Origin of the sequence: Candidatus Poseidonia alphae (genome assembly GCF_943787815.1) — an archaeon.
In the GTDB taxonomy this organism is placed as follows: Archaea; Thermoplasmatota; Poseidoniia; order Poseidoniales; family Poseidoniaceae; genus Poseidonia; species Poseidonia alphae.
Window position 1 is genome coordinate 634388 of sequence record NZ_CALSNW010000003.1, and the last position, 90652, is coordinate 725039.

Annotated in this window: 83 protein-coding genes and 1 tRNA gene (1 of these 84 only partly in view); 29 read left to right on the forward strand and 55 right to left on the reverse strand. The window is 48.8% G+C overall.

The features are described from left to right. From AAA857_RS07460 to fsa, 5 genes are all read left to right on the forward strand, one after another. On the forward strand, positions 1–1037 hold the 3' portion of the coding sequence (locus tag AAA857_RS07460) for an oligopeptide transporter, OPT family (RefSeq protein WP_338174325.1). 1009 nt of this gene lie to the left of the window's left edge; 1037 of the gene's 2046 nt are visible here — the last part of the coding sequence; its start codon lies beyond the left edge, outside the window; it ends in the stop codon at positions 1035–1037. Between the two features lie 77 nt (positions 1038–1114). Continuing rightward, a complete protein-coding gene (locus AAA857_RS07465) occupies positions 1115–1936 on the forward strand; it encodes a transketolase (RefSeq protein ID WP_338174326.1) in 822 nt (273 codons plus the stop codon). Continuing rightward, entirely contained in the window at positions 1933–2871 is a 939-nt protein-coding gene (locus AAA857_RS07470; RefSeq protein ID WP_338174327.1) for a transketolase C-terminal domain-containing protein, read from the forward strand. The genes AAA857_RS07465 and AAA857_RS07470 overlap by 4 nt, the downstream gene beginning before the upstream one ends. Positions 2872–2912: 41 nt before the next feature. Continuing rightward, positions 2913–3278 (forward strand): nucleotide pyrophosphohydrolase, encoded by a 366-nt coding sequence (locus tag AAA857_RS07475; RefSeq protein WP_338174328.1) that lies wholly within the window; start codon positions 2913–2915, stop codon positions 3276–3278. 52 nt (positions 3279–3330) lie between these two features. Next, positions 3331–3990: a fructose-6-phosphate aldolase gene (gene fsa / locus AAA857_RS07480; RefSeq protein ID WP_338174329.1), complete on the forward strand. Its 660-nt coding sequence runs from the start codon at positions 3331–3333 to the stop codon at positions 3988–3990. Between the two features lie 3 nt (positions 3991–3993). Here the strand turns inward: fsa and AAA857_RS07485 are convergent, their stop codons facing one another. The 5 genes from AAA857_RS07485 to AAA857_RS07505 all read right to left on the reverse strand — a co-directional run bounded on the left by AAA857_RS07485 (position 3994) and on the right by AAA857_RS07505 (position 9044). Beyond that, the gene (locus tag AAA857_RS07485; RefSeq protein ID WP_338174330.1) at positions 3994–4728 is read right to left on the reverse strand and encodes a DUF2071 domain-containing protein; all 735 of its coding nucleotides are present in this window, start codon (positions 4726–4728) and stop codon (positions 3994–3996) included. A gap of 94 nt (positions 4729–4822) precedes the next feature. Continuing rightward, on the reverse strand, positions 4823–5848 hold the full coding sequence (locus AAA857_RS07490) for a rod shape-determining protein (protein ID WP_338174331.1): 1026 nt from the start codon (positions 5846–5848) through the stop codon (positions 4823–4825). Between the two features lie 134 nt (positions 5849–5982). Continuing rightward, positions 5983–6999, reverse strand: coding sequence for a hypothetical protein (locus AAA857_RS07495; RefSeq protein WP_338174332.1), 1017 nt, complete (start codon positions 6997–6999; stop codon positions 5983–5985). Positions 7000–7041: 42 nt separating this feature from the next. Continuing rightward, complete coding sequence (locus AAA857_RS07500; protein ID WP_338174333.1) at positions 7042–7875, reverse strand: hypothetical protein; 834 nt, start codon at positions 7873–7875, stop codon at positions 7042–7044. Continuing rightward, positions 7872–9044 carry a thiolase domain-containing protein gene (locus tag AAA857_RS07505; RefSeq protein WP_338174334.1) on the reverse strand — a complete coding sequence of 391 codons (1173 nt, stop codon included), beginning with the start codon at positions 9042–9044 and terminating at the stop codon, positions 7872–7874. The genes AAA857_RS07500 and AAA857_RS07505 overlap by 4 nt, the downstream gene beginning before the upstream one ends. 203 nt (positions 9045–9247) lie before the next feature. Between AAA857_RS07505 and AAA857_RS07510 the strand changes: the two genes are divergently transcribed. Continuing rightward, the gene (locus AAA857_RS07510; protein ID WP_338174335.1) at positions 9248–9865 is read left to right on the forward strand and encodes an RNA 2'-phosphotransferase; all 618 of its coding nucleotides are present in this window, start codon (positions 9248–9250) and stop codon (positions 9863–9865) included. Between the two features lies 1 nt (position 9866). Here the strand turns inward: AAA857_RS07510 and AAA857_RS07515 are convergent, their stop codons facing one another. After that, complete coding sequence (locus tag AAA857_RS07515; protein ID WP_338174336.1) at positions 9867–10205, reverse strand: hypothetical protein; 339 nt, start codon at positions 10203–10205, stop codon at positions 9867–9869. A gap of 51 nt (positions 10206–10256) precedes the next feature. Between AAA857_RS07515 and AAA857_RS07520 the strand changes: the two genes are divergently transcribed. Further along, a complete protein-coding gene (locus tag AAA857_RS07520) occupies positions 10257–11135 on the forward strand; it encodes an isopentenyl phosphate kinase (protein ID WP_338174337.1) in 879 nt (292 codons plus the stop codon). A gap of 47 nt (positions 11136–11182) precedes the next feature. Further along, on the forward strand, positions 11183–12934 hold the full coding sequence (gene idi, locus AAA857_RS07525) for an isopentenyl-diphosphate delta-isomerase (protein WP_338174338.1): 1752 nt from the start codon (positions 11183–11185) through the stop codon (positions 12932–12934). Here idi and AAA857_RS07530 read toward each other — a convergent pair. The 5 genes from AAA857_RS07530 to AAA857_RS07550 form a co-directional block, all read right to left on the reverse strand. Then, positions 12903–13391, reverse strand: a complete 489-nt coding sequence (locus AAA857_RS07530) for an MOSC domain-containing protein (protein ID WP_338174339.1) — start codon at positions 13389–13391, stop codon at positions 12903–12905. The two genes, idi and AAA857_RS07530, sit on opposite strands and share 32 nt — an antisense overlap. Before the next feature lie 9 nt (positions 13392–13400). After that, positions 13401–15608, reverse strand: a complete 2208-nt coding sequence (locus AAA857_RS07535) for an elongation factor EF-2 (protein ID WP_338174340.1) — start codon at positions 15606–15608, stop codon at positions 13401–13403. A gap of 121 nt (positions 15609–15729) precedes the next feature. Beyond that, positions 15730–16647 (reverse strand): hypothetical protein, encoded by a 918-nt coding sequence (locus AAA857_RS07540; RefSeq protein ID WP_338174341.1) that lies wholly within the window; start codon positions 16645–16647, stop codon positions 15730–15732. A gap of 149 nt (positions 16648–16796) precedes the next feature. Beyond that, positions 16797–17411 carry a 30S ribosomal protein S7 gene (locus AAA857_RS07545; protein WP_338173876.1) on the reverse strand — a complete coding sequence of 205 codons (615 nt, stop codon included), beginning with the start codon at positions 17409–17411 and terminating at the stop codon, positions 16797–16799. A gap of 10 nt (positions 17412–17421) precedes the next feature. Continuing rightward, complete coding sequence (locus AAA857_RS07550) at positions 17422–17850, reverse strand: 30S ribosomal protein S12 (RefSeq protein WP_338173880.1); 429 nt, start codon at positions 17848–17850, stop codon at positions 17422–17424. A 155-nt stretch (positions 17851–18005) separates the two neighbouring features. Between AAA857_RS07550 and AAA857_RS07555 the strand changes: the two genes are divergently transcribed. From AAA857_RS07555 to AAA857_RS07565, 3 genes are read left to right on the forward strand one after another with little or no spacing between them, the layout of a single operon-like run. Next, entirely contained in the window at positions 18006–19277 is a 1272-nt protein-coding gene (locus tag AAA857_RS07555) for a UbiD family decarboxylase (RefSeq protein ID WP_338174342.1), read from the forward strand. A gap of 9 nt (positions 19278–19286) precedes the next feature. Beyond that, on the forward strand, positions 19287–20306 hold the full coding sequence (locus tag AAA857_RS07560; protein WP_338174343.1) for a hypothetical protein: 1020 nt from the start codon (positions 19287–19289) through the stop codon (positions 20304–20306). A gap of 6 nt (positions 20307–20312) precedes the next feature. Then, positions 20313–20732 (forward strand): NUDIX domain-containing protein, encoded by a 420-nt coding sequence (locus AAA857_RS07565; protein WP_338174344.1) that lies wholly within the window; start codon positions 20313–20315, stop codon positions 20730–20732. Here the strand turns inward: AAA857_RS07565 and AAA857_RS07570 are convergent. From AAA857_RS07570 to psmA, 10 genes are all read right to left on the reverse strand, one after another. Further along, entirely contained in the window at positions 20712–21782 is a 1071-nt protein-coding gene (locus tag AAA857_RS07570; protein WP_338174345.1) for a hypothetical protein, read from the reverse strand. The genes AAA857_RS07565 and AAA857_RS07570 overlap by 21 nt on opposite strands. A gap of 5 nt (positions 21783–21787) precedes the next feature. Further along, entirely contained in the window at positions 21788–22789 is a 1002-nt protein-coding gene (locus AAA857_RS07575; RefSeq protein ID WP_338174346.1) for a DHHA1 domain-containing protein, read from the reverse strand. Then, the gene (locus AAA857_RS07580) at positions 22786–23103 is read right to left on the reverse strand and encodes a prefoldin subunit (protein WP_338174347.1); all 318 of its coding nucleotides are present in this window, start codon (positions 23101–23103) and stop codon (positions 22786–22788) included. The genes AAA857_RS07575 and AAA857_RS07580 overlap by 4 nt, the downstream gene beginning before the upstream one ends. A gap of 32 nt (positions 23104–23135) precedes the next feature. Further along, positions 23136–23360 (reverse strand): hypothetical protein, encoded by a 225-nt coding sequence (locus tag AAA857_RS07585; protein ID WP_338174348.1) that lies wholly within the window; start codon positions 23358–23360, stop codon positions 23136–23138. Between the two features lie 21 nt (positions 23361–23381). Further along, positions 23382–23747 (reverse strand): 50S ribosomal protein L37ae, encoded by a 366-nt coding sequence (locus AAA857_RS07590; protein WP_338174349.1) that lies wholly within the window; start codon positions 23745–23747, stop codon positions 23382–23384. Further along, on the reverse strand, positions 23748–24533 hold the full coding sequence (locus AAA857_RS07595) for a hypothetical protein (protein ID WP_338174350.1): 786 nt from the start codon (positions 24531–24533) through the stop codon (positions 23748–23750). After that, positions 24533–25261, reverse strand: coding sequence for an exosome complex exonuclease Rrp41 (gene rrp41, locus AAA857_RS07600; RefSeq protein ID WP_338174351.1), 729 nt, complete (start codon positions 25259–25261; stop codon positions 24533–24535). The genes AAA857_RS07595 and rrp41 overlap by 1 nt, the downstream gene beginning before the upstream one ends. Continuing rightward, positions 25261–25950 carry a hypothetical protein gene (locus tag AAA857_RS07605; RefSeq protein WP_338174352.1) on the reverse strand — a complete coding sequence of 230 codons (690 nt, stop codon included), beginning with the start codon at positions 25948–25950 and terminating at the stop codon, positions 25261–25263. Before AAA857_RS07605 ends, rrp41 begins: the two co-directional genes overlap by 1 nt. A gap of 71 nt (positions 25951–26021) precedes the next feature. Beyond that, a complete protein-coding gene (locus tag AAA857_RS07610; RefSeq protein ID WP_338174353.1) occupies positions 26022–26708 on the reverse strand; it encodes a ribosome assembly factor SBDS in 687 nt (228 codons plus the stop codon). A 56-nt stretch (positions 26709–26764) separates the two neighbouring features. After that, complete coding sequence (gene psmA / locus AAA857_RS07615) at positions 26765–27493, reverse strand: archaeal proteasome endopeptidase complex subunit alpha (protein WP_338174354.1); 729 nt, start codon at positions 27491–27493, stop codon at positions 26765–26767. 153 nt (positions 27494–27646) lie between these two features. Between psmA and AAA857_RS07620 the strand changes: the two genes are divergently transcribed. Further along, positions 27647–28294: a diphthine--ammonia ligase gene (locus AAA857_RS07620; RefSeq protein ID WP_338174355.1), complete on the forward strand. Its 648-nt coding sequence runs from the start codon at positions 27647–27649 to the stop codon at positions 28292–28294. Here the strand turns inward: AAA857_RS07620 and purB are convergent. The 3 genes from purB to AAA857_RS07635 form a co-directional block, all read right to left on the reverse strand. Continuing rightward, a complete protein-coding gene (purB, locus tag AAA857_RS07625) occupies positions 28288–29637 on the reverse strand; it encodes an adenylosuccinate lyase (RefSeq protein WP_338174356.1) in 1350 nt (449 codons plus the stop codon). The two genes, AAA857_RS07620 and purB, sit on opposite strands and share 7 nt — an antisense overlap. A gap of 76 nt (positions 29638–29713) precedes the next feature. Then, positions 29714–30148: a hypothetical protein gene (locus AAA857_RS07630; protein ID WP_338174358.1), complete on the reverse strand. Its 435-nt coding sequence runs from the start codon at positions 30146–30148 to the stop codon at positions 29714–29716. A gap of 72 nt (positions 30149–30220) precedes the next feature. Next, positions 30221–30436 (reverse strand): hypothetical protein, encoded by a 216-nt coding sequence (locus AAA857_RS07635; RefSeq protein ID WP_338174359.1) that lies wholly within the window; start codon positions 30434–30436, stop codon positions 30221–30223. Positions 30437–30526: 90 nt separating this feature from the next. Here AAA857_RS07635 and AAA857_RS07640 point away from each other — a divergent pair, with 90 nt between their 5' ends. Continuing rightward, positions 30527–31117 (forward strand): hypothetical protein, encoded by a 591-nt coding sequence (locus tag AAA857_RS07640; RefSeq protein ID WP_338174360.1) that lies wholly within the window; start codon positions 30527–30529, stop codon positions 31115–31117. On the opposite strand, the gene AAA857_RS07645 is transcribed toward AAA857_RS07640, so the two are convergent. From AAA857_RS07645 to AAA857_RS07655, 3 genes are read right to left on the reverse strand one after another with little or no spacing between them, the layout of a single operon-like run. Beyond that, entirely contained in the window at positions 31100–31357 is a 258-nt protein-coding gene (locus AAA857_RS07645) for a hypothetical protein (protein ID WP_338174361.1), read from the reverse strand. The two genes, AAA857_RS07640 and AAA857_RS07645, sit on opposite strands and share 18 nt — an antisense overlap. Before the next feature lie 57 nt (positions 31358–31414). Continuing rightward, positions 31415–32611 (reverse strand): DUF1743 domain-containing protein, encoded by a 1197-nt coding sequence (locus AAA857_RS07650; protein WP_338174362.1) that lies wholly within the window; start codon positions 32609–32611, stop codon positions 31415–31417. Positions 32612–32620: 9 nt separating this feature from the next. Next, positions 32621–33238, reverse strand: a complete 618-nt coding sequence (locus AAA857_RS07655; protein WP_338174363.1) for an HAD-IIIA family hydrolase — start codon at positions 33236–33238, stop codon at positions 32621–32623. Positions 33239–33369: 131 nt separating this feature from the next. Between AAA857_RS07655 and artA the strand changes: the two genes are divergently transcribed. Next, positions 33370–34284, forward strand: coding sequence for an archaeosortase A (gene artA, locus AAA857_RS07660; protein WP_338174364.1), 915 nt, complete (start codon positions 33370–33372; stop codon positions 34282–34284). A gap of 14 nt (positions 34285–34298) precedes the next feature. Then, a complete protein-coding gene (locus AAA857_RS07665; protein WP_338174365.1) occupies positions 34299–35399 on the forward strand; it encodes an NADH:flavin oxidoreductase in 1101 nt (366 codons plus the stop codon). 2 nt (positions 35400–35401) lie between these two features. On the opposite strand, the gene AAA857_RS07670 is transcribed toward AAA857_RS07665, so the two are convergent. From AAA857_RS07670 to AAA857_RS07680, 3 genes are all read right to left on the reverse strand, one after another. After that, on the reverse strand, positions 35402–39040 hold the full coding sequence (locus AAA857_RS07670; RefSeq protein WP_338174366.1) for a pre-peptidase C-terminal domain-containing protein: 3639 nt from the start codon (positions 39038–39040) through the stop codon (positions 35402–35404). 151 nt (positions 39041–39191) lie between these two features. Then, the gene (locus AAA857_RS07675; RefSeq protein ID WP_338174367.1) at positions 39192–44474 is read right to left on the reverse strand and encodes a DEAD/DEAH box helicase; all 5283 of its coding nucleotides are present in this window, start codon (positions 44472–44474) and stop codon (positions 39192–39194) included. 72 nt (positions 44475–44546) lie between these two features. Continuing rightward, the gene (locus tag AAA857_RS07680) at positions 44547–44861 is read right to left on the reverse strand and encodes a 4Fe-4S binding protein (RefSeq protein ID WP_338174368.1); all 315 of its coding nucleotides are present in this window, start codon (positions 44859–44861) and stop codon (positions 44547–44549) included. Positions 44862–44977: 116 nt separating this feature from the next. On the opposite strand from AAA857_RS07680, the gene glyS reads away from it, so the two are divergent. Together glyS and AAA857_RS07690 are read left to right on the forward strand one after the other, a co-directional pair. Beyond that, entirely contained in the window at positions 44978–46654 is a 1677-nt protein-coding gene (gene glyS / locus AAA857_RS07685; RefSeq protein ID WP_338174369.1) for a glycine--tRNA ligase, read from the forward strand. Between the two features lie 81 nt (positions 46655–46735). Beyond that, positions 46736–48292 carry an AAA family ATPase gene (locus tag AAA857_RS07690; RefSeq protein WP_338174370.1) on the forward strand — a complete coding sequence of 519 codons (1557 nt, stop codon included), beginning with the start codon at positions 46736–46738 and terminating at the stop codon, positions 48290–48292. Here AAA857_RS07690 and AAA857_RS07695 read toward each other — a convergent pair. The 4 genes from AAA857_RS07695 to AAA857_RS07710 form a co-directional block, all read right to left on the reverse strand. Then, a complete protein-coding gene (locus AAA857_RS07695) occupies positions 48284–49918 on the reverse strand; it encodes a TrkH family potassium uptake protein (RefSeq protein ID WP_338174371.1) in 1635 nt (544 codons plus the stop codon). The genes AAA857_RS07690 and AAA857_RS07695 overlap by 9 nt on opposite strands. 2 nt (positions 49919–49920) lie before the next feature. Next, on the reverse strand, positions 49921–51333 hold the full coding sequence (locus AAA857_RS07700) for an NAD-binding protein (RefSeq protein ID WP_338174372.1): 1413 nt from the start codon (positions 51331–51333) through the stop codon (positions 49921–49923). A gap of 12 nt (positions 51334–51345) precedes the next feature. Continuing rightward, the gene (locus tag AAA857_RS07705; protein ID WP_338174373.1) at positions 51346–52926 is read right to left on the reverse strand and encodes a transglutaminase-like domain-containing protein; all 1581 of its coding nucleotides are present in this window, start codon (positions 52924–52926) and stop codon (positions 51346–51348) included. A gap of 122 nt (positions 52927–53048) precedes the next feature. Next, positions 53049–53846 carry a hypothetical protein gene (locus AAA857_RS07710; protein WP_338174374.1) on the reverse strand — a complete coding sequence of 266 codons (798 nt, stop codon included), beginning with the start codon at positions 53844–53846 and terminating at the stop codon, positions 53049–53051. An 89-nt stretch (positions 53847–53935) separates the two neighbouring features. On the opposite strand from AAA857_RS07710, the gene AAA857_RS07715 reads away from it, so the two are divergent. Beyond that, positions 53936–55189, forward strand: a complete 1254-nt coding sequence (locus tag AAA857_RS07715; protein WP_338174375.1) for an ArsA family ATPase — start codon at positions 53936–53938, stop codon at positions 55187–55189. Between the two features lie 38 nt (positions 55190–55227). Continuing rightward, complete coding sequence (locus tag AAA857_RS07720; RefSeq protein WP_338174376.1) at positions 55228–56598, forward strand: signal recognition particle receptor subunit alpha; 1371 nt, start codon at positions 55228–55230, stop codon at positions 56596–56598. Between the two features lie 29 nt (positions 56599–56627). Here the strand turns inward: AAA857_RS07720 and AAA857_RS07725 are convergent, their stop codons facing one another. From AAA857_RS07725 to AAA857_RS07750, 6 genes are all read right to left on the reverse strand, one after another. Next, the gene (locus tag AAA857_RS07725; protein ID WP_338174377.1) at positions 56628–57503 is read right to left on the reverse strand and encodes a DUF805 domain-containing protein; all 876 of its coding nucleotides are present in this window, start codon (positions 57501–57503) and stop codon (positions 56628–56630) included. 61 nt (positions 57504–57564) lie between these two features. Continuing rightward, positions 57565–57819: a transporter suffix domain-containing protein gene (locus AAA857_RS07730; protein WP_338174378.1), complete on the reverse strand. Its 255-nt coding sequence runs from the start codon at positions 57817–57819 to the stop codon at positions 57565–57567. Between the two features lie 51 nt (positions 57820–57870). After that, positions 57871–59394 carry an aminoacyl--tRNA ligase-related protein gene (locus AAA857_RS07735; protein ID WP_338174379.1) on the reverse strand — a complete coding sequence of 508 codons (1524 nt, stop codon included), beginning with the start codon at positions 59392–59394 and terminating at the stop codon, positions 57871–57873. Between the two features lie 25 nt (positions 59395–59419). Next, positions 59420–59692 (reverse strand): hypothetical protein, encoded by a 273-nt coding sequence (locus AAA857_RS07740; protein WP_338174380.1) that lies wholly within the window; start codon positions 59690–59692, stop codon positions 59420–59422. Between the two features lie 4 nt (positions 59693–59696). Continuing rightward, entirely contained in the window at positions 59697–60254 is a 558-nt protein-coding gene (locus AAA857_RS07745) for a hypothetical protein (protein ID WP_338174381.1), read from the reverse strand. Positions 60255–60337: 83 nt separating this feature from the next. Next, positions 60338–60976, reverse strand: coding sequence for a hypothetical protein (locus AAA857_RS07750; protein ID WP_338174382.1), 639 nt, complete (start codon positions 60974–60976; stop codon positions 60338–60340). 97 nt (positions 60977–61073) lie between these two features. Here AAA857_RS07750 and coaBC point away from each other — a divergent pair, with 97 nt between their 5' ends. After that, entirely contained in the window at positions 61074–62276 is a 1203-nt protein-coding gene (coaBC, locus tag AAA857_RS07755; protein WP_338174383.1) for a bifunctional phosphopantothenoylcysteine decarboxylase/phosphopantothenate--cysteine ligase CoaBC, read from the forward strand. Between the two features lie 2 nt (positions 62277–62278). Next, positions 62279–62896 carry a hypothetical protein gene (locus AAA857_RS07760; RefSeq protein WP_338174384.1) on the forward strand — a complete coding sequence of 206 codons (618 nt, stop codon included), beginning with the start codon at positions 62279–62281 and terminating at the stop codon, positions 62894–62896. Here the strand turns inward: AAA857_RS07760 and AAA857_RS07765 are convergent. The 8 genes from AAA857_RS07765 to AAA857_RS07800 form a co-directional block, all read right to left on the reverse strand. Beyond that, positions 62883–63869, reverse strand: a complete 987-nt coding sequence (locus tag AAA857_RS07765; RefSeq protein WP_338174385.1) for a 5'/3'-nucleotidase SurE — start codon at positions 63867–63869, stop codon at positions 62883–62885. The two genes, AAA857_RS07760 and AAA857_RS07765, sit on opposite strands and share 14 nt — an antisense overlap. Positions 63870–63877: 8 nt before the next feature. Further along, on the reverse strand, positions 63878–64906 hold the full coding sequence (locus AAA857_RS07770; protein WP_338174386.1) for a DMT family transporter: 1029 nt from the start codon (positions 64904–64906) through the stop codon (positions 63878–63880). Continuing rightward, positions 64884–67277 carry an OPT/YSL family transporter gene (locus AAA857_RS07775; RefSeq protein ID WP_338174387.1) on the reverse strand — a complete coding sequence of 798 codons (2394 nt, stop codon included), beginning with the start codon at positions 67275–67277 and terminating at the stop codon, positions 64884–64886. Before AAA857_RS07775 ends, AAA857_RS07770 begins: the two co-directional genes overlap by 23 nt. Before the next feature lie 101 nt (positions 67278–67378). Beyond that, entirely contained in the window at positions 67379–69175 is a 1797-nt protein-coding gene (locus AAA857_RS07780) for an MFS transporter (RefSeq protein WP_338174388.1), read from the reverse strand. An 85-nt stretch (positions 69176–69260) separates the two neighbouring features. Continuing rightward, the gene (gene eif5A / locus AAA857_RS07785; protein ID WP_338174389.1) at positions 69261–69656 is read right to left on the reverse strand and encodes a translation initiation factor IF-5A; all 396 of its coding nucleotides are present in this window, start codon (positions 69654–69656) and stop codon (positions 69261–69263) included. Between the two features lie 66 nt (positions 69657–69722). After that, complete coding sequence (locus tag AAA857_RS07790; RefSeq protein ID WP_338174390.1) at positions 69723–70463, reverse strand: SDR family NAD(P)-dependent oxidoreductase; 741 nt, start codon at positions 70461–70463, stop codon at positions 69723–69725. A 232-nt stretch (positions 70464–70695) separates the two neighbouring features. Then, positions 70696–71637 carry a hypothetical protein gene (locus AAA857_RS07795; RefSeq protein ID WP_338174391.1) on the reverse strand — a complete coding sequence of 314 codons (942 nt, stop codon included), beginning with the start codon at positions 71635–71637 and terminating at the stop codon, positions 70696–70698. Positions 71638–71645: 8 nt separating this feature from the next. After that, on the reverse strand, positions 71646–72491 hold the full coding sequence (locus AAA857_RS07800; RefSeq protein WP_338174392.1) for a 3-hydroxybutyryl-CoA dehydrogenase: 846 nt from the start codon (positions 72489–72491) through the stop codon (positions 71646–71648). Between the two features lie 57 nt (positions 72492–72548). On the opposite strand from AAA857_RS07800, the gene AAA857_RS07805 reads away from it, so the two are divergent. After that, positions 72549–73397: a hypothetical protein gene (locus AAA857_RS07805; protein WP_338174393.1), complete on the forward strand. Its 849-nt coding sequence runs from the start codon at positions 72549–72551 to the stop codon at positions 73395–73397. A gap of 4 nt (positions 73398–73401) precedes the next feature. Here the strand turns inward: AAA857_RS07805 and AAA857_RS07810 are convergent. Beyond that, positions 73402–73474: transfer RNA gene (locus tag AAA857_RS07810), tRNA-Gln, on the reverse strand. A 59-nt stretch (positions 73475–73533) separates the two neighbouring features. After that, positions 73534–74022, reverse strand: a complete 489-nt coding sequence (locus AAA857_RS07815) for an HD domain-containing protein (protein WP_338174394.1) — start codon at positions 74020–74022, stop codon at positions 73534–73536. A gap of 33 nt (positions 74023–74055) precedes the next feature. Between AAA857_RS07815 and AAA857_RS07820 the strand changes: the two genes are divergently transcribed. Together AAA857_RS07820 and AAA857_RS07825 are read left to right on the forward strand one after the other, a co-directional pair. After that, positions 74056–74667 carry a hypothetical protein gene (locus tag AAA857_RS07820; protein ID WP_338174395.1) on the forward strand — a complete coding sequence of 204 codons (612 nt, stop codon included), beginning with the start codon at positions 74056–74058 and terminating at the stop codon, positions 74665–74667. Between the two features lie 9 nt (positions 74668–74676). Then, a complete protein-coding gene (locus AAA857_RS07825; protein ID WP_338174396.1) occupies positions 74677–75633 on the forward strand; it encodes a hypothetical protein in 957 nt (318 codons plus the stop codon). Here the strand turns inward: AAA857_RS07825 and AAA857_RS07830 are convergent. The 4 genes from AAA857_RS07830 to AAA857_RS07845 form a co-directional block, all read right to left on the reverse strand. After that, positions 75623–76825, reverse strand: coding sequence for an acyl-CoA dehydrogenase family protein (locus tag AAA857_RS07830; RefSeq protein ID WP_338174397.1), 1203 nt, complete (start codon positions 76823–76825; stop codon positions 75623–75625). The genes AAA857_RS07825 and AAA857_RS07830 overlap by 11 nt on opposite strands. 91 nt (positions 76826–76916) lie before the next feature. Further along, entirely contained in the window at positions 76917–77069 is a 153-nt protein-coding gene (locus AAA857_RS07835) for a hypothetical protein (RefSeq protein WP_338174398.1), read from the reverse strand. A 131-nt stretch (positions 77070–77200) separates the two neighbouring features. Continuing rightward, the gene (locus tag AAA857_RS07840; RefSeq protein ID WP_338174399.1) at positions 77201–78265 is read right to left on the reverse strand and encodes a sterol desaturase family protein; all 1065 of its coding nucleotides are present in this window, start codon (positions 78263–78265) and stop codon (positions 77201–77203) included. A gap of 48 nt (positions 78266–78313) precedes the next feature. Then, entirely contained in the window at positions 78314–82513 is a 4200-nt protein-coding gene (locus AAA857_RS07845; RefSeq protein WP_338174400.1) for a hypothetical protein, read from the reverse strand. Positions 82514–82617: 104 nt separating this feature from the next. Between AAA857_RS07845 and AAA857_RS07850 the strand changes: the two genes are divergently transcribed. From AAA857_RS07850 to AAA857_RS07870, 5 genes are all read left to right on the forward strand, one after another. Further along, positions 82618–82908, forward strand: coding sequence for an EF-hand domain-containing protein (locus AAA857_RS07850; protein WP_338174401.1), 291 nt, complete (start codon positions 82618–82620; stop codon positions 82906–82908). A gap of 121 nt (positions 82909–83029) precedes the next feature. Beyond that, the gene (locus AAA857_RS07855) at positions 83030–84472 is read left to right on the forward strand and encodes a sialidase family protein (RefSeq protein WP_338174402.1); all 1443 of its coding nucleotides are present in this window, start codon (positions 83030–83032) and stop codon (positions 84470–84472) included. A gap of 305 nt (positions 84473–84777) precedes the next feature. Continuing rightward, positions 84778–87294: an AAA domain-containing protein gene (locus AAA857_RS07860; RefSeq protein ID WP_338174403.1), complete on the forward strand. Its 2517-nt coding sequence runs from the start codon at positions 84778–84780 to the stop codon at positions 87292–87294. Between the two features lie 11 nt (positions 87295–87305). Further along, a complete protein-coding gene (locus AAA857_RS07865) occupies positions 87306–89714 on the forward strand; it encodes a hypothetical protein (RefSeq protein ID WP_338174404.1) in 2409 nt (802 codons plus the stop codon). Between the two features lie 102 nt (positions 89715–89816). Next, positions 89817–90095 carry a hypothetical protein gene (locus AAA857_RS07870; RefSeq protein WP_338174405.1) on the forward strand — a complete coding sequence of 93 codons (279 nt, stop codon included), beginning with the start codon at positions 89817–89819 and terminating at the stop codon, positions 90093–90095. Positions 90096–90268: 173 nt separating this feature from the next. Here the strand turns inward: AAA857_RS07870 and AAA857_RS07875 are convergent. Further along, on the reverse strand, positions 90269–90652 hold a 384-nt coding region (locus AAA857_RS07875), incomplete at its 5' end, for a DsrE family protein (protein WP_338174406.1).

A 90652-nucleotide genomic window follows, 5' to 3' on the forward strand; every position in this document is an offset into this window, starting at 1 on the left:
AATCATTCGTTCTCGCCCTAGCAGGAGCTCTTTTCTTAGCGTTTGTTGCGTTCTTCTTTGCTGCCGTGGCTGGATACATTGCGGGTGTAGTAGGCTCTTCTAACTCACCGGTTTCAGGAATGACCATTGCTACACTGTTGTTCACAGTGGGCCTCGTGTGGGTTGTTGGCGACCTTATGCTCAACATGGAAACTCAAGATTTGATGATGGCTACCTTGTTGATCGCCGCCATTGTTGCAACGAGCGCCGCCATTGCTGGTGACGTCATGCAGGACCTCAAAACTGGTCACATGCTTGGGGCGACTCCAAGGCGTCAGCAAATTGCTGAAATCATAGGTGTACTGACTGGCGCCATCGTAATTGGGCCTGTTTTATCGCTCTTGCACGATGCTTTTCGCATCTCACAAACCGCTTGTCAATTGAACCCCCTGCCAAACGACCCCACCTGTTCGAACGCATTGTTTGCTCCACAGGCTGAATTGATTGGAGCCATCGTCCAAGGGGCATTTGGTGGGGATTTGAACATCCAAATGGTCATGCTTGGAGCAGCCATTGCTGTCGCTCTTATCATGCTCAAAATGCCTGTCATGAGTGTGGCAATTGGAATCTATCTACCCCTTGGACTTTCAGTCCCGATCATGGCGGGTGGAATTATCTCGCACTTTTTGCTCAAGAGTGCTCATTTACGGGTTGATGGAATACTCCATGATGAGCCGTCACCTCAAGCCCAAAAAGCCGCTAAAGAAGTGGAAAGTCGGGGCGTACTGATCGGAGCTGGATTCATTGCCGGTGAATCCATCATGGGTGTTTTCATCGCTGTATTGATTGTTGCTAAAATTAATCTGCCGGAACTCTTTGGAGTTGGCACACTCAACGATATGTTCTCATTGGCGTTCTTTGCTTGGTTTGTTGGCGTATTTATCTGGTTGGCTACTCGGGCCCTCCCAAAGGGTGGTTCTCTTCTCGGGGATGTTGTCGTCATCCTTGCCGAAACCATAGGGAATTTGATCAATTCACTCAAACCAAAACAACGGTGAATGAATAAAATTTGTCAACCTCTGTGGACACAAGGATGAAAGGCCATCCACGCCCGCAAACTGTTGTTGGTGTAACCATGACGACGGCTGATGAATTAAGAGAAGTTGCACGAAAATGTCGAGTCCACATCGTGGACATGGTTTACAGAGCACAAGCTGGGCATCCTGGTGGCTCTCTCTCCGAAATAGATTTGCTAACCGCTCTCTACAAAACACAACTCAATGTTCGACCGAGTGAACCGAAGTGGGGTGACCGTGACCGTTTCATTCTTTCAAAGGGTCATGCCTCACCTGGTATGTATGCCATTCTCGCCGAAATGGGATTCATCAGTGTAAAAGACTTGGAATCGTATCGTGTGCTCGGAGGCATATGCCAGGGACACGTCGACATGAAATGGTGCCCTGGCGTAGATTTCTCCGCCGGTTCCTTAGGTATGGGACTCTCCTTTGGAATGGGTACCGCTCTTGCCGCACGATTGGATGGAAGCAATCGACAGACCTACGTCATGCTCGGTGATGGGGAAATCCAAGAAGGAAGCGTCTGGGAAGCAGCCATGGCCTCCGCTCACCATGAACTCGGTAATTTGAACGTCATTTTGGACCGAAACCGAATCCAAAACGATGATTTCTGTGAAACTCAGATGCGCATGTTCGACATTCCTGCGAAATGGAAGGCCTTTGGCTGGAATGTTATGGAAATTGACGGGCACAGCATGGAAGAAATTGTGGAGGGTTTGGACTTCCTCGCACAATCAAACGACGGACCATCCATTCTCATCGCTCAAACCGTAAAAGGAAAAGGAATTTCTTACATGGAGGACAATCCTTCGTTCCACGGTGCTGCACCAAATGAAGAACAGTATGCATTAGCCATGAAAGAATTGGGGGTGTCTGCATGACCAAGATGGAAGCAACCCGAGATGGCTACGGCCAAGCTTTGCTTGAGCTCGCTGACAATAAGAACGTCGTTGTTCTGGAGGCAGATCTTGGTAAATCAACCAAATCCCTGCATTTTAGAAAGGCCCATCCAGAACGAACTGTTTCTTGCGGTATTGGTGAGCAAAACATGCTCCTTGTTGCTGCAGGCATGGCCGCTAGCGGTTACATTCCATTTGCATCTACCTTTGCTATCTTTACGGAACGGGCTTTTGAGCAGATGAGAAACGGTGTCGCTCGACCGAACCTACCGGTTCACCTCTGTGGGTCCCATGGTGGAACGCATACAGGGACGGACGGCTCATCAGCACAATCCATTGAAGACCTTGCAATTTACAGGACCTTACCCAACGTCACCGTCATACACCCAAGCGATAGCGTAAGTACTCGAATATTAACCAAACAACTCGCTGCCTCATCCTCTCCATCCTACATGCGAACAGCTCGCAACAAAACCCCAGTTTTGTACGACGATGCGGGTGAAGATGTCATTCAAATCGGAAAGGGTATTGAACTCAAAAACGGGTCAGACGTTGCCATCATTGCATGTGGAGTGCTGGTCGCTGAGGCACTCAAAGCAGCCGAGTTACTGGCTGAAAAGGGTATAGACGCTACAGTAGTGGACATGCACACCATCAAACCAATCGATGCAACACTCATCGATGTTGTCGCAGAACGATGCGGAGCTCTTGTAACTGCGGAAGACCATTCGATCATCGGTGGACTTGGCGGTGCCGTCGCCGAACACCTCTCTACAACCAACGGAACACCGCTAGAACGGGTTGGAGTAAAAGACCGATTTGGGGAGTCTGGACAAGCTGATGAGATGCTTGAACTGATGGGGCTCAATGCTGCCCATATTGTAATGGCTGCTGAAAGGTCAATCTCACGTAAGTGAACCTGCTGAATAACCATTAGTCAAATGCCCCTGGCCTCCTCATGGGAGACAAGGATACGCTATCGAATGTGATGGACATCATCGATGAATTCACACGCGAACGTGATTGGGAGCAATTTCATAGTGTCAAAAATTTAATGTCCTCAATTCTAATTGAGGCAAGCGAGTTAAGCGAAACGGTCCAGTGGTCCAATCCCACTCTGGATGATGTCATGGAGAACCCGCAATTGCATGGAGAAATTAAAGATGAAATTGCTGACGTCATGGTCTATTGCCTCCGTTTGTGTTCTGTTTTGGGCATTGAACCGGTCCAAGCAATGATTCAAAAGATTGCTAAAAATCGAGCCAAATATCCGATTGAAATGTCCAAAGGAAGTTCAGCAAAATATACATCGTACGAGAACTGATGCTGATTTGGCCTACCAATAGTTGAAAGAGTGCCTCCCGTGTCTTGTTGTTATGGAGTTCTTTCTGGACACAGCCGACGTAGATGAAATTCGTGAAATCGCAGCATGGGGAATACTGGACGGCGTGACTACCAATCCTTCGCTGATCAAAAAGTCAGGTCGAGATTTCAAAGAAGTCGTTGCTGAAATTGCATCCATTTGCGACGGACCCATATCTGCAGAAGTCACTGCAATGGATACTGCAGGGATGATTGAACAAGGACGTGCACTGAAAGCAGAGTTGCCTGAAAATGTCATTATCAAGATTCCATGCACGCCTGAAGGGCTCGCTGCAACCAAGGTATTGTCAGATGATGGAATTAAAACTAACGTAACGCTCATATTTTCTGCATCTCAAGCATTGATGGCGGCTAAAGCAGGGGCGACATATGTTTCCCCTTTCATTGGACGAATTGATGACACAGGCCATGATGGAATGGAACTTATAGCCGAAATCATGAACACTTGGGCCAACTACGATATTGACACTAAGGTTTTGGCTGCTTCAATTCGCCACCCAACCCATGTGTTGCAATGCATCCAACTTGGTGCGCATACAGCAACCATGCCTGCAAAGACATTCCGTCAATTGATGACCCACCCGCTCACCGACAAAGGACTTGAAGGATTCATGCGTGATTGGGCCGAAGTTGAAGCCGCTGGCAACGCTTGAACCTCACAAAGGTTCTATCGACCATGTCCTTACATCGACACCCTTGGAAAGATGTACATGGTCGGGTTGTAGCGGTCTGTTGATACCTAAATTGTATGATTCAGTCAATGAATTGTGTTCAATTGATGCTTCTGCTGAATGAAAGACCCAGGGGTTGTGTTGAGTATAGGCGCGATGGAGAATTCCTTTGTGGACGGTGTACAAACAATACCGTTCAAAGAGAAAATACTCCAACGTACCTGGTTGAGCAGAGATCGCCTCACCTACTGCTTTACACGAACCTTTCAACACGACGCCGTCGGATCGTCGTCTAGAAGACCATGTGTAGGTATCGTCGGTCACCGTCAGTGAACATTTTGCATACCTGTACGGGAGTCCATAGGAGCGCGGTGCGTGAAAGCACGTGATTCTGCTTTGAGCGTCAAGTGTTAAAAAAAACACACCCGGTTGACCATCACGTGTGACGTAGGTTCTAATGTTGAACTCGGGGAAGTTGGAGACACCAGGCACAGAGATGAACCAGCGTGGCCGAACATGCATCATCTCAAACGGGATGGTGCCAACATACGCCTTCCCGTCGAACAGATCCAATTCAACATCGCTTGGGAGGTGAGGGAGAAGAAGTTCGGGATTAACTTCCCAATGCATGAATGAAAGGTGTTCCCAGGATTGGGACAATGCATGCTTTCGATTGGGCATGGGAAAGGGAAGGTGGTCCTCCCGAAATTCATGCGCCATGATGGTAGCACAGGTTGCTTTCAATTGAAAGTAACCGTTGAGAACCGGCCGAAGTAACTCGAATCAACTGGACAGAGATGAGGGGCGTTGAACCTCAGCGGCTTGCCAAGGTCAGGTTCTTCCACATTTCTTCGGGGACTTCCATAGCCAAACGTAGGCCGCCCATTGCGCCCAAACGGACTGGGTCGTCGACAACGTGAACGTTGACGTCGCCCATATCAGAAAGACGGCGTTCAATGAGTGCGCCCAATCCACGTATGGATGAGCCGCCACCAGCTAGGACCATGTTCTTACGGAACTCGTCATGGTATTCTGGGTTGGATTCAGCAATCAGAGTTTTAACATTTTCAACGATTGGGTCGACAATGGATTCACAAGCGCGTTGAATGCAGTCGGTGATGTCCAATGTCATGGCTTTTCCATCAATGGAGAAATCGACCAAAACAGGTTCTTCGGGTGCTCCTGTTGAAACAAAGGAATGCTGCTCCTTCCATCGACGAGCCATATCCTTGGTGATTTGAGCACCGTTGTATTTGGATTGTACTTCCTTGATGATTTGGTTGTCCACATAGTCACCGGCATATCCAGTATGCATTTGGTCGCCAGGTCCTGGGATGGTCCCGTAGACGCGGCAAAGGTCGGTTGTACCGGCACCAATGTCAATCACGAGTGTGTGGTTGATCATGTCGAGTGCATAGGCTACAGCAAAGGGTTCCGAAATGATCATGGCTGAGTTTACTGAACCTGCAGCAGCGTCAAAAATTGCTGTCTTGTCAACGTGACTTGCTTCAGCAGGTGCGCCGATCACTGCGACAACACGATCGTATTCTTCTGGGTCTGAAAGTCCAATCAAATGGGTGATAAAGTGCGCAATGAATTCACGGTCTTCAGGAGTATCCTTGATGACACCAAGTTCCAAAGGGCGGAAGAGGTTCAATGCAAGCCGGTTTTTGAGGGCTTCTTCCCCGAAAAGAACATCTCGCTTCAAAAAGTTCCGAGCGATAGGGTCTTTTGGAGTACCAATAACGGTCAACTCTTCAACTTCATGACTGTCCGAGGATACCATCACGGAGCGGAAGGTTCCCAAATCAATTCCAATATACAATACATCTTTCGCCATAGGCTCACTGACATATCCATAACGGTGGAGTTTATGAAGAGTCCCACCGTTAAAATAGAGAGTGCAGGTGTGAACAGGTAAAAATGTCACGAACGATTAACCTATAGAACAACTGGTTGCTCGTTGTTTTCCCCTCAACACCATGCTTCGCATGCCTTGCAATACCATGCAGCGTATTCTTCATACAAATCCGCCATGTTTCCACAAGTTGTGCATTCTTTTACCGCATCTTTTCCGCATATATCCATGACCATTTGCACGTGATACATGTCATCAATACCCAATTGTTCACGCATGGCCCAAAGCAATTGATCTTCACTAGGAGAGATAATTCCATCTTCCAAAACCAATTCCACAACGGTTCTGTAATCTTGTAGGGTCACCGGGTCTCGAGAATCCAATACGACTCCGCCCTTTTCTGCGATAATATCTGTGCCACCAGGGTCATCCACGAAAAGTACGAATGACGCTCGCTTAAGAGAATCGTCTCGCAGCTCAAAACCAACACGATTCCCAGAGATGCTTGCGTAGACCAATTTGGATGATCGATTGATCACGTTAGCAATTGAACGGGCCGTTGCTTCCGCAGTTGGACCACGCTTCCATCCAGTTGGGCTTCGCTCATTGTAGGCGTAAAATTCTGTACCTCTGCCGGGATATTCCAGACGAATTTCTTCACCTCCATCAAATCCGTTGTCCACCAAGGTAATCGAGCCAACTTCTGTTGAAACGATGTTGTCCTCATCATCAAAACTAATCATCAGCGGTTTTCGCTCTTCAGTTGCCGCATTGAAATGACCTTGCATTCCGGACATCCACTTGTCTTCCAGGCGTTTGAGAGATTGTTCTTGCTCCCCCGTCAATTCTTCTTTAACACCGAGAACATCTGCAAGTTCTCCAGACTGCATGTCTTGTCGAAATTGTCGAATGAGGTCTTCATCTCGCTTGTAAGATGGTGGTTTTATTGCTTTTTTCTCCTCAACGTAGTTGGGGTCGGCCCACTCGTGATTGCAAGAGCCACATTGGAGGTAACCTTTCATGGTCGAATCTTGAGCATTGCCACCGCACCGCGGGCAATCGCCTTCCTCGTTGTAGCCCAGATTGTCTACAGCCTCATTTCTTCCTTTCCGCAATCCGCCGAAACCAGCCATGATACTGCGGGGGCATTCCTTTGTATGAAGGCTTTCCTCCAATCAAATGATACGCCCACGAAGACCGTAGCGAATCATTCCTTCTTGTGCGTAAATACGTCGAACGACCAGTTCAACAGTTTCACCGATAGCGACTTCATTTTCTTCATCATCAACCATGAGGAACACCCCTTTTGGCCCATCTTCAAGGTCCAAAAATACAGTGGTTAAGCCGCCAAGTAAGGGTGCTCTTAGAGAAAATTCTGACGGAGCCCCCGCTGCTGACAGTTTGGTCCAACTTGCGACGCTTCCAAGAGGTTTTAGTGAAATTCTCCCGTCCTCTCGGTCCCCGTTTTTACTCAGTTGCCGAGGTGGCCAAACCAACAGTTCTCCAAATTGTTGCCCGGAAAGTGCCATCCGAGCAACACCTCCTTCGTTGTACTGTGCACTTGAAACATAGGCGCCTTGACTGACATGGCCAGCAAGAAGTTCTGATTCCCAAGCTTTTTCGATGGCCGTGTGAAATTCGAGGTCAACTTCAATCTGAGTGTCCAGCACTGGCAGTTCAATTGAAGTATCCCGTTGGACAAGAACCACCGTTGCATCATCACCGATGAGCAAGTCCCATTTGCAGGAGTCATAGGTTTCTTCGTCGGCCATAGCAACACCCGTAGCCATGGTGAAAATAGAACCGTTCACGCCTTCAGCCAATGACACACAATCCACCGAAGGGTCATAGGAAAGACGATGCTGAAGGGCTGCGATCGCCAGGGTTGTATGGTCACTGTCAGCACCGAATACACGTGAACCGTGACTGATAAAGGGTGACTGAATCAAGGTGTACGTTTCATCCCATGCCAGGAGGTATCCTTTCCACACATCAGTTCCCGACGTCATTGTCGGTCCCTCCCCAAGACGTGGACGGCGCAGGTCGCACCAGAACCCCCTACATTGTGTGTCAAAGCAGTTTCAGCATCTCGAACTTGACGCCCGTTAGCAACTTGCCCTCTTAATTGCTTGAAGACTTCTACGACTTGCCCCGTTCCAGTTGCCCCGAGTGGATGGCCTTTTGATTTCAGTCCCCCGCTTGAATTGATGGTGACATCGCCTTGATTCAAAACACCTCGACCGTCTCTTGCAAACATCCCACCCTCTCCCCGCTGGGCAAATCCAAGATCTTCAGTCGCCATCAACTCAGCGATTGTAAAGCAGTCATGAACTTCAGCGAGGTCGATGTCTCTTGGATTAATTCCGCTTTGTTGATATGCTCGTTTTGATGCTTCTGCTGTGGCCTTAAGTTGGGTAATCGAAGGCCGGTCGTGTAAAGCGAGACGGTCTGAAGCAGCACCAGAGCCGCGTATCCAAACCGGCGTGTCGGTAAACTGTTGAACCACATGGTCTGCAGCCAAGATTACGCAAGAAGCACCGTCTGAGGTTGGGCAACAATCGTACAGTGTCAAAGGATCTGCCACCATAAATCCGCTTGCAGCCTTCTCAAAAGAAACCTGCTTTTGGATGTGAGCGAGGGGGTTCATGGCCCCATGGGAGTGGTTTTTAACGCTGATATGAACCAAATCATCATGATTGGAATCGTATTCATGGAAGTGACGGCGAGCCATCAAAGCATAGGTTCCTGGAAACGTAAGACCAGCAAGACGTTCCCATTCCGTATCACCAGATACTCCGAGCCAGAATCGTTTTCGTTCTGGAGTTAAATCGTTCATTTTTTCGATTCCACCAGCAACAACGACATCAGCTTGTCCGGATTTGATGGCCATCCATGCATCACGGAAGGCAAATCCAGAGGAAGCGCAAGCATTCTCAACACGCCGAACAGGTACACCGTCCATTGCTGAATGCTCTGTGAGAAGGGCGGCTGTATTTCCTAATTGTGAGCCCCCAAAAGCTATGCTTCCAATGAATGCTTCATCAATTTGAGAGGGTGAGAAATCTCCATCAACACTTTCAAAGGCGCTCAAAGCAGCCTCAGCCCACATTCCTTTGAGTCCAAGTGAGTGATTTCCGTATTTCGTCTGACCGGCACCGACTACCGCAACATCAACCATAACCAAGGGGAAAGGGTGGCGGCATTTCATACACTCGCTGCTGGTTCACGAGAATTGTAACTTATCTATTTGAGTTGGTTCCTTGCCCGCAGGGTTCATGAACAGGTCTCGCCCGCATACACATTATGCTACGCCAATGCCGAAGCCATGGACACTTCTCCGGAACCAACTGCCCCGTCTGTAACGAGGAAGGAAAATTCATTATGAGCGATAAAGAATCCAATTCACTAGGACGTATTCTAGCGCTGGTTTTGCGCCACGCTCCAGAAAAGTTCAACGTTGAAATGGACATCAACGGATGGGTGAACGCACGAGAACTTTCCGAAGCCATTGGGAAGCAACGTCGTCATTATCACTGGTTGCGAGCCTGGCACTTTGAAGCCATATCCAACGCAGATGACAAAGGACGCTACCAAGTCGAGAACGGTATGATCCGTGCGACCTATGCCCACTCGATTGAAATTGACCTGGACCTCCCTACAGATGAGATTCCCGAAGGACTCTATTTCCCATGCTCTCCAGATGACATCGCCACATTGCTTGAATTTGGTCTCACCGCTGGTGACCGCAAGAACGTCCACCTTTCACGCACCATTCCTAACGCAATGGAAGCAGGACACGTTCACATCCATCGCCCAGCGATTCTTGAAGTTGATACGTCGCGAGCCATTGCAGATGGACATACCATTTATCGCGCTGGAAAAACAGTATTCCTCACCGACGAAGTTCCTGGAGAATACCTTTACCAAGTCGAGCCTGATGACCCAGTACTCCTCGAAATTGTTGCTCAATGGGAGCAAGAAGAAGCAGAAGAAGAGTGAATTACTTCTTTTCTTGTCCGCAGGCCGGACAGAAATCAAGGTCATTCTCAAGAACCGTATTGCACGAACCGCAGTGTGAATGGCCGGTCATTAATGCCTCAACCTTGAATGGGGCGGGAGTCTTTTGTTCCAATGCCTCCTTTTCAACAAGCAGTACCGGATCGATCCCATGACGCTTAAGTTCTGCAATTCTGTTTTGGTAGATTATGGCTTCTTGAAGGGCGGATTCTAACTGCCATAACCGGTTTTCTCGCTCTTCACCATCTGCAATCGTTCGGGCCTCTTCAATGCAGACCTGAAGGTGTCGCATGAATTCGTCAACATTCGGTTCGTCCGCCATGTCAATGGCTCGTGTGCCTTGCCTCATGAATGCTTGGAATCATCCCCTTACATGCGGTACGCTCATGGCGCAAGCATTGTACCACCGTCTATGCGAGAGCGTGTGGTCATCAAGTGGGGCGGTGGGCTAATCACGAAGAAAGAGGTTCTAAAGCAACCGCTACTGGACGTCATTGGAAGTTTAGCTGACCAAATCCTTGAATGCAATCGAGAAGGTATTGATGTTATTCTTGTCCATGGAGCAGGTTCCTTTGGCCATCTGAAGGCCAAAACATACCGACTCGCAGAAGGGCGACTCAACACCTCCGAGGCCCATTCGCTAGGGCCACTGACCCAAGATGAAGCCATAGAGGAAGTTCGCAACGATATGATGGAACTCAACCGGCACATCATGGATGCTTTGACGAAGCGGGACATCTCTGCCGTTTCCCTCCCTCCACATCAATGGGCGAATGAAACCGGGACTGATTTCAAAGGATCACTGGAACACTTTATTCAGGCCCCAAAGGGAATCACCATGGTCACGTTTGGAGATGTTGTTTCCTGCCATGGTCATAGAGAATTTGGGATTCTATCGGGAGATGATATCGTGGCAAGACTCGCCGTTGAAGTACCTGATGTTTCACGTCTTGTATTTGCGATAGGAGGCGTCGATGGGGTGTTAGCAGTACCGCCCGCCAATGCTGGTCCTGAAGACCTTATCGAGGTGCTTACGCCGGAGCATGTGTTTGATGGCGAACATGAATCTGCTATCGATGTAACCGGAGGAATCGGCTTGAAAGTTGACCGAGGCTTCTACGTTGCATCACACGGAATTGACGTCATCATGGTCAATGGCGGTCACCCATCTCGTGTATTACATGCTTGCAAAGGCCGTGATGTGAGGGGCACTAAACTTTCAGTATCCTCCTCTGATTTCAAACAACAGTAGAGAACTCTTCATGTAGCGACCGCGCTCACCATGGGTGAGGACTGCGCATGAGTGGCTACGGTATTGATGATGTCCCCACACTGGCCTTGAATGATGCTCAACGGGAAAATTTGCTTTCGGAAGATAATACTCAAGCCGTATTGATGGCTGAGGCAGTGATTCAAGTCTCGGAAAACGACCAAGCAATTGGACCTATTTCCAAATTGGATTCGCATTCAGGTGCCGGTGAGTACCATCGAGCATTCAGTGTTCTTCTGTTCAATTCAAACAACGAACTCTTACTCCAACGGCGGTCGATGGAAAAAGTGACCTTTCCCGGCGTGTGGGCCAATTCATGCTGCTCTCATCCACTCCACAGCGAAGAAGAACTTGATGAAACCAACGCAATAGGCGTCAAACGGGCAGCCATACGTAAGTTGGAGCAAGAGTTAGGGATCTCTCCGGAATCAATTTCAATTGAAGATTTTGTATTCATGACGAAAATGAGGTATTCCTCAAGAATGAATCCGGAATGGATTGAACGTGAATTGGACCATATTTTGGTGATACAGGCTGATGTTGAGATCAATCATAATCCAAACGAAGTATCAGAAGTGATGTGGGTTAATCATGAGCAACTGGAAATGATGCTTCTAGAAGAGCGTGAGGCTGAGGAGGCAGTAGCGCCATGGTTCCGCTGCATAGCGGCCAGAATAATGAACCCAAATTGGTGGGACGCCATTGGAAACAGGACTGAACTTGAAGCACTGAGCGACGAACTCATTCACGATATGGGTGATGTGAGCCACATGCTTCCAAATGCTATTGGAGCGGACCTCATCACCTCGATTAAGGAAGTAAAACCACTCGTTGAACAGCGGATTGAATCCAGTTTGCGAGCGTCTCGCCACCCCCGACTTGCTGATGCAATGATGCATCTGATCGAGGGAGGTGGGAAGCGAATGCGAGCCACACTGCCCTGGCTGGTCGCCAAGGCGGTAGGAGATACTCATTCAGGACTTCTCGACATTGGTGCAGCCATCGAAACAGTCCACAATTTCACACTCGTACACGACGACATCATGGACGATGATGATGTCCGACGTGGGCGCAATGCCGTGCACATTGAGTACGACATGCCCACTGCAATTAACGCAGGCGATGCTATGCTTGCCATCGCCTTTGAGCGATTGGTTCAGGCCGAAAACTTGGAACCACGAGATGTTGCTCCACTCGTGAACCGAATCGCATGGATGGTTCGACGGGTCAGCGAAGGGCAACAACTTGACATTGAATTTGAAGAGCGACTTAACGTGTCAGAAGAGGACTATTTGGAAATGATAGAAGGAAAAACCGCTGTTATGTTCCTTACTTGTGCAGAAATAGGTGCTCGTGTATCGGGAGCGGATGATGAGGTCATCCAACTGATGGCTCAATGGGGATTATCGGTGGGATTGTGTTTCCAATTGATGGATGACTTGATCGATGTACTCTCTGATTCTGCAACATTAGGAAAACCAGCAGGCTCAGACGTAGCACAAGGTAAGCGTACTCTGATGGTCATTCATGCCCTTCAGCAACCTGATTCTGAGGCAAAAGAAATCCTATTGAAGGTACTGGGTAAAGGCGAAGATGTTGCTCCCGAAGATTTGCAGGCAGGTCTCAATGCCCTCGACGAGCTGGGCTCAATTGCCTATGCGAGGGAAAAGGCGGTAGCATACCACGCAGAAGCGCATGAATGTCTTGACCAATTGGGAGACGGTCCAGCTATGGTCGCACTAAGAGAACTCACTGACTTCCAACTTGCTCGGATTCACTGAGGACAGATACACGTTGCCCTGTGGCTACTGTACCCTCTTGTATGACTGAGGCATACCAACGCGTTTGGGAAGGATCTAACTTGTGACTTAGCGCCGTGAACTCCTCATTGAGAAATGACGATTTAATGGTCTTGCAAGGAGGAGCTGGTCCTGTGATTTGTAATCTCACCGTTCCAACATCGAGGATGCTGCCGCCCTTGATGGAATTTGGTTCTAGGCCCTGAATGAGGATGTTTTCCCCAGTCGTCCCAGGGCCTATCGGATGACCTTCGGAAATGAGTTTTTTCATCACGGATTCAAGCATCAAACAAACCGCCCTTGTCGGACCACCATGATGTTTCAAATCATTTTGACGATCACCGTCACAACCGGTAGGGGTTACCCGTAGCGTTTCCACAGCGTGCTTAGGAACTCCCCCTTGTGGGTTGACATATAACCCAATGATTCTGGGTTCCATGAGTCAACCTCAGTCGGAATAGTAAGATTCGGGGTTAGGTTCAGGCTTTAGACCCTTACGTTGGCGAATTTCTCCAACAACCTTGTCGAAGAGTTGAGGCGGTAGAATCTCGAATCCAAGGTTCTCGGTGTTCCAAACAGCACGCCCTTGAGAAGCAGCTCGAATGTCGTTTGAGAAGCCAAAGGTTTCAGCAATTGGAATGACACCGACAACGGTTGTAACGTTTCCTTCAGAAGGCATGTCTTCAATGATACCACGGCGAGTAGTGACTTCACGGGTAACTTGTCCAAGCCAATCGTTAGGCACTGAAATAAAGGCCTTCTGCATTGGTTCCAGAATCACTGTACGGGCACGCATCATAGCACCCTTAATTCCGTTGCGTACTGCGGGGATGGTCTGAGCAGGGCCACGGTGAATGGCGTCTTCGTGGAGTTTAGCGTCAACCAATCGAACGTACATTCCTTGAACAGGTTCATCTGCAATCGGTCCCTTGACACAAACTTCGTTGAATGCTTCAATGATCAGTTCTCGAGTTTCGTGGAGGTTTTGAATACCCTTTGTATCGTTGACAAGGACGTTGGTTCCCTTGATAGCGTAGATTTTCCGCATTGTATCGCGTTCCATTCCAAGTTCCCCGAATTTGTTTCCGGTCTCCTTCGCATCTCCGGAGCGAACTGGTCCGTCTCCGAGGTCACCAGAACGTAGTGCAGCAACGACTTCATCAGGAAGGGCTTCGATTTCAAAGAAGAATCTGTTGTGCCGGTTTGGAGATTTACCTTCAAACGAATGACCACGACTACTGCCCTGAATACCTTCACGGTAAACAACAATTGGAGGGCTGACCTTGACCTTGATGTTTTGTTCTTCCTCAATTCGGTACACTGTAATCTCCAAGTGGAGTTCACCCATTCCAGCGAGAAGAGCTTCACCAGTTTCTTGATTGGTAGTCACCTGAAGGGATGCATCTGCCTTAGCGAGCGAACGAAGTGCGTCAATGAACTTGGGCAAGTCCTTCATGCTCTTGGGTTCAACAGCAACGGTAACCACAGGGTCCGAGTAGTGACGGATTGCTTCGAAAGGAACGAAGTCTTTGTTGCGTGATAGGGTCACACCAGCAGCTGCTGAGCGAATACCAGTAACTGCTGCAATGTTTCCAGCAACAACCTTAGGGACTGTGATTCTGTCACCGCCGACCATCATGGAGACCTGTTGCACTCGCTCGGCCTTTGCACCGCCGATTGCGAATACAGATTCTCCTTGGTTGATGGAACCAGAATAAATACGTCCGACGGCAACTTCTCCTGCGTGAGGGTCCATCCAAATCTTCGTGATCATCATTGCGAGCTCAGCATCTGGGTCGCATGAAATCATAGCTTTTCCAATTTCAGAGTCAAGGTCACCGTTCCAGATGTTGGGGATGCGGTAAGGTTGTGCTTCTACGGGACCGGGGAGTTTGGTAACAGCCATGTCAAGAAGAACTTCGTGGACTGGAGCTTTCCCAGCCAAAGTTTTCTGGTCTTCGTTGTTGCAGTACTCAAAGATTTCAGTCATGGATACACCTGACTTCTTCATGTATGGAATGGTAATGCCCCAGTTGTGGTAAGCAGAACCGAATGCGACGGTTCCGTCCATAACACTGACTTGCCACTCTTTCTTCATTTCTTCAGGAGCGAATTGGCGGATGAGTTTGTTGACTTTGATGATGGTTTCTTCAAAACGCTTCAACATGTCTTCTGGAGTGACCTTGAGTTCGTTGATCAGTCGGTCAACCTTGTTGATGAAGAGAACGGGCTTTACCTTCTCCTTCAAAGCTTGGCGAACAACGGTTTCTGTTTGAGGCATTGGCCCTTCAACGGCACATGCGAGGATGAAACATCCATCTACTGCACGCATAGCACGGGTAACGTCACCACCGAAGTCAACGTGACCTGGTGTGTCGATGAGGTTGATGAGGTAATCAGTTCCGTCAACACTGTGAACCATAGAAGCCGAAGCTGCATTGATGGTAATTCCACGAGCGGATTCTTGTTCGTCAAAATCCAAAACACGAGCAGCACCAGCAAGTTCGTTTGACATCATACCGGCACCGGCAATGAGATTGTCTGAAAGTGTTGTCTTTCCGTGGTCGATGTGTGCAGCAATGCACAAGTTTCGAATTTGAGGAAGGATATGCATGACCTCTGTGGCCTTCTTGATGTTGTCTTCTTTGCGTCCCATGGTTACCACCGTGTTCTCGTTGCTTCGTCCCACCGAAAAGGGGTTCTTAAGTGACTCGCAGTGTTTCACATCAAGATGGGCGTTGAAGTGGTCCTTGATTGAGACAATATTACCGGTTGTGTCAGGGCAAATGGACCCTCGAAGGATTGACAAACCGGGTTGACAACAGAAGAAAGAAAATCAAGAAACCAATACCAAGAACGACATTCATCGAACGGAGATAAAGAGCCAAAACACCAATGGAAAAAGAGATTGCACAAACAACGACGAGGCCGATGAGCAGGAACGGGGCGATTTTTGGTCGTGTATCAATGAACTCGTAGACATAATATCCACCAACACGTGTCGCCCAATATTCAGCAAAAATGAGGTATATGCTGCCGTACAGAAAACCAAACACCACCATCGCCAAAGGCAGTTGAACCCAACCCAGAACCATTTCGATCGATAGGAAAATAAGTGCGAAATTATGCATCATTTGCTCGTGTTTGAGGAACATATGGTCCATATCCATTTGTTTCTCAACCATATCGGGTAAAATCACGTAACGGACGATGATGGCCGTGAGTGCAGCAGAACTGAAAGCGATGCCAAAAAGAGCACCCCCTACAAGAACAACCCAGCTTGGGAGAACCTGCCCTGTCCAAGAAAACAACGTCACCATGCCGTTTACCAACATGGATGCGCTGAAGGCTAGAAGAGTCCACGAACTGAAGGGGACCAATCGTTCAACACCTTTCGTCGCATGCTTTTGAAGCCGGTTTGATTCACGAAACAAAGGTGTCATTTGACCTGCAACTGGATTTCGGATCATCCAGAACATGATGGCATGGAATCCAAGATACCCGCAAGAAAGACGATATGCGGTTCGCAACCCCTGCTCTAGATGTGTGGTACCGTAAATTAGGTCCGCATCAAGTTGGAACGTATTCCGATTGAGCAGGAGAATTGAACCGACCGAACCACAAAACATTGTTGCGATAAGGAAACGTGACATCGTCGTCATATCGGACGATTCATCAGGTTCATGATCGCTCAAAAAAACACCTCAAGAAACAATGCAATGAGCATCAAGGACATGAACTAACGAACCCTTTAGACAAATTTGAACAACGGTGAAAACAATCGGGCGAAACTGTCCCGTGTTTCGATTGATATGGCCCGATGTCGGGTGGCGGGGCATTGCAATCAGCGAGCTGAAGCTGCGATTCGCTCAAGTTCTTCCTTCTTGCCAACGGCGTAGGAAGTAACATCGCCAGCCGAAGCCTTGTTGAGTTCGTTGATGATGCAACTTTTGAGGGTGCGCTTCGATTTGTGAGTCCCTTGTTGTGCCCCACGTGCGAGATTTGCAAGAGCGACATCCAAGCGACGGGAAGGAGATGAATCCACTGCCTTAGGTTGAGATACAGCCCCGAATTTGATTCGGGTAATCTCTTCCATTGGAGCAGCATTACAGATAGCGTCAACAAAGACTTGTAGAGGATTGTTACCAGACTTGTCTGCGATGGTATCAAGAGCACCTTCAAATGCTTTCATAGCGCCCATTTTCTTACCGGTATAGTTTCCAGTGCGCATGAGTTTGTTGATGTAACGTTCAACGACTGAAAGTTTAGCTTTTCCGAACCAAGCGTTAGCGTGGCGGCCACCGGTATGAGGGACACCAACGGTTGTGAGGTTGATGTATGGAGCAAGACCTGGATCTTTGCAGGTCACTTCTGATGCATCCCACTTACCGAAAACTTGAGTTCCGATTCCTGCGATTGGCTTGACGACTTCTTCGACTTCTGATTCTGTATCACTCATCATCATCACCTCAGCGGACTGGCTTCTCCTTTCGTCCTCGGACCATTTCGTCAAGGGAAACTCCGTTGACTTGAATGACCTTGTAGCGGACACCTGGAATATCTCCGTACGAACGCCCCATGCGTCCGCCGATACCTTCTACCATCACTTCATCGTGTTCGTCGATGAAGTTGATTGCACCGTCGCCGGGAGCGAAAGCAGTGAGTTTGTTCCCGTTCTTGATCAAAGAAATTTTGACAGCCTTACGGATTCCTGAGTTGGGTTGCTTGGCTTCGATACCGACCTTTTCAATGACGATACCCTTAGCCTGCGTGGACCCAGCAAGCGGGTCGTGCTTTGCTCGGGACTTGAGCATGCGCTTCTTATATCGACGATCTGACCAACGGAATTTTTGTCGGTCTTTTGCCATTTTGGCGCCTGCAAAAAGTCCTCTACCCATAATCATCACCCATTGAGCAGTTCGCCGACTTGCCGCCCCTATTTAATCAAATCCCTTAATCACAACGCTTTCATGGCGGCGTCATTCGTTTTTTTGCATCCCAATCCTTTCATTTTTTGAACAACATTCAAGCGAGTCCGACCGCTGGCGACACTATGGCCTTCAGAGACCATCTCGGTGCTGCTTCGATAGAAGACAGGGAAATCAGCCTAAGCCACGGCATGTTGAACCATTCCCAAGCGAGTGGCCATGCCATGACCGTGTTCACGAATATTTCGGAATGCCCGGGGCACAGGGCTGCCGTCAACATGTTGACTCGGGACCGTTTGTGCGCTGCGATAGGAATTGAACCAGAAGCGTACATTGACACCCTTGGTTGGGCCATGTCAAATCCAAGTACGCCTGAAACTGTGAGTCCTCAGGAAGCCCCTTGTATGGAAAACCAGCAAAAGCAGGTTGACCTTGTAGCTCTCCCAATCCCACACCACTGGCCAGAGGACCGTGGGCGATATTCCTCAGCCAGCATCATCATTGCAGAAGACAATGGGATACGAAATGTTTCCTTCCACCGTCAATTTTTGAGAGATAAAACTCACCTCGTCGTTCGTCTTGTCCCACGCCACTTGCGAACCATGGTGATGGAGGCAAGAAAAGAAGGACGAGAGGTTTCTATTGCTGTCGTCAATGGACCGGACCCCGTCGTGCTTCTGGCTGCTGCGATGTCGTTCAACGATAACATCGATGAGCTAACCATTGCCGCGACATTGCACGAAAAATTATACAACAAGCCTCTGAAATTGGTTGAATTGCCTAACGGCATCCATGCACCTGCAGACGCAGAATATGTCATGTGGGGACGGATCACTTCGGAGGATGATGACGAAGGACCGTATGTTGACATTACAGGTACGGTCGACGACATTCGTCAAGAACCAGTCATCGAAATTGAAGGTGTGAGTCACAGGGACGACCCGATATTCCACGCACTGATACCCGGTGAGGCTGAACACAAGACATTGATGGGTCTCCCGCGGGCCCCCACCATTAAGGCTGCAGTCAATGAAGTCGTTGAGTGTGTTGACGTACACATGACTGAGGGAGGATGCGGCTGGCTTGGTGCTGTATTGAAGATAAGGAAAGTCAACGCCGACGATGGAATGAAGGCTATTGAGGCAGCCTTTGCAGGGCACAAAAGCATGAAGATCGTCACCGTCGTGGATGAAGACATTGACATTACTGACCCCGTTCGCGTAGAGTGGGCGATGATGACTCGCTGGCAACCCGACAAGGACACACTAATTCTCTCTCATCAAAAAGGAAGTTCTCTTGACCCTTCCCGTTATGCGGATGGAAACACATCAAAGATTGGATACGATGCTACCATTGATTTTGGTGTTGACCGCAAAGGTTTCATGTCCGTTCAATAAGGTGATGACATGGTTGACAGCCAGGACCTGCTTCAGCATCCAAGACGGAACCTTGGGAATCGCTACAGGTCATCAGCACAAAAATTTGCATCATTGGCTCAGAAAGACCCCGAACGGGCCCGAGAAAATTTTGCATGGGCGGAGCAAAATGCTCGACAAGCCATCCTCCACGACTTTACGGATGAACGAAACTGGCGTTGTCTTGCAGAGCTCAAAGTTTCAAACAAGGACGGAGACGGATTGCATGCGGTCATGGAAGATGTCTTCTCCATATTGGGGCGAGACCCCGAACATCTTGACCAACTGAAGGGTATCGATTTTCTTGCGGTCGGAAGGGAACTTCTTGAGGCAGCATTTTCACGGGATCCACTTGACCCCGACTCTTGGTGGTCGTTGATTACGGAAAGTGAAGCGAACAAAGAGGAACCGTCACCCTATACCATTACATTATCCGAATTTTCTGAACGATGCAAGCGCCTTGATTTCCGAGACCAACGTGCAAACATTGTATTCGGCAGAAGATTGGAACGGATTCGCACCTCTGGGAATGAAAATTTATTCATTGAACTCGCCCGACATTTACTCGCTCACCGACCAAACAATCACGAGTTGTGGATGGAAATGGGAAGATTGCACGAACGGCGGGAAGAAATCGATGATGCCTGGTCCTGTTACGACCACGTGCAACAATTGCGACCTCACATGGACGTGAGAGATCAATTCCTTACCCGCTTGAAAGGAAGTATGGACGGTAAAGATGTGACTCCCTGGTCGGGGCCATCGGTTACCCACCGGGACGCATTTTTAGAAAACATGGTGGCTCTAACGAAACGTGTTTCCACTCAAGAGCTAATTTCAACCGAAGAGGTCGAAGAGGAAACGGCTACCGCACCCCTCGACCAAGTACGTCTTGAGGCGTTAATGGCCGCAGAGGACTACCAACAGGCATTCTTCATGGCTCGACGATTGGTTGCTAACGGTGAGAATTGGGCTGAAGAGATTCTCCGAGAGATTCAACAAAAGATGTGAACGGCCATGGCTGAAGACCGCCCTATTTTCGCTCTTGCATGGGTTACATGTGAAGGTGAACCTCTCACTCCGATGGGCCATGGCGGCAGAATACTGTTCGTTGAACATCCTCAACGAGGCTGGGAGATACCAGGCGGTCATCTCGAGGAAAATGAGGACCCAGAGGATGCATTGCTACGAGAATTACAAGAAGAGACAGGGACGGTCGGAAGGCTGGTGTCTTGGAACAAAACCTACTATCCAAAAGGATGGGTTGGGCATGTCATCATCCCATCAACTGAGAAATCTTCGTGGACGGTTAACGATGACAAAGTTACTGAAGTCAAATGGTGGAGACAGACTCCATCAGTGATTGAATGGACTGTTGAAGAATTTGAAGATCTCGCCAACTACTTTTCTCGTTCATCAAAGAAGAGTCAAGGTTGAAAGACGGCTTGCCCAAGCCATTCTTGCTGTTTCATCGCTGTCATCACAGCAGGCTTGTGCAACTGCAGCCAGCATTGGGTCTTGGACTTCATCGGGATTGGACATCAAATCGTTGAACACCTCCATTCGATTCATCTTGTGAGCAATCAAGAGCATGGCCCTAACATCCGGGCGTTCAGGACCGCCGAATCCTTGCTCCATGTGTTCGATGCACCATTCAAATATGCCAGTCACATCGCTCATTTGTACAGCGAGAACGGGGCGTTCTTCATCAACATCGACCGGTTTGGCTCGTTCAACTTGAACGCTCATGGGTTGAGCGGAATCGTCAATGTGGTCCAAAGCGAGTTCAATAAACAATGAACCCCCTTCAATCGCCATTTGGTGTTGGTGGGCGAGGATGGCGTGCTTGTGTGCGTTCCAGGCATGACGCCCTGCATCAAACATATGCCCGAGCCCGTGCCGAATCCGGCTAGCGCCTAAGCGAGAAATGGCGACGGTCTCGTGTGCGTGGCCACCGGTACGTGAAATGTCTCCATACACTTGCAGCGCCATGAGATTTTCACCTTGTGCGAGATGGTATGCGGCTTTGTTAAGCAGGGATAAATCGTGGTCCCGGCTTGCAAGAGCTACGGATTTCAACCGAGTTTCAGCCCATGTCAAGTCTTCATCTGCTCCTTCGACATCTCCGGCCTCATAACGAACGAGTCCCCGCTCCATTCGAAGCCTGCCTTCAAGAGCAAGGTCTCGTGTTTCTGGATTTCGTGTGATCTCCATGGCTGATTCAATCGGGTCAAGAAGATGGGTGTCTCCAAGCCACCTTCGGCGAACCAACCCCAAAACAGCTCGCTCAGCAGGAGTCAAAAGCGAATCCATGGTATCAAGCAATTCTGGTGCGTCCAAAAAAAGTGCAGCCTCAGCAAGTGGTAGCCATGAAGGCCATTCCATCTCAGCCTTCCATTGTTCCAGTGTATTGCTATCAACGGGACCCTCAGATCTCCACTTTGATACGAAATGTCCAGGTCCTTGAGGTGTTTCAATTGTGGTCATGATCATCACTCCTTGCGCTTAGTTCGGGCCACAGCATCGATAAACGCAGATTCCGCAGCCACTGGGTCGGCTGAACCAGACCAGCCTGCAGCACCGTCATGGCCGCCTCCATCCCCACCGATATTGCTTGCAACTTCTGCCATGATTTCGCCGAGGTGTAAACCATGATTGACACTTGAACGTGGAGCCCTAACGGTAAGACGGGTTTGACCGTCTCTTTGTCGGGTCACTACGACTGCATCCGCACCGATGGAAGAGAGGAGTGATGCTACCTTGCCCTCAAGTGTTCCACAGCGTGTACGAACAAGAGACCATGGGCCTGCTTCTGTTAATTCAGCCCGATTCATACCCCTTAAAATTGCACCTCGTTCACTCGGAGAGATGGTTTCTTCTTCTATGAATTGAATGAAGGATTGATAGTCAATATTGCTGTGCTTAATCAAGGATCCTGCGGTTGAAAACGAACCGTGATTTGCATGACGAAAACGACCCGTGTCGGTGATCAGCCCTGCAAGTAAAAACTCACACACTTGAGGGGTAAGGGATGATTCGGAGTATCTGAAGAGATAATCTGCTACCAATTCTGTCGTTGCTTTGACTTCCCAACGCAGTGCAATGTCGTTCTCACACAAGTTCCATTCATTGGTCGCATGGTGGTCCAAAATACACTTCGGAACATCCGGTAGTGAGAGTCCCGTTTGACTTTCAGCCGCAGCATCAACGACAACGATACCTGCGAGATCTGCCGGCCAAGAACGGTGATTGTGATTCAATTTTCGAAAGGGCGCACGGTGATGTTCAACCATCCGCTTTGCAACCCTCCCTAAGTGGAGCCCGCAAGCCATTAAGTGAGGATGCGATGATGCTAAGGCAACGGCAGAACCCACGGTATCCATATCCCCATTCTTTCCTGTAATCACAGCCACTGGACCTCGTTCAACTGCCGTCATGAGCCACGTATGAAAGGAATCGAGGTCCTCAACACGTCCCTCATCAGTTAAACTCATTCTTGAGCCCCTTGAAGTGATTTCTTGAGTTCGTCATAGGTTTGAACCAATTGAAGTTCACGCTCAGTGAACCGTTCCAAGTGAACATTGAGCGCTGAGAGTGTTTGTTGTAATTCTGAGATCAAGGCCTCGCGGTCGGCAACTTCAACCAAGACGCCACCGAGTTGCCGATGGAGCGCAAGATGATCCGGTTGATTTTGAACGGCTGTAATGGTTCCTTCAAGTTCCTGGACTTGAGCACGAACGCTGCTGACTTGTTGACGAGCAGCCTGAACTTCTCCGACCACCAATTGAAGTTGCTCTAGATTCTCCATGCTCTCACCTGTTTGTTGGACCGAGCGATGGTTCAAGAATGCTTTGCGAAGACCTTCAACACTTCATCCGTTGCAATCAAGCCACGCATCCTTGTGTTCCACATGGCTCGTAGGTCTTTGCATTTTGACTCTGTGAGGTTAAACTCGAACGAATCATCGTCAATCCATGCTGTTGGGCAATCGGTTGCCAATGCTGCACAGAGTGACTGTGTATCAAGTAGAGACCTTGAGCAAACGCTTAGAGAAAGGTGCCACATATCGACACCGCCAAGTGATGCTCACTCTTCTTCTTCGCTGGCGTGCATGCCTTCTGCGAGCTCTCGCTCGTAGTTCATTGCTGCTTCTTGAGCAATGAAGGCCATGTCAGCGGTGGTTGCACCGTCAACGGACCGACGTAGAATTCTGTTGTTGGCTTCGGATGCTCGGGTGAACGGCTCCCATGCGCCACCAGCAAATGTGTGGTCGCACTTCTTGCAAACCCAAATGCCGACGGATTGGCGTTCGACCTTTTGGTATTGACAAACAGGACAGGTGTATTTACGAGAACGCTTGGCCATTGCTGAACCTGCGTTTCGACGTACTGATACACCATATCGTGCACCAAATCGTGCTGTTGCTCCGGCTTTTTGTGTTCGCTTTGCCAATCAGTTCCCCTCCTCTTTTGCTACGAGTTTTCGAAGTTCAACACAGTGCTTCTGAGCCTCATCGAATATCTCAGCAAACTCAGCGGGAGTGAAGACCCCTTTTAGCCCCTTCTGTAATGAGTGGAGGTGGCCCTCATCTCCGAGAGTAATGTGAATGCGCTCATCGCCTCCCAATTCCTCTTCTTCTGATGGGTCGTAAACAAATCGGCCACCTGCTCGAGTGAAGGACGCCATAATCGGAGTGCTGCTCACTTGTAATTTGTGATCTTCACCAACATCGAATCGTTCTGCGGGAACAACCGCAGTGCGCAATGCTGCAATAGCGGCGAGTCCACAGGCATCGAAGATGTTGCCTTGATCGGAAAGGACGTGAATGTCAATCATGACACCCCAAACTTTCTCACCAGGCACAATGCACAGACTTTCCATGTCAATGCATCCTGATTCGCGAATTCCACGGTCAACCACACGGCTAAGTTCAATGGATTGAGGTGATGGGGGGCCTGGTTCGTACTTTCGTCCAGCCACAGGTCGGAGTTCTGCTCCACACATGAGGGAACCCTGAGTCGGGCGGTCTGGCCAAGGTGTACGAAGTTCGAACTTGACTCCTGCGTAAACGATGGTTCCACCCATGGTGACCTTTGCAGATCCTTCAGCGTTGTAGAGACAATCGGTTTCGAGAGTAAGTTCACGCGCTTCCCATCGGCCACGGCCGTCAAGACGAGCATCTTCTTCTGCAAGGCGAGCAAGTTCCTGTCGTAGCAAACTGGGGACGAGTTGAGGCATCAGGCCTCACCTCCTTCGTAGCGTCGTTGCAAGGCATCGACCATGATTTCATGGATTTCCTTTGCAGCCTTGAAATTGTATTCCATGGCGAGATTGAATTCATCAGGAGAAAGGTCACCGTCCATCTGAAGGAACGCTATTTCTCCGGTATTGGGTAGAATTCCAACCGGAAGGTCAGCCTGACCGTAGTTGTCTTCTGCTTTGTCGAGGTCAAGGACAACTGTGTCCTCAATTTTTCCAGAAGCAACGCCAACAATCAAGTCGCGCATCGGGATTCCAGCGTCTGCGAGTGCAACAGCAGCAGCGGTGAGACCAGCACATCGAGTACCAGCTTCGGCTGCAAGAATTTCAATTTCAACTCGGATTTTGGACCGAGGATATCGTTCAACGAGAACAACCGATTCCAGTGCTTCAGCAGTTACCTTGGAAATCTCACGAGAACGTCGGTTGAATCCGGGACGAATTCGGTCAGATGTTGAGAAAGGCGCCATGTTGTAGCGGACATCAATAACCGCTCGGTCTTGGCGTTGAATCTTTCTTGGGTGTGCTTCCATAGGGCCATAAACAGCTGCGACAGCAACGTTGAGGCCGTGAGTAACCATGGCTGAACCATCGGCAGCAGGTAGAACACCTGCTTCAATTTTCATCGGTCGCATTTCATCCAGTTTTCGCCCGTCGAGGCGAGAACCATCGTCTTGTAGTAGTTGTATATCTCCGTATCCGCCCATTAAGCATCACCCTTCTTTTCGTGTTCCATCTCTGCGAGAATCGCTTCGAATTCAGTTGTGTGACCTTTTTCGGCCACCATTTTGAGAGCTTTACGAGCCCATGCGATTCCATTTGAATCGCCGTCAATCCATACACGACCGTTTTCGCCGACCATGATGCGGCAATCGCTGGCATCTCGCAAGCGTTGTAGGAGACTGTTACCATCTCCACGAACACGGTCCACATGTTGGACAGGAATATTTTCTACAGCGCCTTGGTTCAAACGGCGAAGGCCGACGCCTTTCATTGTAAGAACGACATTGTGGCATTCATCAACTTCTTGAACACGGGCTAGAACTACATTGCCGACATCCATGTGTTGGCGTGCGGCTCCAAATTCGACCTTCCATGGGGCCAAAGACATTGGAAGCAATCCTTGGAATGCTCCGTTGATATCCATGAACCACAAGTTATTACGAACTTCTGCAACATTGGCGACGATCAAGTCGCCAGAACGAGGCATGTAAGCCGAATGAATGGGATGAACAGACATGGTGTTGTTCTTATCTTGAAGCCAGCCGAGTTGGGTGGCTATCATTGTATCTTGTTCGGTAATAATACCGCTTCCTGCGCGCTTCCCGGCGGATGGCCCGATGGCCATACCCGGGGTCACGAGGCGCTGCTCGGCGCCAGTTTGACCTTGGGACATTCTTTTCTCTCCATTCACGGCGAAACGACATCCCATGATAAAGGCCACCCTGTACACAACAGGTCAGTCGCTTACAATTCTTTGACTTCGGCATCGGATGAACGGCGCATAACTTGTCCAATCAAATCTGGTTTCATACCTGCTGGGCATTCGATGACGCATGCCCAAGAACCGTCCTCAAGCCATCCTTGTTTCTGTTGATAGGGGCGGAGAATCCGATGTACGCCGCCATAGGCAGCACCTGGAACTTTGATAGCAAGGCGAACGGATTCGAAGGAAAGTGGAATAAGCGGTTTCAGTTTTGCTATGGCGTCTTTGACTTGTTCATCTAGGCGCTTGAACGGGTCAACGGAGTATCTTGATTCATCCAAGGCGAGTTCAAGACGAGTTTTTGGATGAGGAGACTTCGTTTTTGGATCCACGGCTTGCGTATGGATTTGATGGATGATTTGTTGACGCATCGTTTCAACCATGGCTTTTCGTTGAACCGTCGTAAGTTGAAGACTTCCCTTTTGGAAAATCATCTGTGCAATCGCCACAATGTCTTGTGTCCCAAATACGGCCTCTATGGATTCCTCTGTGGGGCGCTCGCCTCCACGGGCATCATGAAATACTTCATCCATTGCAAAAAAGTCGTCCGGATTTACCGAAGATGGGTCTGCCTTGAAATCATCAACGAGATACGGGTCAACAAGAATCTCGTATCGCTTACCGCCCTTTTCCATTCGTGCAAGAACTGCTGCATCTAGACTTACCATAGGGTTCCCTCATGCAGGGACAATTCGTGAGGAGGCATCAATGTGCCGACCTATTTTCAGTCATCAAGTGGTTTAAGACGGTCGATTTGCTTGTTCACAGCAGCTCGGTCAAGCACTCGATACCCTTCTGAATCAACAACAGTCACTTCAACAGCCTCTCGATTAAGTTCCGCATCATTTCCAGTCCGGAGTGCTTCCAATCCGAGTTTCATAGCAGCATTAAGCGTCATGTTCTCCTTCCAGTTGTCTTCGAAGAATTCAATCACGGTGTTACGACCGCTGCCGATTGCACCTGCGTGATAGGACTGGTATGCACCAGACGGGTCTGTCTCATAAAGGTGGATTCCGTTATCGTCGACTCCGCCGATGAGGAGGGCTGTTCCGAAGGGACGTGATCCGCCGTATTGGGTGAAGGATTGCTTGAAGTCGCAAATTTTCTTGACCAGTACATCAACAGGAACTGTAGCGCCGTAGGTGATTCGGTTAACTTGTGCCTCTACACGAGCTCGGGCAACGAGTTGCCGAGCGTCTGCAACGAGGCCGGACGTAGCGACTCCAACATGGTTGTCAACTTTGAACATCTTCTCAATGGACTCTGGAATGATGAGGCGACTGATGATGCGCTTGTCACAAACTAGGACAACACCGTCTTTGAATTTCAAGCCTGCAGTGGTGGTTCCACGCTTTACTGATTCTCGTGCATATTCGACTTGGAACAATCGTCCGTCTGGGCTAAACGTGGTAATTCCATGGTCGTATCCTCTTCCGCTTGGTTGCATATTCATGACCTCTGTTTCTTTCGTTCGGTTGACACTTTATGAGGATGCGGGTGAATTGAGATGACCCGCCTCTCCTTCAACAGGTTTCTCAAACACTCCCCCCATATCAACCCTCAGTTTGAGAACCATACTCATGAAGGTGAACACCTTGGGAGCGTCATGCGGGTCGCAATCCTTTCATCGGGAGGAAAAGATTCTGCGGCTGCATGGTGGTGGGCTCGCTGTAAAGGATGGACCATCGATTCTCTCGTTACCATCACAGTCACTGGAGAGGATTCTCCAATGTTTCAAATTCCTGGAACCAAATTGGTCAAGCAACAGGCAGAACTTGCTCATCTTGAATGGGTTAACGTCCCTACATCAGGAGAAACACCACAAGACATTGAAGATTTAGAATCTGCACTAAGAAAGCGCCAAATCGATGGGTTCGTAAGTGGAGCACTTCGTTCAGACTACCAAAAATCTAGGCTTGAACGGATGGCTGAGCGTCTTGACCTGATCAGTTGGACGCCCTTGTGGCACCAAGACGGGGATAGCCATCTCAGTGAGATGGTCGACAACGGATTCGAAATTATGGTCACTGGAGTGAGTTGTGAAGGATTGGATGAATCTTGGCTTGGGACGATTTTGAACCGGACCAAACTCGCAGAACTGCGGCATCTTGCAAAACAATACCGCTTCCACATCGAAGGGGAGGGAGGGGAATACGAAACACTGGTGATTTCTGGTCCGCACATGGACCGCTCATTGGATGTTGAATTCACGACCCATTGGGACGGTGTTCGGGGCCATCTTGAGTTTCATTGAATCGCGGCCCGTGCGAGGGCTACACATTCGTCAACAAGTTCGCCAGACACACCAATATGGTTGGCTGGGTCAAACATTGCTTCCAATTCATCTGCAGAGAATGCCGTTGAAATTGCAGGAGTACGGCTGCAGACATCAATCAGTTCTTCCTTATTTGCTACAGCAGTGAACGAGGCTTCTCGAAGGATCTCATGGGCTTCATCCCGAGCGATTCCACGATCTACAAGGTCAATCATGACTTTTTCAGCCATAACGAGCCCACGTTGAGCCTTGATGTTTTCAAGACAACGTTCGGCATCAACCCACATGTTTGTCAACACGTCGCGTGTTTTTGCGATGACATCCTCACAAAGTGCTGAACCGTGTGAGAGTGTAAACCGCTCGCTGCTCGAATTAGCTAAATCTCGCTCGTGCCACAGCAGTGCGTTCTCGTAAGTTGGGATAATCATTGAACGTACGATACGAGCCAAACCTGATGCATTTTCGGATTTAATCGGGTTCTTTTTGTGAGCCATCGTTGACGAGCCAACTTGCTTTTTGACATCAAAACCTTCCCCTGCTTCCTGGATTTCTGACCGCTGAAGGTTTCGGATTTCTTGAAGAATTTTCTCACATGTTGCGGCGATGTTCGCCAACCATGACACGTATTCGATGTATCGGTCACGGCCTACGACTTGTGTGGTGGCGAGAGGTACGCCTAGACCAAGGTGGGTGAGAATGAGGCGCTGTAGTTCTCGTGCATTCACGCCTTGGGCGGCGCCAGTGCCTACTGCTCCGAGGAACTTTCCTACCGCAATTCGTGGCGTCGCTTCATCCAATCGAACGAGTTGACGGCGCAATTCATCAAGCCAAACAGCGGCCTTCAACCCGAAGGTAATTGGTACCGCTGCTTGTCCATGTGTTCGGCCAAGCATAACGGTGTCTCTCTCACGCTCTGCGACGTCCGCACATACGCCGATAAGAAGGCAGAGTTGCTCACGAAGCATAACAATGCTATCACGCAGTTGGAGGGCGACTGCAGTATCTACGATATCATTGGATGTCGCTCCGAGGTGAATGCACCATCCCGCATCTCCCGCTGCTTCAGCCATGGCTTTTGTGAGTGCCATGATGTCGTGACGGGTTTCTGCTTCAATTTCAGAAACACGTTCTTTGGTAACCGATGTTGGGTTTGCAATGGAAGCGACGATGTCATAGTCGGCTTGTGTAACCCGTCCAAGTTGCATGTGAGCCCAAATGAGAGCACGTTCAACTTCGAGTTGTCGTTCATGCCGACCAACTTCCGACCAAATGTGCTTGAATTCTTGACAGCCGTAGCGGTAATCCAGTGGACAGAATGCCATACATCGTGTCCGTCCGACCCCATCCATGAATATTCCCGTCCACCTGAATGGAGCAAAAGGGGAATTGACAGCCGAATTACTGAGCCACATCGGCTACTACAGGACTCATCACCGAGCGTATCAGGATAATGGCTAACCCTGTCGAGGCCACGAATGAGACCCCGACATAATTGGAAATATTGTACCACATCATCGCTACACCAATCAAGGAACCGTAGGCAACGATTTGACATACGGCCGATGCGTAATGAAGCCGCATTTTACGAGCCGCGCTCAATTGTGATTCGTGCTCGAGAAGAAAGGTGTATATCAAAAAATAAATTGATTGGAATGGCAGAGCGGCGGCGATGATCGTCAGGGCCACTTCTCGGATCACCGTAGGATTTCTCTCCTGCTCTATCCCTTGAAACAACATGAAGGCAGTATTTGTTCCGAGAAGAGCCGCCATAATGGTCCAACGCTTATCTTGTGAAGATGTACGTGCTTCAACATTTACAGAACCTTCATCCATGCGTTGGGTGCAGCAATATAGGGTTTGATGTTATCCCTAGAAAGCAAGGACTTTCTCCGTTCTTTGATGGTCTCAAAGATTACGGAGCAATCTAAGGATTGTTCCAGTTATAGCGGCGACAATCAACAACAAAACCATCATTGCAACGGGCCCGTATTGATTTTTGTCTCCAAGTGCAGTTCCAATGAAACCATCTCGCTGTAATGCTTCTGCAAAACTTGCAGCTTCCTCAAACTCAGGAAGGGGTCTACGTGGTATTCGCTCACCGTCTCGGACTTCACCGGCCATGGTCTCCGCTTACCCGCATAGGTCATAGGCCTTGCTGAGCCGTGTTGACACTACGCAAGACTCATTCACCATTGGCGCGTGTCCACTACCATGGAGCGTCATGTATTCGAGGTAGGTGGGAAAAACATCCACTTTGCAGTTGAAGGGAGCACGGGTGGAACCAGTTTCGGTCTCCACCTTGCCGCAGACACGATTGCGAACAACGGACGGGTGTTGTGGGCATCCAGTGACCTCCCTGATGGGACAAGATTCTCTCAATTGTTCTCCCACCTCTCGTTAGTTGAATCTTCTCGCTTCCATGCCATGAATTTTGGAGGGAAGTTTGAGCGAGCCATAGACGCAATGATCGAAGCGGTTCACGGGCTACCAAGCGTAAAATTGGTTGTTCTCGATGATTGGTGCGACAATACTGGGAGAATCCCTGCCCAACTCGTTTCCCAGGTCAGCCGTTTGGCCAAAGAAACGGGAAGTGAAATTACGCTGCTATTAATTTCTAAAGGGAGCGCTGATGCGAGCGGTAAAAGCGAGCACCCCATTGTTGCGAGAGGAGATAAGGTCATGGCCGATGCCGGATTTGAAACTTGGAAAATGTGGAGGCGCAAAGAGGGTGCAACGAGGACGATCGTCGCTGGAGAAGAGATTCTCGACGTCGAGATAAAAGATTCAGGATTCCATATCTGAATCTTCGTCGTCACCCAAAAGGTCAGCCATCTCGTTCAATGCGTCTTCATCGGGTTCATCGAATTGTTGGGGGTTGCGAGCACCACCAGCAAGTTCGTCCTCACCCGCTACCTTGGGGGCATTACTTTCGAGCATTTCTGTACGATTTTCCATGGCTCTCCGAGAGATAAAATACACCATCACGGCCAAGGTTAAGACGCCCAGTAGGTATGCAATGTTCCGGCTTGTGTCGGGGTCCATAGAAAATTGGAGTTCGCTGCATCTTTTCATCTTTCCGAAGAAAATAGCACAAAAATATTACTTTTTATCTCCCCAAGCCAATGGACGGGCCAGGTGCCTTCTGGCTGACGCAGGAGGTTCAACCCAACCAATGAACGGGGGTTCGGAAGGGACGTCTTCCCAACGGTCATCCAACCGTTGTTTGCATTTTGGACATCGTACGCCTTGATTCTGACCCATACTCTTCATCCGAACGGTGCAGTTTGAACAAAGAGGTCGTAATTGAGCCCTCGCATTCCATGAAACAACACGCAGTTGTTCCATATGAAAGGTGCCGTCTTCTGATTCTAGCCCCTTAAGTTCAATGATATCTCCTTTTTTCAACCATCGCGACAACTGGTTGACGGGTCCGCCTTCACCGTATGAAATCCAAATCCCATGCGTGGTTTCTATCCTCGCATGTTTTCGTTGTCCATCAACTGCAACCTCTTGAACCACAGCCCGAGTGACGGTTTGCAAGTGGTCGCCAGAGGCCTGGTTGGTTTTGAACGTTCGTTGGCCGATCGACGGCTCAGTGTTTGGCGACGAAAGAAGATGGGACAATGCTTCCTTTGCCTGCCCCTCGGTCATTGCACGAACCCCGCATAGTACAGGCGATCGTCCACGAGGAGCGATGAGAGACGTTCCGCTGCGCGGGTCTCGAGACATGAAGGTCCCTGGCCAATTGTCAATTTCAGCGAGCGATTCTGGGCAAACACGACGTGGAGCGTTTGTATCTGATGTCAGCCTCCATGCAATGGCTTCCCATGTGGAATCGACCCCTGGCCATGCAACGGCAGCGGTTGCACCAATGATACCAGCTCCTCCCCAAGATTTGGTTGCCGGAGGAAGGTCATGAACCTCAACATGATGTTGTACCGCAGACCAGTAGTAAATTGGGTCAGGTTGAGAAGTGAACCAGACCATACCCGGGTCGGAAGGAACCTGGGGTCGGTCCGAATGATGGGATGGAGAAATTAGCCCCTTGAACTTAGAAAGTTCTTCAGCCCACCATCCGTCAAGATGGGAAAGAAGCGATTCCTCATCATCGCATTGGAGTTCCACAGAAAGCGCTGCATTTCCTCTTGTTCGCCCCGAAGCAAAGGGCCAAAGACGAACCAAACGAACCGTGCCGACTCGAACCTCATCGGGTAAGTTTTGAAGCAAGTCCTCCATCGATTTGGTGGTACAACCGCCCGCAAGGGAGTCTGTATCGTCTAAACCAAGCCACCCCATAGATTCACCTCAGGGTTGGAATGAATCACCAACATCATTCTCGTTTAACAATCTTGAAATTGCACCATGTATACCCTCATGTGCACTGACTCGATACAGTCGAGCCCCGTAAGCCCAACCAGCACCCATGTCGGAACGACGATCGCCGACCATCAGGTCCAAGGGGTGAAACGGCACCGGTTTCTCACCCCACCAGTTGACGGATTGTTCGGTGATTGAATGAAGGTTTGAAGAAAACATCATCTCTTGTGACCGGCCTTCAACCCGTAGCAATCTATGACCGAGATGCAACATTTCCGGAGATGGTTTTCTGCATCCGCATGCTTCCTCGTAACGGTGCGGACAAGTGAGAAACAAATCCACCATGGCGTCCTCATCCTCAATGAAAAGTTGCTTTTGCAGTTCTTGATGAATGGCTTCAAGTTGCTCAATACCCCACAATCCTCGACTGATTGCCGATTGGTTCGTAACAACGCAAATCAAAAAATTCAACTTCCTCAATTTGGCTACCGATTCTGCGGCGCCTGGGAGCAATTCTACCTCGGAAGGGCGATTCACGTAGCCTTGACGCCCTACGTTAATCACACCATCACGGTCAAGAAATGCAATCGGCCGGCCGGTGTCCATCTCAGCCGAGAGATGCACTCCCCAATGAGCAATCATCCCCGACATGAACATTCCATTGGATGGAGCCTCATTGCCTTTACCAATTCTTGGTGACCTTCATAGGAAACCTCTGCTTGGGTCAACCTGTGCTGATGGAACCATCCACTGCGACATTGATTGGCGCTGCGGGGATGCTTGCACTCGCCATTTCCTGGTTCCTTCGAAAGAATGGAGGAGTTCCACTCGCACAAATCGGTTGGGTTGCAGTAGGGTTATTCTTCTTCAACCAGTCTTGGACCTATTATGAACACAATGACATGGTCCTTACCGTGATGTGTGCCCTCACCTTACCCTTGTGCGTAGGAATTGCATTTTGGGAACGGAACTGTACCGAACCACAACGAGAAGCCTTGAATTGGGCGAGGGGTACGGTCGCATTTGCAGGTGGGCCTTATCTCCTCATTGCATATGTCCCTTATCTCAGCGTTCTCGCAATTTTGTTTGTGGCCACTCAATCCGCATGGTTCCTCGGATTCGCAGGGGGTCAAGACATCGAAGTTGGAACCACGTGGGTCAATGCCCCAGGTGGACGGGTCTCTTGGGAACAATGGGACGGCAATCGTTGGTTTTCTACTGATTTTACAGGAGAATATGCGTTCCAATCGGAACTTATGCTCGCTGACGGAGGGTCAATAGGAATCAATTTCGTCCTCGCATGTACTGCATTACAGTCAATGGTTCTCTTTATCGGAGCCATATCGGTTCTCAACCTCCATTGGAAACAACGCGCTCGGGCACTTCTCCTCATCGTCCCTCTCATTCACCTGCTCAATGTGTTTCGTAACGCTGGCCTGATATGGATGCACATGACCTATACTCAATGGGACCTTTGGGGTATATCGGTTTTTGAGTTCGGACACACCTACATTGCTCGAATAGTCAGTCTATTCGCTATGTTCCTCATGGCCCTGATCATGTTTGAAATTCTTCCATCAATGCACCGCAATATCCTCGCACTCTCCGAACCCTTTGCCCGTTCAAAGCCCCAAGCCAAACGGGACAATTGACCCATGGTGATTCAATGACCAATGTATTGTCAGAATTCACATTCCCAAGGACCGGTTTAACCGTACGAAACCGAACCGTTCTCGCTGCATTAACCAACAAGCAAAGTCATGATGACGGCGTTCTTTCACAAGAAGAACATCATTGGCTCACCTTACGAGGGAAAGGGGGATTTGGAATCGTCACCACTGCCGCAGCCAATGTTACTGAACACGGCCGGGGTTGGGAAGGTGAACTCGGAGTGTGGTCCGACCATCAGGTACCCGGACTTGCTCATCTCGCATCCAAATTGTCGGAGTATGGGGCAGTGAGTTTAGCACAATTGTTTCATGGGGGAATGAGATCTCCGTTCAACCTCACAGGAGTTCAACCTGTTTCGGCTTCAGAAAATACCGAGCCAAGTATGATGGGAATTGTCACAAAAGAACTCACTCATGATGAAATTGAATCCATCATCATAGCGTTTGGTAGTGCAGCAGCCCGTTGTGAAGCGGCTGGTTTTTCTGGTGTTGAATTGCATGGCGCCCACAGCTATCTCATCTCTCAATTCCTTGGCCCCAATACGAACAGACGCAGCGACCAATGGGGAGGTGATCTCATGGGTCGCTCCATGTTTTTACAGCGCATCATTGAACAAGTTCGTGCTCAAACCTCTCAAGAATTTATTGTCGGAGTACGGCTTTCTCCAACCATTCAAGATTTAGGGATTGAATTACAGGAGACCCTACAAGTTGCAAAATGGTGTGCTGGTTGGGGTCTTGACTTCATTCATGTTTCCTGTTGGGATGTGTTCCAAACACAAGCGGATAAATACGGCCAAGAAATCTCTCTCACAAAGTGGTTTAGCAATCACCTTGAAGGCCAGATACCCATCATTACCACAGGAAAGATCTGGGATGGAGAAGATGTAAGATTCGCCATGGATGAAGGCGCTGATTTGGTAGGGGTTGGGCGGGCTGGAATCGCCCACTATGATTGGCCTCAACAATTATCCAAGGGTGATTCATCCCCAAAGAAACCACCCTTTACAGTCGAGCATTTGAAACAGGCTGGACTCAGCGATACCTTCGTGACGTATATGTCAAGATGGGATGGATTTGTCATTCCTCAAAATTGAGGTTACCTCTTTTGCTCCCATGCGTGTTCAGGTTCATCACGGATCCATAGAACACCGCTTCCGGATGGGAACTCAATCGTTTCCTGTCCGTCAAGGACCATGCCCATGAGCGTTGCATCTGGAACATCAACCGAAGGATTTGTCCCAAGGTCAAGTGAGGAGGGAATTTCAAGCGGTTCGGACATCGTTGGCAAGTCGAGTGGTGGTATCGATTCAAGAGACTCGCTCGCCGATTCAGCGTAGGAAGAGCCATCCTCTTGGTTCATGTCAAAAATAGCAGCATCCATGCGTTGTTCATCGCCCCAATCCTTGAGACCGGGCTGATCTCGGTTTGTTCTCATGAATGCGAAAAGCAACCCAGCAAGAATGATAAAGACCAAAGCTGCAGATGAATAGATCAAATCGTTCGCAACACTTGGTGCAAGGTCGGCATTATCTCCAACACCGTCCCCATCGGTATCAACCGATTCATCAGGGTCTTCAGGAAACGCATCATCATCATCAGGAACCCCGTCTCCATCCTTATCAAAAGCCGAGAATGTGGTCTCACACAGTACCAGAAGAAGTTCGAGTTCTTCAGCATCGATAAAGTCATTTTCATTAGCGTCAACCGACGCGAAATCGTATTCATTTTGCGCCTCATGGTTTTCGAGGACCTCTATTGAAACCTCACCACCATAAGGAGAAAGTTCGGCGTATACAGACATCATTTCATTGTCACATGAGCACATCACTTGGAGGTGTTCTGCGTACTCAATGACCCCGTCGCCATTTGAATCAAAAATCATGAGAATTCGAGGACCAGCTGACGTGATCATATCGTCATCTCCCATTCCGATTTCGTCGGGTTCGAGGACTCCAGAACCGTCTGCGTCAGAAGAGGAAAAATCTTTTTCAGCACGAACTACACAAGATGTAGCTTCTGTAGGTTGGGTGGGTTCCACGGGGTCAACGGGGTCAATCGGGAAATCGGATTCATCCCAAAACGCCACCAGAGTGACCTCTTCGGCATCGCTAATTCCAGTCACTTTGATTTCCATGATTCCGTTCATCGGAAATTCGAGCGTCACCATATGATTCGTTCCAGATGTTCCGCTCTTGATGGTCACATCGTCTGTTTCAGTTTCAAGTTCAAAACCACCGGGCCGACCGCCACCGCCGCCAAATATGAGTTCATATTGAACACCGTCAATGATAATTTGAATGTCTCCACTCCCTCCTGACGATTCAATGATGAACACGTTGCCTGGTTCTTCAAGAACTGCATACAATTCAATCGATTGACCCTTTGGAATACTGATTCCTTCCAAAGGCTCGTCATTGTAGAGTTGAATGGGTGTGCCATCGTAATCCCAAACGTAACGTTCTGCGAAATCGGCAAGGATATTGACACCTGTAAACGCCGATTTGGAATTGAGAAGAATGTACCATGTCCCCGGGGTAGGGTCGTTGAAGGCAATTCTGTCACCCGCTCCTTCACTGGTCGAATGGTGATCATAGGTTGAAGATGTCGGGGCTTGGTCAAGACGCATGTAGAGGCTTGCTTCGCCATCACCGTCTGACAAATCAACAATGAGCCGTTCGGTACCTTGAGGGACATCCACTTTGAAATATTGCGAAAGACCGTCATAACCACTGAGCAAGCCATACTCAACACCAGGAGTCAATGTGATTGCATCATCTGGGTCGATGTTCTCAGGTGGATATACAAAGTCGGCTACAATGGTAAATCCTCTCGCCATGCGTGTGGTATATGCAGTAATGTAATACAATCCGGGTTCAACATTGAACAGGTGGACTTCTTCGTCGTTTCCAGGCTCTGTTGACCATACCTCCATGATATCAATGGAAACAGAGTCTTCCTTCTCGTCTTCAAAGAAGGGCTCCTCCCAGTCCCACCAGAAATCAGGTTCGGGTGGGCTGTAAAACGACATCCCCAAATCCACATCTCCGCGTCCACCGTAGGTACGTACTCGTAGATCTGCAAGGGGTTCTGTAACATTGATGTAGTAATAATTCATACCGATATCGTCGAAATTTCCAGGCGTACTGATCTCTTGGTTGGTCACAGCGATGCTTTGTTTGAGTTCTGTCATGTCGTCCAATGTTGGCGGTGGGTCCGCCACCTGGGCTTCGATGGAAATTGATAAGTCTTCAAGTTCGTCATCGGGAATCAGAACGAACCAAACCACGCCTTCTGGGGGCCATGACCATTGTTGATACCCCCAACCAAAGTCAGCTGTGAAGGAGCCATTATTGTTCCACTCATTCGGAATTGACCCAAACCCAATGTACACTTCATAGTTCACAGGATCCTCATAATAGTCAAATTTGAACGCAGAAGAAAACCAAGTCAATTCACGGGTATATGCCTCAACCTCTGTGAAGAAAAGGAGGGTATCTCCTGCATTTGCTTCATCGACCACATGTTCTTCTCCAATGAAGAGTTCAACAGCCTGGGCTACGATACTTCCGTCGGGCATGACCCAGTCCGCCCCAATGATCTCACCTTGGCGGTAACTCGATTGAGTGGTGGTAGAATTAAGGAGGCTCATCACTGAATCAACAGTTGTGTCGCCTTCACCTTCAGGGAAGGTCCATTCTGATTGGAGGTTCGAATCGTTTGATCCGTTCACGCCTATTGAGATTGAGAGGTTGTCCATCATTCCACCAAAATAGTTGCAGTCGCAACCTGCACCCATTCGACCGATGTAAAATTCATCGCATTCTTCGCCGGAGGTAAAGCAATCGTTTGAACCGAAATCTCCGAGCGGGATTTTGGCATCTTCTGAATCAATGAGTCCTGCTGACTCACCGTTAATGAAAAATTCTCCACCGACGCCAATTTCTATGTCAACGCGGACATGTGTCCACGCATTGACCTCGACCGATTGATTTGAAACAGGGTGCTGAGAAAGGCTGTATTGTGATGAATACGCCAAAGAATCACCGTTGAGATAAAGTCCCCAACCGTAATCTCCCTTCATCATGATGAATTGTAATCCTTCATCGGCGTAGGGGTAGATCCATCCTTCTAAAGAAAGACTTGTCAAATTTGAAAAATCCATTCCTGGGTCGTGTTCTACGACAACATGGTCTCCGTCTCCGTTGAATCGCAGGGAGTAATCCGCACCAGGACCGATTTCTACGACTCCGTATACTGGGAAATACTGGGGATCGTTTTCCAAATCATTCCAAGTGCCTGGCATGATGTTGCCCATGTTCGTGCTTGCAATGTGAACGTAGTCTTCGTCACCACCAGCCGAAGGCTGTGCGTCACCCCAATCACGGTAAAGGAACGGGGTGCCATCATGCCATCGGTAATTTCCTTCAGCGTTGAAATCGGACAAGCCCGTCCACAGGTGTCGGGATTGATTGTCCCATGCGGCAAAGGTATTGAACAGCCATGAGTTTTCTGCCTCATCATCAACAGTCGTGAGGAAGCCACCCAAAGAAAGAGCATAGGAGGCAGAATCTTCCCATGAAGCCGCAGAAAGAAGATGATACGTGTTGTTGTTTGCAGGATTCACAACCGTGTACAATACTTCGATTGAATCCGGCGTTTCAGATTGGGATGTCCCAACCATTGGAGTCGCAAGACTGACGAGGAACAGCACAACGAGTGCAAGGGACTTCTTCATGATAATTCTCATACCTTCTTCCCTTATCAAAAAATTGGTATGGTGTTTTGACGAAAATATCACATTTGGAGGACTCACGAACGCCAATGAGGTGTTTCGACCATCATGGTAAATCCACCACGCAACGTCTCCGAAACCCTATGTACGAGTTTCATTGTAATTTTTTACCACCAATTCTCAAATCGGTTTGCAAAGGCATTTGATGCTCCCAAGCGAATTCCTTGACAATTCGCCACGCTTTCTCTGAACCTTCATAATCCTTAACATCGATAATCTTGTTACGAGTATTTGCCTTGAAGGCAGCCACTGGCTCTGCATTCCTGAACACCAAATAGGCCGAACCAAAGCCAAATCGTTCTTTCATGATATCAGCGAAGTAGGGGGCGATTGGGTCGGAAGGTGGGAGGACGAAGTCTCGTATGGAAGGAATTGAGCGAGCCTCTTCCAACAGTTCCTTACGGCCCCAGCAAACTTGATGGAAATCTTCTACAAGGAAGCCTTTGATCAGTGTACCGTCTTCTTCAAAGACGTTGAGGACTGCTTTCAGTTCCTCAGGCTTGAACGATGTACCAGCGAGTTGGGTGAGTTGCCGCAATGTAATGACTGGGTATTGTTCAACGAGTTTACGTATGAATTCTCGACGCAACTCAACGCGGTCAACGTTCGGTCTGAGTTGAACGGTTCTGAATCCACCTCGGAAATCCTGTACGATATGCCCACTTCGAATGAGAGGTTGAACCAACTTTCTAAATTCTGCTTGGCTGAGTGCATGACGCTCTTTGAACAGGTTAGGATCAGAATTGGTGCTGAAGAATTCCACGATGTCCCACAACTCATCGTCAGCAGGCTCGTTTCGAATAACGAGGATGTCCTGGAAGTGCTCGTAAGATGCCCAAACTTGATGCCCACGGAGATTGATTCCTTGGTGAAGTCGGTGGGCACTGGCCATGCTCTTGAGGTTTACACGGTACAATTCACAGCGACCTCTGAGGGCAAAGTCATCTCGGATTTCAGTGACTTTCTTGAGGGCTTGGATTTCGTTCTCATGACGTGTAGCCTGGTGCAGATGGTGCTTATGGAACAATGCACGCTCGGCGATTTCCCGTGGCTGAGGGTCAACGATTGCACCCCTAATCATGCGTTCACCGGTGGGCTTGAATCCAATCGATTCCAAAGCACTTCGAGTCGTTTCATCAAGAGCGGTGATGGGTTCGCTGTTGAAGTTTGACAGTACAGCAACGTCCACCAGCTGGGCTGCGTGATTATCAAGAAGAATCTCAAAAGCCTGGCAGAATTCATCCAGATAAGCCGTGGGAACGTGCAGGTCTTTTATTTCGAGATAATCGTTAACCTTGAACATGAGTACCTTACCAATCGGGTCCACACCTTTGAAAATTGGAAGGTACCATCCACGGTCCAATACGCTTCGAACTTCCCATATGAAACGAGACACGTAGGGGTCTGACTGGGTCAAGATACGAACCGTACGGTCTTCTCGACGGGGACGGAGAAGCAATTCAACTTCGTCAGGTGCGCAGAAGAAGGATTCAGGTTCAGGGACCAAAGCGACGACTCTGGAGATGCGACCTTCTTTCTCAAGATTCATCAGTGCTATGGTGAGGTCTTCGTAACTGCGAGAGACATAGAAGCGTAATGTGTTCGCTTTGACTGGACCCATACGTCGAATGATTTCTTCCAGTGCATCTTCAAAACTCAACGGTTCGTAGACTCCATGCACACGGTGGAACAATGAGAGACGGCGCCTTCTGCCTGTGACGTCTTCAAACTGCTTGACCACCAACATTTGGCGTTCCAAATTGGAAAGGGCATTCTTGAGATCGCGTTGCAAGGCCTTGTGCTCATCCCCTTTAGGATAATTAGCCATGATTTCCTGCCGAGTGACGTTTTCACCCGGAGGGATTTTACTCAAGATTTCATCTTCCATCGGTCCAATCCACGGTTCAGGCTTGAGCCCGAGAAGGACACCGATGTTACGTTTTGTTGTGTAGCCTATTCGATTGTGGAGCAATCGCCCCATGATCACATCGGAATCCAGTTGAACGTCCTTCCAATCACTGAACTTGAATTCATTGATGCGGTAAAGGAGTTCTTGTTGCTTCTGGAACAGGACATGCTCATTGAATGCGGAGAAACCATCATCGTATTGTTTGAACGATTTTTCCAACACCATGTTCTGAATCCATCGGTATTCTACAACTTCTTCCTTACCACCGGTCAAACGGTGTTCATCAACCTTGAGAATGTATTCTGCATCATCTGTTTGACGAAAGAACCCTACTGAAATCACATTGCGTGTTTCTAAATTATGCAAAACCCGTTCAATAAGAGCAAGAGGGAAGGGGAGGCGAAGGTCGAGTTCATCCGATGTCTTCGGACCTTCGGAGCCCAGCATTTCGATGATTTTGACTCGCATTGCTTCCTGAGGGTCACTGAGAATTTGTTTTTCCCATACCGTTGGCGTGGTCCCATCATATGCTGTTGCTATGTCGTAGGTAATTCCACGGGTATGAAGCTCACGAAGGTCCTCAACCTCTTTACCGCCGTTCACGGCCAAGCAACCGAGAGTTCCGTGGATTTCAGCCATGTATGGAGAGAACCATTTGCCGTCAAGTTCCTCTTGGCCGGTTCCGTCAACCTTCGTGATTTCACCGGATTGAATCAGTTCTTCAACCCATCCAGCAACGGTTGGAATGGGAATGTTAGCAAGTTTTTCTTTGTAAAGTGGGTTCTGAAACTCTCGATCCAAACCGCCACCATGACTCATCAGGCGGAACAATTCCTTTGAATTCGTAGGAACTGGTGCCTTGTTTGCATAAAAATCGGTCAGTTGCTCGGCTGTTAATTCTGTAGCCAACGAACGTGTTCCAAGCAATCGTTGGAGAATCGCAGGGTCGATATCTTTGACCAAAAACGCCCGTGTTTTCATTGACATCAAATCTTCAAAGGCTGACATGAAGAGTGACATGCCCAGTCGAGAGGGAACGACGACCTTGGTGTGGACAATCCGAGCATCTCCGCTCATGCAGGCTTGCAAAAACGCCTCAAGACCGATCATGTCAATATCCCCAAACATGATTTCATTCTTTGCTTCACGCATCAGCAAACTACCGTCGGTGGTTCGATGCTTGTTGAGAAGGGCCTCAGCCCGCTGTTGGAATTGTTGTGGACTGATTTCCTCTGCACCCATCCGCTTTGGAATAATCAACGAACGCCCAGAAACCTCTCTAAACCTCTTAGCAAAAATTTGAGTATTGATAATGTAGCGTTCAATGACTTCAATGTGATTGTTGTTTCGGAATGCTGTGTACATCTCTCCCGGGTCGACCTCTTGGGAAGTACGCAACAACAATCCGTTTTCATCAAAGGACATTTCAATGACTGAAATGTTGTTCGCCTCAGCCAATCCCGCCATGAAATATCCGAGTGCTGTGTTGAAACCTCGGCCACGGCATGTGGTGATCATGTAGGTAGGGTGGGCGCCAGTGATGACCTGTTCTACGAGAATTCGGTCAGGGTCCGGGACCTGAAACGAATCGATTGAATGCTCTTCCAAATGGCGCGCAATGGCGCTGGCAACTTCTTTGGAAAGTCCATATGCGTCACGCAATAAGATGCGAGGGTCTTGTTCCCGACGAAGTGCGACGATGCAATGACCGATAAGGTCGAGGAGGGCTTTGGACAATTCACGACTCCGTGAACGTGCCTCTCCAGACCATGACGGAATGGTCGGCCGGTGGCCAGTTACCGAGGTGACATTGACTCTCGTCCCCTGGATGTTGGTCACTCTATAGGTAGAACCACCGAGCAGAATTACATCGCCACCTCTGAGATTGGAGACAAAGGAACCCGACAATTGTCCAAGAATCGAGCCTTCTGCATTGAAAACAAGATAGGAATTATCTGGAGCAATTGTCCCAATGTTTGTGTAGTAAATCATTCGGGAATATCCTCGTTTTCCGTAAATATTTTCTTCCCAATCAACCCAAACACGACGTTCTTCTTCAAGCATGTCAAGAACTTCAATGAAATCGTCATATTGGAAATTCCGATACGACCATGAATTCACAATGATCTCATATGCCTCGTCGATATCAAGTTGGTTGATAATGACAAGACCGATCATGAATTGAGCTACAACATCCAAACAATTTTGAGGAAAATCAAGGCGGTCCATATCTCCTGTTTGAATGGCGGCTTGAAGGGCTGCAAGTTCAATCAAATCGTCAACACTTGAGGGAAGGAAACGAGCTCGTGGAATACCGCCCACGTGGTGCCCTGCCCGCCCAATCCGTTGTAAAGCAGTAGCAATATCACCCGGACTACCGACTTGCAATACCAAGTCAACTGAACCAATATCAATACCCATCTCAAGCGATGACGATGTCACGACTGCTCTTAGATGGCCTAACTTGAGTTTACGTTCAACATCCAACCGAATGTTTTTGTCCATAGAACCGTGATGGCCAGCGACCAAATCACCCAAGAACGGGCGTAAGCGTTGAACGATTGTTTCGGTCATTTTCCTCGTATTCGCAAAGACAAGGGTCGTGGTGTGTGCACTGATGAGGTCTGCGATAGCTTCAATGTTGTACTCCAGAATTTTCATCACCGGTAAATCACTAAATTTAGGATGGGTGATGAGAATGTCCAAATCGAGTTCACGAGAACCCGAAATTTTGGCGATGGATACCTTCGTCATTTGACCTCTGGCTTCCCGGTCATCACTGCTCACGAGGTATTCTGCAACGGTTTCCAAAGGCTCCATTGTAGCAGAAATACCTATTCTTTGAACCGGGTTTTTCAAAAGGGTATCAAGCAGCGAAAGCGTGAGAGAGAGATGGACGCCTCGTTTGGTAGAAACCATTGAGTGCAATTCGTCAATAATCATGTATTCGACTTCGCTCACTATAGGTTGGAATCGAGGCGACGTGATAGCAATGGCCAAACTTTCGGGTGTAGTAATGAGAATGTGAGGGGGCTTACGAAGCATTTTTTGTCGGTCGGATTGTGAAGTATCACCGGTACGCAGACCAACACGAATTTCTTGGGCTCGGTCAGGCAGATATTTTTCTGTAATTTCCTTGAGCGGCCCAATAAGGTTTCTTTGAATGTCGTTCGCAAGGGCCTTGATCGGTGAAATATAAATCGCATGAACTTTTTTCTCTAACTTTTGTTCCAAAGAGAGCCGAACCAAATTGTCAATGATGGAAAGGAAGGCTGTCAATGTCTTACCCGATCCCGTAGGTGAACAGAGCAAGAGATGTTCCTTGTTCATAATCGAAGGAATGGCTAGTTTTTGAGGCTCAGTAAAATCTGGAAATTTGTCTCTAAACCAATTTCGAACAGGTGGGCAGAGCTGTTCGTAAAGTGGTTCGGATTCCATTGGAGAATCCAAGTAGACTATTTCTGCCATTTTATTTTCCACACCCGTGTGACGCGAAGCGTGTGCAAGGTTGTTAAAGAACTATCGCATTATTCCCTAAACTTAGGCCCAGCGAGTCTCCCGTTTCTTCCAACGGTTGAACGGTTCAGTTTCTGGTCGTTGAGCGGGGTCCAAAAGAGGAGACTCAAGGGAAATTGGAGGCAATGAGATTTCATGGAGCGCATCCGTTGGGCATGAACCGATGCAAGAAAGGCAACCTACACAATTCTGTTCAATGACTACAACGGGACGCTTTGGACGCTTACGCCCTTCTGGATTGACCTTGAGGGGCAATAACGCTTCAAACGGGCAATGAGTAATGCACAGGTCACAACCTGTGCAGTCGTCTTGTACAATGGCGACCATTGCCTGTCCCATACTTGAGGGAGTGGACCGCCCGATTTAACGATGTGTATCTTTGAATCATTTTGGATGACCCGATTAATTCGGTGAAGTTCATAGGCAGTCCACCTTAGCATGCAACAGGTGAACTCGTGACCGAAGAAGGCGACGGCCGTTTAGAACGCTTGAACGAGATGCTCAAGCGAAGAGGGTTCCTTCTGCCTGCATTTGGAATCTATGGTGGTGCAAAAGGGCTCTACGACTTTGGACCTGTTGGAGGACGCCTTCGTTCTCGTGTGAATCAGGCCTGGTTGGAGCATTGGTTGCAACTCGGTAACATCGTTGAGTTATCCTGCCCGACGGTCACACCCTACGAGGTATTGGAAGCAAGCGGCCATGTAGGTGAATTTTCAGATTTCATGACATCGTGCAAGGCTTGCGATGAAGCAAGCCGTGCAGATACGCTTCTTGAGCCTCATCATCCAAATCCAGATGCGCTCAAGCGAGATGAGTTGCAGAATCTACTGAACTCAATCAACCCCGCGTGTCCAGCCTGTAACGCAAGCGATTGGAACGATGTTATCGCTCAGAACTTGATGTTCAACACTACGATTGGTTCAGGCGCATCGGGCCGTGCCGGCTTCATTCGTCCGGAAACAGCACAAGGTATGTTCACCTCGTTCCCTTCGATTTACCGACACTTCAGAGAACGACTCCCCTTCGGGGCAGTCCAAGTTGGTAAGGGCTACAGAAATGAAATCGCTCCACGCCAAGGTATGATTCGATTAAGAGAATTCAACATGGCGGAATTGGAATATTTCATTGACCCAGAAGCACCTGTTCATGTGGATTTGTCAGCATGGCAGGACCAAATCATCACCTTCATTTCCCAAGACACCCCTGAATTTACTTCAACGCTGGCCAAAGCCCATGAAGATGGGGTCATTCATCATCCAACCGTTGCCCAATTCCTCGGAATGACCTATGATTTCTTGGTCAACATGGGGATCAATCCCTCCAAGATACGATTCAGGCAGCATGAGAAAGATGAAATGGCTCACTATGCAAAAGATTGTTGGGATATTGAAATCCATGGTTCGTATGGCTGGATTGAATGCGTTGGTGTTGCTCACCGAGGATGTTACGATCTCGAATCCCATCACAAAGCAACAGGCAAATCATTGCATGCACGCCGTGAATTTGAAGAACCAAAAACAACAACGATCGATGCATGGACCATCAACGGAGCAACCGTTGGCCCGACGTTCAAAGCTCTTGCTGGAGCGGTCAAAGTTGCGGTAGAGGAGCTCCCTAAAGCGACTGATTTCCCGATACAAGTCACGCTACCGACCGGGGACATTGTGACGGTTGAGGCACAACATGTCAAACCAAATCAATTGACCATCAAGGAGACTGGAGAGTGGTATATTCCTCATGTCATTGAACCAGCCTTCGGAATTGACCGAATCATCTGGCATATGATCGACCATGCGTATCATGAAAGCGACAAAGACGGTGACGTGTACACCACAATGAAGCTGAAACACACCATTGTGCCGGTTGATTATGCGGTATTTCCGTTGTTCGAAAAGGATGGGATGGATGACTTAGCCATGGACCTTCACCGAGCATTTTGCACCAGAACAGGAATCGTATCCATGTACGATGGAAGCGGTTCTATAGGGAGAAGATATGCTCGTGCCGATGAAATCGGGGTACCCAAATGCATCACCATTGACCACCAGTCACTCGAGGACCGAACCGTCACCGTACGGAACAGAGACAACGGAGAGCAAATTCGGGTCAGCATCGAAAGTCTAACTCGATGATGGTTGACTCGGCCTTCAGTTGCGGAACACGAATGCTTCCACGTGTGAAGATTGATGAACCCTCGCCACCTTGTTCCAATCATGGGTGGCGCAAGCGATTGGACCGAGCGCTACCGACCCAAAAGTGAACAACACTTGGAAGGAAATGAAGTTCAACGAAGAAAAATCCGAACTTGGCTTGACGATTGGAAAGCGGGTACGCCCAAGAAGAAAGCCTTGCTACTCGTCGGGCCACCTGGAGTTGGAAAAACAACTGTAGCGAGAGCCATCGCCGAAGATATGGGATGGAACGTTATTGAACTCAATGCGAGTGATGCACGAAATGCTGCAGCAATACGCAAGGCTGCGACCAACGGTGCAACTCACCGTTCTTTGTTTCATGACCCAACAGCCCCACCATCAAGGACCCTCATCCTCCTCGATGAAGTTGACCATCTTTCTGGGGGGCTTCGGGAAGTCAGCCAAGAGCGAATTGCAAAGGCTATGGAATCAAACGAAACCAATGAACAACGGGTCACTCTTTCGGGTGATTCCGGGGGTAAAGCAGAATTGCTCAATCTGCTCTCACAAACCAAGCAACCCGTCATACTTGCTTGTAATGAGGAAATGGGTCTTTGGGGTAAAAATTCCTCCTGGCGCTCTACTCGGGACCGATTTGGAAAGCATCTCCAAAAAATTATTTTTGACCGAGCCAATAATGAGGCACTTCGAAGGATTGCACGCCGTGTTTTACGAGAGGAAAATATACCGTTTGATGATGCTGCGATCACCGCCTTGGTTGAATCCAACCATGGAGATTTACGTGCCTTAGTACGCGACCTACAGGTGATGGCTAGTGGCCTCAAAGGACCCTTGACCTCAGAGATTGTGACCTCGCACGCAGAAGCAAGCCAGCGAGATGTGTCGGTTGAAATATTTCCCGGCCTTGACTCGCTTTATCGGGCGAGAACTGCAATTGATGCGTTGACGGTTACACGGACCATCGACAAAGACCCGAGTGAACTTCTCAATTGGGTTCATTGGAACAATGCTTCACTCTTTGGAAACAACGGTGGGATTCAACGAGGTTCATCGAGTTTAAAGCAGGCAGATAAGATGCTTATGGGCAGGTATCTCAACACAGCCCACCGCTCAACCTATTGGACACAGCACTTGTCTTCATTAGCAGCCTCTGTTGCAAATCCGACCACTATCCAAGGGAGAATATTTCCATCTTACCCCAATTTTTTACGCCGGGGAGGGCAAGTCAATCGGCCGAGCATCATTGAAAAACTGAGCTCGTTGAGCGGTACAAGTAAAGCAACGACTCGGGAAGAGTTTTTACCGGCATTAATGCTTTTAGGACGAGAAGATTCTCCTCTTGGAAATCCAAACGATTTCGACATCTCCTTCCAAATAGGACTCTCGGCTGAGGAACACACATCGTTGTGTGGACTTGCTGCATCACGGCGGTCAACAAAAGAGTTGGTAAAAACCTACAAAGAAGCCTCCGAAGAATATACGGCTAAAATTAAAGAAGTCCTACCCCCGATACCACTGGCTCAAGAACCCCCTCTTGAACAAAAAACGACTTCACCCAAGCCGCAAAAAGATGACGATGACGCTTCAGATGCACCCGGTCAGATGAAGTTATTTTGATTTCGGTTCATTCTTTTCTTGAAGCATACGCTTGAGAAGCGCCATGCCTTGAGTCTCTCCATCTGATTTATCTTCTCTACGCCAGGTGTGCGGGTGCAATAGAATCACAGCGGTCAGCAATTCAAGTCGGCCAAACCACATCAGGATCGAAGTGATGATAAGTGCGCCTGAGTTCATGCTTTCCCACGTTTGGGTCGGGCCGAAATCTCCCAAGGTCGGACCAGTATTTCCAAGTGAAGAGGCTACAACCATGGTGACGCTCTCAAAACTATCTTCCGGCATAAAAATTGACAGAACCAAACTTGATATGAAAAACAGACCAACCCAAATGAATAACATTCCAATAATCAATCCAATTTGCTTTTCTGCAACAACTTCCCCATTCATTCGAATATGCTGTATTTTACGAGGCTGGGCGATTCTTACGAGTTCCCTTGCGGCAACCTTGAACGCCAATGTAACCCGCAATATCTTCAACCCACCACTGGTAGAACCGGCACTTGCACCGATAACCATGAGGATAAACAGAACCAAATGACCGAACAATGGCCATGATTCATCCATGTAATCCGTAGAAGTATAACCGGTAGATGTAGCAAATGAAACAACTTGGAAGAGCCCTTCACGAATCGAGTCAGTCGCAGAAGAACCGGAAACTCGTAGGGCGATGAAAATCGCTACAAAAGCCACGAAAACATACATGGCATAATTGCGAAATTCTTCATCCCCAAATGCTTTCTTAACATCACCATCTCGAATAAACCAGAGGAGCGTGAAATTGACGCCAGCAAGGAACATGAAGACGATAATGATCGATTCAACGAGAACTGAATCATAATAGCCGATACTGGCATCATGTGTTGAAAAACCCCCCGAAGGCATGGTCGTTAGCGAATGATTAACCGCATCAAAGAGGTTCATTGCTCCTGTAAAGTACAGAAGTAAAAACTCAATGAAGGTAAGGAAAAGATACAGACCCCATAATGCGAAAGCTGTTTGCTTCAATTTTGGACGAAGTCTGGAAAGAGACGGTCCAGTAAGTTCGGCACGTGCAAGAGCCATTCCGCCCCCGATGACCCGCGATAAAATCATCATACCAAGCATAATGATTCCCATTCCTCCAAACCATTGCGTCAACGACCTCCATATGAGCAAACCTTTGGGCTGAGCATTGATGCAATCGGGGGTCACACCTGGTATGCAATTTGGACTCATGTTGTGGGAAATGACGGTGGCCCCTGTTGTGGTAAAACCTGACATTGATTCAAACCATGAATTAACAGCCCCACGGAGGATATCGATCAATTCTGCACCGTCCGTAAATGGTCCAACAAACATTCCACCCAGCCAAAATGGAAGTGCACCAATGAACACCGCGATGGGCCATACAAGGGCCACTGCAGCGAATGCTTCACGGTCTCGCAATCGTTCAGAGGTATCGGTCCTGGTACCAAAAGTGAGCATAAGGGTGCCTAAAAATGCCGACAGCACAGCAGGTATTGCAAACGAATAAAGGGCCATCTGCCAGTCATCGAGGAATATCGTGAGGACCCCGCAAAGCGCCAACGGAACGGTCAACGCAATGAGCGTCCATCCTAGGATAAGGAACAACACGTCACGTCGCATGATTACACCCTAAACCGCTTTTCTGCATCAGGAATCTTGTCTTGGTGGCAGAAAAGTATGACAAGGTCATTCTCTAGGAGGATATGGTCATCGGTTGGTTTCGTTGTTTCCCATTCACCTGCAAGATTTAATCGCTTGATGAAGGCCAGTTTCATAGAGTCTGGAAATTGTGCTTCAGCAACGGTTTTCCCAGCGAATTTTGCTTTTTCAGTCACCTCAAATGTCAGCCCAACAACGTTTGGAACTTCTGAAAGCAGTGCAAACCGGCCTGACAACTTTTCATGAATATGGGTTAACATGTTGTCCACCGCAACCCTGCGTCGATCAACTGCAAAGGAGATTCCCATTCTCTGAGTCACTTTGACTAGATCTGCATCATACAGCATGAGTCCCGTTCGATCAACACCCATGTCACTGGCTAGAAGAACGGCTGCAATATTTTCATGGTCGTTATCGAGGGCACTTACTGCAACATCGTGGGTGTCAATTCCAACCTCGGTCAAAATCGTTCGGTCCAAATGGTCACCATGGATAATTTCGAGATGAGGATTGGCCCCGATTTGAGAGCCTGCGAGTTGATTCGCACGATGCAAGTCTCGTTCCACTACCGTCACCCATGCGCCATGATTGAGCCACTCGGCAGCCATTTTAGTTCCAATGGCGGTTGCTCCAATGACCGCGACCTTAGGTACATCGGGAAAATAGGTGAGTTCATGGCCAAACATGATGAGGGCTGGATTGAAACTGTCCAGTCCGATTGTAGCGACTGCAACACGATCTCCCTTTTGCAACTGCGTATCTGCAGTGGGGATGATGCTTCGTTGATTTTTTCGTTTGAGGCCCACGACCGACGGTATTCCGTGAACCATGTCTTCAGCCAACTCACCGAGGGTTCGATTGGTCACCGTATGTGCCGATTCTCCAACTTCCATCTCGATAACGTACGCATCGTTCTCAAAAGGTATCACCTCTTCAATGTCAGTTGAACGCAAACCGGCGTTGAGACGCTGAATCGCACCCGCGAGGGGATTAACGACGTAATCCACCTTTGCCCAATTTTTTAGGTTACCAGTTTTGTACTCCGCGATGTAATCTTGATTTTGAAGTCGACAAATGCTTGTGATGGAGTGCTTTGCTTCTCCTGATGAATGTGCATGGGCTGCGAGGGAACAGGCGATGAGGTTATGTTCATCCGAAGGGGTTGCAGCAACGAAAACTGAAGCCTCTACAATACCTGCTTCGATAAGTTTTTCTCGAGATGTCATATCACCGTGTATGACAAGACAGTCAAGACCTTGGGCATTTGAGACAGCACGAGAATCCTGGTCCATGATGACGACGTCATATTCCTCATCCCTTAGAGCCCGAGCGAGTTCAATACCAACCCGGCCTGCTCCACCAATGATAATTCGCATAGTATTAACACCTCAACTGAAGGATTCAGCGTATTTCTTAACTTGATAAGAACCACCAGCAATGTCCACGTCTCCGGTTGTGAGGAAATTACGTGTTCGGTCAATCTTTCCTCCAAGGCCCGTGTGTTCGGTTTTTACTTGATGGTAATAATCGTAAACAAGTTGCCCTGATGGGTCTGCGGTTTCGATCCAATCAATGTATGCAGTCGGGGTTGTGATGAGCCATTTGTTGTTCACTACATCGACCGGAGCTTCTACGAAGCACGTCTCTAGGGTGACTGAATGGTCTTCACACCAACTTTCTGAGAGAGGCAATTGTATGTATCCCCATGCGTGGGCTTCCCAGCCATCATCGGTGAAGTGCGGGTTACCTAGAATTCCAAAAGTGTACCACCCCGGTACGCCCTTAGTCCTTAGAATGCTGAAGTAGGCATTGGTCTGTTCATCGCAATCACCCAAATTCCCTGCTAGGCATGCTGGCCCACTTCGAGCGGTAACTGGGGCCTCCTTATCGTACTCAACGAATGCATGAAGATAATCAAAAGATGCTCTTGAGAAGGCATAGGCATTGTCCGATTTGCCCTCCGGGAGGGAGGATGAGATTTGGTCAGCTGCACTTTTCACGATGGCATCTTGCCCGTTGATAGCATAACTTGCAGAGCCGCCACGGTCATACCAAAGTTTGGTTCCAAACTCAGATGCTTTCTGACTGTTACGCAATTGGTAATCATCAAAAGTTCCAGAATTATCAACATTGATCCCCATGGATTTACCAGGTACTATTGATTTGACTCGAGCGTCGTTCCACCAAGTGTAGGAATATGAGGTCACTTGAACGTTAAATGCATAGGAAGTTGCCTCGTTTGGTCCAAGGTTCATCTTGACCTTGACACACTTGGCAACCGAGCACTCATTGTCGTCTTGGCCAACGCTTGGCCACCATATTTCGTGGCCTTCAGACGTTGTAATCCGATTGGAATGTTCCTTAGACGGCATTCCATCAATAGGGACGTTAACGGATTGTGAACCGACGACCATTGTAATCAATTCAGTTTTTTGAATGGTCGTAGGCTCCAAGGAAGGATCGCCGTTAGAATAGTCAAATTGACTCGCCAGACCCATGGCAGAAGTTACAAGGGGAGGGATCAGAATGGACTCAACAATGTGGCCTTCAACCGCATTGTTTTGCACATCAGCCACCTTAGAAAGGGTGTATGATGCCTCAACGGGGTAGATGTGGTAGGGAGCCATCGCCGCCTGAAGGTACTCATCGATTCCACCGAATTCACCCAAAACATGTTCCCTTGCCTGTGGTGAAAGCATGACAAAAGCAACCAAAAAGAGCATGACAACGCTTCTGAATCGGTTCTTGCGGCGCTTCATGATGTTCCGTTTCCGCCCGGAATGAGTTTGAACCAAACCACGCTTAGAGGGTTTCTTAGCCATCTTGTAGGTCGTGTCTTTCGAACCATGGGAAAATTGCTGCTCAAGACGGTAAGATGAACGGCCACCTTTCGGCAGGACTCTTCCACACGAATAGCAAATCGTGTCGCTAGGCAGCGTAGTGCTGCGGCAATAAGGGCAACTACCCATGTTGTTTTGGCTTCGCTGACGCCGTATAACAATTCCTCCTAAGGGCCCAAACTCATGTTTCGATGAAAAATGAAGGCTCACAGGGCCCTAATTGTCACCATGCACCCTTAGTGAGCACTTTGTTACTCTTCACTGGTTGCGATGGAATCATCAGATTTCTGTGGGGCGCCCGTCCGCATAGAAGCGGAGGTCTTTTCACGCGCTTGGTCTGCCCAAATCCTTCTCAAACGACGCCGTCCCTCCCTCGGTACAGATTCCCAAATCCATGTTTCCGAAGCTGGTGTCACAAGAAGAATGAACGGGAGAATAAACACCCAAACCAGAGGTATGAATACAGCAGAATACACGGCTACAAGCAGTGCTGAGCGCCAGAAAGTAGACCTTAGGATAGCACCCCATCGCTTATCCTGAAGCATCATGTGTCCGTGCTTAGCAGTGATCAGTGCTTCTGCCCGTGGGGTGAAAACAGAAATTAAGGCAATATTGAGAAGACCAACCGGCGAAAAAATGTCTTCAAACTCAAACATTCGATACATGAGGACCATGCCGACCATCCCACCCACGGCGAGGCCTAGAGCCCAACCGCTCGTTGGCTGTGACCCACCCTTTCGTACCCGTTTCCTCCTCAACAAAAAGTGAGTCCCAATGGAAGCCAATAGAGTGACAAGGAGCAGCGATATTATGTTGAGTCCCGTATAGGCATTGTCATCCATTGCTTGATTGTAATACGGAATAAACAGGGCCCCGTCTGCTGCAACAGCGTAAAGTCCTCCAAGTACAATGCCCCAAAATACTTGGCTCCAAGCGGTTGGAAGGTCGTAAAAACCAGAATAGCGAGTCATGACACCCCTCCACCCCAGGGTCATGCCCATGAGAGCACAAAAACTGGACAACTGAAACAAGACGAGTTCAGAAACCATGCCCAGCGGTTTACCTCCCCCTTCATCAAAGCGTTGTTCCTTAACGAGCGAGGCGAGGCATTCAAACACCCCGAGCGTCTCAGCGGATTATGGCCAGACTTCTTTTGTTCGGAGGAAAGGGTGGAGTTGGAAAAACAACCACTTCCGCAGCTACAGCAATATGGCTGGCAGATGCTGGTTTGCGAGTCCTTCTCGTATCAAGTGACCCCGCTCACTCTACATCGGATTCCCTCGGTGTACCGCTCGGACCTGTCCCTACCGAGGTTGAAGGAGTCCCCCGGCTCTTCGGCCTGGAAATGGACCCTGAAGCCAAATTATCAACGCTCTTGCCTAAATTTGGTGAAGCCATGAACAACATGGGTGGCTCTGGACTTGGTGGAATGAGCATGATGTTTGACACCGGTGCAAAGGATGAATTTGACGAAATCAAATCTGACGTGAAGACGTCCGACATGATCCTCCCTGGACTGGATGAGGCACTTGCCTTTGATGAATTATTGAAACATATGGAGAATCCAACTTGGGATGTCGTGGTTTTTGATACCGCACCAACCGGCCATACGCTTCGCTTCTTGTCCCTACCTGAATTGATTGAATCATGGTCGGGCCGCCTTCTTCGCCTCATGCGAGTATCCGGAGGCATACGCTCAATGCTCTTTGGCCGAAAAGAAAGCGAATCAATGAAAGAGGAATTGGAACGGTTCCGACGTCGAGTGCTCCATGTTCGGAGGGTTATGAGCGACCCTGCGACAACGGCATTTACGCTTGTTACTATCCCTGAACGCATGGGTGTTAATGAGACGGTCCGGGCTTACGACTCATTGGTTGAATTCAATTTGCCGATTGGCGGATGCCTTGTGAACAGAGTAACTCCAGAATTTGACCATCCCTTCTTGGCCAAACGAAGGACCCAAGAACTTGAGCGAATCGAAGAACTCAAATCCACCCTGAAAGATGTCAATATTGGATCGATTGAACTCGCCGACCAAGAAGTGGTCGGGATTGAAGCGCTTCGTTCAATTGGAACCTTACTGTACGGAGCGACCCATTCACTTCCAGAAACCATCGGTCCGCATCAAATAGGTTCGGTCCTCAAACATGAGGTTCACCGAGGAATGATCTCAGAACTGCAAGAAGACCTTGAGAAAGTTCACCTGCACTTCCCGGGACTGAATCGCGAAGAGATGAGTTTACGAAGCGAACAAGGAATACTGTTCGTTGGACTCAACGGCAGGGAACAAGAAATCCCAACACACAGTTATGTCAAGTCGAGCCAAGTTAAGGCGTCCCTCAACGATGATGTACTGTCTCTCGACATTCCTCGTTCCGATTCACCTGCTTGAAGCAGTGGGTTCAAAGGGGGAAACCTCAACGCCTAATCATGGCTCTTGAAGGCTTATCCCGAGGCATCTTCCGTTCCTTGGGCTTCCTCAAGAACAAAAGGAAACTTGACGAGGAAGAATTGCGAGAAATGACCCGCAGTTTGCGAAGGGCTCTGCAAGAAGCAGATTTTAACATTCGTCAGACAAAGGAGATTGTAGACAGGCTTGAATCACGACTCCGAGAAGAAGAACCGCGTGTTGGATTGACCATGCAGACCCACGCCATGAACATCCTCTACACGGAACTCGTACGAATCCTGGGCCCCGCTCCTGAATTCCAACCAAGAGGAGCCACCCTTCTGTTGGTTGGGCTCTACGGGCAAGGAAAAACCACAACCACTGCAAAACTTGCTGAATGGTACCGAAAGAAACACGGCCTGCGAGTGGCTGTCATCGAAGCCGACGTACACCGACCAGGAGCATACGCTCAACTGTCCCAACTTCTAGAGGACTCAACGGTTCAAGTGTACGGCGAACCCGACACCAAGGACGCCGTCACCATTGTCAGAAATGGATTGAAGGAGTGTGCTGCTGCTGATCTCGTCATCGTCGATACCGCTGGACGTCACCAACTCGATGATGAATTGGTTGTTGAATTGGAAAACATCGCCTCACTCACCAGGGCCACCGACCGCTGGTTGGTCATTGATGCCCAAGTTGGTCAAGCAGCAGGACCTGTTGCTGCTTCGTTTCACAATCTCGCTGGAGTCACCGGTATTGTCATTACCAAGCTTGACGGTACCGCTCGTGGCGGTGGCGCACTCTCTGCAGTTGCAGCAACCGGTGCACCCATTGTCCACATTGGTGTTGGTGAACGGATTCAAGATTTGGAGAAATTCGAATCGGATCGTTTCATCTCAAGACTGCTCGGTATGGGCGACATTCAGGGACTGATTGACCTTGCCCCAGAAGACATGGACCAAGAGGAAGCCATGCGGCTTACTCAACGCTTGATGAGCGGACGATTTACGCTTAACGACATGTACAAGCAGATGGAAATGATGTCGAAAGTTGGAACCATTGACAAGTTAATGTCGTTCCTACCCGGGAGCATGCTTGGGGGAATGGGGGCTATGTCAAAAGGACAAAAAGAAGCCATGCAAGGGAACCTTGACCGCTATAGAACCATCATGGACTCGATGACGGCTTGGGAAAAGAACGAACCAGCAAAGATCAAATCAGACCGCATTCGACGAATAGCGCGAGGCTCTGGAGTTCGAGAAAAAGATGTCAGAGAATTAATCGGTCAGTGGAACCGTTCCCGAAAGATGATGAAGGGGATGGGGGGCAATCGCAAACTCAACAAGCAAATGCGCAAGATGATGAAGGATGGCGAAATGGACATGGACCCGTCTTCATTCGGCATGTGACGGCCAATAACAATTGAGGACCGGCTCAATTATCGACGGTCGTATTTATTCGGCTGAGGTTCTGAAGGCAAGACTGCGAATATAAACATTGCAAAAGACCCAACATATGGAATCACCATAAGAAGGATCCACCAGCCTGAATTTCCCGTGTCTTGAATTCGACGAATCATGAGGCTCAACAGGGGTATCAAAAAAACCATCGCTCCACAGAAGAGACCAAAGAGTAGATCCTCATCAAAACCATCGCCCCATAACACAACGGTGAACCCCAATACCATGGAAAACCCAACGATATAGAAAAGATAGCCAAACCAAAACTCACTTCGTTGTGCCCTTCCATTCCCTGACCAATTCGAGAGCGTATTGATCACAGCCTGGGCCGGGTTAACCATCTTCTGATGAACATAAGGATTGTAATATTGGCCACCCTGCATCTGCATGCCTACCATCGGATTTTGTGGATCGACAAAAACTTGAGCACCTGTGTGCATGGGGGCTTGTTGGTTGACCGTTCCCATGATCTGTGCTTGAGGAGGTTGTGTGGGCGGTGCGGATGGCTTCGTATCGCGAAGAACAGCGCCAACGATAGCACTTACTGAAGGAGGAGGAGGAATGTTTTCTGCCGTGGCCTCACCAATGTGTTCTGCGCAGTAGGGTTTTTCCCCGGGTTTACGAGATTCGCGGAAAAACGATTCACAATTGTTACAAAAAAATGTTTCGCAGCCTTCCTTGAAACAGAACAAACCCGGATTGTTCACTGCATCAATGGGAGTTTTACACATGCTGCATATTTCGTTGCTAGCAGCGGAATTGATGATGATGTCGCCCGTTGTTGGACCAATGGCGTTGTGACCGACCTGTACGGAATCCGTGAGATTCACCCCTGGCCCGTCGCTCGGTGTCATATTTATCCCAATGCGACGTTCTTTATCAAACTCTCACCGTTCACCGCTTCTGCAATACCCTTTACTCTTCAGAATTCGTTGGTCCTTCTCTCCGTTGAAATCGTTGAGGAATGATCTTTCGGCGCAACCGTTCCATCAGGCTCCTGCCGGCCAGCAATCCGCCGATAGCAAACAGTGATTCGCCAGTCACGATCAACACTGTCGCCGCAACAGCGCTTTCAGAGCCATTCAGTGAAGTAAACGGTATCGCAAAAAGGGCAGCATAAGGTGCACACGATAGAATCATGAAAAGAAAACCCAACTGTTTGCGTTCCATATCCAAGCACCGCTGTTCAACCAACTGAGGTCCAGAACCAAACGACTGTATTCAGTACGTCTTTGCAAGAAGTACGCGACGAACGGTTGGTTCGCCAGTCATGTGACACGGCCGAGGTTCTTCGTAAGGTTCCGTTGCATCGCCAAGGAAGGCAAATCCAGTGGTTCTTTCAATAGCTTCAGCATGGGCATCGGTTCCATCAAAAGCCAATTCGTAGATGTGGCCGTCCTTGACCTCACCGTTCATGACCCATTCCCCGTCATGGTGCTCAAATTCAGGCAATGGTTGAACAACATCGCCCATATGTTGAGAGGCTCGTGAACGAAGTTCATCACTGATTTCACCAAGAACTCGATAACATTCATCGACGATCGCATCCATTGCAAGTGGTTCCTTACCTCCGGTCCTGCGAGCCGCAAATGCCGTTCCTTGAGCAATGTCTCTTGGCCCAATATCAAGACGCAAAGGCACTCCTTTGATTTCCCAATCGTAGTACTTCTGTCCGGGATGAATATCCCTGTCATCAACCTTGACTCGCAAACCACGAGAACGAAGGGTTCCTGCAAGTTCGTGGGCGACTGCTACCGTATCGACTTCTGCATTTTTGCGGATCATTGGGCAGATAACAACCTGGAACGGAGCCACTGCAGGCGGCATAATGAGGCCATTTTCGTCACCGTGCATTCCGACCACCGCACCGAGCAATCGCTCGGACATACCGTACGTGGTTTGGTGACAGTAGGATTGTTTGGCTTCCTTATTTTCGTATTTCAGGTCAAAGGCCTTGGCCCATTGGTCCTGATAATGGTGGCATGAGGCTACTTGTAAGGTTCGACCGTTGGGCATAACGGCGTCAATTCCAATGGTATACCAAGCACCAGGGAAGGTATCCCAAAGTGGGCGCTTCGCTTTGATGATCGGGAGGCAGAGGTCATGCATGATCTTGTCAACAATTTCCAAATCTTGCTTGATTTGATTGGATGCATCTTCCTCATCAGCATGCGCTGTGTGTGCCTCGAAAAAGTGAATTTCGCGCACACGAATGAAGGACCGAGTTTGTTTTGTTTCGTATCTGAACGTGTTGACCATTTGATAGACCTTGAGTGGTAGGTCTTTGTGAGACCGAATCCATAGGGGGAACATGGTGTACATGGCAGTTTCAGAGGTAGGACGCAAAAACATTGGAATATCCAATTCGTTATCACCCGCATGCTTTACCCAGTAGACTTCTTTTTTGAACCCACCCTCTTCGTCTTCATCGCGCAGGTCATCGGGGTCAACGCCTTCTTCACGGGCCCGCTTAAGCCGAGCCACCAATGCATTCTCTTTTTCAAGAAGGACTTCTGGAATCAACAACGGGAAATTGACCTCTTCGTGTCCCGTGCGTTCCATCTCTGTATGCGTCAAGGAATCAATGAGTTTCATGGTTTTCCAGCCATAAGGTCTCCAAACGTCCATTCCTTTGATTGGATATCGTTTATCGACCAGTTCCGCTGCTTCAACAATGAACGGATACCATTCATTGAAATTTTCGCTTTTCGAAGGAATACCTCGCTTCGCTTTACCGTGGCCCATGGTTTGTGGGCTGGCTTAACTCACATCAAGATGACGGCTCAATAGGGTTCTGAGGTGATGACTTTCCGCCAGCAACGAGGACCGCAAGAGCGGCTCCACACCATACGATTTCAAGAACCAAAAACGCCCATTCACTGATAAGAAATGCCCGAACTGCAAGAAGACCTGAACCAAATGCCATCAGCCACAGATATACCGGTTCTTTGCTGTGGAGTACATCTCGCGTCTCCAAAAGAAAGGCAAGCAGAATACTGGCCATACCAACGTATGCGATGGCTTCACTCAACAGCGTAAACAAACGGTCACTTCCGGCCGCTAAAATACACAACGAGAATTACTGAAGCGATGATGGCGACCATATCCGGTATTCCAAAACTACCGTCAAGAACGGTGAGGCTCCATGCGTTTCCGTTCGTGATCTCATGAACTGAGGCCCAATTAAGACGATTGTATCCCTCACTGGGGCAGAGGTCGTTCGGGTCGCACAAGCTACCAAAAAGGTAGCCAAATACGCCAAAAAGATTCAGAATGCTCACTCCCAAGAGCGTGAGGGAGAGCCAAGGGCGACGGGTTCGGGCAGGTTCAGAAAGAGGAGGCATATCAAGAACCGGCAATGGGGCTTGAATTGCAGGAACTTCAGATTCGATGACTTCGATCAGCATATCTGTTGGCGGAGCAACCTCGGTAACGCTAGGACTGGATGACGGGTTAATATCCCGTGCCTTAACGGGCTGGACTGGTGCGATTTTGATACCGTAAATACGGTCTGCAAGACTGACAAGAGTCGGATCATCAGCGATATCAGCGGGGTCAAGTTCTCCATCAAGGAGTTGTTGAAGCCGTTCACTCGTCGTTGCCATTCTGCCGCCTCCGTTGTATCTGCGTGAACGCTTCCCTTCAAGAAGCCTCCTTAGAAGAAATTCAGCTCTTTCAAGATGAAACTTCATTCTTGTTCATCGTGATATTTACCGTACAATCGCTCATTAACAAGCAAACTTGAACAGTGGGGGCATCGGTCGTTGTTTCCAAGCATCAGCGGGCGAATCGCCAACACAGCAAGGCATGAGGGGCATGCTGCAAGCATTTCCCCCTCCTCAAGGTCAGCCAGTGGATTGAACGAATCGCTACTGTAACCCGAACGGTATACAGGATGCCAGTGAAACAATGCTCTTCGACCGGAACCAAAGGCAGCCCAACCCATGAGGAAAACAAACAAAAGTCCGCTTAAATCTTCACCAAAGAGAACGGCAATGAGGTTGAGGAATGCTAAGAATCCAAACATCAAACTTGCCGTCATCAAGAGACCAACGGCTGGCCAATACGCCCATTGACGTCGTTGACGGTAACTGGTGTAGACGCTTAGGGCGACGAAGGCCAATGCAATGATGATGGTTGTTGATGTGGATGGCGACATAAAGCCCGTTGCAAGCAGTAATGTTGCGAGCAAATAAACCACAATTCCAGCATCGACCAATACGATGAACGAAGTGCCTCGGTGAACATGAGCGATGGGGTCACGAGCCGTTGATGCTGATGGCGCGGAACCCGCCAAAACGAAATCATCCGCTCTGGTGTTGCTCATGTCTTCCCCTGCGGTGGGACCTTCTTGAAACATGTGGCCGCTGCGGAAGATACCCAAGAAGCGAAGAAGTCATGATAGACCGCTCTGTGGGATGGCTATGGCCACCCGTGATACCGATGTCATTGCGTCGGGAAATTCGCTTCGTGGTTTACGTATTGTTCTGGGCGTCACCGGTGGAATAGCAGCGGTGGAAACGGTCAAGGTCGCTAGAGAATTAAGGCGACACGGCGCAGAACTTATCGTCATCATGACACCTTCGGCTCAGCGAATTATTACTCCACTTGCTGTTCGTTGGGCCTCACAAGCTGATGTCATCACCGACTGGGATGGCGACCTATCCGCCTTAGATGAAGTCGATGCAGTATTGGTAGCGCCTGCCACCCGAGACGTGATGGCGAGCCACCTTCATGGATTGCAGCACGGCCCGTTGATGATGGCCCTCTCCGTTGCAAGAAGCAGAGGAACGCCCATCATGATGGTTCCAAGCATGCACGAAGACCTTGCTAAAGACCCGGTCACGGAAGACATCGTCATTGAACTGCGCAACAAAGGAATTTCAGTGGAATGGGGTCCGAATGAAGAAGGGAAACAAAAAACGCCAACTCCGAATACAATTTGTGCAAAGTTGGGCCATCTCATCAACCAAAAGAAGGCCAAGCGACGTTCGATTGTGATCACACTCGGCGCCACTTCATCTCCGATTGATGATATTCGTCACGTGCAAAACATGAGTTCGGGTGCAACGGGCTGGGCTCTTGCAGACCATCTCTATCGACACGGTCACGATGTCACTTGTGTTGCAGGATTGACAACATCTCCATCACCAGATTGGCTTCCGCTCATCATCCGTACGCCAACCCCTGGTGAAATGCTCAAGGAATGCAAAGCGCTCTCTAACGATGGAATCGATGCCTGGATTCATGCAGCTGCCGTATTGGATTACGTCGTCGATTCACCGGCAGAAGGTAAAATTGCAAGCCAGCAAGGAAGCCTATCTCTTGACCTTGTTGAAAGTCCAAAACACATTCAGGAACTCAAAGACGATTGCGACGGCAGTGTACGCATTGGATTCAAACTTGAATCCGGAATTAAACAAAAAGATTTGATCTACCGAGCCATTGCTCAGATTGAATCTTCAGGAATGACTGCAGTTATCGCAAATCGGCTGGAGGACTTGGACGATGCAACCAAGCCCAGGGGATACCTCGTCGATTCACTTGGCGCCCATTTTGTATTGCAGAACTCAGCGGACCTCCATGATGCCATCATCACGCTTGTTGAACGTGGCTCGGAGGCATAAGCATGCGTAGGTTCGCCATCGTCGGCCATCGTGCAATGTCCAAAGGCAAACTGCCCCTCAATGATTTAGCAGGAGGCGCCGGTAGAATGGACGTCCTCGTACGAGCGATGATGGCGGCTTTATTGACCAGTCATGGCTTGAGAAAGGATACCGAAATTATCCTTCATCTGGGTGGCGGCCCTGGACCTCCAAGAAGGATACGTTTTGATGGAAGTGAACTGGTAGGCGTCCACGCTGAAGAGCGTTCTATAGCGGGGCAAATCGGTAAAGTCATCGCAACCCCCCTCCCGCCCATTGGACACTGGCAACCCATCACAAGGGGCATCGAACACAGTGGTGGAAACCTGCAAACGACCCTAAGCCAATGGGGTGAACTCCCAGTAGTTGCCCTTGATGCTAACGCCCCACGTCTATGGAACCCTGATGCGCACTTACCGGAACAAAGCAACCAACATGATGTTGACATTGGTTTTGTCCTCAGTGATGACCAACCCCTCGAGGAAGAGGGCCTCAATGGAGTGATGAAACGTTCCTTGGGCGAACAATGGCTTCAGGGGCACATGGCCATTGGCGTCGTTCATTTCCTTCTTGATGAAGGCGTAGCGCTTAATTTGGATTGAGCCAATGGGGCCATCCGTCCGCTGAGTTCATCAATACACTGGCAAGCAGATCTTCATCCATGGCGAATGGATGACTCTGAGGCCAAACAGCAAGACATGAAAGACTGGCTTTATCTTCTTCCACAGCATCACAATCACCGTACAAAACTTCACTGTGATCAACGGAAGATGCACCGATGGTGAACGTCGCCACTTCATCGTCTCCTGCGCCTTCAAAGCGTACAGCATTTCGGTACCAGCGAACACCCAATCGAGTGCAAGCCCACGTGCCATCCCATGTTGGTGGAACGTTCAAATTGAGCATGAGGTCACCGTTTCTAAAGGCAGTGAGTAGAGCTTTGTTTGGGTCTTGAACCCACTTTTCATCGTTACCAGCGGTGGGCCACGACGTGAAGTAATTGGTGTCCATTGCATCGTGGGGGCGGCCTGCATTGGCGGCTACTTTGGGGAGGACGTCCATTGCTCGTCCGACCAGAATGACGGTCGCTTCGATTGAACGAGCCATCCCTTCAGGGTCAAACGATGTGAATGAAGAAGCGATTGCAGGCATTCCGTAAAGGCCTGCTTCTCGAGCAGCGCCCATCGTTCCACTGTGGTACGAGTCCTGCGATAAGTTCGGGCCGAGGTTGACTCCAGAAACGACAAGTTGCGGTTTGACCGAGGGTACCAAATGTTCCAATCCGCCGTCCATAGCAACTATGACGGTATCGCAAGGTGTTCCATCCAGTTCAAACAAATGGACAGGCGCATGTTCTGGATTGAGACTCCACGCATCAACAAGGTCTGGGCGTTCCCGTAGACCCATGGGTTTCATGAGATTGATGCGCATGCCTGCTGCTGAATGGTTCTCGCTAGGAGCGAGAACCACGATGTTATGCCCTTCACGATGCAGCGCTTGTACCAAAAGGCGGAAGCCCTCAGCCTCAATACCGTCATCATTGGTAAGCAACAACCATCCTCTGTTCTCAGACATTCTTCCACCTAATCCAAAGCCGCAGCATCAGCGTTTTGATTGTTCGCTTTTTCCAAAGCAACACGTTCGGACGTGTAAACCACCAAAACCAGCCCCGTCATAAGAATAAATCCTCCAATCCATGTCCAGGTACCTGGGATTCCTGTATCGAAGAAGAGCCATCCAATCAGAGAACCAAGAACCGGTTCAAACGTTACTGCAGTGGACACTACCAAAGGAGAGATGTAACGAAGGCATGTATTCAATCCGGTATGGCCAAGAAGACCCGCGATTAAGGCGAGCAACAAAAACCAGATGAAATATTCAGAATCCACCCAACCCACCGCTCCAAAATCAGCAATACCCGTCTCCAATGCATAAGAGAACGGAAGGAGAACGATTGCTCCGATTAAGGTCACCGGGAAAGCATAGAGAAAAATCGGCATCCATGTTCGCAAAATTCGTCCAACGACAATATAACCCACTACAAATACCGCTCCGAGGAATGCCAGACTATCGCCGAACACCGTGACGGTTTGGTCTCCCTGTGATGCCCCGTTGTCAAGAAGAGTGATTCCAGCACCAAGGAAGCAAACCATCGCCCCGTAAATCTCAGTTCTGTGAGGCGTTCGCACACTGGGGTGGAAACTGGCTAAAACGAGCATCCCGATCACGATGACAAGCGGATGGGCGGTGACAAACAACAGCGAATGCGTAAGCGATGTTTCGTCTAAACTAGCAACCCAGGCTCCAAAATGGGCGGCAAGCGCAAGACCGCTTGCGAGAAGCAAGAGCCAACTTTCTTTGGTCCAAAACATTGACTTGACATCGTCGGGAGTTGCTCTCCACTGAAACAAAGCCAGGGGTGCAAGAACAATTGATGTCAATTGAAGGCGCCATGATGCTCGAAGCAGCGGGGGTATTTCCTCAACGTGTTGAAAGAGGGCACCGGCACTTGAAACGCCGCATACTGCAGCAATAAGGAGACCCCAGACCCAGGTCGGCACAGCACCTTCATGGGCCATGATGTCACGCTCATGAATTCTGTAGGACTGCATCCTCGCTGTCGCCACCGATGACTCCAGCTCTCTTGAACAGCAGGTAAATACCCACACCTACAATGACGTTGATTAAAATCAATCCAAACATACGAATAGCATACCATGCGCCTGAATCTGGGAAGTTCTTAACGCCCATGACCGTTCGTGGATCCCCTGCTCCATCGTACCAAATTGAGTCAATGAAGGAGAGAATACTTGATTCTGTTCCAAAGAACGCTTCGCCAGTGAGTAAACCAGCAGCCACCATGAACGTACTCAGTAAGATGAGAGCACGTTGCTTTTCAGCAGCGGTCGTACCTTCGGTTTCCTTGAGGGCATCGATTCTTGGGGCCAATTTCTTATCTTCCCAATTATCACGAGCAACACCACCAATGAGCATTGGTAGGGTGTGAGGGACATCGAGGTACATTCCCAATCCGAACGAGGTACCCATCCCTGTAGCCCATTCGACAAACATCCCAAGAAGGAAGCCGAGTCCAAGGAGAATCAAGTCGCCTTCTCCTTCAGCGAAGATTACCGAGAAGGTTGCAAATGCATTGGCTTGTGGAGCGATGAGGTCGATGCGGCCTTCGGCGAGTTGAATGGAGAGGAAAATCGCAACACCGGCTCCAATAATTGCACCTGGGACGACGCCCATGATGTTTCCTTTTGAGATGTGATACGGACGGTTACCGATGTAAAGACTGTTCTTGTAGTCTCCAATAACCGTACCCGACATTGAGATTGCAGAGCCAAAGACCGTGGTTCCTACAAGCCCCAAAAGAACGGCATCCTGTGTGTTGAGGTTCAACAATTCTTGGGCGTTCAAAAATACCCCAAGAAGCATCAAGAGGACAATAAAGGAAGTTCCCGAAACCGGTTCAATTCCTGTTTCGCCCATAACACGGACTGCGATGGCTCCAAGCATGAACGTGGTGAGAATGAGGACCAAGGCAAAGACCAGAGAGGCGAGTGGAGAAAATCCACCGATGGTGAAAATCAAGATCATTGCAAAGAAGGTAACACCCATGAAGATTGGAATATGCTTCAAAGGCCACTCGTACCAGCCTTTTCCTTCCATGTACTCCTGACTGCCTTCACCTGTGAAAGCCGCTCCGATATCGGTGAAGATGTTCGCAAAGGTTCGCCACATCTTGGCCAGACCAAACATACCACCGCCGACAATGGAACCAATGGCAATTGTTCGTACGGTTTTGCCGAAGGCAATCATCTGAAGGGCTTCTGAACCACCGTCAGCATACGATTGAATCGGGATGTTTGCTTGTTGTGCTGCATCGTAGATAGGGACATTCAAGATAACTGCAAGAGGGACCAGGAAAAACCAACCGACGATTGTACCGAGGTTGACAAGGAAGGCCACTCGGGTTTTCATAAACCATCCAATAGCAAACATCGAGGGCGTCAAAGCAACACCTACATAGGTGTAAGCAAATGGATTCCAAGCCGTTTCTGCAGACCAATGGGTTTGTCCCAATGAGATACCGTCGTCTGTACCGGAGGGTTGATGGATTTTTCCTTTCGAGTAAAAACTCGCTAGGCCGATGTCGCCGTAATGTATGCTTTCTGCAATGAAATCCATCAAGGCAATTTTTCGATCGTTCATCCAAATCAATGGATACTCGACCAAGAACAGTCCAACCATGGTGAGTACGGTCCATACTCCAATGGTTTTCAACGAATCACGGGCGTGTTCCACAGCACCCGTGCTCACATCGGATGAGATGTCAAGCATCTTGAGGGTCGCTTCAAATCCAGGTAAAGGAAGTGGGTCTTCAACCAGCCAAACCCTTCTAAAAATAATGAAATACATCACGCCAAGGAACCCTGCGAACATGGATGCTACAATTCCGACAAATGCAAGTCGGAATGTATCGCCCTCGCCCAAGGTCACCAATGGACCCGATGCTAACGCATAATCGGGCTGACTGGCGAGAAGAAAAATGGCAGGAAAAGTGAAGATGAACCCTGTCGATGCGTGAGTTGCACCGGTGGTAGCTGAAGTTGCAATGTTCACTTCTGATGGCGACCACTTGAGCGCCATTCCTAGAAGGTAAGCGATGTACCATGCCGCAGAGATGGCAAGACCAAGTTTGAGTCCAATGTAGGCAGTGACACCTGAGAAGATGGCACCAATTCCAATCCCGATCATGACCTTTGGAGTGCTCCAGTGAGACACTTCAAAGGACTCCTGAAGATTCTTTTCTTCCAGGTACTGTTCGAGAACACCGGTGTTGAGGTTGTTGTACATCTCGTCGTCGAGCCATGTTAACGTTCCAGCCTCGATGGCCTTGAGACCTTCAGGAGTTACCGGCTGCCGGTACGCAGATTTGGTTACAGTTTTGGCAGAAGAAGGTTTCTTTTCTGTCATGACATTCACCGTCCGAAGCCTTAGCGCTTATGCTGAACGGTGTGAAGCCACTTCAAGACGCTTACGCTACCAAGTTCTGGGCAAAGGCCCAAATTGAGCCCTCAAGCGGATGCACGGTTGCGTTCGTCTTCTGCCTTAGCAACTGCGATTCCATCTTCAACGTCGACCTTGCGAAGTATGATGGCTCCAGCAACGATAAGCAAAGATATGGCAAAGATTCCAACACGGGAATCGAACCAAACGGTCATCAGCGAATAGATGAGAGGTCCCAAGAGCGCTGCGACCTTTCCAAAGAATCCGAAGAAGCCAAAGAATTCAGCCGAACGTGTTTCAGGAACCATTTGACCGAACATTGAGCGGGCAAGTCCTTGTGAACCACCGAGTAGGGCTCCACCAAAGACTCCCAAGAGAAGGAATTGGAAGAACACCGACATGCCCAAAGGCTCCCAAACAAGGGAACGTGCCGTCTTAGGAATGAAATCCAATTTTCCATCACCAAGGCTCGTTGGGTGCTCAACACCCACGCTTGTGGCATTACCAAGTGAGCCGTTGACGATGCTGTAAGAGAATCGGGATTCATCCATTGTTGCTTCAAGAGCGGCCAAGGAAGTAGCATTCAAACTAACTGCAATAGCCGTTGCAGTTCCGTTTTTCTCGTACGCCCATTCCACAGCATAACCGTCCTTGTAATCATCGTTTTGAACGACAGGTAGAACTGCCTGATGCTCAATAGCCCATTGTTGTTCACCGTCATCGGGTAGGGCTGCAATATTGTTGACACCTTCACGGGCTGTTGCAATGTAGGTCCCATTGATTTCATCCCAATCATATTGTATATCGTATTCTTCGTGGTTTTCCAGTTCAAGAGGAGCAAACGAAAGTGCCCCTACGATAACGAAGCACCAACAGACCAAAGAAAACTGAAGTGCTTGCTTCGTGCCCCATTTTTCTGCTAATTTGGTGAATCCAATGGCTGCGGGCGCAGCAACGAATTGAATGATGAGAATGGTGGCAATGAGACCCGAAACTGTGAGTCCAAGGACCACGATTCCAAACACACCACTGAGTGCGGTGACAGAGTTGATTCCATCGATAAAGCAAAAGTAAGCGATCATGTAGATGAAAAGCGTTCTGAATTCCTTGATACCCATGAGCGTCTTCTTGACTTCTCCAAGTGCCATCTTTGTCGAAGCGATGAGACCTATTGGTTCCATTTCATTCTCAATGTGAGGCTCGGGAACCATCTTGAAGGTCATTTGAGCAAATCCGAGCCACCAGATACCTGAACTGGCCATAGCGAAGGGAATCACCCAGCTCTGAACTGAGCCACTCTCGTCAACAATGAACGTCACCATGAGGAGGTGAACGAGAAGAAGAAGACCACCACCGAGGTAACCAGAGGCGAAGGCCTTGTTCGAGATAGAATCCATTTCAGACTCATCGCCCATGTGAGGGAGCAATGCGTTGTAAAACACTCCAGCGCCGTTCAACCCGACGTTGGCTACCATGAACATAATCATGGCCCATATCCAACCAATGGATACACCGAGATACGGTGAAAGAGCAAGCAGTATACATGAGACTGAACCGAGAATGGTCAAAACTCTCAACCACCACATCTTGATCATTCTTCGGTCTGCGATAACACCGAGTGACGGAGCACAAATCGCGACGAACAGAGCTCCAATCATGACCGCAGCCGAAAACATGGCGTCAGCAGTCCACTCGGAACCAAGCAACTTCATCGAGATTCCGTTTGCTTCCATGAAGAGGTAAGCAAACCATGCTGGAAAAATAGCGGTTGTAACGGATGTCTCAAAGGCACTTTTACCCCAGTCGTAGGCACAGTAACCTCGGACGCGTTCGTCTTTATCGGATGGCGAGATACGGTTCTCCATAACACCGGAGCAACGACATAGCATATGAAATCATTTCCGACAAAATCAGAAATGAAGTCGTTTAAGATGAGGTTCGTTTTGACCATCAATGGTCACGAATGATGATGTAACGACCAAGGGCTTCTTGCCACATGATTTTGTTACCCGATTCCACATTCATGCCTTCGTCAGCCTCGGGCATGGGGAGAATCATCATGGAGTAATCTCGGTCATTCATTGCATGGACTTCAGCACCTTCAATGTGGGTCACTGTAGCGGTACCCTTCTCGATCATTGGTACGTTAATGCTGTCGGTAACGGTTCCGACGTGAGAGATCTTCTTCTTGGTGAAAATGCTTTCTAGGGAGAGACGGGCTTTAGCCGAACCGTGCTTCCCTGGCTTTGATTTCGAGATGCTCAAAATTTTGTATGCTTCATCGTCTACGACACAAAATCGTCCAACTTTTAGCGTGCGAATTTCAACTCGGTCTGTTCCTGGCATACCTCACCCTCATTCCTTCTGTCTAGGTTTGTGCTTATGACTATTGGGGCGACAGGGCTTGAAAGTTCACAAATCTCGGACATCAAATCGCTGTCCTGATTGCTGCATAGTGTGCTCGGTAATGAGTGGATAAAGGAGGGACGCGACATCATCAGGGTCAGTCAGATGCCCATCGGTGTGGTAGGATACAAACGCCTCGTGAGAGGGAAATTCAGCTGGGTCTGCAGCACGAATGTCCTCCTGCATACCCGTGTCAACAATTCCAGGAGCTACAGAAATTGCACTGATGTTGTGATCCCTACCTTCTTCAGCCATGCAACGAGCCCACATGTCCAAACCTGCTTTTGCCGTACAATATGCTGACCACGAGCCGATCGGCCGCAATGAAGCGCCGCTGGAAATGGTCGTGACCCGGCTGTGCTGTGGACCCTTGAGCAACGGAAACAACCGTTGAGTCAAATCCTGAACTCCAATGAGGTTGACCTGAATGCTGCGGGACCATTGTGAAACGTCTGCGTCCATCATCGGTTGCACCGGGTGGATGGAACCGGCGTTATGAACCAATCCGTCAAGGCCTTCAATGGACTTGACCAAATTCTGAGCAGTTTCTGAAATCTGAGAGGGTGAGGCAAGGTCACAAGGAAGAGAAAATGAGTTCTCTGAGCTCTTTTTCACCAGAGCAAGCGTAGTTCTGAGTTCTTTCGAATCACGGGCAAGAAGGATCACTTGATGACCATGCTCAGCGAGCAACAGTGCCACTGATCTCCCAATTCCCTTTGATGCACCGGTCACCAAGTATGCGCCCATGGACCCTTGAAATCGCCGTATCATTTGAGGATGCCTTCTCATTTGGTTCTCCGATTTAGCCAACGGGTTCAGAATGTGAACCGTTCATCGACTGAATGCTGAGGTCAAATCCAAGGTCGGGTAAACGGCTCTAGATCATAGATTGCAGCCTCAATTTCATCCTGAATCAGACCGACTTCCTCTTTGCCAAGATTGGATTCGAGACGACGCATAATTCGCCTGCAACGATAACTCAAACGACCAGAAAGTGCAAACATCGCCAGGAGGAAACGACTTGCTCGGCGTTGCTCGTCGGAATTGATGGGCTGGGATGTGAAGGAGGATCACCAATGATATTGAGAATTCGAATTTGATTGGGGTGAATGAAACGTGCCGAAGTGATTTGTTCCTGAATACCATCGTAAATGGCGCGATGCAAGGCGGGAGTCAGGTGCTCCACTCCTTCCGGGAAAGTGTGCTCAATCAAGGAGGGCGTCAACTCATGGCCCACCAGTCGAGACCTCATATCACGCATCATCGAGTTCATTCCAACTGCGTTGATGAGAACGAAAAAGGGCAATGACACAAGTTCAACAAACGCCCGCAAGGCCGTCCTACCGATGAGTTGAACCCACATCCGACGAACGATCGATTTGAACAGCGTGGCGCTTACTGCGACTCGGAACTTCTTCAATATTTTACGAATCAGCATACCCAATTTACCGATACGTGCAAGCGGGTCAATCCCAAACATCGTTCCTTGAAATCCAGGTGCACCCAAAGCAGCATGGATCAACCAGTGCGGGATTGACTCCTCCAACTCGAACTTCTGGAGTTCATCCTCCGGAATCCCGAGTACCTTGGCCATTCGAGCAGCCGTTTTCAACGAATCACCGTAGATGAATACCAATTCAAGGGAGGTTGAAAGAAATCCTGCAAAAGCGACAGCACCAAAAAACGTGAAACTGTTCCAGCCGTCAGAACCCTCCCATTCATGAAGCCAAAGCGCAATGGCGACAACGAACATACCGGAGATGAGACCGAACAGACCAGCCCTAAAGACGGAAAGACGATGGAGAAGGTCCAACCGCTGGTCTGCCATTCGTCGGTCCTGTATGTGGACCTCATCGGAATCTTGAATCTCTATGAGAAAGCGACCAATCGCCCAGCGTTGCAGTTGGTCTTTTAGAAGCAATTGAACACCTAATATGTGTAAAATCCTTGTCCGGTTTTCCGACCAAGTTTGCCATCTTCCACCATGCTCACTAAGAGTGGAGCTGGAGCGTATTTGTCATCACCCAAGCCTTCGTGAAGAACGTTCATGATGTGGAGGACAGTATCCAAGCCGATGAGGTCTGAAAGTGCAAGTGGACCAATTGGGTGGTTCATTCCAAGTTTCATAATTCCATCAATGGCTTCTGGTTCTGCAACTCCTTCTTGAAGCGTTAGAATGGCTTCGTTAAGCATAGGGCACAAAATACGGTTTGAGACGAATCCAGGCGCATCGTTGCATGATAGAGCGATCTTGCCCATTTTTTCAGCAGCTTCATTCACTGCTGAATTGGTCTCCGTACTGGTATGTTCTCCGTTGATGACTTCAACGAGTTTCATGATGGGGACTGGATTCATGAAATGCATTCCAATGACTTTGTCTGGACGGTTTGTTGACTCGGCGATGGTGGTGATGGATATGGACGATGTATTGGATGCGAGAATGGTTTCTGGTTTGCAGAGGCCATCTAACTCTGAGAAAATACTGGTTTTCAACTCGAGGATTTCAGGGACTGCTTCGACCACGAGGTCGCAGTCTGCGCACGCCGAACGGTCGGTTCCAGTCACGATCCGTGCAAGGGCTGAATCTGCTTCCTGCTGGGTCATGCGTTCCTTGCTGACGAGTTTACCGAGTGAAAATTGAATCGTTCCGAGGCCCTTCTCGACGTATTCGTCCTTGATGTCCACCATGACGACATCATAACCTGCACAAGCAGCCACCTGTGCGATACCGTTGCCCATTTGTCCTGCTCCAATGACACCTATTTTCTGAATCATGTTCTCACCTAACCGAATCCAACAGGAACGCATTGATGAAGATGCGTGTGAAAAATCATGGTGACGGAAGAAGAACTAAAAGGTCGTGAACGAGTCTACAGCATGGTCGAGATCCTTTGCCCCCACTGTGAGGAAGAAATTGCACTGGATGACGATGCATCGGGAGAATTTTCATGCCCTCATTGCGATGGAGATTTCGAATGGAACGTTGACGAGGAGGATTCCAGCGGGTACCTCAACGGTTTTACTTTTGATGCATCAAGCATCAAACCGATTGCCGTTGTCCAAGGTGCCATCGTGGGCATCTCATTTATCGTCTTGTTGATGTGCTTTACGGCGGATCCGTTGTACACACTTTCAATCGAGGATGATGAGTGGTTATATTCTGCAGACACGATGACGGCGGATGACATCTATGGTATGGGTGGAACAGAGAAATACACATCATTTATCGATCATCTAACCGAACAAAACGAAGAATGTGTCACCTACACAGGAGAAAAATGCGCAGGGATTGAGGGGATGATCGAAGCCATGGAGGGATGGGATTCTGCTGGCAACACCTACCAATTTTTGATGTTGATTGCATTAATTTCGGTGATTTTAACGCCCATCTTGAGTTTGACGTTTATGCTCTATGAGAGGAATGTGATCGATATGCCAGTGAAAGCGGCTGTTGTGGTCCATTTTTCAGGCAGAGGCGCCTATTATTTCGGATGCTTCATGTGGTTCTTAGCCATCATACTTCACATGATTCTCGCACCGGAAGCTACGGGTCCAATAGGCATGGGTCAATTCGACGTAGGCATGTTTGGTTACGCAGGTGCCTTTTGGTTCGGTCTGGTCATGAGCATCCTTGCGCCAATCGTCCATGCAGGGCTTTGGTTTGTTCCTCAAGAGAATTGAGAGGTAGCCCGACTCGGATTCGAACCGAGGTCGGCGGGACCAAAACCCACCATGATGGACCCCTACACTATCGGGCTGTAATCCGTCCGGATGGTTTTTGCTTTTTGGCCTTGTCGGCTGTCATTGACGAAAAGACTCAAAGCAACCGGTTGAGCGATGGGTCGCTTACCACGGATTTTGCGCTTTTCAGGAACTCATTGAGGTCCAAACCGGAGCGATTCTGATAGACGTGCGCTTGTAGGCCCATGTCCAAGCGGTCAAGTTGATGCACGAATTGTGCTTCCGGAGTGTCTTGGCGTTCATAGGTCTCAAACATCTCAAGCCACTGGGGGGCTAATTTACCCATTGCAGCGTGTTCATCTTCGGCCTTCGTACTGCGGTCATCATCGGGAGTAAGATCGCCAACAATGATTTCGGGTAAATCGTGAATTAAGCAGTAGGTAAGGACCGTTTGCAGATCCAATTCGGGTGGACAAAGACGTAAGGCGAGGACCGCCATTCCCCATGAATGTGCAGCCACTGATTCAGGTTGGTCCACACCAGCACGAACCCATCCGGTTCGCATAACGGATTTCAATTCCAAGAGCGCCATCAGTTCATCTCGCATGAAGTAGCCTTGAAGCATGGGTTCAAAACCTCATCTCTTGCATGGACCTACATGGCGAGTCGAGTACCGGTTTGGTGGGACGAAGCTCACGAAGTCCTCCTCAACGACGAATTGCTTGGACCGGTGGTCAAAGAATACGGACCCGCTGGAATCAGTAGCAGGGACGACCTGTTTCAGACGCTCGTTCGTTCAATTGTTGGCCAGCAAATATCGGTCACGGCAGCAGATGCGATTTGGGGAAGGTTGTGTGCGCACCTGGGCGAGGTCACCCCTCATCACGTTCTGGCTACGGACCAACCGTCCATTGCCTCGTGCGGTGTGACTCGGCCCAAGGCCAGTTACATTTACGGACTCGCTGAGGATGCTGAGCGGTTAATGGAACAGCCTTGGGAATCAATGAGCGACTTGGAGATTCAAAAGCATCTGGTGTCCTTCCGAGGCATTGGCCCATGGACCGCTGAAATGATGCTGATGTTCCATTTTTTACGGCAGGATGTCTTCAGCCTTGGCGATATAGGATTGATTCGAGGTACTCAGCGATTGGTTCCTGATGCTGAAACCAAAGAGCAGGTCGGAGAAATAGCAGAGCGGTGGCGACCGTACCGGACCGCAGCAGCCTGGTACCTCTGGCGGATATTGGACCCCGTGCCTGTTGAATACTGATGCGAAGGTTTGACAAGAACAACCCGCTTAGGCGATAACGTGACCGAAGACCTGTTATCTCCTCGCCAACCACCAAAGACCCTCGCTTCTCGTCTGAGTGCTACTGGGAAAAAAATTGCAGATTTGTCAAATAAAGCAGCCGCTGCAACGAAGGACGCAGCCGAAAAAGTAGCCGGCGCAAGCCGTGATGCAGTGACCAAAACTGGCGAAGCCATGTCACAAGCAGTGGAAGCAAAAAAAGAACGAAAAGAGCAAAAAAAGGCTCAAAAGTTGGAGGATACTAAATCTGAACTTCGTGAAGATGGATTCATTGAAATCGCACCAGAAATGATCACATTACCCGAATTTGAGGGTGAGAGAATGGCAATTATGAGCGAAGAGCATGATGTATTGGTGGAATTGGTTGACCATATGCACTCGCTTTCAACGAGAATTGACCAGTTAGAAACGACCTACAAGGCTCTAGCACTGGACCAATACCCGAAACAAAACCAACCTTCAATCACTGAGACAACAGGAGAAGGACATCAGCCTACATCGAAGATCATGACATCGGTTCTGAGCTTGTTAGGTGCATCGTTGGTATGGGTTGTCCTACTCACTGGACTTGACCGATACATCGCCTCCAATTCAATCATGCTGTTTGAGAATTATCCTGCTGAGATCCCTGTCTGGGGAATCGGTGCCGGATCTTGGGTCATATTTGTTCTCTTCCAACTGGGTAAGTCGGCTCCCTTCTTACGTGTATCAACGCCAATGTTACTTCAAACTGGCATTGCTGTGGGCATCACAACCTCCATGTCATTATTGCTTACAGACAATACAATATCGACCATGTCCAATGTATGGACATGGGGGACTGCAATCGCGGTTGCATTGCTTGTATCATCCGGGTTGGTTGCCAGTGCATGGAGAAATGCCCAAAGATTGCTGAGTCCTAACGAAACCATTGAACTCATCGAATGATGGCATCGCCGTCTTTGAGAAGGTCCCGTGTGATGTTCTTATGGTGGGATTCAAGTGTCCCTCCACCGATCTCCAAGAGTTTAGCATCCCTCCAGAGACGTTCCACATTGTATTCACCAACATAGCCGTATCCGCCCATGACTTGAATGGCTGAATCAGCAATTTCCTTTGCCGCAGTTGATGCGAAGAGTTTGACACCGTCTGAATCAAGCCGTTGGCCTGCAGTTCCGATGTCAAGATTGTTGGCTGTGTCGTAGATGTAAGCACGCATGGCTCGGTATTTGGCCCAGCCTTCGCCGATGTGACGCTGAACTTGTCCAAAATCTCGTATCTTTGACCCGAAGGCGATACGGTCCGTAGCGTAGCGGTTCATCTCCTCCATGGAGCGGCGAGCGATTCCAAGGGCCATGGCCGCAAGGGTCAACCGCTCGATTTCGAGATTCCCCATCATGTGGATGAGGGATTCCCCGACCTCTCCAACCAAATTTGCAGCAGGGATAATGCAGTCATCAAATACCAATTCAGCAGTGTTGGAGGCACGCATTCCAGTTTTATCGTAGATTTTCTGCCCTACACTGTAACCGGCCATACCTGCTTCAACGAGGAAGGTGGACAGTTGAACCCGTCCTTTTTCGTCTGTACCCGTTCGAGCATATACCCAAACAACGTCAGCGGGAGTTCCGTCTTCGTCGATGCAACCGTTGGTGATCCACATTTTGCGTCCATTGAGGAGCCATGAACCGTCTTCTCGTTGAACAGCAGAGGTTCCGAGTCCTAGAACATCAGTGCCTGCGTCAGGTTCCGACATCGCCATTGCGCCAATCCATTCACCAGAGCAAACTTTCGGCAAGATCCTTGCTTTTTGCTCATCGTTACCGTTGTGGGCAAGATTGTTTGTAAAGAGCATTGAATGAGCTAAGTAAGCAAGTGTAAACCCAGGGTCCGAAGCCGACAATTCTTCATGGACAATGGTGCAAGCCACCGCATCCAAACCAGACCCACCGTATTCTTCTGGAGCGCTGATTCCGAGCAATCCCAAGTCGCCCATCGAACGCATCAGTGGGAGATTGAATCGCTCGTTCTTGTCGTGCTCCAGAGCTTGGGGCTCAACGTATTCCTTGGTCCAATCGCGGACCATCTCTCGCAACATGGTATGTTCTTCACTGGGGTTCGCAATATCCACAGGGGTCATGCCGATGCGTGACAAAGGTACCTTTTGACCGTTTGTGTGTCCTCAACGTAAATCGAACCATCCCCAGCAAACTGCAATGGCGTGAAGGTTCTCAATCCTCGTCACCGTCGTCGTCGTCGTCATCGTCATCGCCGCCGTCATCGCCGTCCGATTTGGCCGATACGAGGTTGGGGTGATTGGGCGCCATCCCTTCCAAATATTCTTGATAGTCTTCACGGTTCTCAAATTCCAAAGGAATAACCATCAACTCTTGGCAGTCTTGACATTGAAACCTTTGGCCAACCATGAAACCCATGTAGGGATAAACTCTGATTCCGTGACAATTAATACAAACTCGGAAGGACATATGGCTCATTCCTTGCTGGAGGTCACGGCTCAAAGAGATGTGGGTTCATCCACGAGGGCTTTGGGGTTATTCAATCGCAACACTGCCCGCTCAAATTCCTCACCTCGTGGTCGAAATGCTGATCGCTTCATCATCCGCAAGATCAGCCAAATCCCTTTGAACATCATCTTGAGGGAACGAAATGGATGACGTAACCATCGCAATGGATTCCCCATTCCCACCAAAGGATAACGCAACTGTTCAGCCATGGTCATCGGCACGTATTCGTCGACTCCGTACACCGAAGGTCGCTTATCTTTGGGCATGTAATAGGTACCAAATACAAGGTCCCAAAGAGGGAGGAAGGTCGAATAATTGCACCAAATGGCTTCCGGTTCATTGGCGTGATGCCAGTGATGAAACTCAGGTGTCATGATGATTTTAGAGAGAGGCTTCAACCAAATTCTTACGTTCGCATGCAGGAACAACCCCAACACAATTTGGACGACTGCAACCAACCCCGAGAATTCAGGGCTAAAACCGGCGGCGATCAGGAAAAAGAATGCCGGTGCAATCAGGGTGCCGTCAAAAGGGTGGGCTCGAAAGCCACTGGCCCAATCCATATGTTCCGGTGAATGGTGTATGGCGTGGAACTTCCACAGCTGGGGAACTTCATGGTACCACCGATGCGTCCAATAGGAAGCAACGTCAAACATGGCGACTCCAACAAGAAGCAAATAGGGGTCGGGTATGGACTGAACGTAGGGCCGTAGAATCAATCCGGGAATCCATGTAAAACTCAACACACCGACAAAAACTGCTGCAACGAGGCCCACTGCTTGTAAGAAAGGTGAAGCAAGGGCATAACCCAGGTCTAGATTTAGATTTGGACGGCGGAAGTTTTGATGGTCGTGACGAGGAAAAAAACGTTCAAACGGAACAACCAGTACAAACAAAACGATGATTGCTCCAAGGCCATCTTGGTTGTTGTAAACTGCACCTCCAGCGATTAACAGTGCGAAGATCCGGAAAAGAATCGCTCTTGGCCAGCCACCCACAGGGGGCAAAGTTGGCGCTTTAGGAACCTCAGGAACCTCGGTAGCCTGTTCGTCCATGATGTTGTATTTCTGTACCAAACAAGAAGGTACCGCAGGAATGTGAACTCATCCCTCAAAGGGGAACCATTCATCGGTTGAACCTTCGCTTCGATACCAGTGATGTTCTCCTGAAGTAAACCATTCATACCCACTCCCGTCTACGGAAGTAGCCACTTGGTCTGGACTCGGTGATGATTGCATGGCTTGGTCTGATTGTGGCTGAACTTCCGGCTCAGTATATTCTTCATCCACCGGTGTTGTTTCAAAGGACTCAGGAAGGAGTTCTTCCGTTACGGAATCAACAAAATCGTCGGTTTCACCTTTCTTGGAAAACCTATAGAACAAGCCACTTACCGCCGCAAAGAGCACAAGTAATCCAATGACTGAAGGCAAGAAGGAATTTGAACTTGAGGCGTCGTCCGAAGGGTCTTCGGCGGTCGGTTCAACAGCGTTTGAAGGGAGCGTACGGTTCGTTTGGACCTGGCCTGTATCGATCAGTTTTGGTCCGTTGACCGTGTTCTCCGCTGTCAAGGACCATTCAACTGAACGGTTGAGGTCATCAGTACCGTTCTGAAGCGTCAAGACCATGTTCTTCGATTCACCCGGCATGAGCACGGTTGATTCGCTTGCTAATGAAGCATTCATAGGCGTCACAAATTTCACCGTGGCGGGAACAAAGCCGTCGTTGAATACCTCACACGAAACAGCCTCAGCTGAATCACTTGATTTCAATTCAAGATTTGTAACCGTGCAAATGGAATCAACATCAACAACAAATGAAGTCGTAAAATTGACATCAAATGCTTGGTTGAAGCAAATCTCGCTCTGGTTAAGGTCACAGGCAGCAAGAGTGAATGACATGGCTGGCTGAAGCGAACCCTCCAGTGGAATCAACACTTCAAAGGGACCATCAAACGTTGTCAATTGTTCACTCAATGACCCGCTCGAATCCACCAAAGTCAACTGCCCCGAGCCGGTTCTCCATACGATGTTTCCAACGATTTGAATCGCTGTCTCGTTGTGATAATTCACCGCAACGTCTCCATCAACCCAAGGAGGGAGCACCTCAAAGGAATATGAGGCGTTTCCGTCATGGACCGCTTGATTGCCCGCATCGTCTTCAAGTTGAATGACGATTGAGTATTGACCGGGTTCAAGATCATCGGTTTCAAACATGAGACTCGATGAATTGACGAGCGTAGGGAGAATGTTCTTGAAATCCAAAACACTACCGTCTTGTACGATTGAGATGCTTCCCGAACTTGTTTCGCCTTCTTGGCCGCCCCAAGACAGGTTGACAAATTGAGGCGTACCTCGTTCGAGTTCAATCGCATAATCAACCGTTGAGAGAACAGGGCCCTGATTGTCAACCAAAAGCAGCATGGCGTCTTGGCCCGCACTGAGCCCGTCAGAATCCATTCCTAAAAGGCCGTCAACCTCACGCATGTCAACTTCGAGGCTCCACTGGCCAAGATGGTCCCGACTCGGCTGCCAGAGTGCGACGTACTCCATATTCTGTTGCGACCAGTTCATTTCCAAATCCACGGTTCCAAGAAGTTGATGGGTGAGATGAAGGTTCACATCAAGAGAAGACCGTTGATTGATATCGGTTGCACCAAACTCAAACATTGCCCCGTCAACATCCCATGTAGCCGCATCGAATTCCCCGGTAACATGGCTGGTTCCTGAGATGCTCAACGAACCGACTTCGGGTTCGCTGGGGTAAACGGTGAGCGTGTAGGTTGGGCGTGGGGTTCGTTCGTTGAGATTGCTGTCAAGGACACGGAAGGTGAGGTTAAGTTGCTGGGTTGAATCAGCGTTCAGCCCCTCGGTTGACATCATCAGATAATACCCCTGCAAGGCTGAATAATACGCCATTGAGGTTGCATTTGCGAATCCATCGGACTCCTGCCAGTCATGACCCAACATTTGAACCGTCAAATCGGGCTCATTCATGAGATCAAAAAGAACGAGACTGTAACCCTCACCCACGCGAACATCTGGTGTTGGCTCAATGCCCTTTCGATGTTGAATAAAATCTATTTCAGGGGCAAAACTGTCCTCCCAATCAAATGCAGGTGCGTCGATCGTGTACGAAAACGCTGGTGCTCCAACTGGTAGTGTTGAGCCTGTAAAGGTGAACGGATGGGATCCATCGGTTCCCAGGCATAATCCGTCGGTTGACCCGTAGAAGGACGTGCATTCGGACAGAATCATGCTGTTCACTTGGGAATCCAATTGAACCGTGCTTGAAATTGACCACGGCATCCAAAGGTCACCGAACGTCATCGTTGTATCGCCCAACATGGAGATACTGACGTTGAGCGTGACCCATTGCATTCCATCATTGTTGGTCCAAGGTGTTGCTGAATCGATCAACGTTTGAAGCACTTGAGCATCAAACTTGAGGTCGTGGCCTTCTTCCTGCCAGTTAAGGAGTGATGAATTTACAACGGTCGAGCCAATAACGGCCTCATTGAAATTGGCGGGCGGGTGGTCTGGGGGCCCGACAGAAGTCCAGCCCATCCACACCCGAGCATCGTCGAGCAAGGTTGCGTTCAAGGGCAGGTCAAAGGTGAAACCATGAGATTGCGTTGAACTTGTATTGACCAAGGCATCCGTAAACCCAATCGGGGTATTTTGGTAATCGATTGAAGTTGAAATCCCATCGTAATCAAAGGCAGCATCCTCCAAAGTGGTCCATTCAGAAGTTTGGAGAGCAATGGCACTCAGTGTTGGTGAAGCAGATGATGTCCGATTGAATGCATACTTGACCTGAATCCAGTGATGTCGAGGAATCCATGTCCCCGTCAGCGGCAGTTCGCTCCAATCGCTCCAATGGTCCCAAGACGTATCGTCTCCCCCCATGGTCCAGCGATAGTGGGCAATAAGTGATGAATTCACAGGCACCGATACGGTATGAGCCAAGTACGCAGTTGATGCATGCGAAGGTTGAGTCTCAATGGGCTGGGACACGAAGGTTCCGTTGTTGCGGGTGACGTTACCTGTTGCAAGATAGCCTCCCCATGTTGAGGTTGTGACTATACCGTTTGTCCCGGAAGTGCCGTCATACCCGTCGATCCCAGTACCGTACTTCAAGCCCTTAGCGCCACCGGAACCTGCGGTTGAAGCGACCGTTCCAGAATTGGAATAACCGCCCGATTGTGTGCTGACTGAAATTCGACCGCCTCCGCCGCCTCCGCCACCGTCGCCGCCGTCATACATGCCGAAGCCAATGCCGTTTTGAGCACCGTCAGCACCGTCTCCGCCATTACCTCCGTTTGAACTGATGACACCGTTTGAACCCAACGTCAAGGAATTCGTTTGGATGAAAATAGAACCACCGGAGCCGCCGCCGCCACCGGAACCACCTGCACCGGTTCCACTCGAGGCTTGACCGCCGGCATCTCCGTTTCCACCGTCTGCCTCAATTGAACCGTTGACGATGATGGTGTCAGCGTAAATTTTGATGTATCCACCGCCTTGGCCACCGTAAACTGCAGGGTGATAACTGCTTGAAACGCCGCCACCCTGGCTTCCACGCTCGGTTCCATTTCCGTAACTTGAGCCACCGGAACCGCCGTTTGTGCCACCGCCTGAGCCACCGGTTGAACCGTGTCCTGCACCGCCGCCACCGTCGTTTCTGCCGTTCTGTTGAGTCGTTGTGCTCGTCCCTGCACCGGTTCCAGCACCAACAAGGTCGTCTGCTTCAATGAACGTGCCTTGACCGACGATCAAGGTGTTGACGTAGAGGGTCAAATCACCGGTTGCTGCGATTGAACCGCAGGAAGTGAACCCACAAGCAAGTTCCAATGTATCATAGGCGTGAACACCGCTCAAACTGATGCCGTTGAGTAAAAATGAGGAATTGTTACCGGCCTGAGGTGGACCGGATGTTGCCGTCTGCAATGCAATGGCTGAACCGTCTGAATCGGTTCCGTTCATGGTACCGTTCAATCCACCGTTTGAAACCGAATAGGTTTGTGTTGAACTCACTTCACTCCCTTCTAAGCTTACGTTGACTGAACCTGAAGTCATCGAATAGCCTGCCTCGAGGGGAATGTAGACCTGTACGGAATCTCCAACTTGCTTTGATTCTTCGGTAAGCCCGTAGGTAAACGTGGATGAAGAAACGCTGTCCACATGATGACGGCTGGAATCAACCTCAAGCGTGAGCGGACCAGTGGATTCATGAGTCAACGGCAAAATGGCGCTCCCAAAGAAGAGGAGAACAAAGAACGAGGTGATGAATGTCCGTGACTGCATGCTCATGCGAGGAGACATTAGTTAAGAATGTGCACGGAAAAATGTACAATAAAATAGAACCGTTTCAGGGGAACTGTTTTTGTTGCACCGCTCTTAGCGAGGCCATGAGCAGCGAAGACTGGACCATTGAAGAAGCATTGAACAATCTTAACCAAGCCATCAGTGACAAAGAGATGTCCATTGAATCCTTCTTTGAGGAAATTGATGCAGACGGCGACGGTACAATCAACGGGCCTGAATTGCATAAAGGAATCCGCTCCGTTGTAGGCGACCTTCTTTCCCCTGGACAAGTGTCTCAAATCATCAAGGCTTTTGATGAGAACGAAGACCACCGAATTGACCTAAGTGAATTGAAGAAGGCCCTTTCCGGGGACGCTTCAAGCGAAGAAGAGTGAAACGTCAGTTCAGTTCAACCGCACTCAAAGGCACGTTTGGGTATCTTTCAAGGACCGATCCTTACAGTGACCATTGGTTTGGAGTAGAACCCTTTAATGAGGCCGATTCCTCGGAGGAATAATGAAAACTCCATCCGCAGTGATGCTTGCCCTTTTGATGGCTACCTGCTCTCTTTCAGGATGCTTTGGAGTTGACGAGACTGAAGAAGAGACCGCCCCAACAATCGTATGGGATTTTGAGAAGGAACCTCTCACCTGGTATCATCTACCCGGTGGCGTGGATGCGTGGGGAAATGATGAGATCGTCTTTGAGGATCGTAACGTCCCGCATCCTGCCTCGGGAACCTATTATGGAATTGGAATGTCAACCTTTGAACCAACCATGGGAATCACTCAAACCGACACCATGGTCATGAGTTCATACGGCAACGGGCCCGGTGGTTCAACCGCCGTCGTTTCATGCGACCTCATCGGTATGCTGGACTCTCTGGATTACACGTGCGAGAACGTCTACAATCCGCTCATTCCCGTTGTGAATTCCAACGACCCCTACATCTACGTCGACCCGTGGACCGGCCGAATCATGAAATTCGACATGCACGTTCTTCTTGGGATGACCGTGGAATGGTCGGATAACGACGGCGACAGTTGGACCGGACCAAGTGTCGCAACGCAAGCTTACTCCGTTCAAGACCACCAAACCATTGCAAGCAGCAACATGCCTGCACTCCTCCATCCTACGACCTACATGTTTTGCATCAATGGAAATGCGCCTCACCCGCTTTGCTCGTCCAGTCAAGACGGAGGAGCAACATGGGGCCCTGAAACCTCTGGCGCACCCGTAACGTGCTCATCAGGCGGACTTTCCGCCCACTTGGTTGGAAGCGTTGACGGAAACTTCTACCGAGGCAACAAAGGATGCGATGGAGAAGGATATTCCATCTTCCGAACCACGAACGCAGGCATCAGTTGGAGCGAACATCAATTGCCGACATCGGAAACCGGAACGGCTGATACATGGAATGCTGAAGAAGCACAGGTCGAAGTTGACTCAGAAGGCAACGTCCACGCCATGTGGATGGGGCTTGACAACATGCCATACTGGTCCTACTCCATCGACCAAGGCGACACGTGGTCAAATGCTTCAATGATCGCTCCACCCATCAACCTCTCAGGAACAGGATTCCCTGTTGTTGTTGCAGGGGACCCGGGAACCGTGGCGTTTGGTTACGTCGGCGAAGCAAACGGTAACGACGAGTCATGGAATGCTTACTTGACGTACGCAACGGATGCTTTCAACGAAACACCGCTCTTAACCACCGTCCAGTTGAACCTGGATGACGACCCGATTGACACCGAACCGGACTGCGGCTACAACCGATGCGGTGGACTCGGCGATTTCTTGGACATACGAGTTGACGCTCATGGCCGAACATGGTTTGCTCTCTCTCACAACTTGGCCGACAAGGGTATTTTTGCAACCTTTGTTACCGGTCCAAGTCTCCGTGGCGACACGCTCACCCCGCTTGAGGCCATGCCGATTGGCGGAATGGCTACCCTCTGAGTCAAACCACATAAAACAGTGGGATAATCACTGTTCTGGCGCAAGTGAATTGTTTAAGAAGGGTGAAGCATTATTGAAGTACAAAGAGGAAACGCCCATCTCGATTATTGAATTTTAAAAACACTACCCTAACGTTTGAAAAGTCTTAAAATTAGATTATTATGTCATTCGAAGTCACACTATTCGGATCCAAGAAAAGGGTCATTCCGCGCGGTATCAGTTTGTCCGCACTCCACCACATGTGCGCGATAAGAGCGAGGACGTGCTGGGGACTTTGGAATGACAGTTATCCAATCGCTAGAGTTGTGGATCACTTTCCAAACGATAAGGAATATACCATTCTACTAGATCACAGCCACAACCATATTTTGACTGAGGAGTTTTTCAAAGTTAATCCACAGGTCGGCGGATTTCAACCAACTGAATTAGCAACATTTCTGATAGATCTATTGAGATTGGAAAAGGTTGGAATTTCAGGTCGATTTGGAGTTTCATACTCTCAATTCAACTACAGTTTCGAACAAATGAAATACAGCGGCACCCGTTTTATTCTGGTTCCCGATTTGAGTGATATACAAGAAGACTCAATCGAGCGGACTGATGTGTTATCTATTGCAAAGATTGCAGCAAAATTTTGTCTACCAAATCAAGCTAGGTCATTCTCTGGGTGTAAATCTATTGAGGCTATCCTATCACGAATTGACGGTTTGGTATTTCGCAAAGACAACAATATACAAGGAAATGGAAAATTGATTGTAAATCTCGATGAAGAAAATCATTCTATGTGGATTGAATATAATCGTGATAAATTTAGAATTACAGCCAACGCGCATGGCTTTTGGATGCCTTCAAAAAAGCCTGATTCTGATGCACATGGTATTGAAATTCCAATTCAAATTTCCCCATACCCAGATTCTAATCTTGTGAATCCTTGGATTGAAAGAGCGCTTTGTTGGCAAGGGAAAACGAAGATCTGGAATGCGGATCGTTATGATGATACTATCCGTAATTTTGTCGGAACACTTGCAGCGGAATTTCGTCATGCTGAAAATTCCTGCTACAAATATGAATTAGAGGAACACGATATCAAGAAGGGGATTGCCACTATTCGAATCGAACGGCGTGATGGAAATGCCAATGCACATGATTTGTGGGAATCTGCAGTGCGTAATAGAGAAATGGATGTCGCTTTGAATTCATCCGAGCGCGTATTTGAATGGAAAGACGGTGATATCTGGAAGTTGGAACATATCCACGAAAAAGATCCGTTCCTTCTAACGATTAAGTCTTCTCAGAAGAACGCCAAACTATCAGACTCAGGGTATCTGAAAATGGCGAGTGTTCCGCAGAAAGCATTGATGATGAGGAAGGAGAAGCTTATCAGATCAGGCGTAAGAAAAGAATCCATTCGTAATCTAGTTCGCTTACAAGTCAATACGAGAAATTCAGATGAATGGAGATTGGCGCAAAAACGCAACATCATGGCCCTTCAAGGACCGCCAGGAACAGGTAAAACGTGGACTGCTTGTCAAATCGTTAAGGACATTCTCAAGGATAACCCCTGCGCTAGGATTTTGGTAAGTTCAAAGGAACACCTGGCTCTTGATCATCTATCGAACCGTATTCGTGAAGAATTGGACGACTCTTTTGACGTGGTTAGAATTAATCATAATGAATCTGATGTGGAACGCGACATCAGCTCAGATGTTTTGCCCGAAGCCATCACCAATCGAATCCTCAGAGATATTTCGATTCCCGAAAAGAAGATGCGAGAAATTGGGAAATTGGCTACTTGGGTTGAGGACTTGGCTACTCGAACCGCCTCCGTTGTTTGCACGACTACCTTGGACCGTACGATGGAGAATTTACAACAGTCTGGAGAGACATTCGATTTCACCATCATAGAAGAAGCCGGGAAATCTTACCCTTCTGAGTTGATTGGGCCCGTGTCAATTTCGATGAATACTCTGATAATTGGTGATCATCTTCAACTCCCCCCATTTGAATTGCGTGAAATACAGAAAGCGATTGAAGATTGTATCGATGATGGTTTGAGCAATTGGAGAAACAGAAAATTCAGAGATAGTATAGAACGCGAATTAGTAGGGCTTTCAACACGATTTGCGAAACGTAAAGAATTCATTCCAACAAACATTTCTGGTCAAATTGAAGCATGGCTCCAACCATTCCAAGTAATCCACAGTATTACCAACGGAGATGTACTCTCCAGCCAATGGCGAATGTTCCAATCACTATCCGATTCGGTTGGCGAGATATTCTATGGGAAGCCATTCTCTCTAGAGAAGGTAAACAGTGTTGAGGATGAACAACTCCCCGGCGTCTTTGGAGAACATGTTGAGAGGCTTCTCTTTGCAGATATTCCAAATGGTACAGAGAGTTTTCGCGGCAAATCGTATTGCAACAAGGTCGAAGCCAAGTTTGCCGCCAAGCATCTTGAGGATCTGCTCAACAGTGGATGTGACGCCATCGCCATCACTCCATACAAGGGACAAGTTGCAGAAATACGCAGCAACCTCCCGAAGAAACATCACGACAATGTCAGAACAGTGGACGGTTTTCAAGGAAAGGAAGCTGATTTCATTCTCCTCAGTCTTGTACGTAGCAACAAGCGTACAGGATCATCCCGAAGGTGGGGTTTCTTCCGTGACCCTCGTCGAATCAATGTGGCTCTGTCTCGTGCCCGAGAGGGTCTTGTTGTAATTTCATCCATCGATCATATCGAGAATACTGATTGGGCAGAGGATGAGGGGCAATTATCTCGATTCCTCGAATCGGTTCGCAATCATGGGAAAATAATCTAGGGGATGAAAAATTGAGTGGAGCTAGTATCATTATTGAGATTCCAATTGAGATTCTGCACATCATCTTCAGAGTGGAGGAAGATGACCCGCTAAAACCACTCATGGATGGCATGAAATCAATCAAGAAGATTGAATCACAATCACAATCTGTCCATCGATTGGATGCGCTCTCCCGTTCCTCTTCATCAATTTCCAAGATTAGTGAGTACTCTACGCCTGTGATGAGGGATTTGTGGAAAGGAAAATACTGGACCATGGGGGAAAAGAGCCTCAGCCTTGATGATGATGTCACAGGCTCCATTCATCAATTAGCACCGATTCCAAAATTAGATGTGAATAAATCGGAAGGTGAAGTCAAGGATTTGGCCAAACCGTTCTTAGGATGGTTGGCTAGTGAATCGAAAATAGATAGAAAAAACATTCTGGGGCATGTGCGTCTTGAGAGTTTGAAATCAAGTAGTGAAATCTTATTCTTGAGGACAAAGATTACACAGAAAGAGGATCGAACAGGGCGAAAATTTTGGGTGTATGAAAGAGGGCCTTTCAAGCCACTGATTGGCGATTATATCGATAAAGAACCCGGATTTGAAATGAATGAGCCCGAAGTGACAGAAGCTGAATACGAATGGCCGTATTCTCCTGAAATTCAGGCACTACATGAATTCAAAAAGGCGACATCAAAATTCGCGGATAGGCCCGAAGTCGTTCAGGAGAAGACATTGGAAATACTCGATACAATCCTTGACCAAATAAAACAAGATGAGCGCCCAAGGCTTGATTGGGTCAAACAGGTTGTTGGATTCCGCCAAGACATGTGGGATGCTACGCAGGAAGTCATTCGCTCAGCTAAGAAACAGGTATTCATTGTGACATCATTCAGCAATCCACGATTCTCAGATGATGTAGCTGAACTACTGGCAGAGGCATCAGAAGGAGTTCAACCAGATATTCTCCTTTCATTCGGTGAGCCGGATCGTGGCCGATCGCCTGAAGACATCCAAAATACTGAACAATATATTGCCACACTCGCCAAAGACAAGCGATTCAAACTGAAAGGAGGGGTGTCTCCAAAATCGAGTCATACGAAATTGGTCATATCTGACACTGGAAATGCATTCATCTGTTCTTGCAATTTGTTCAGTGGTTCATTGGAGTCGGGGGTTCTCGAATCTGGTTTGTTGATCAAGGATATTCGTTGTACGAAATCAATGCTTGAAGTTTCCAATGAAGAAGAGTGGATAGCAACCCAATTGGTAACAGATACTGACAAGATGTTTTCTGATTTAGGAAAGATCAAACGCCCCAAATTTTCCCTAATGAACGTAGTTGAAAAGCAAATTGCAGAGATAAAAAACGACATCAAATCAGGTGAAGATTGGTATGCTTATACGAAATTGGAACGAATGTTGAGGGATATTGCTGAAAGACCAACATGGTCATTGATCCGTACTCTAGAACACCGTCCTTTCATGGCGGATTGTATAGAGCGATTTGACAAGCGAATCGTGATGGCGAGTGATGGTTTGAGAAGCAACGGTTTGGATAAAGCAACCATCCGGAGAATCGGCCAACGTGCATCGAAATCCAAGGCATCAGTTCACATTTGGTGGGGTCGTCATGCTCCTAATTCGAAACCCTTCGATGAAGTAGATAAGAGGGGGAGGCAGGAAGCGAAAAAGCAACTACAACAATTACAATCCCTTGCAAAACCTGTAAAAATTCCGAGGTTGGACAAAAACGGGAAATTTTTGACCGGAAAATATGGTGAGAAATTGTACAAAGTAAGGCGAGATAAAAAAACTAAGAAGATGATTATGAAAAATGGGAAACCGGACTACCTTCTTTCATCTGCATGGAAGTTGTTACCAAGAAGTTCGTTTGAACCAATGGAGACGCACGCTAAGATGTTCATAGTCGATGATACCCGTTTGATGATTACTTCAGATAACACATTATCCTTTGGAGACACGGAATCTGAACGAGGCGATGCAGGAGAATTGGGACTCATGATTGATCATCCAAGATTAGCCCTTCAAACAAGAGGGAGTATGGAATTATGGCTTCCTGATGATGTTAAAATCCCTGGTGATTTGGCGCGCTGGTGGTCTCTTCTCGGCGAGGAGGTTTCTCTACATACACCCAAACCTAGTGAGCAAATGTCACTGATTGGTGCGTTGGACTCTATGGTTGAAAGAATTGAATCAAACGAGTATCTAAGGGTTGCTTGGGAGCAAGAAGTCGAGGAGATATCAAATCGTGATGAACTCACAATTGTCAATAAATTAGGACTTGGGGTACGATTCGGAATATATTGTATAGCTAAGAATAGGGGAGCCAGTGGAATAAAATCCAAATTAAAGCCGGAGCAAGTCGAAAAATCTGTTATTTCCTTGTCTCGCAATAACATGTGGGAAGATTGAAAGTAGAGAGTTACTAAGATTGAATGAGGGAATAATGTGTCAAGAGGTTCTGGCAAAGGTGGGTCATCGCGTGGCAAAGGAAATTCTCGGAGGCATTCAAAGATGTCTAAATCTCAAAGAGATCAACGGTCAAATAGTCTGAATCCTAACAACAGAGCCAACAAAAGTGGAAATGACAATCGCTCCAATCAGTTGAACCCAAACAATCCTGCTCACGATTCATCAAGACAATCATCCTCCAGTTCAGGGCGATGGAGTCAGAGAATGGATGCGAAGAGTGCATCACGAATACAAGCCCACGCTGACAAAACGGATACGAATCAAGATTTCAAGGCTAGAGCACAATCTGCAGCCGAAAAGAATGAAGATGAAGACAGTTGATGAAGGGGGGTAACCCTTTGCTTTCCCATTCTCTGTTTAATGGGTTCAGTGGAATTAGCAGATAGTGTAAACGGTATGCGCAATGGCTACCCTTTGAAACAATCAGCACATTCGTCGCTGAAAACAGTCATGAAGCGATGAAAACCATGACGAAAGCGTGAATGATAGAACAATCAGAAGGTCAAAACTTTCTCTGAATCAGCCACCCACTGAGCGCAGGCCGCCATGGTGGATTTGAGCGATTCATCGTAGTAAGGCTGGCCTTTGTAGAGTCCGCAGCGGTTCTGACAGGTTCCACAGACGCGCACTTCGACGCCTGCTGCATTGAGGTCTTTGAGCATCTGGACCATGTCTTCGTTGCCTTCGGGGACGTTGACGCCATCTCGGGCGAGGTCAACTGAATCGTTCATCAGAAAGATGCGGACTTCTTCACCGTCTCCATGCAGTTGGCGAGCAAGACGAAGAGCGTTCCACGTCACGTCCGTACCGTCGTAGGGTTGTTGGTTGAGAATCATCATAATGGCCATGGCTGTTGGTAGCATCGCCAATCCATAAAC

Excerpts from the sequence above, each read along its gene's own strand:
- AAA857_RS07550 (WP_338173880.1), bottom strand. The coding sequence starts at position 17,850 with ATGGGTAGAGGACTTTTTGCAGGCGCCAAAATGGCAAAAGACCGACAA.
- AAA857_RS07800 (WP_338174392.1), bottom strand. The coding sequence starts at position 72,491 with ATGATTCAGAAAATAGGTGTCATTGGAGCAGGACAAATGGGCAACGGT.
- eif5A (WP_338174389.1), bottom strand. The coding sequence starts at position 69,656 with ATGCCAGGAACAGACCGAGTTGAAATTCGCACGCTAAAAGTTGGACGA.
- purB (WP_338174356.1), bottom strand. The coding sequence starts at position 29,637 with ATGGCATTCTGTCCACTGGATTACCGCTACGGCTGTCAAGAATTCAAG.
- AAA857_RS07680 (WP_338174368.1), bottom strand. The coding sequence starts at position 44,861 with ATGGGACAGGCAATGGTCGCCATTGTACAAGACGACTGCACAGGTTGT.
- AAA857_RS07635 (WP_338174359.1), bottom strand. The coding sequence starts at position 30,436 with ATGGCCGGTGAAGTCCGAGACGGTGAGCGAATACCACGTAGACCCCTT.
- AAA857_RS07745 (WP_338174381.1), bottom strand. The coding sequence starts at position 60,254 with ATGGCAACGACGAGTGAACGGCTTCAACAACTCCTTGATGGAGAACTT.
- idi (WP_338174338.1), top strand. The coding sequence starts at position 11,183 with ATGAGTGGCTACGGTATTGATGATGTCCCCACACTGGCCTTGAATGAT.
- AAA857_RS07610 (WP_338174353.1), bottom strand. The coding sequence starts at position 26,708 with ATGGTAAGTCTAGATGCAGCAGTTCTTGCACGAATGGAAAAGGGCGGT.
- AAA857_RS07725 (WP_338174377.1), bottom strand. The coding sequence starts at position 57,503 with ATGACACCGAGCGACGGGCCAGGGGTGAATCTCACGGATTCCGTACAG.
- AAA857_RS07710 (WP_338174374.1), bottom strand. The coding sequence starts at position 53,846 with ATGGTTTCTGAACTCGTCTTGTTTCAGTTGTCCAGTTTTTGTGCTCTC.
- AAA857_RS07505 (WP_338174334.1), bottom strand. The coding sequence starts at position 9,044 with ATGGTTGATGTTGCGGTAGTCGGTGCCGGTCAGACGAAATACGGAAAT.
- AAA857_RS07605 (WP_338174352.1), bottom strand. The coding sequence starts at position 25,950 with ATGTCCCAAGGTCAAACTGGCGCCGAGCAGCGCCTCGTGACCCCGGGT.
- AAA857_RS07485 (WP_338174330.1), bottom strand. The coding sequence starts at position 4,728 with ATGGCGCATGAATTTCGGGAGGACCACCTTCCCTTTCCCATGCCCAAT.
- AAA857_RS07565 (WP_338174344.1), top strand. The coding sequence starts at position 20,313 with ATGGCTGAAGACCGCCCTATTTTCGCTCTTGCATGGGTTACATGTGAA.
- AAA857_RS07495 (WP_338174332.1), bottom strand. The coding sequence starts at position 6,999 with ATGGCTGGTTTCGGCGGATTGCGGAAAGGAAGAAATGAGGCTGTAGAC.
- coaBC (WP_338174383.1), top strand. The coding sequence starts at position 61,074 with ATGGCCACCCGTGATACCGATGTCATTGCGTCGGGAAATTCGCTTCGT.
- AAA857_RS07695 (WP_338174371.1), bottom strand. The coding sequence starts at position 49,918 with ATGCGACGTGACGTGTTGTTCCTTATCCTAGGATGGACGCTCATTGCG.
- AAA857_RS07870 (WP_338174405.1), top strand. The coding sequence starts at position 89,817 with ATGTCTAAATCTCAAAGAGATCAACGGTCAAATAGTCTGAATCCTAAC.
- AAA857_RS07715 (WP_338174375.1), top strand. The coding sequence starts at position 53,936 with ATGGCCAGACTTCTTTTGTTCGGAGGAAAGGGTGGAGTTGGAAAAACA.
- AAA857_RS07470 (WP_338174327.1), top strand. The coding sequence starts at position 1,933 with ATGACCAAGATGGAAGCAACCCGAGATGGCTACGGCCAAGCTTTGCTT.
- AAA857_RS07850 (WP_338174401.1), top strand. The coding sequence starts at position 82,618 with ATGAGCAGCGAAGACTGGACCATTGAAGAAGCATTGAACAATCTTAAC.
- AAA857_RS07630 (WP_338174358.1), bottom strand. The coding sequence starts at position 30,148 with ATGGATGAAGGTTCTGTAAATGTTGAAGCACGTACATCTTCACAAGAT.
- AAA857_RS07585 (WP_338174348.1), bottom strand. The coding sequence starts at position 23,360 with ATGTGGCACCTTTCTCTAAGCGTTTGCTCAAGGTCTCTACTTGATACA.
- AAA857_RS07535 (WP_338174340.1), bottom strand. The coding sequence starts at position 15,608 with ATGGGACGCAAAGAAGACAACATCAAGAAGGCCACAGAGGTCATGCAT.
- AAA857_RS07820 (WP_338174395.1), top strand. The coding sequence starts at position 74,056 with ATGGCGAGTCGAGTACCGGTTTGGTGGGACGAAGCTCACGAAGTCCTC.
- AAA857_RS07805 (WP_338174393.1), top strand. The coding sequence starts at position 72,549 with ATGGTGACGGAAGAAGAACTAAAAGGTCGTGAACGAGTCTACAGCATG.
- AAA857_RS07690 (WP_338174370.1), top strand. The coding sequence starts at position 46,736 with ATGGGTGGCGCAAGCGATTGGACCGAGCGCTACCGACCCAAAAGTGAA.
- AAA857_RS07730 (WP_338174378.1), bottom strand. The coding sequence starts at position 57,819 with ATGGAACGCAAACAGTTGGGTTTTCTTTTCATGATTCTATCGTGTGCA.
- AAA857_RS07515 (WP_338174336.1), bottom strand. The coding sequence starts at position 10,205 with ATGGCGGACGAACCGAATGTTGACGAATTCATGCGACACCTTCAGGTC.
- AAA857_RS07620 (WP_338174355.1), top strand. The coding sequence starts at position 27,647 with ATGCGGGTCGCAATCCTTTCATCGGGAGGAAAAGATTCTGCGGCTGCA.
- AAA857_RS07475 (WP_338174328.1), top strand. The coding sequence starts at position 2,913 with ATGGGAGACAAGGATACGCTATCGAATGTGATGGACATCATCGATGAA.
- AAA857_RS07830 (WP_338174397.1), bottom strand. The coding sequence starts at position 76,825 with ATGACCCCTGTGGATATTGCGAACCCCAGTGAAGAACATACCATGTTG.
- AAA857_RS07520 (WP_338174337.1), top strand. The coding sequence starts at position 10,257 with ATGCGGTACGCTCATGGCGCAAGCATTGTACCACCGTCTATGCGAGAG.
- AAA857_RS07510 (WP_338174335.1), top strand. The coding sequence starts at position 9,248 with ATGAGCGATAAAGAATCCAATTCACTAGGACGTATTCTAGCGCTGGTT.
- AAA857_RS07765 (WP_338174385.1), bottom strand. The coding sequence starts at position 63,869 with ATGTCTGAGAACAGAGGATGGTTGTTGCTTACCAATGATGACGGTATT.
- psmA (WP_338174354.1), bottom strand. The coding sequence starts at position 27,493 with ATGAATATGCAACCAAGCGGAAGAGGATACGACCATGGAATTACCACG.
- AAA857_RS07705 (WP_338174373.1), bottom strand. The coding sequence starts at position 52,926 with ATGGGTAGTTGCCCTTATTGCCGCAGCACTACGCTGCCTAGCGACACG.
- AAA857_RS07790 (WP_338174390.1), bottom strand. The coding sequence starts at position 70,463 with ATGGGCGCATACTTGGTGACCGGTGCATCAAAGGGAATTGGGAGATCA.
- AAA857_RS07465 (WP_338174326.1), top strand. The coding sequence starts at position 1,115 with ATGACGACGGCTGATGAATTAAGAGAAGTTGCACGAAAATGTCGAGTC.
- AAA857_RS07555 (WP_338174342.1), top strand. The coding sequence starts at position 18,006 with ATGGCCTTCAGAGACCATCTCGGTGCTGCTTCGATAGAAGACAGGGAA.
- AAA857_RS07655 (WP_338174363.1), bottom strand. The coding sequence starts at position 33,238 with ATGGACACCGGCCGGCCGATTGCATTTCTTGACCGTGATGGTGTGATT.
- AAA857_RS07650 (WP_338174362.1), bottom strand. The coding sequence starts at position 32,611 with ATGGGGTGGCTTGGTTTAGACGATACAGACTCCCTTGCGGGCGGTTGT.
- AAA857_RS07840 (WP_338174399.1), bottom strand. The coding sequence starts at position 78,265 with ATGGACGAACAGGCTACCGAGGTTCCTGAGGTTCCTAAAGCGCCAACT.
- rrp41 (WP_338174351.1), bottom strand. The coding sequence starts at position 25,261 with ATGGGCGGATACGGAGATATACAACTACTACAAGACGATGGTTCTCGC.
- AAA857_RS07670 (WP_338174366.1), bottom strand. The coding sequence starts at position 39,040 with ATGAAGAAGTCCCTTGCACTCGTTGTGCTGTTCCTCGTCAGTCTTGCG.
- AAA857_RS07560 (WP_338174343.1), top strand. The coding sequence starts at position 19,287 with ATGGTTGACAGCCAGGACCTGCTTCAGCATCCAAGACGGAACCTTGGG.
- AAA857_RS07580 (WP_338174347.1), bottom strand. The coding sequence starts at position 23,103 with ATGGAGAATCTAGAGCAACTTCAATTGGTGGTCGGAGAAGTTCAGGCT.
- AAA857_RS07815 (WP_338174394.1), bottom strand. The coding sequence starts at position 74,022 with ATGCTTCAAGGCTACTTCATGCGAGATGAACTGATGGCGCTCTTGGAA.
- AAA857_RS07855 (WP_338174402.1), top strand. The coding sequence starts at position 83,030 with ATGAAAACTCCATCCGCAGTGATGCTTGCCCTTTTGATGGCTACCTGC.
- AAA857_RS07500 (WP_338174333.1), bottom strand. The coding sequence starts at position 7,875 with ATGACGTCGGGAACTGATGTGTGGAAAGGATACCTCCTGGCATGGGAT.
- AAA857_RS07595 (WP_338174350.1), bottom strand. The coding sequence starts at position 24,533 with ATGCCTCAACTCGTCCCCAGTTTGCTACGACAGGAACTTGCTCGCCTT.
- AAA857_RS07575 (WP_338174346.1), bottom strand. The coding sequence starts at position 22,789 with ATGAGTTTAACTGATGAGGGACGTGTTGAGGACCTCGATTCCTTTCAT.
- AAA857_RS07570 (WP_338174345.1), bottom strand. The coding sequence starts at position 21,782 with ATGACCACAATTGAAACACCTCAAGGACCTGGACATTTCGTATCAAAG.
- AAA857_RS07720 (WP_338174376.1), top strand. The coding sequence starts at position 55,228 with ATGGCTCTTGAAGGCTTATCCCGAGGCATCTTCCGTTCCTTGGGCTTC.
- AAA857_RS07750 (WP_338174382.1), bottom strand. The coding sequence starts at position 60,976 with ATGAGCAACACCAGAGCGGATGATTTCGTTTTGGCGGGTTCCGCGCCA.
- fsa (WP_338174329.1), top strand. The coding sequence starts at position 3,331 with ATGGAGTTCTTTCTGGACACAGCCGACGTAGATGAAATTCGTGAAATC.
- AAA857_RS07735 (WP_338174379.1), bottom strand. The coding sequence starts at position 59,394 with ATGGGCCACGGTAAAGCGAAGCGAGGTATTCCTTCGAAAAGCGAAAAT.
- AAA857_RS07530 (WP_338174339.1), bottom strand. The coding sequence starts at position 13,391 with ATGGAACCCAGAATCATTGGGTTATATGTCAACCCACAAGGGGGAGTT.
- AAA857_RS07640 (WP_338174360.1), top strand. The coding sequence starts at position 30,527 with ATGGAGCGTCATGTATTCGAGGTAGGTGGGAAAAACATCCACTTTGCA.
- AAA857_RS07835 (WP_338174398.1), bottom strand. The coding sequence starts at position 77,069 with ATGGTTATTCCTTTGGAATTTGAGAACCGTGAAGACTATCAAGAATAT.
- AAA857_RS07845 (WP_338174400.1), bottom strand. The coding sequence starts at position 82,513 with ATGCAGTCACGGACATTCATCACCTCGTTCTTTGTTCTCCTCTTCTTT.
- AAA857_RS07545 (WP_338173876.1), bottom strand. The coding sequence starts at position 17,411 with ATGAGTGATACAGAATCAGAAGTCGAAGAAGTCGTCAAGCCAATCGCA.
- AAA857_RS07775 (WP_338174387.1), bottom strand. The coding sequence starts at position 67,277 with ATGACAGAAAAGAAACCTTCTTCTGCCAAAACTGTAACCAAATCTGCG.
- AAA857_RS07700 (WP_338174372.1), bottom strand. The coding sequence starts at position 51,333 with ATGCGAATTATCATTGGTGGAGCAGGCCGGGTTGGTATTGAACTCGCT.
- AAA857_RS07645 (WP_338174361.1), bottom strand. The coding sequence starts at position 31,357 with ATGGACCCCGACACAAGCCGGAACATTGCATACCTACTGGGCGTCTTA.
- AAA857_RS07760 (WP_338174384.1), top strand. The coding sequence starts at position 62,279 with ATGCGTAGGTTCGCCATCGTCGGCCATCGTGCAATGTCCAAAGGCAAA.
- AAA857_RS07770 (WP_338174386.1), bottom strand. The coding sequence starts at position 64,906 with ATGCAGTCCTACAGAATTCATGAGCGTGACATCATGGCCCATGAAGGT.
- AAA857_RS07780 (WP_338174388.1), bottom strand. The coding sequence starts at position 69,175 with ATGGAGAACCGTATCTCGCCATCCGATAAAGACGAACGCGTCCGAGGT.
- artA (WP_338174364.1), top strand. The coding sequence starts at position 33,370 with ATGGAACCATCCACTGCGACATTGATTGGCGCTGCGGGGATGCTTGCA.
- AAA857_RS07665 (WP_338174365.1), top strand. The coding sequence starts at position 34,299 with ATGACCAATGTATTGTCAGAATTCACATTCCCAAGGACCGGTTTAACC.
- AAA857_RS07490 (WP_338174331.1), bottom strand. The coding sequence starts at position 5,848 with ATGGCGAAAGATGTATTGTATATTGGAATTGATTTGGGAACCTTCCGC.
- AAA857_RS07675 (WP_338174367.1), bottom strand. The coding sequence starts at position 44,474 with ATGGCAGAAATAGTCTACTTGGATTCTCCAATGGAATCCGAACCACTT.